General features: G+C 66.9%; 100 protein-coding genes and 1 tRNA gene (1 of these 101 only partly in view). 55 read left to right on the top strand and 46 right to left on the bottom strand.

What is annotated here, in order from left to right; genetic code table 11:
• Positions 1 to 72: 72 nt before the first annotated feature.
• Positions 73 to 909, bottom strand: a complete 837-nt coding sequence (locus AC13FN_RS10925) for a DUF3025 domain-containing protein (RefSeq protein ID WP_054172243.1) — start codon at positions 907 to 909, stop codon at positions 73 to 75.
• Positions 906 to 2,267, bottom strand: a complete 1,362-nt coding sequence (gene rimO, locus AC13FN_RS10930) for a 30S ribosomal protein S12 methylthiotransferase RimO (protein WP_049436796.1) — start codon at positions 2,265 to 2,267, stop codon at positions 906 to 908. The genes AC13FN_RS10925 and rimO overlap by 4 nt, the downstream gene beginning before the upstream one ends.
• A gap of 203 nt (positions 2,268 to 2,470) precedes the next feature.
• Here rimO and AC13FN_RS10935 point away from each other — a divergent pair, with 203 nt between their 5' ends.
• Genes AC13FN_RS10935 through AC13FN_RS10945 form a run of 3 tightly spaced genes read left to right on the top strand, consistent with a single transcriptional unit; the run spans position 2,471 to position 3,744 of the window.
• Positions 2,471 to 3,142, top strand: a complete 672-nt coding sequence (locus AC13FN_RS10935; RefSeq protein WP_049409172.1) for a dienelactone hydrolase family protein — start codon at positions 2,471 to 2,473, stop codon at positions 3,140 to 3,142.
• A complete protein-coding gene (locus AC13FN_RS10940; RefSeq protein ID WP_010483023.1) occupies positions 3,139 to 3,561 on the top strand; it encodes an HIT domain-containing protein in 423 nt (140 codons plus the stop codon). The genes AC13FN_RS10935 and AC13FN_RS10940 overlap by 4 nt, the downstream gene beginning before the upstream one ends.
• Positions 3,562 to 3,576: 15 nt before the next feature.
• Entirely contained in the window at positions 3,577 to 3,744 is a 168-nt protein-coding gene (locus AC13FN_RS10945; RefSeq protein WP_005418011.1) for a LiaI-LiaF-like domain-containing protein, read from the top strand.
• A 74-nt stretch (positions 3,745 to 3,818) separates the two neighbouring features.
• Here the strand turns inward: AC13FN_RS10945 and dcd are convergent, their stop codons facing one another.
• Together dcd and apbC are read right to left on the bottom strand one after the other, a co-directional pair.
• Positions 3,819 to 4,391 carry a dCTP deaminase gene (gene dcd, locus AC13FN_RS10950; protein WP_010483020.1) on the bottom strand — a complete coding sequence of 191 codons (573 nt, stop codon included), beginning with the start codon at positions 4,389 to 4,391 and terminating at the stop codon, positions 3,819 to 3,821.
• Between the two features lie 77 nt (positions 4,392 to 4,468).
• On the bottom strand, positions 4,469 to 5,323 hold the full coding sequence (gene apbC, locus AC13FN_RS10955; protein WP_026347084.1) for an iron-sulfur cluster carrier protein ApbC: 855 nt from the start codon (positions 5,321 to 5,323) through the stop codon (positions 4,469 to 4,471).
• 214 nt (positions 5,324 to 5,537) lie between these two features.
• On the opposite strand from apbC, the gene AC13FN_RS10960 reads away from it, so the two are divergent.
• From AC13FN_RS10960 to AC13FN_RS10995, 8 genes are all read left to right on the top strand, one after another.
• Positions 5,538 to 8,327, top strand: a complete 2,790-nt coding sequence (locus AC13FN_RS10960) for a TonB-dependent receptor plug domain-containing protein (RefSeq protein ID WP_482984866.1) — start codon at positions 5,538 to 5,540, stop codon at positions 8,325 to 8,327.
• 341 nt (positions 8,328 to 8,668) lie between these two features.
• On the top strand, positions 8,669 to 11,476 hold the full coding sequence (locus AC13FN_RS10965) for a TonB-dependent receptor domain-containing protein (protein WP_482984865.1): 2,808 nt from the start codon (positions 8,669 to 8,671) through the stop codon (positions 11,474 to 11,476).
• 140 nt (positions 11,477 to 11,616) lie between these two features.
• Complete coding sequence (locus tag AC13FN_RS10970; RefSeq protein ID WP_049436800.1) at positions 11,617 to 13,644, top strand: alpha/beta hydrolase family protein; 2,028 nt, start codon at positions 11,617 to 11,619, stop codon at positions 13,642 to 13,644.
• Between the two features lie 196 nt (positions 13,645 to 13,840).
• Positions 13,841 to 16,723, top strand: a complete 2,883-nt coding sequence (locus tag AC13FN_RS10975) for a TonB-dependent receptor plug domain-containing protein (RefSeq protein WP_043401138.1) — start codon at positions 13,841 to 13,843, stop codon at positions 16,721 to 16,723.
• A gap of 190 nt (positions 16,724 to 16,913) precedes the next feature.
• On the top strand, positions 16,914 to 19,016 hold the full coding sequence (locus AC13FN_RS10980; protein ID WP_043401163.1) for a M13 family metallopeptidase: 2,103 nt from the start codon (positions 16,914 to 16,916) through the stop codon (positions 19,014 to 19,016).
• A gap of 242 nt (positions 19,017 to 19,258) precedes the next feature.
• Positions 19,259 to 21,265, top strand: coding sequence for a M13 family metallopeptidase (locus AC13FN_RS10985; protein WP_054172248.1), 2,007 nt, complete (start codon positions 19,259 to 19,261; stop codon positions 21,263 to 21,265).
• Between the two features lie 124 nt (positions 21,266 to 21,389).
• Positions 21,390 to 21,884 (top strand): VOC family protein, encoded by a 495-nt coding sequence (locus AC13FN_RS10990; protein WP_054172249.1) that lies wholly within the window; start codon positions 21,390 to 21,392, stop codon positions 21,882 to 21,884.
• A gap of 76 nt (positions 21,885 to 21,960) precedes the next feature.
• Positions 21,961 to 23,544 carry a phytoene desaturase family protein gene (locus AC13FN_RS10995; RefSeq protein ID WP_054172253.1) on the top strand — a complete coding sequence of 528 codons (1,584 nt, stop codon included), beginning with the start codon at positions 21,961 to 21,963 and terminating at the stop codon, positions 23,542 to 23,544.
• A gap of 180 nt (positions 23,545 to 23,724) precedes the next feature.
• Here AC13FN_RS10995 and AC13FN_RS11000 read toward each other — a convergent pair whose 3' ends face one another.
• The 7 genes from AC13FN_RS11000 to AC13FN_RS11030 all read right to left on the bottom strand — a co-directional run bounded on the left by AC13FN_RS11000 (position 23,725) and on the right by AC13FN_RS11030 (position 30,344).
• Positions 23,725 to 24,399 (bottom strand): rhomboid family intramembrane serine protease, encoded by a 675-nt coding sequence (locus AC13FN_RS11000; protein WP_005410509.1) that lies wholly within the window; start codon positions 24,397 to 24,399, stop codon positions 23,725 to 23,727.
• 93 nt (positions 24,400 to 24,492) lie between these two features.
• Complete coding sequence (locus AC13FN_RS11005; protein WP_224329410.1) at positions 24,493 to 24,831, bottom strand: MGMT family protein; 339 nt, start codon at positions 24,829 to 24,831, stop codon at positions 24,493 to 24,495.
• Entirely contained in the window at positions 24,828 to 25,748 is a 921-nt protein-coding gene (locus tag AC13FN_RS11010; protein WP_029550870.1) for a DMT family transporter, read from the bottom strand. The genes AC13FN_RS11005 and AC13FN_RS11010 overlap by 4 nt, the downstream gene beginning before the upstream one ends.
• 160 nt (positions 25,749 to 25,908) lie before the next feature.
• On the bottom strand, positions 25,909 to 27,267 hold the full coding sequence (gene gorA, locus AC13FN_RS11015) for a glutathione-disulfide reductase (protein WP_217013904.1): 1,359 nt from the start codon (positions 27,265 to 27,267) through the stop codon (positions 25,909 to 25,911).
• Complete coding sequence (locus tag AC13FN_RS11020) at positions 27,264 to 28,514, bottom strand: NAD(P)/FAD-dependent oxidoreductase (protein ID WP_478415143.1); 1,251 nt, start codon at positions 28,512 to 28,514, stop codon at positions 27,264 to 27,266. Before AC13FN_RS11020 ends, gorA begins: the two co-directional genes overlap by 4 nt.
• Positions 28,515 to 28,517: 3 nt before the next feature.
• Positions 28,518 to 29,762: a DUF418 domain-containing protein gene (locus AC13FN_RS11025; RefSeq protein ID WP_197602068.1), complete on the bottom strand. Its 1,245-nt coding sequence runs from the start codon at positions 29,760 to 29,762 to the stop codon at positions 28,518 to 28,520.
• A gap of 99 nt (positions 29,763 to 29,861) precedes the next feature.
• Positions 29,862 to 30,344, bottom strand: a complete 483-nt coding sequence (locus tag AC13FN_RS11030) for an FKBP-type peptidyl-prolyl cis-trans isomerase (protein WP_049436806.1) — start codon at positions 30,342 to 30,344, stop codon at positions 29,862 to 29,864.
• Between the two features lie 73 nt (positions 30,345 to 30,417).
• Between AC13FN_RS11030 and AC13FN_RS11035 the strand changes: the two genes are divergently transcribed.
• Complete coding sequence (locus AC13FN_RS11035; protein WP_065428014.1) at positions 30,418 to 30,996, top strand: C40 family peptidase; 579 nt, start codon at positions 30,418 to 30,420, stop codon at positions 30,994 to 30,996.
• A 131-nt stretch (positions 30,997 to 31,127) separates the two neighbouring features.
• Positions 31,128 to 31,904 (top strand): C40 family peptidase, encoded by a 777-nt coding sequence (locus tag AC13FN_RS11040; RefSeq protein ID WP_049436807.1) that lies wholly within the window; start codon positions 31,128 to 31,130, stop codon positions 31,902 to 31,904.
• 259 nt (positions 31,905 to 32,163) lie between these two features.
• Here AC13FN_RS11040 and AC13FN_RS11045 read toward each other — a convergent pair whose 3' ends face one another.
• Positions 32,164 to 33,498 (bottom strand): dicarboxylate/amino acid:cation symporter, encoded by a 1,335-nt coding sequence (locus AC13FN_RS11045; RefSeq protein ID WP_049409184.1) that lies wholly within the window; start codon positions 33,496 to 33,498, stop codon positions 32,164 to 32,166.
• A gap of 154 nt (positions 33,499 to 33,652) precedes the next feature.
• On the opposite strand from AC13FN_RS11045, the gene AC13FN_RS11050 reads away from it, so the two are divergent.
• From AC13FN_RS11050 to AC13FN_RS11070, 5 genes are all read left to right on the top strand, one after another.
• Positions 33,653 to 35,359, top strand: a complete 1,707-nt coding sequence (locus tag AC13FN_RS11050; RefSeq protein WP_482984864.1) for an alkaline phosphatase — start codon at positions 33,653 to 33,655, stop codon at positions 35,357 to 35,359.
• The gene (locus AC13FN_RS11055; RefSeq protein ID WP_180836327.1) at positions 35,356 to 35,901 is read left to right on the top strand and encodes a WG repeat-containing protein; all 546 of its coding nucleotides are present in this window, start codon (positions 35,356 to 35,358) and stop codon (positions 35,899 to 35,901) included. Before AC13FN_RS11050 ends, AC13FN_RS11055 begins: the two co-directional genes overlap by 4 nt.
• A gap of 563 nt (positions 35,902 to 36,464) precedes the next feature.
• Positions 36,465 to 37,751: a tRNA lysidine(34) synthetase TilS gene (tilS, locus tag AC13FN_RS11060; protein WP_049437336.1), complete on the top strand. Its 1,287-nt coding sequence runs from the start codon at positions 36,465 to 36,467 to the stop codon at positions 37,749 to 37,751.
• Positions 37,752 to 37,787: 36 nt separating this feature from the next.
• Entirely contained in the window at positions 37,788 to 38,048 is a 261-nt protein-coding gene (locus AC13FN_RS11065; RefSeq protein WP_010482975.1) for an exodeoxyribonuclease VII small subunit, read from the top strand.
• Positions 38,038 to 38,916 (top strand): polyprenyl synthetase family protein, encoded by an 879-nt coding sequence (locus AC13FN_RS11070; RefSeq protein ID WP_005410523.1) that lies wholly within the window; start codon positions 38,038 to 38,040, stop codon positions 38,914 to 38,916. Before AC13FN_RS11065 ends, AC13FN_RS11070 begins: the two co-directional genes overlap by 11 nt.
• An 85-nt stretch (positions 38,917 to 39,001) precedes the next feature.
• On the opposite strand, the gene AC13FN_RS11075 is transcribed toward AC13FN_RS11070, so the two are convergent.
• On the bottom strand, positions 39,002 to 39,373 hold the full coding sequence (locus tag AC13FN_RS11075) for a DUF4870 domain-containing protein (protein WP_010482972.1): 372 nt from the start codon (positions 39,371 to 39,373) through the stop codon (positions 39,002 to 39,004).
• Positions 39,374 to 39,460: 87 nt separating this feature from the next.
• Complete coding sequence (gene pmbA / locus AC13FN_RS11080; protein ID WP_010482969.1) at positions 39,461 to 40,828, bottom strand: metalloprotease PmbA; 1,368 nt, start codon at positions 40,826 to 40,828, stop codon at positions 39,461 to 39,463.
• Positions 40,829 to 40,896: 68 nt separating this feature from the next.
• Here pmbA and yjgA point away from each other — a divergent pair, with 68 nt between their 5' ends.
• Entirely contained in the window at positions 40,897 to 41,484 is a 588-nt protein-coding gene (gene yjgA / locus AC13FN_RS11085) for a ribosome biogenesis factor YjgA (protein WP_049437338.1), read from the top strand.
• A 41-nt stretch (positions 41,485 to 41,525) separates the two neighbouring features.
• On the opposite strand, the gene tldD is transcribed toward yjgA, so the two are convergent.
• Genes tldD through AC13FN_RS11105 form a run of 4 tightly spaced genes read right to left on the bottom strand, consistent with a single transcriptional unit; the run spans position 41,526 to position 49,005 of the window.
• Entirely contained in the window at positions 41,526 to 42,971 is a 1,446-nt protein-coding gene (gene tldD / locus AC13FN_RS11090) for a metalloprotease TldD (protein ID WP_049437340.1), read from the bottom strand.
• 60 nt (positions 42,972 to 43,031) lie between these two features.
• The gene (locus AC13FN_RS11095; protein WP_482984863.1) at positions 43,032 to 46,886 is read right to left on the bottom strand and encodes a YhdP family protein; all 3,855 of its coding nucleotides are present in this window, start codon (positions 46,884 to 46,886) and stop codon (positions 43,032 to 43,034) included.
• 30 nt (positions 46,887 to 46,916) lie between these two features.
• Complete coding sequence (gene rng / locus AC13FN_RS11100) at positions 46,917 to 48,404, bottom strand: ribonuclease G (protein WP_049437343.1); 1,488 nt, start codon at positions 48,402 to 48,404, stop codon at positions 46,917 to 46,919.
• The gene (locus AC13FN_RS11105; RefSeq protein WP_482984862.1) at positions 48,397 to 49,005 is read right to left on the bottom strand and encodes a Maf family nucleotide pyrophosphatase; all 609 of its coding nucleotides are present in this window, start codon (positions 49,003 to 49,005) and stop codon (positions 48,397 to 48,399) included. The genes rng and AC13FN_RS11105 overlap by 8 nt, the downstream gene beginning before the upstream one ends.
• 131 nt (positions 49,006 to 49,136) lie before the next feature.
• Here AC13FN_RS11105 and AC13FN_RS11110 point away from each other — a divergent pair, with 131 nt between their 5' ends.
• The 4 genes from AC13FN_RS11110 (at position 49,137) to AC13FN_RS11125 (ending at position 55,330) form a co-directional block, all read left to right on the top strand.
• The gene (locus tag AC13FN_RS11110; RefSeq protein WP_006382138.1) at positions 49,137 to 49,874 is read left to right on the top strand and encodes an SIMPL domain-containing protein; all 738 of its coding nucleotides are present in this window, start codon (positions 49,137 to 49,139) and stop codon (positions 49,872 to 49,874) included.
• Between the two features lie 217 nt (positions 49,875 to 50,091).
• On the top strand, positions 50,092 to 50,742 hold the full coding sequence (locus tag AC13FN_RS11115; RefSeq protein ID WP_197654821.1) for an energy transducer TonB: 651 nt from the start codon (positions 50,092 to 50,094) through the stop codon (positions 50,740 to 50,742).
• A 191-nt stretch (positions 50,743 to 50,933) separates the two neighbouring features.
• On the top strand, positions 50,934 to 53,771 hold the full coding sequence (locus AC13FN_RS11120) for a TonB-dependent receptor (RefSeq protein ID WP_019338628.1): 2,838 nt from the start codon (positions 50,934 to 50,936) through the stop codon (positions 53,769 to 53,771).
• Positions 53,772 to 53,908: 137 nt separating this feature from the next.
• Positions 53,909 to 55,330: a basic amino acid/polyamine antiporter gene (locus AC13FN_RS11125; protein WP_317216429.1), complete on the top strand. Its 1,422-nt coding sequence runs from the start codon at positions 53,909 to 53,911 to the stop codon at positions 55,328 to 55,330.
• 128 nt (positions 55,331 to 55,458) lie between these two features.
• Here AC13FN_RS11125 and AC13FN_RS11130 read toward each other — a convergent pair.
• The 8 genes from AC13FN_RS11130 to AC13FN_RS11165 form a co-directional block, all read right to left on the bottom strand.
• Positions 55,459 to 55,535, bottom strand: a tRNA-Asn gene (locus AC13FN_RS11130).
• A gap of 22 nt (positions 55,536 to 55,557) precedes the next feature.
• Positions 55,558 to 56,028: a 23S rRNA (pseudouridine(1915)-N(3))-methyltransferase RlmH gene (rlmH, locus tag AC13FN_RS11135; protein ID WP_049437350.1), complete on the bottom strand. Its 471-nt coding sequence runs from the start codon at positions 56,026 to 56,028 to the stop codon at positions 55,558 to 55,560.
• 64 nt (positions 56,029 to 56,092) lie between these two features.
• Positions 56,093 to 56,503, bottom strand: coding sequence for a ribosome silencing factor (gene rsfS, locus AC13FN_RS11140; protein ID WP_005418109.1), 411 nt, complete (start codon positions 56,501 to 56,503; stop codon positions 56,093 to 56,095).
• Positions 56,504 to 56,561: 58 nt separating this feature from the next.
• The gene (nadD, locus tag AC13FN_RS11145) at positions 56,562 to 57,227 is read right to left on the bottom strand and encodes a nicotinate-nucleotide adenylyltransferase (RefSeq protein ID WP_171955189.1); all 666 of its coding nucleotides are present in this window, start codon (positions 57,225 to 57,227) and stop codon (positions 56,562 to 56,564) included.
• Positions 57,228 to 57,230: 3 nt separating this feature from the next.
• Positions 57,231 to 58,268, bottom strand: coding sequence for a DNA polymerase III subunit delta (gene holA, locus AC13FN_RS11150; RefSeq protein ID WP_482984861.1), 1,038 nt, complete (start codon positions 58,266 to 58,268; stop codon positions 57,231 to 57,233).
• A 9-nt stretch (positions 58,269 to 58,277) separates the two neighbouring features.
• Entirely contained in the window at positions 58,278 to 58,862 is a 585-nt protein-coding gene (locus AC13FN_RS11155; RefSeq protein ID WP_010482940.1) for an LPS-assembly lipoprotein LptE, read from the bottom strand.
• Positions 58,863 to 58,998: 136 nt separating this feature from the next.
• Positions 58,999 to 61,641 (bottom strand): leucine--tRNA ligase, encoded by a 2,643-nt coding sequence (gene leuS, locus AC13FN_RS11160; protein WP_049437364.1) that lies wholly within the window; start codon positions 61,639 to 61,641, stop codon positions 58,999 to 59,001.
• A 105-nt stretch (positions 61,642 to 61,746) separates the two neighbouring features.
• Complete coding sequence (locus tag AC13FN_RS11165) at positions 61,747 to 62,349, bottom strand: DUF998 domain-containing protein (protein WP_043402710.1); 603 nt, start codon at positions 62,347 to 62,349, stop codon at positions 61,747 to 61,749.
• A gap of 125 nt (positions 62,350 to 62,474) precedes the next feature.
• On the opposite strand from AC13FN_RS11165, the gene trxA reads away from it, so the two are divergent.
• From trxA to AC13FN_RS11190, 5 genes are all read left to right on the top strand, one after another.
• Positions 62,475 to 63,332 (top strand): thioredoxin, encoded by an 858-nt coding sequence (gene trxA / locus AC13FN_RS11170; RefSeq protein WP_049437354.1) that lies wholly within the window; start codon positions 62,475 to 62,477, stop codon positions 63,330 to 63,332.
• A gap of 107 nt (positions 63,333 to 63,439) precedes the next feature.
• Positions 63,440 to 65,140: a FecR family protein gene (locus AC13FN_RS11175; RefSeq protein ID WP_329761047.1), complete on the top strand. Its 1,701-nt coding sequence runs from the start codon at positions 63,440 to 63,442 to the stop codon at positions 65,138 to 65,140.
• Positions 65,137 to 66,762: a CHASE2 domain-containing protein gene (locus AC13FN_RS11180; protein WP_197645842.1), complete on the top strand. Its 1,626-nt coding sequence runs from the start codon at positions 65,137 to 65,139 to the stop codon at positions 66,760 to 66,762. Before AC13FN_RS11175 ends, AC13FN_RS11180 begins: the two co-directional genes overlap by 4 nt.
• Positions 66,763 to 66,838: 76 nt before the next feature.
• A complete protein-coding gene (locus AC13FN_RS11185) occupies positions 66,839 to 67,291 on the top strand; it encodes a DUF4442 domain-containing protein (RefSeq protein WP_010482929.1) in 453 nt (150 codons plus the stop codon).
• A gap of 45 nt (positions 67,292 to 67,336) precedes the next feature.
• A complete protein-coding gene (locus tag AC13FN_RS11190; RefSeq protein WP_049437358.1) occupies positions 67,337 to 68,053 on the top strand; it encodes a hypothetical protein in 717 nt (238 codons plus the stop codon).
• 8 nt (positions 68,054 to 68,061) lie between these two features.
• Here the strand turns inward: AC13FN_RS11190 and AC13FN_RS11195 are convergent, their stop codons facing one another.
• Positions 68,062 to 69,378, bottom strand: a complete 1,317-nt coding sequence (locus AC13FN_RS11195) for a hypothetical protein (protein WP_049437360.1) — start codon at positions 69,376 to 69,378, stop codon at positions 68,062 to 68,064.
• 76 nt (positions 69,379 to 69,454) lie between these two features.
• On the opposite strand from AC13FN_RS11195, the gene AC13FN_RS11200 reads away from it, so the two are divergent.
• The 9 genes from AC13FN_RS11200 to rnfB all read left to right on the top strand — a co-directional run bounded on the left by AC13FN_RS11200 (position 69,455) and on the right by rnfB (position 78,544).
• Positions 69,455 to 70,138: a DUF502 domain-containing protein gene (locus AC13FN_RS11200; RefSeq protein ID WP_054172268.1), complete on the top strand. Its 684-nt coding sequence runs from the start codon at positions 69,455 to 69,457 to the stop codon at positions 70,136 to 70,138.
• Positions 70,135 to 70,920 (top strand): queuosine precursor transporter, encoded by a 786-nt coding sequence (locus tag AC13FN_RS11205; protein ID WP_049437362.1) that lies wholly within the window; start codon positions 70,135 to 70,137, stop codon positions 70,918 to 70,920. Before AC13FN_RS11200 ends, AC13FN_RS11205 begins: the two co-directional genes overlap by 4 nt.
• Positions 70,921 to 71,015: 95 nt before the next feature.
• Complete coding sequence (locus AC13FN_RS11210) at positions 71,016 to 72,956, top strand: DUF885 domain-containing protein (RefSeq protein WP_217013921.1); 1,941 nt, start codon at positions 71,016 to 71,018, stop codon at positions 72,954 to 72,956.
• A 16-nt stretch (positions 72,957 to 72,972) separates the two neighbouring features.
• A complete protein-coding gene (locus tag AC13FN_RS11215) occupies positions 72,973 to 74,043 on the top strand; it encodes a serine hydrolase domain-containing protein (RefSeq protein WP_478415155.1) in 1,071 nt (356 codons plus the stop codon).
• Positions 74,040 to 74,444, top strand: a complete 405-nt coding sequence (gene gloA2, locus AC13FN_RS11220; RefSeq protein ID WP_054172273.1) for an SMU1112c/YaeR family gloxylase I-like metalloprotein — start codon at positions 74,040 to 74,042, stop codon at positions 74,442 to 74,444. Before AC13FN_RS11215 ends, gloA2 begins: the two co-directional genes overlap by 4 nt.
• 363 nt (positions 74,445 to 74,807) lie before the next feature.
• A complete protein-coding gene (locus tag AC13FN_RS11225; protein WP_049426799.1) occupies positions 74,808 to 75,251 on the top strand; it encodes a DUF2147 domain-containing protein in 444 nt (147 codons plus the stop codon).
• A 103-nt stretch (positions 75,252 to 75,354) separates the two neighbouring features.
• Entirely contained in the window at positions 75,355 to 77,436 is a 2,082-nt protein-coding gene (gene metG, locus AC13FN_RS11230) for a methionine--tRNA ligase (protein WP_478415156.1), read from the top strand.
• Positions 77,437 to 77,514: 78 nt separating this feature from the next.
• The gene (locus AC13FN_RS11235; protein WP_010482899.1) at positions 77,515 to 78,105 is read left to right on the top strand and encodes an HAD family hydrolase; all 591 of its coding nucleotides are present in this window, start codon (positions 77,515 to 77,517) and stop codon (positions 78,103 to 78,105) included.
• 25 nt (positions 78,106 to 78,130) lie between these two features.
• Positions 78,131 to 78,544, top strand: a complete 414-nt coding sequence (gene rnfB / locus AC13FN_RS11240) for an Rnf electron transport complex subunit RnfB (protein ID WP_053091869.1) — start codon at positions 78,131 to 78,133, stop codon at positions 78,542 to 78,544.
• Positions 78,545 to 78,595: 51 nt separating this feature from the next.
• Here the strand turns inward: rnfB and AC13FN_RS11245 are convergent, their stop codons facing one another.
• Positions 78,596 to 78,943: a RidA family protein gene (locus AC13FN_RS11245; RefSeq protein WP_005410556.1), complete on the bottom strand. Its 348-nt coding sequence runs from the start codon at positions 78,941 to 78,943 to the stop codon at positions 78,596 to 78,598.
• A 192-nt stretch (positions 78,944 to 79,135) separates the two neighbouring features.
• On the opposite strand from AC13FN_RS11245, the gene mprF reads away from it, so the two are divergent.
• Entirely contained in the window at positions 79,136 to 81,700 is a 2,565-nt protein-coding gene (mprF, locus tag AC13FN_RS11250; protein WP_482984860.1) for a bifunctional lysylphosphatidylglycerol flippase/synthetase MprF, read from the top strand.
• A gap of 81 nt (positions 81,701 to 81,781) precedes the next feature.
• On the opposite strand, the gene AC13FN_RS11255 is transcribed toward mprF, so the two are convergent.
• From AC13FN_RS11255 to AC13FN_RS11270, 4 genes are all read right to left on the bottom strand, one after another.
• A complete protein-coding gene (locus tag AC13FN_RS11255; protein ID WP_053092141.1) occupies positions 81,782 to 83,128 on the bottom strand; it encodes an AcvB/VirJ family lysyl-phosphatidylglycerol hydrolase in 1,347 nt (448 codons plus the stop codon).
• 78 nt (positions 83,129 to 83,206) lie between these two features.
• Positions 83,207 to 83,824, bottom strand: a complete 618-nt coding sequence (locus AC13FN_RS11260) for a DUF998 domain-containing protein (RefSeq protein ID WP_478415157.1) — start codon at positions 83,822 to 83,824, stop codon at positions 83,207 to 83,209.
• Complete coding sequence (locus tag AC13FN_RS11265; protein WP_049411906.1) at positions 83,821 to 83,994, bottom strand: oxidoreductase-like domain-containing protein; 174 nt, start codon at positions 83,992 to 83,994, stop codon at positions 83,821 to 83,823. Before AC13FN_RS11265 ends, AC13FN_RS11260 begins: the two co-directional genes overlap by 4 nt.
• Positions 83,995 to 84,044: 50 nt before the next feature.
• Positions 84,045 to 84,647: an HD domain-containing protein gene (locus AC13FN_RS11270; protein ID WP_478415158.1), complete on the bottom strand. Its 603-nt coding sequence runs from the start codon at positions 84,645 to 84,647 to the stop codon at positions 84,045 to 84,047.
• 228 nt (positions 84,648 to 84,875) lie between these two features.
• Between AC13FN_RS11270 and AC13FN_RS11275 the strand changes: the two genes are divergently transcribed.
• Positions 84,876 to 86,030: a tetratricopeptide repeat protein gene (locus AC13FN_RS11275; RefSeq protein ID WP_049434158.1), complete on the top strand. Its 1,155-nt coding sequence runs from the start codon at positions 84,876 to 84,878 to the stop codon at positions 86,028 to 86,030.
• Between the two features lie 6 nt (positions 86,031 to 86,036).
• Here the strand turns inward: AC13FN_RS11275 and AC13FN_RS11280 are convergent, their stop codons facing one another.
• Entirely contained in the window at positions 86,037 to 86,372 is a 336-nt protein-coding gene (locus tag AC13FN_RS11280) for a zinc ribbon domain-containing protein YjdM (RefSeq protein ID WP_019337002.1), read from the bottom strand.
• Between the two features lie 181 nt (positions 86,373 to 86,553).
• Here AC13FN_RS11280 and AC13FN_RS11285 point away from each other — a divergent pair, with 181 nt between their 5' ends.
• The 3 genes from AC13FN_RS11285 (at position 86,554) to AC13FN_RS11295 (ending at position 88,632) form a co-directional block, all read left to right on the top strand.
• Positions 86,554 to 87,915, top strand: coding sequence for an Hsp70 family protein (locus AC13FN_RS11285; RefSeq protein WP_197579154.1), 1,362 nt, complete (start codon positions 86,554 to 86,556; stop codon positions 87,913 to 87,915).
• A 229-nt stretch (positions 87,916 to 88,144) separates the two neighbouring features.
• Positions 88,145 to 88,438 carry a YkgJ family cysteine cluster protein gene (locus AC13FN_RS11290; protein WP_053462562.1) on the top strand — a complete coding sequence of 98 codons (294 nt, stop codon included), beginning with the start codon at positions 88,145 to 88,147 and terminating at the stop codon, positions 88,436 to 88,438.
• Between the two features lie 11 nt (positions 88,439 to 88,449).
• Positions 88,450 to 88,632, top strand: coding sequence for a hypothetical protein (locus AC13FN_RS11295; protein WP_005410566.1), 183 nt, complete (start codon positions 88,450 to 88,452; stop codon positions 88,630 to 88,632).
• A 49-nt stretch (positions 88,633 to 88,681) separates the two neighbouring features.
• Here AC13FN_RS11295 and AC13FN_RS11300 read toward each other — a convergent pair whose 3' ends face one another.
• From AC13FN_RS11300 to AC13FN_RS11310, 3 genes are read right to left on the bottom strand one after another with little or no spacing between them, the layout of a single operon-like run.
• Positions 88,682 to 89,563: a DUF4097 family beta strand repeat-containing protein gene (locus AC13FN_RS11300; RefSeq protein ID WP_054172281.1), complete on the bottom strand. Its 882-nt coding sequence runs from the start codon at positions 89,561 to 89,563 to the stop codon at positions 88,682 to 88,684.
• A gap of 10 nt (positions 89,564 to 89,573) precedes the next feature.
• A complete protein-coding gene (locus tag AC13FN_RS11305; RefSeq protein WP_049434164.1) occupies positions 89,574 to 90,107 on the bottom strand; it encodes a hypothetical protein in 534 nt (177 codons plus the stop codon).
• Positions 90,104 to 90,682, bottom strand: coding sequence for an RNA polymerase sigma factor (locus AC13FN_RS11310; protein WP_010482872.1), 579 nt, complete (start codon positions 90,680 to 90,682; stop codon positions 90,104 to 90,106). Before AC13FN_RS11310 ends, AC13FN_RS11305 begins: the two co-directional genes overlap by 4 nt.
• Before the next feature lie 126 nt (positions 90,683 to 90,808).
• Between AC13FN_RS11310 and AC13FN_RS11315 the strand changes: the two genes are divergently transcribed.
• Both AC13FN_RS11315 and AC13FN_RS11320 read left to right on the top strand, forming a co-directional pair.
• Positions 90,809 to 90,988: a hypothetical protein gene (locus tag AC13FN_RS11315; protein ID WP_010482869.1), complete on the top strand. Its 180-nt coding sequence runs from the start codon at positions 90,809 to 90,811 to the stop codon at positions 90,986 to 90,988.
• Between the two features lie 34 nt (positions 90,989 to 91,022).
• Positions 91,023 to 91,616 (top strand): mechanosensitive ion channel family protein, encoded by a 594-nt coding sequence (locus tag AC13FN_RS11320; RefSeq protein ID WP_010482867.1) that lies wholly within the window; start codon positions 91,023 to 91,025, stop codon positions 91,614 to 91,616.
• 517 nt (positions 91,617 to 92,133) lie between these two features.
• Here the strand turns inward: AC13FN_RS11320 and AC13FN_RS11325 are convergent.
• Positions 92,134 to 92,400, bottom strand: coding sequence for a DksA/TraR family C4-type zinc finger protein (locus tag AC13FN_RS11325; protein WP_010482865.1), 267 nt, complete (start codon positions 92,398 to 92,400; stop codon positions 92,134 to 92,136).
• 159 nt (positions 92,401 to 92,559) lie between these two features.
• Positions 92,560 to 93,117, bottom strand: coding sequence for a DUF2058 domain-containing protein (locus AC13FN_RS11330; RefSeq protein ID WP_019338831.1), 558 nt, complete (start codon positions 93,115 to 93,117; stop codon positions 92,560 to 92,562).
• Between the two features lie 62 nt (positions 93,118 to 93,179).
• On the opposite strand from AC13FN_RS11330, the gene AC13FN_RS11335 reads away from it, so the two are divergent.
• The 3 genes from AC13FN_RS11335 (at position 93,180) to AC13FN_RS11345 (ending at position 96,119) form a co-directional block, all read left to right on the top strand.
• Positions 93,180 to 93,680: a M48 metallopeptidase family protein gene (locus AC13FN_RS11335; protein ID WP_010482861.1), complete on the top strand. Its 501-nt coding sequence runs from the start codon at positions 93,180 to 93,182 to the stop codon at positions 93,678 to 93,680.
• A gap of 47 nt (positions 93,681 to 93,727) precedes the next feature.
• Positions 93,728 to 94,426: an RNA pseudouridine synthase gene (locus tag AC13FN_RS11340; RefSeq protein ID WP_010482859.1), complete on the top strand. Its 699-nt coding sequence runs from the start codon at positions 93,728 to 93,730 to the stop codon at positions 94,424 to 94,426.
• A gap of 103 nt (positions 94,427 to 94,529) precedes the next feature.
• On the top strand, positions 94,530 to 96,119 hold the full coding sequence (locus AC13FN_RS11345) for a phospholipase D family protein (RefSeq protein ID WP_054172284.1): 1,590 nt from the start codon (positions 94,530 to 94,532) through the stop codon (positions 96,117 to 96,119).
• Between the two features lie 3 nt (positions 96,120 to 96,122).
• On the opposite strand, the gene AC13FN_RS11350 is transcribed toward AC13FN_RS11345, so the two are convergent.
• A complete protein-coding gene (locus AC13FN_RS11350) occupies positions 96,123 to 97,199 on the bottom strand; it encodes an HDOD domain-containing protein (protein WP_049436439.1) in 1,077 nt (358 codons plus the stop codon).
• Between the two features lie 278 nt (positions 97,200 to 97,477).
• Here AC13FN_RS11350 and AC13FN_RS11355 point away from each other — a divergent pair, with 278 nt between their 5' ends.
• Complete coding sequence (locus AC13FN_RS11355; RefSeq protein WP_482984934.1) at positions 97,478 to 98,575, top strand: Glu/Leu/Phe/Val dehydrogenase dimerization domain-containing protein; 1,098 nt, start codon at positions 97,478 to 97,480, stop codon at positions 98,573 to 98,575.
• Between the two features lie 44 nt (positions 98,576 to 98,619).
• On the opposite strand, the gene AC13FN_RS11360 is transcribed toward AC13FN_RS11355, so the two are convergent.
• Positions 98,620 to 101,460: an autotransporter serine protease gene (locus AC13FN_RS11360; RefSeq protein WP_180836330.1), complete on the bottom strand. Its 2,841-nt coding sequence runs from the start codon at positions 101,458 to 101,460 to the stop codon at positions 98,620 to 98,622.
• A gap of 183 nt (positions 101,461 to 101,643) precedes the next feature.
• Here AC13FN_RS11360 and AC13FN_RS11365 point away from each other — a divergent pair, with 183 nt between their 5' ends.
• The 3 genes from AC13FN_RS11365 (at position 101,644) to AC13FN_RS11375 (ending at position 103,854) form a co-directional block, all read left to right on the top strand.
• On the top strand, positions 101,644 to 102,819 hold the full coding sequence (locus AC13FN_RS11365; protein WP_482984935.1) for a thiolase family protein: 1,176 nt from the start codon (positions 101,644 to 101,646) through the stop codon (positions 102,817 to 102,819).
• A 124-nt stretch (positions 102,820 to 102,943) separates the two neighbouring features.
• A complete protein-coding gene (locus tag AC13FN_RS11370; protein WP_004153024.1) occupies positions 102,944 to 103,285 on the top strand; it encodes a hypothetical protein in 342 nt (113 codons plus the stop codon).
• A gap of 158 nt (positions 103,286 to 103,443) precedes the next feature.
• Complete coding sequence (locus AC13FN_RS11375; RefSeq protein WP_010482846.1) at positions 103,444 to 103,854, top strand: hypothetical protein; 411 nt, start codon at positions 103,444 to 103,446, stop codon at positions 103,852 to 103,854.
• Positions 103,855 to 104,134: 280 nt separating this feature from the next.
• Here the strand turns inward: AC13FN_RS11375 and AC13FN_RS11380 are convergent, their stop codons facing one another.
• The gene (locus AC13FN_RS11380) at positions 104,135 to 105,772 is read right to left on the bottom strand and encodes an acyl-CoA dehydrogenase family protein (protein WP_054172288.1); all 1,638 of its coding nucleotides are present in this window, start codon (positions 105,770 to 105,772) and stop codon (positions 104,135 to 104,137) included.
• Between the two features lie 113 nt (positions 105,773 to 105,885).
• Between AC13FN_RS11380 and AC13FN_RS11385 the strand changes: the two genes are divergently transcribed.
• Genes AC13FN_RS11385 through pdeM form a run of 4 tightly spaced genes read left to right on the top strand, consistent with a single transcriptional unit; the run spans position 105,886 to position 111,575 of the window.
• On the top strand, positions 105,886 to 106,884 hold the full coding sequence (locus tag AC13FN_RS11385; RefSeq protein WP_043402344.1) for a ligase-associated DNA damage response exonuclease: 999 nt from the start codon (positions 105,886 to 105,888) through the stop codon (positions 106,882 to 106,884).
• Positions 106,881 to 108,488: an ATP-dependent DNA ligase gene (locus AC13FN_RS11390; RefSeq protein ID WP_054172289.1), complete on the top strand. Its 1,608-nt coding sequence runs from the start codon at positions 106,881 to 106,883 to the stop codon at positions 108,486 to 108,488. The genes AC13FN_RS11385 and AC13FN_RS11390 overlap by 4 nt, the downstream gene beginning before the upstream one ends.
• Positions 108,485 to 110,944, top strand: coding sequence for a ligase-associated DNA damage response DEXH box helicase (locus tag AC13FN_RS11395; RefSeq protein ID WP_054172290.1), 2,460 nt, complete (start codon positions 108,485 to 108,487; stop codon positions 110,942 to 110,944). Before AC13FN_RS11390 ends, AC13FN_RS11395 begins: the two co-directional genes overlap by 4 nt.
• On the top strand, positions 110,934 to 111,575 hold the full coding sequence (pdeM, locus tag AC13FN_RS11400) for a ligase-associated DNA damage response endonuclease PdeM (RefSeq protein WP_054172291.1): 642 nt from the start codon (positions 110,934 to 110,936) through the stop codon (positions 111,573 to 111,575). Before AC13FN_RS11395 ends, pdeM begins: the two co-directional genes overlap by 11 nt.
• A 1-nt stretch (position 111,576) precedes the next feature.
• Here pdeM and AC13FN_RS11405 read toward each other — a convergent pair whose 3' ends face one another.
• The 5 genes from AC13FN_RS11405 to AC13FN_RS11425 form a co-directional block, all read right to left on the bottom strand.
• Complete coding sequence (locus AC13FN_RS11405) at positions 111,577 to 111,846, bottom strand: hypothetical protein (RefSeq protein ID WP_054172292.1); 270 nt, start codon at positions 111,844 to 111,846, stop codon at positions 111,577 to 111,579.
• A 180-nt stretch (positions 111,847 to 112,026) separates the two neighbouring features.
• Positions 112,027 to 113,295: an FAD-dependent oxidoreductase gene (locus AC13FN_RS11410; protein WP_054172293.1), complete on the bottom strand. Its 1,269-nt coding sequence runs from the start codon at positions 113,293 to 113,295 to the stop codon at positions 112,027 to 112,029.
• A 130-nt stretch (positions 113,296 to 113,425) separates the two neighbouring features.
• A complete protein-coding gene (locus AC13FN_RS11415; RefSeq protein ID WP_005410590.1) occupies positions 113,426 to 113,632 on the bottom strand; it encodes a cold-shock protein in 207 nt (68 codons plus the stop codon).
• 88 nt (positions 113,633 to 113,720) lie between these two features.
• On the bottom strand, positions 113,721 to 114,467 hold the full coding sequence (locus AC13FN_RS11420; RefSeq protein ID WP_054172294.1) for an S-methyl-5'-thioinosine phosphorylase: 747 nt from the start codon (positions 114,465 to 114,467) through the stop codon (positions 113,721 to 113,723).
• An 82-nt stretch (positions 114,468 to 114,549) separates the two neighbouring features.
• Positions 114,550 to 114,755, bottom strand: partial view of a hypoxanthine-guanine phosphoribosyltransferase gene (locus AC13FN_RS11425; protein ID WP_005410592.1) — the end only. 349 nt of this gene lie beyond the right edge of the window; 206 of the gene's 555 nt are visible here — the last part of the coding sequence; its start codon lies beyond the right edge, outside the window; the stop codon is at positions 114,550 to 114,552.

Below are 114,755 nucleotides of genomic sequence, written 5' to 3' on the forward strand. Positions count from 1 at the left end.
GTTTTCCCCGCTGGGGTGGGCCCGCGCGGTGGCGGGGGTGTGGCCGCCCTCCAGCCGAGCATCGGCTCGGCTCTACAGGGAGGACATCAACGGCGGCGGGTACTGGCGGCCGGCACGCAGCGGGCGGAAGTACGCGGCATCTGCGTAGAAGGCGACATCCTGTCCCTCGTACCAGTCCGGGATTCCGGCCAACGGCAGCGGACGCAGCTGCAGCGGATCGGTCACTGCCCTGCCCTCGGCGATGGCCGCAGTCACTGCGTCAACGCAGGCATCATCGACTTCACCGTGCACCACCACACACTTGCCCACCAGCCGGCGGCCCGGCAGCAGCGCCTGCTCCATCAGCGCGTGCCCGAATACCGCAGCGATGGCGATGTCTCCGCTCAGCCAATATCTCGATTCAAACAGCGCACGCCAGTCGTGGGCATCCCAGGCAGTCAGCGGCGCGTGATCGCGCACACGCACGATCACGCCGGTCTCATCGAACTGGGTCAACGCGGCCTGCGCACGGTTGCGCTGGCCCGGCGGCATGGCCTCGATATGCCGGCACTGCTGCACATTGAGGGCCTGCTTGAGCTGCGGGTAACGGGCCCACACCAGTGCATTGAACAGGTCATGCCAGTTGTCGGCGCGGGTGGCGATAAGCCCCTGCGCGATGCGGGCTTCGTAGTGCAGGCCGTCGGCCAGCAGCGCGGCATCCTGCTCGACCAGGTGCTTGCCGGGCAGCGTGAGGCGTGTCTCGAGCGCTGCAATGGACGGCCACTCCGGGCCTTCCAACAGATCACGAACGTCGCGCAATCCGGCAAACACCGGGTGCGCGAACACCTGCGGATCGACCGCCGCACGCGGCGGCGGCACGAAGCGGCGGACACCGCTGCCGTCACCGGCGGCGGTCGTCGCTGTGGTCACAGCATCTTGAGATCGAATGCCGGGCGGGTAGCGGCCGGCAGCGCGTCACCGTACAGGTCGTGCTCGTCGCTCTCGGTGATTTCCACGTCGACGAACTCACCCACGCGCAGCGGCACCTGGTCGGCATTCTGGATGTGCACCAGGCCATCGATCTCCGGGGCATCGGCCTTGGAGCGGGCCACGGCGATATCGCCTTCGATGGCGTCGACCAGGCACTGCTGCACGGTGCCGATCTTGGCCTCCAGGCGCGCAGCGGAAATCTGCGCCTGCTTTTCCATGAAACGGGCCAGCCGCTCCTGCTTCACTTCCTCCGGCACCGCATCGGGCAGGTCGTTGGCGGTGGCGCCTTCCACCGGCGAATAGGCGAACGCACCGACGCGGTCCAGCTGCGCCTCGTCCAGGAACGAGAGCAGCTCTTCGAACTCGGCCTCGGTCTCGCCCGGGAAGCCAACGATGAAGGTCGAACGCACGGTGATGTCCGGCGCGATACGGCGCCAGTTCTGTACGCGCTCCAGGGTCTTCTCGACCGCACCGGGGCGCTTCATCAGGCGCAGGATACGCGGGCTGGCATGCTGGAACGGAATGTCCAGGTACGGCAGGATGCGGTTCTCGGCCATCAGCGGCACCACCTCGTCCACGTGCGGGTACGGGTAGACGTAGTGCATGCGCACCCACGCATCCAGCTCGGACAGGCCTTCGCACAGCGCCTTCAGGCGAGTCTGGTAGGCCTTGTCGCGCCACATCTTCTCGGCGTACTTCACGTCCACGCCATAGGCCGAGGTGTCCTGCGAAACCACCAGCAGCTCACGCACGCCGCCGCGCACCAGGCGCTCGGCTTCGCGCAGCACCTCATCCACCGGGCGCGAGACCAGCTTGCCGCGCATCGACGGAATGATGCAGAAGCTGCACTTGTGGTTGCAGCCTTCGGAAATCTTCAGGTAAGCGTAATGGCGCGGAGTCAGCTTGATACCGTAGTCGGGCACCAGGTCCACGAACGGATCGTGCTTGGGCGGCAATGCTTCATGCACCGCTTCCATCACGCTCTGGTAGTCCTGCGGGCCGGACACCGCCAGCACGTTGGGGTACGCCTCGCGGATCTGCTCAGGGCGCTTGCCCAGGCAGCCGGTGACGATGACCTTGCCGTTCTGGTTCATCGCCTCGCCGATCGCGTCCAGCGACTCGGTCACCGCCGAATCGATGAAGCCACAGGTGTTGACCACCACCACATCGGCCGAATCGTAGGACGGGACGATGTCGTAGCCTTCCGAGCGGAGCTGGGTAAGGATGCGTTCGGAATCGACAAGGGCCTTCGGGCAGCCAAGGCTGACGAAGCCGACTTTGGGGTTCAGCTGGGACATGGAATCGCGGGACTCTGGGGGCCTGGGCCCCTGCCGTCGTGGCAGGGGTTCCTGGGGGCCGGGGCCTGAAAGGGCGCCAGTATACCGGGGTTGGCGGCCGCGCTCTGAATGGCCAGCCGCCCGATCCCGCACAGCCGCTGACATCGCGCTAACCCACGCTGCACCGACAATGCCGTTCTGTTCCCCACAACGAGATGGAAACGATGGCCGAGTGGATCACCCTGGATACGCATCACGGCCCGGTACGGGCCTGGCAGGCCCTGCCGGAGGGCACCCCGCGTGGCGGGCTGGTGGTGGTGCAGGAAATTTTCGGCGCCAACCCGCACATCCGCGGCGTAGCGGAGCGCTTCGCGGCCGAAGGCTACGCGGTGCTGGCGCCGTCGTTCTTTGACCTGGTCGACGGTGCAGAAGCCGATCCGGATGCCCTGCCCTATGACGCCGAAGGCGTGAAGCAGGGCCTGGAACGGGTGACCGCACTGGGCATGGAGAAGGCGCTGGAGGTCGTGCGTGCGGCCGCCACCCGGCTGGCACCCCATGGCAAGGTCGGCACGGTGGGCTACTGCTGGGGCGGCACGGTGGCGATGCTGTCGGCCCTGCGCCTGGGCCTGCCCTCGGCCAGCTACTACGGTGCGCGCAATGTCCAGTTCCTGGATGAGACGCCCAAGGCCCCGGTGATCTTCCACTTCGGCGCCCAGGACAGGAGCATCCCGCCGGAGGCGGTCCAGGCCCATCGCGAGAAGCTGCCGCAGATGGCCACCTTCGTCTATCCGGCCGACCACGCCTTCAACCGGGAGGTCGGACATGCGTATGATCCAGACAGCGCCGCCCTGGCGCTGCAACGCACCCTGGACTTCTTCTCGGAGCATCTTGGATGAGCGATTTCGAACTCGATTCACGCCTGGCCACCGATAGCGTGCTGGTGGCGGAAGGACCGTTGTCGCAAGTGCGGCTGATGAACGACGAACGATTCCCCTGGCTGGTGCTGGTACCGCGCCTTGCCGGGGTGACCGAGTGGATCGAGCTGGACGGCGAGCAGCAGGACAAGCTGCGCACCGAGCTCAACCGCGCCTGCAAGGCCCTGAAGGGTGCCGACGGGGTGGAGAAGATCAATATCGGTGCGCTGGGCAACATCGTGCGGCAGCTGCATTTCCATGTGATCGGCCGCCATGACGGCGACCCCGCGTGGCCGGGCCCGGTCTGGGGCAGCGGCCCCGCGCACCGCTACGAGCCGGGTGCACTGGACCAACATGTCGCCTACTGGAAGGAACGGCTAGGATATCCAGCCCAGTCCTGAGCGTTTGCCGACCCGATGCGATTCAACCTCGTTGCCGCCGTCCTGCTGATCCTGATCGGCCTGTTCATGCTCGCCAGCAACCTCGGCTGGACGCACCTGAACCTGTCCAAGCTGCTGCTGACCTGGTGGCCGGTGGCACTGGTGGGTGTCGGCATCGCGATGCTGTTCGGTCGCGGAAAATAAAGGAGGCGGCGCATTGCGCCGCCTCCTTCATGTAGAGCCGAGCCATGCTCGGCTTCACAAATCGCCTTCAATCTTCAGGTCCGCGGCAGGGTCACGCCGGTCTGGCCCTGGTACTTGCCACCACGATCGCGGTACGACGTCTCGCAGATGTCATCGGCGGCCGCCTGGAAGAACAGCATCTGCGCCACGCCTTCGTTGGCATAGATGCGCGCCGGCAGCGGCGTGGTGTTGCTGAACTCCAGGGTCACGTGCCCTTCCCATTCCGGTTCCAGCGGGGTCACGTTGACGATGATGCCGCAGCGCGCGTAGGTGCTCTTGCCCAGGCACACCACCAGGGTGTCGCGCGGGATGCGGAAGTACTCCACGGTGCGCGCCAGCGCGAAGCTGTTTGGCGGGATGATGCATTCATCGCCGACGATATCGACGAAGCTGCCCGGATCGAAGTGCTTGGGATCGACGATGGTCGAGTTGATGTTGGTGAACACCTTGAACTCGCGCGAGCAGCGCACGTCGTAGCCGTAGCTGGAGGTGCCATAGCTGACGATGCGCTCGCCGTTGGCCTGCTTGACCTGCCCGGCCTCGAACGGCTCGATCATGCCGTGCTGCTCGGACATGCGGCGGATCCAACGGTCACTCTTGATGCTCATGCTTTGTCCTGGGGTGCGAGGGGGCGCGAGGATTCTAGCAGGGGGCCGGGCGTCGCCGGCGGCCCCTGCCCGGGCACTTACAGCAGCGACGACAGGATCGGGATCGAGGCACGCGGACGCTTGCCAACCTCCTCGATCAGGCGCTGCGCGGCATGGCGGTAGGCCTGGGCCGGAACCGAATCCGGCTGGGCCACGGTGATCGGGGTACCGGAATCGCCCTGCTCGCGGATGCCGATCTGCAGCGGCAGCGAACCGAGCAACGGCACGCCGTACTGCGCGGCCATGCGCTCGCCGCCGCCCTCGCCGAACAGGTGCTCGACATGCCCGCAGCTGCTGCAGGTATGCACCGCCATGTTCTCGACGATGCCCAGCACCGGCACCTCGACCTTCTCGAACATCTTCAGCGCCTTCTTCGCGTCCAGCGTGGCGATGTCCTGCGGCGTGGTGACAATCACCGCACCGGCCAGCGGAATCTTCTGGGTCAGGGTCAGCTGGATGTCACCAGTGCCCGGCGGCAGGTCGATCAGCAGGTAGTCCAGGTCGTCCCACAGGGTGTCGTTGAACAGCTGGGTCATCGCCGAGGTGGCCATCGGCCCACGCCAGATCATCGGCGTGTCCTCTTCGATCAGGTAGCCGATCGACATGGTGTCGACGCCGAACGCACGCAGCGGCTCGATGCTCTTGTTGTCCGGGCTTTCCGGGCGGCCGGACAGGCCCAGCATGGCCGGCACGCTGGGGCCATAGATGTCGGCGTCGAGCACGCCCACGCGCGCACCGAGCTGCTGCAGCGCCACGGCCAGATTGACCGCGGTGGTCGACTTGCCGACGCCGCCCTTGCCCGAACCAACCGCGATCACATTGCGGATGCGGGCATGCGGCGTGAGTCCCTTCTGGACCTGGCTTGCATGGGGACGGCGGGGAGAACTGTTCACAACGAGCACCGGCGGGGTCAGGGGGAATAACCGAGCATCATACAAGCTGGACGTAACCTGACTGAAATTCAGGATTGCTACAGATTCGTGCACAGATTGTTAAGTTCATGTTACGTTCGACCCGCACTGTTTTGGGCTGCGGAGCTGGCATTTCCAGCCCGCGCGATGGCGCATGCGCAGTGCCGTTTTTGTTTTTGCTCTCCAATGGAACTACATGAACTACGTAAGCAACACCGCACGTCGCAACACGCTCGCCGTCGCCCTGATTTCCGCTCTGATGGCCGCCGCCCCGGCAATGGCCCAGGACAAGGCGACCAACCTGGACAAGATCACCGTCACCGGTTCGCTGATCCCGCAGACCCAGGTTGAAACCCAGACCCCGGTGATGTCCATCACCGCCGAAGACATCCAGACCCGCGGCTTCAGCAGTGTTGCTGAAGTGCTGCAGCAGTCGTCGCTGACCACTGGCGGCCTGCAGGGCGGCCAGACCTCGGGTTCGTTCACCCAGGGCGCCGAAGCCGCCGGCATGTTCGGCCTGAATCCGGGCTACACCAAGTACCTGATCAACGGCCGCCCGATGCTCTCGTATCCGGCGCTGTACAACGGCAGCGAAACCTTCAACAACATCAGCGGCATTCCGATCGACATCGTCGAGCGCATCGAAGTGCTGCCGGGCGGCCAGTCCTCGCTGTACGGCTCGGACGCGATCGCCGGTGTGGTCAACATCATCCTGAAGGAGCGCATGGACGGCGGCACCATGACCCTCCGTGGCGGCACCTACACCGAAGGCGGCGGCAGCAACATCCGCTTCAGCGCTGCCAAGGGCATCAACGCCTTCGACGACCGCTTCCACGCGCTGTTCAACGTGCAGATCGAGAACGGCAGCCCGATCTGGGGCTACCAGCGCGACATCACCCGCCAGAACAACCCGGTCGGCTACACCGCCCAGGTTCCGTCGAACGACTTCGCCGTCATCACCAACGCTGACAACAAGCTGCTGATGATGGACCCGAGCCGTTGCGCCAACGTCGCTGGGCTGTATGACGGCACCACCGTGGTCGGCCAGCGCCCGTCGGGCGAGTCCTGTGGTTCGGTGTACAGCGCCGGCTACAAGACCCTGAAGAACGGCAAGAACAGCGGCCAGTTCTACTCGTCGATGACCTTCGACGTGAACGACAACTTCCAGCTGTTCGCCGACGTGATGTACAGCAAGGAAAAGACCGAGTTCACCTCCGGCTCGAGCGCCCTGTGGTGGGGCACCAAGTCGGTCATGGGCGGCTTCTACGACCAGGGCCTGGGCAAGGTCGTGAACCTGCAGCGCGCCTTCGCGCCGGAAGAAATCGGCCCGGGCCACTACAACAACATCATGAACTCCGACGAAAGCCGTGCCTACCAGGTCACCCTGGGCGGCAAGGGCATGGTCGGCGACTGGGACTACAGCGCCAGCTTCACCCGTGGCGAGTACCGCCTGGACCAGAACCGCTTCGTGCGCTGGAAGGACAAGATCGAAGACTTCTTCGGCCAGACCGTGCTGGGCCCGCGCCTGGGCACCTCGGCTGGCGGCTTCGGCATCTACAACCCGGACTATGCGGCCTTCTACTCGCCGATCACCCCGGACCAGTTCGCCAGCTTCACCGGCTACGGTACCCACCGCAGCAAGACCTGGCAGAACCTGGGTCGCGTGCAGGTGACCAACGGCTCGCTGTTCAGCCTGCCGGGCGGTGATGCCGGCCTGGCCGTCGTGCTGGAAGGTGGCAGCGAAGGTTGGGATTACTCGCCGGACCAGGCGTTCGTTGATGGCAATGTGTGGGGCACCACCGCCGTCGCCGGCGCCGGCCACCGCAGCAACTACGCGGTCACCAGCGAACTGCGCATGCCGCTGCACGACACCCTGACCGTCAGCGCCTCGGGCCGCTATGACGCCTTCAAGATCGCCGACAAGACCGTCGACAAGGCCACCTACAGCATCGGCCTGGAATTCCGTCCGATCGAGAGCCTGCTGCTGCGCGGCAAGTACGGTACCGCCTTCCGCGCACCGACCCTGTCCGATGCCTTCCAGGGCATGAGCGGTTCGTACTCGTCCGGCCAGAACGACTACTACCGCTGCAGCCAGATGGGTTATGGCCTGCGTGATGAGGCCTGCTCGTTCTACAAGAACACCTCGGTGTACAGCGAAAAGTCCGGCAACCCGGACCTGAAGCCGATCACCGCCGATGTCTGGAGCGCAGGTGTGGTGTGGGCTCCGGTCAGCAACTTCTCGCTGTCGGCCGACTACTACAACTGGAAGATCAAGAACGAGGTCAAGACCCTGAGTTCCGACCAGCTGCTGCTGGCCGAGTACCAGTGCCACAACGGCCTGCCGAACAACACCTCGGCCAGCTGCGGTGACGTGACCAACTGGATATCCCGCGACGCCGGGGGCAACCTGACCCGCGTATACACGCCGAAGCTCAACGTTGCCAGCCAGAACCTGGAAGCGGTGACCGTGGCGGCCAAGTACCAGCAGGATATCGGCCGCTTCGGCTCGCTGATGTTCTCCGGCAACTACACCAACATGCTGAAGCGTGAAGTGCAGCCGATGCCGGGCGCCGCCAAGCTCGACCTGCTGAGCGACCCGTACAACATGTGGTACTACGACAACTTCGCCAAGGTCCGCGGCGATCTGTCGGTGGCCTGGAACATCGCCAAGTTCACCACCACCGTGTACGCCAACTACGTCGGCAGCACCCCGAACTACCTGGCCTACACCGGCCGCAGCTACGGCTACGTCCACTCCTCCGGTGCCAAGGCCGGCAAGTGGGGTTCGTACACCACGTACAACCTGAGCATGAACTACCAGGCACAGGAAGATCTGGTCCTGTCGCTGATGGTCAACAACGTGTTCAACAAGCTGCCGGAAGGCCAGCGCTACAACTACCCGGGCAACGAATCGACCCCGTTCAATGACGGCTTCTACAGCGTCTACGGCCGCCAGATCTCGGCCCAGGTCAAGTACAACTTCTGATCCCGTCGTTTTCCGGACTCCGTGTCTGGACCAGGCCCCGCTTCGGCGGGGCCTTTTTTTTTGGTTCCAGGAAGCCTTCGGTAAAGCACTGATGCAGAAGCAGCAAATGCACTACGACAGAATGACCTTCATATCGCCATCTTTTGAAACACACCAAAACAATTGGCGTTAACCATTGATTTACCGACATTTTTCAGGCCAAACCCCGATTGACGAAATGACGATCGCGTGTCCTCTGCGTTAAGTGCGTGTTACGGTCCGACTGAATGGAATGCAACTGAACAGATCGTTAAACCGACATGGAAGTCGGTCGCCAAGACATCTCACTACGGGGATTTTCCATGTCTCGCCATCGTTCCACACTCTCGCGCCACCCACTGACCCTCGCCCTCCTCGGCACGCTGCTCGCCTCCGGCACGGCCCTGGCGCAAAGCAACAATGCGCCGACCCAGCTTGACCGCGTGACGGTCACCGGTTCGCTGATTCCGCAGACCGAGATCGAGAACCACACGCCGGTCTTGACCGTGACCGCCGAGGACATCCAGACCCGCGGCTTCACCAGCGTTGCCGATGTCCTGCAGCAGTCCTCTCTGTCCACGGGTGGCCTGCAGGGCGGCCAGACCTCGGCCTCGTTCACCCAGGGCGCCGAAGCCGCCGGCATGTTCGGCCTCAGCCCGGGTTACACCAAGTACCTCATCAACGGTCGCCCGATGCTTTCGTATCCGGCGCTGTACAACGGCGGCGATACGTTCAACAACATCAGCGGCATTCCGATCGACATCGTCGAGCGCATCGAGATCCTGCCGGGTGGCCAGTCCTCACTGTATGGCTCCGATGCGATCGCTGGCGTGGTCAACATCATCCTCAAGGAACGCATGGATGGTGGCGTCCTCAACGTACGTGGTGGCGCCTACAGTGAAGGCGGCGGCAACAGCTTCCGCCTCAGCGGCGCCCGCGGCTTCAATGGCGTGGATGATCGCTTCCATGCGCTGGTCAACGTGCAGTATGAGAAGACCAGCCCGATCTGGGGTTACCAGCGCGATCTGACCAAGGTCAACAATCCCGACGGTTACAGCCCGCAGTACGTCTCCAACGACTTCCTGGTGCTGCTGCCGGCCGCCAACAACGCCTACGCCATGATGGACCCGAACCTGTGCGCCAATGTCGCCGGGCAGTTCGATGGCACCACGGTGCTCGGCACCCGGCCCACCGGCCAGGCATGTGGCTCCACCTATGGCACCGGCTACAAGACCATCAAGAACGGCAAGGAAAGCGCGCAGATCTACAGCTCTGCCACCTTCGACGTGAATGACAACTTCCAGTTGTTCGGCGATGCGCTGTACAGCCTGGAAGAGGTCAAGTACGCGACGGGTTCCGGCTACACCTGGTGGGGCACCTCGTCCGGCTGGGGCCGCTTCTATGACCAGACCAGCGGCCAGTACATGAACCTGCAGCGGGTGTTCGCCCCGGAAGACATCGGTGGCGCCGGCTACCGCGACATCATGAACACCGACCGCAACAAGGCCTACCAGGTCACGCTGGGCGGCCGCGGCACGGCCGGCAACTGGGACTACAGCCTCAGCTTCACCCGCGGCGAGTACAAGCTGACCGAGCGCAACTTCGTGCGCTGGAATGACCCGATCAACGATTACTTCGAACAGCGCGTGCTGGGCCCGGTGCTGGGCACCACCAGCGCCGGTTACGACATCTACAGCCCGAACTGGGAAGCCTTCTACGCGCCGCTGCCGGCCGGAGACTTCCAGACCTTCACCGGTTACAGCTACAGCCAGAGCCGTACCTGGCAGAACCTGGCCCGTGCACAGGTCACCAACGGCTCACTGTTCAAGCTGCCCGGCGGCGACGCCGGCCTGGCCGTGGTCGTTGAAGGTGGCAGTGAAGGCTGGGACTACAGCCCCGATCCGGGCCTGATGGATGGCAGCGTCTGGGGCACCACGGCGGTCTCCGGCGCCGGCCACCGCAGCAACTATGCGGTGACCGGTGAGCTGCGTCTGCCGCTGCATGACACGCTGACAGTCACCGGCTCCGGCCGCTACGACGCCTTCAAGATCGGCAGCAACACCGTCGACAAGTCCACCTACAGCATCGGCATCGAGTTCCGCCCGATCGAGAGCCTGCTGTTCCGCGGCAAGTACGGCACCGCCTTCCGTGCGCCGACCCTGTCCGACGCATTCCAGGGCCGTAGCGGCTACTACGCCAACGGCTCCACCGACTACTACCGTTGCGGTCAGCTGGGCTACGACCCGGCCAACACCACCGGTTGCCCGTATGACAGCGTCTCGGTGTTCGGCACCCGCGCCGGCAACCCCGACCTGGAACCGATCACCGCCGACGTCTGGAACGCAGGTGTTGTGTGGGCACCGATCAACAACCTGTCGCTGTCGGTGGACTACTACAACTGGAAGATCAGGAACGAGGTCGATACGCTCAGCTCCGACCAGCTGCTGCTGGCCGAGTACTACTGCCGTGGCGGCCAGGCCAACAACACCTCGGCCAGCTGCCAGAACGTCAACGACTGGATCACCCGCGATGCGTCCGGCGTGCTGGACGAGATCTACACCCCGAAGATGAACGTCGCCCGCCAGAACCTGGAAGCGCTGACCGCCAGCTTCAAGTACGTGCACGACATGGGCCGCTTCGGTTCGTTGCAGTTCTCGGGCAACTACACCGACATGCTCAAGCGCGAACTGCAGCCGCAGCCAGGCGATGAGTTCCTGGACCTGCTGCGTGACCCGTACGCGATGTGGGTATACGACTCGTACGCCAAGGTGCGCGCCGATGGTTCGGTCGGCTGGGCCAAGGACAAGTGGACCACCACCCTGTATGCCAACTACATCGGCAAGACGCCGAACTACATGGCCTACGTGGGCAATGGCTACGACTACGTCCACAGCTCCGGCTACAAGGCAGGCAAGTGGGGGTCCTACACCACCTACAACCTGAGCGTGAACTATCGCGCGCTGGACAACCTGACCCTGTCGCTGATGGTCAACAACGTGTTCAACAAGATGCCGGACAACCAGCGCTTCAGCTTCGCCGGGACCAGCGGCCAGCCGTACAACAATTACCTGTACAACGCCTACGGGCGTGCCATCTACGTGCAGGCCAAGTACGAGTTCGGCGGCAAGTAAACGAGCCGCGCCAGGGCGCCCCGTGCTGACGGGGCGCCCTGGCACGCGGTCAGCTGCGGGTTTCACATGCAGTTGACGGACGCCCGGCACTCGTTCATCTTCAGGTCATCTTGATGGATAAACGCCAAGGACGTCCGAAGATGAACCGCCCTGCTGTGACCCGTACCGCCCTGGTGGCCGCCCTGGCACTCGCCGCCAGCCAGGCCAGCTCCGCCCCTTTGCCGGTTGAAGACTTCGCCAAAATCCCTGCGATCCAATCCGTCTCGATGAGTCCGGACGGTAAACAACTGGTCGCCATTATCGCCGCACCGGGCAGCAACAATGGCGACACCGCATTGGCCAACTGGAATCTGGACAAGTTGGGCGCAGGACCGGTCGCCATCACGCCTTCCGGTGACCGCATGAAGTTCATTGCAGCCAGCGCCCTGAAGGCGGGCCGCAGCCTGGTGATCGGTCGCCAGGAGCTGACCGCGCAGTTGGCGGGCTGTGGCGAAGGCAACTCTGTAGGCTCGACCAAGACCTTCCTGGCCAAAGCCTACCTGACCGACAGCAGCCAGACCAAGTTTGACGAAGCCTTTGCCGACAACAGTCGCAAGCTGGGCATCAGCGAACAGACCCGCCGCTGTCTGGAGATCGCGGGTACGGCCTCGCTCGTGCATTCTCTACCGCTGGATCCGGACAGAGTGATCATTTCCCAGGTCAACCAGTCCACACTGTCGTCGAACTACTATCTATTCAATCTGCGCACTGGTGAGACCGGGCTGCTGTTCCGTGGCGACGCCCGTTCCTCGCCAGGCCTGTTCCACCCCCGCGATGGCGAACTGCTGACCCGCACCCAGATCGAACCTGCGGGCTCGAACGAGTATGAGCAGCAGATACTGATCAAGAACAAGGGCAGTGGCCAGTTCGAGAAGCATGACCCGCTGACCACGCGCCTGAGCGATCGCTACACGATGGACGTTGTCGGGATCGACGACCAGACGGGCAAGTTGTACGTGCTCACCGACAGGTTCTCGGAGCAGGTCCAAGCACGCCTGTACGATCCCGCCAACCGAACCTTCGACAACGAACCGCTGGCAGCACATCCCCAGTATCCGATTGGCGGCCTGATCCTGGGCACCAAGCCAAGCAACTTCAATCAGGTTCTTGGGTTCTACCTCGAAGGCCCACGCCGCGAGGCTGTGTACGTGGACCCGCAGATGAAGGGCCTGTACGAAGGCCTGAAGCAGGCCTACCCAGGCACCTACGTTGCCATCTCTGGCTACAACGACGACTTGTCGCGGGTCCTGTTCACGACCAATGCCGCCGATCAGCCCACGACCTACCGCATGCTGAGTGATCGCAAACAGGTCACCACCCTGGGCAGCGAAAGACCCTGGGTCGATGGCAAGCAGATCGGCGAGCAACGCTGGGTCACCTACACAGCGCGTGACGGCCGCAAGATCCCGGCGATTGTCGATCTTCCGGTTGGATGGAAACAGGGAGATGCACCGCTTCCGGCGCTGGTGCATCCGCACGGCGGCCCCTGGGCACGCGATTACACCGGATGGGATGTGTCTGGCTGGGTGCCGTTCTTCACGTCACGCGGTTACGCCGTGATCCGGCCGCAGTACCGGGGTTCGACCGGTTTCGGTCGCGAGCATTGGCTTGCCGGTGACAAGCAGTGGGGCCTGACCATGCAGGATGACAATGACGACGCCGCTGCCTGGCTCGTGCAGCAAGGCATCGCGGCAAAGGATCGTCTGGCCATCTTCGGTTATTCCTACGGCGGCTTTGCTGCTGCTGCTGCGACGGTCCGCGCCCCATCGCCATTCCAGTGCGCCATCGCAGGCGCGCCCGTTACGGATCTCGCACGACTGGGTGTTTCCTGGAGCGAGAACAGGCTGCAGCGGATCCTGCAGGGGCAGACCGTCAAAGGCATGGACCCGATGCAGAACACCGCGAAGGCCAATATTCCGCTCCTGACGTTCGTTGGTGATCGCGACGTGCGTACCCCGGCATTCCATGCCAAGAACTTCTACAGCGCAGTGAAAGACAAGGTACCGGCAAAGTTCGAGCTGATTCCGGACATGCCGCACAGCATGCCGTGGTACCCCCGCCACTACCAGGTAACGCTGCCACTGATGGCCGACTTCCTCGCAAAGGACTGTGGACCGGGCGGGCTTTGACCCCCCTACCCCCTACCCCCGACCCGCGGCTACCAGCCCGCCCCGCCACCGCCAGGTTGGCGGGGTTCTTGCCCCCAGAACGCTGAATTGACCATTAGCAACAATAAGTTACGCAACAGCATCATTCACGTTGCATTTACTTTACGCCCAACATACACTCCGTTAACCGAAGCATAACAAATGGGGGTCAAACAGTATGCGCAGTACCAACCGCCTAATTTCGCCAAGCCGCCTTCCGCTCGCCCTGGCAGTGGTCGCATGTCTTCAAGCAGCACCGGTTCTGGCCCAGGAAGCAGCACAAAAGGAAGCCGCGGCGTCAAGCGCCTCCCCTGAAAGCAAGAAGGCGACCGACCTTGACAAGGTAACGGTCACCGGCTCACTGATTCGCCGTGCCGACTATGAGACCACCTCCCCGGTCTTCACCATCGACACAGAACGAAATGCGACCCAGGGACAGGTAAACGTCGCTGAGTTCCTGCAGAAGTCGGCCATTGGTGCCGCAGAAACCCAGATCACCAACCAGTTCGGTGGCTTCAACACCAACGGTGGTACCGGCGTACAGACCTTCTCGCTGCGTGGCCTGGGTGCCAACCGCACGCTGGTTCTGCTGGACGGCCAGCGCCCGGGCCCGGCAGGTACTCGTGGCGCCGTCGGGGCCTTCGACCTGAACGTGCTGCCGACTGCTGTGCTGCAGCGTGCCGAGATCGTGAAGGATGGTTCGTCTTCGATCTATGGTTCCGACGCCGTTGCCGGCGTAGTCAATCTGATCACCAAGAAGCACTTCGATCGCCCGGAACTCACCGTGACTGGCCGCGTGCCGACGGAAGGCGGTGGCGAAGTGTTCTCCGCCTCGCTGGCCAATGGTTGGAACTTCGAGAAGGGCAGCATCGTCGCAGCCGTCGAGTGGTACAAGCAGAATGAACTGACCCGCGGCGACCGCGACTACTTCAAGTGCGCTGAAGATCTGGTCTGGGACGCAGATGGCAACCGTATCGATCGTGTCGACCGCTCGATCATGGCCAACACCAATCTGGGTGGCTGCCAGAACATGCTGCACAACGTCGTGGACGTGACCAACAACCGTGTCACCACCCGCTACGTGCCCAGCCCGGACGGCTCCACGGTGGGCCCGTTCCCGGGCTACCGTCCGCGTGCCAACCAGACCTATGCCAACGGCAATCCGATTGCCACCTATGAAGAGCCCAACAACTTCCTGGGTTACGGCAAGTCCCACATCGTCAACAAACAGGAACGCAAGTCGGTCTACTTCGCGACCGACTTCGGCTTCGATTCGTTCAACTGGAAGACCCAGTTCCTGTACAACAACCGCACTACTGACAACTTCCAGTGGCGCCAGTTCTTCCCGACTGTCCGCCTGCCCGGCAGTGCCACCGCAACGGCACAACCAGTCATGCCGTTCAAGAGCATTTCCAACACGGAAGTTGACTACTTCTACTTCGCCAACAAACTCGATGGCCTGATCAAGGGCACCGACACCTGGGCCTGGGAAGTCAATGCCAACTACACCCGTTCCAACGGCAAGTACAGCACCCTTGGCATCCGCAACTCGATAAGCGGTGACCTCGGCCGCCCGGGTGCAGGTACCACCCCGGCAGCCAATTACTTCGACCCCGGCTACCTGAGCGGCGCCAAGGTCGATGAGCTGATCGGCATCCTCGGCGTTTGGGCCAACGGCAAGACCACTTACGATCAGACCACCGTCAACGCGGTGTTCAGTGGTGAACTGTTCGACCTGCCGGCGGGTGCGTTGGCTACTGCGGTGGGCTTCGAGTACCGCAACTACAAGATCGACGACAGGCCGGCGCCGGAGAACTACGATCTGTGGGGTTCGACCACAGCCGATCGCACGAAGGGCGATGACAAGGTCAAGGAAGCGTTTGTCGAGTTCGACATCCCGTTGCTGAAGGGCCTGCCCGGTGTTGAATCGCTGTCGGCCAATGCTTCTGGCCGCGTCTTCAAGTACGACTCGATCTCCGGCTCGGACAACGTGTGGAAACTCGGCCTGAACTGGCAGATCATTCCCTCGCTGCGTCTGCGCGGCACCATCGGCACGTCCTACCGCGCACCGGGCCTGTACGAAATGTACCTGGGCAATCAGACCGGCTTCCTGGCGCAGACGCAGATCGATCCCTGCATCCGCTGGGGTGAAAGCAACAACACCCGCATCCAGGCCAACTGTGGCGCGGCAGGCATCCCGGCCGACTACACCGCCGCTGGCAACTCCAGCGCTACCGTGTATACCCGCGGCGGCAAGGACGGGAACCTGACTCCGGAAACCTCGCGCGCGCGCAGCGTCGGCCTTGTGTTCACGCCTTCGTTCGCCGACCTGAGCATCGCCATCGACTACTTCGACTACGAAGTGCGCGATCAGATCACCTCACTCGGTGCGTCCTCCATCCTGCAGGGCTGCTACGAATCGACCACCTATCCGAATCGTTACTGCGACCTGCTGCGCCGCAATCCGAGCACCAGCGCGAATGCGAACATGGTGACCGAGGTGTATGCCCAGTACCTGAACATCAACCGCCAGCGCACCCGCGGCTGGGACATGACACTGAACTGGGATCATGAGTTCAGCTTCGGCAAGTTCTCGCTGGACTCGCAGATCACCTACACGGTGGAAGACACCGCAGAGCTGTTCGACAGCGCGGCTGCCAGTGGCCTGTCCTCGTCCGACCGTCTGGGTGACCTGGGCCGTCCGGACCTGGTTGGTAACCTCGGTTTGAGCCTGAAGCGTGGTGACTGGACCTACAACTGGTTGACGCAGTACATCGCCCAGACCAAGGATCCAGATCTGGACGAGAAGTTCACCTACCAGAACCGACCGAACTCCTACCGCGATACCACCCTGGAGAGCCGCTTCTACCACACCGCTTCGGTCAGCTACGACCAGGCCGACTGGCAGATCCTGGTGGGCGTGGCGAACGTGCTGAACACCAAGCCGCCGCTGATCTCCAGCAGCGTCTACTCGTCGCGCTACGGCAACACCTACCCGTTCGCCACCCAGTACGACTACTACGGCCGCACCCCGTTCGTGCGCCTGAAGTACAAGTTCTGATCCACGCCTGATCGCAGCACCCCGACAGACCCGGCTTTTGCCGGGTCTGTCTTTTCCGGGCAACGAAACGGCCCCCTTGCGCCCGGCCATGACCTTCGACACCCTTGCAGGGCAGGCCGGCGGCGTATTGTTCGGCCCACGGCCGTCCCCGCGGCCCTTCCCTGACTCACTCGGCCTGGAGGCCATCAAAGTGACCCGTACTCCCAAGATCGTGCTGCTGACCCTGGCCGTTTCGGCCGCGCTGGTCGGCTGCGGCAAGAACGAAACCCCGGCCAAGGACGCCACCGCCTCCACGCCGGCTGCCGCCGAAGCCACCCAGTACACCCTGGACGAGAGCAAGCTGCCGGCCTACAACGCCTTCCAGCCCAGCGATCTGGATGCCAGCAAGGACGCCTGCGGCGCCTTCGGCGACTACGTGAACAGCAAGTGGCTGGCCGCCAATGAAATTCCGGGCGACCGCACCAGCTGGGGCGCGTTCACCATCCTCGACGAGCGTTCGGTGGCCGTGCAGCACCAGCTGGCTGAACAGGTCGCGCAGGTCAAGAACCCGAACCACATTGAGAAGATCGTCGGCGACCTGTGGGCCACCGGCATGGACGAAGCCAAGATCAACGCCCAGGGCATCGAGCCGCTGAAGGCCGACCTGACGGCAATCGATGGCCTGCAGGACAAGGCCGCCATCGCCGACTACCTGCGCAGCAGCGCGGCCAAGGGTGACAACGTCCTGTTCGGCTTCGGCGCCGAAGCCGACTTCAAGAACTCGGCCGTCAACCTGGCCTACGCCAGCCAGGGCGGCCTGGGCCTGCCGGACAGCACCTACTACACCGATGCCAAGAACGCCGACAAGCTGAAAGCCTACCAGGCGCACGTCGCCAAGGTGCTGGAGCTGTCCGGCGTCGCCGCTGCCGATGCTGCCAAGCAGGCCGAGGACGTGGTCAAGTTCGAGACCCGCCTGGCCAAGGCCTCCAAGTCGCGCGTCGAGCTGTCGCGCAACGTCGAGCTGTACTACAACCCGGTCACCCTGGCCGACGCCGACAAGCTGACCCCGAACTTCAGCTGGACCGAGTTCTTCAAGTCGCAGGGCGTGGCCGCACCGGAGAAGTTCTCGCTGGCCATGCCGGCCTTCCATGAGGAAGTGAGCAAGGCACTGGGCGACACCGATCCGTCGGTGTGGCGTGCCTACCTGCGCTTCCACACCGTGGACAGCGCCTCGCCGTACCTGGCCGACGCCTTCGTGCAGGAGAACTACGAGTTCTACGGCAAGACCCTCAACGGCCAGAAGGAACAGAAGCCGCGCTGGAAGCGCGTGCTGGGCACCATCGAGAACGATGCCGGCGAAGCCTTCGGCCAGCTGTACGTGAAGGTTGCCTTCTCGCCGGAAGCCAAGGCGAAGATGGAAGAGCTGGTGAAGAACCTGGCCGCCTCGCTGAAGGAACGCATCCAGGGCCTGAGCTGGATGAGCGATGAAACCAAGGCCAAGGCCATCGCCAAGTGGGAAACCTTCACCCCGAAGATCGGTTACCCGGACAAGTGGCGTGACTGGGCGGGCCTGCAGACCCAGCGCGACAGCTACCTGGGCAATGTGCGCGCGGCCAGCGAGTTCAACTACAAGTTCAACCTGTCCAAGATCGGCAAGCCGGTGGACAAGACCGAGTGGGGCATGACCCCGCAGACGGTCAACGCCTACTACAACCCGCTGCAGAACGAGATCGTGTTCCCGGCCGCCATCCTGCAGCCGCCGTTCTTCGACCCGAAGGCCGATGACGCGCTGAACTACGGCGGCATCGGTGCGGTGATCGGCCACGAAATGACCCACGGTTACGACGACCAGGGCGCACGCTTCGGGCCGACCGGCAACATGGAAGACTGGTGGACCGCCGCTGACAAGAAGAACTTCGAAGGCCTCACCGGCAAGCTGGTCAAGCAGTTCGACCAGTACAAGGTCGACGGCCAGGCGGTGAACGGCCACCTGACCCTGGGCGAGAACATCGCCGATCTGGGTGGCCTGGCTACCGCCTACGACGCGCTGCAGAAGGCCTCCGCCGGCAAGGAAGATGCAAAGGTCGATGGCTTCACCCGTGACCAGCGCTTCTTCTTCAACTGGGCTACCGTGTGGCGCACCAAGTACACCCCGGAAAACGCCAAGGTCCGCCTCGCGACCGACCCGCACGCGCCGGCGCAGTTCCGCGCCATGGGTGCGCCGTCAAACCTGCCGACCTTCGCCGCGGCATTCCAGTGCAAGGCCGGTTCGCCGATGGCCCGCACTGGCGAGCAGCAGGTGGTGATCTGGTAAGCCACGGCTGACGCTGTTGCAGACCTGCAGAGGCCCGGGAATTCCCGGGCCTTTGTTTTTATAGGGAGTCTTTCATCCACGCATGGTGTGGATCCACTGTGCCTGTGCACGCCCACGCCGTTGGTAGATGCCGACCTTGGTCGGCGCACGGCACGGCGGAGCCTCCGTGATGCGTGCATGCCGCGTCGATGCCCGGCTTGCTATAGTGCGCGCGCCCTCAATCCATCACGGATTCGTTCCACATGCCCAACTTCCGTCCGCTTGCCATCGCCCTGGGCATCAGCCTGGCGACCCTGGTCCCGACCCACGACGCGTTCGCTGCCAAGAAAAAGGCTGCGCGTGCCCCGGCTGTCAGTGCCCAGTGCAGCGACTTCTATGACGCCACCAATGCAGGCTGGCTGAAGGCCAACCCGGTGCCGCAGACCGGCGCCACCACCGCGCTGGGCCAGCTGGTCGACCGCAGCCGCCAGCAGCAGCGTGAACTGCTCGACGCCGCGATGAAAGCGCCGCAGGGCAACGTGCAGAAACTGCTGGGTGACTTCTGGGCCAGCGGCCTGGACGAAGCTGCCGTGGAAGCAGACGGCTCCAACCCGATCGCCCCGCTGCTGACCCGCATCAATGCCATCAAGAAGGCCAAGGATGTGCCGGCGTCGATCGCCGCACTGCACCAGGTCGGCATCCCGGTGGCATTCAACTTCGGCCCGGACGTCGATCTGAAGGCGCTGGACCGTCACATCGGCTACTTCATGCAGGGCGGCATGGGCCTGCCGGACCCGGCGTTCTATACCCGCACCGACGCCGATACCGTGGCGTTGATGGGCCGCTATCGCAACTACGTCAAGCAGATCCTGGCGCTGACCGGCACCCCGGCGGCCAAGCTGGATGCCGAGTCGCAGGCGGTGATCGCGCTGGAAACCGAGCTGGCACGCAATGCGCAGTCGCTGGCAGGCATCAACAACCCGTTCAACAACTACGCGCCGATCTCCACCAAGGAGCTCAACAGCCGCTACCGCAACCTGCAGCTGGATGCCTTCCTGAAGGCACAGGGCGTGGACGACGACCTGGTCTCGCTGGCCGACCCGGGCCTGTTCAAGCAGCTCGACGGCATGGTCACCAAGCTCAAGCCGGACCAGTGGAAGGCCTACCTGCGCTGGCGCGTGGGCGACTCGATGGCACCGTACCTGTCCAAGGCCTACCGCGACGCCGAGTTCGAATTCCGCGGTCGTGTGCTGCGCGGCGAGACCCTGCCGCCGCAGCGCTGGGAAGACGTGCTGGACGCCATCAACGTTGCCGCCGGCCCGATGGTCGGCCGCGAATACGCCTCCCGTTACCTGTCGGCCGAAGATCGTCGCCAGGCGGCGTGGATCGTCGACAAGGTGCGCGAAGTGCAGATCGAGGCGGTGAAGAACAGCAGCTGGATGAGCGCGGAGGCCAAGACCGAAGCGCAGGCCAAGCTGGCCGCGCTGAAGATCGAAATCGGCACCCCGCTGCGTGACCTCGACTACAGCGTGCAGCCGATGGGCCGTGGCTCGTTCGGCGGCAACATGCTGATTGCTTCGACCTGGCGCCATCGCGAGGAAATGAAGCGCATCGGCAAGGGCAACGCCGACCGTCGCTGGGACGTGCTGCCGCAGCAGCCCTCGCTGGCCTACGACCTGGCGCAGAACCGCCTGATCGTCACCGCGGCGATCCTGCAGGGCCCGGTGTTCAACGCCAAGGCCGACGCCGCCGACAAGTTCGGCAGCTTCGGTGGCCTGGTCGGCCATGAGCTGACCCGCGCGATCGATGCCAAGGGCGCGCTGGTCGACGCCAAGGGCGAGCTGCGCAGCTGGTGGACCCCGGCCGACAAGACCGCCTGGACCCTGCTCGGCAGCCGCGTGGCCGCGCAGTACAGCGCCTACGACTTCCCGGGCGTGAAGGGTGCCAAGGTCAACGGCACGCTCACCCAGGAAGAGAACCTGGCCGACATCGCCGGCCTGGAACTGGCCTGGGCCGCGTACACCGCGCAGGAGCCGAAGGCCAAGCAGGCCCAGCAGCAGGGCTTCTTCCGCGCGTGGTCGGCGTTGTGGGCGCAGCAGCTGTCGCCGAACGAGGCCGTGCGTCGCCTGACCGCCGACATCCGTGCACCGGGCCTGTGGCGCAGCAACGGCACGCTGGCCAACCTGCCGGCGTTCGGCGCCACGTTCAGCTGCAAGGCCGGCCAGCCGATGCAGCGCAGCGAAGCCGAGCAGATCAAGGTCTGGCGCTGAACCCGCTGCCATACGGATGATGCAGAGGGCGCCTTCGGGCGCCCTTTTTTTGCGGGTGCAGCACGATCCCGGGTTAACACCCGGCGTGCTATCGCTGCGACTTCGTCCATCGCGGAGCCCCGACATGGCACACAAGAACACGATCTGTGTCTGGTACGACAACGGCGCGCTCGAGGCCGCCACCTTCTATGCCAGTATCCTGCCCGACAGCGCGGTCACCGCCGTGCATCACGCACCCGGCGACTATCCCGACGGCAAGGAAGGCAATGTACTGACCGTCGAATTCACCGTCTGCGGCATCCCCTGCGTCGGCCTCAACGGCGGCACCGCGTTCAAGCACAACGAAGCCTTCTCCTTCCAGATCCAGACCGAGGACCAGGCCGAGACCGACCGCCTGTGGAATGCGATCGTGGGCAATGGCGGCCAGGAGAGCCAATGCGGCTGGTGCAAGGACCGCTGGGGCATTTCCTGGCAGATCAGCCCGCGCATGTTGATCGAAGCGGTGACCAGCAAGGACAAGGCACTGGCCAAGCGCGCCTTCAACGCGATGATGCCGATGAAGAAGATCGACATCGCCACCATCGAAGCGGCGATCAAAAAAGGGGACGGAGGGAATTAAGTCGTTTCTCCCCATTACCGCCGGCCCTATGCGAATTGCGACTTAATCCCCTCCGTCCCCTTTTCCCGAGGTGCTGATGTCCTGGGATGCAATCATCATCGGCGGTGGCCACAACGGGTTGGTCTGTGCAGCCTATCTGGCACGCGCCGGCAAGCAGGTGCTAGTGCTCGAACGGCGTGGTGTGCTCGGCGGCGCCGCGGTCACCGAGGAGTTCCATCCCGGCTTCCGCAACTCGGTGGCGTCGTACACGGTGTCATTGCTGCAGCCGAAGGTGATCGACGACCTGCAGCTGCATGCGCATGGGCTGCGCATCGTCGCGCGCCCCGTCAACAACTTCCTGCCATTGCCGGACGGCCGCCACCTGTTGTCGGCGCCCGGCCGCACCCAATCCGAGGTGGCGAAATTTTCCGAGCGGGATGCACAGCGCCTGCCCGCATATGAAGCGCGACTGGAGATTTTCGCCGACGTGCTGCGTGCGTGGGCCCTGCGTACACCACCGGACCTGGGCGTGGCGGGTGGTTGGCGCGCACTACCCGCACTGTGGCAGATGGGCCGTCTCGGCCGCGAACTGGCAGCGCTGGATGCTTCGCTGCGGCAGGAACTGCTGGACCTGTTCACGCTCTCAGCGGCTGAATACCTGGACCGCTGGTTCGAGAGCGAGCCGATCAAGGCGCTGTTCGGCTTCGATGGCATCGTCGGCAACTATGCCAGTCCATATACACCGGGAAGTGCCTACGTGTTGCTGCATCACGTGTTCGGCCAGTGCAATGGCGTGAAAGGTGCCTGGGGCCATGCGATCGGTGGCATGGGCGCGATCAGCCAGGCCATCGCCGCCGCTGCACGCGAGGCCGGCGCGGAACTGCGCGTGGATGCCGGCGTGCAACGGCTGCTCATCGAGGCCGGCCGGGCAGTCGGCGTAGTGTTGACCAACGGCGAAACCCTGCACGCACGCGCGGTGATCGCCAACGTCAACCCCAAGCTGCTGTACGAGCAGTTGCTGGAACCGGCGCAGGTACCGGCGGCGACGCGTGAGCGGATGGCACACTGGCGCTGCGGTTCCGGCACGTTCCGGATGAATCTCGCGCTGTCGCGGCTGCCGGACTTCCGCGCCCTGCCCGGCCCCGGCGATCACCTCAGCGCCGGCATCATCCTGGCGCCCAGCCTGGACTACATGGATCGCGCGTGGCTGGAGGCGCGGCGCGACGGCTGGTCGCGCGAACCGATCGTGGAGATGCTGATTTCCAGCACACTGGATGACTCGCTGGCGCCAGCGGGGCAGCACGTCGCCAGCCTGTTCTGCCAGCACGTGGCGCCGGTGCTGCCCGACGGACGTCACTGGGATGATCATCGTGAAGCAGTGGCCGATCTGATGATCGCCACCGTTGAACGGTATGCGCCGGGTTTCGCTGACAGCGTGCTGGGCCGCCAGGTCCTGTCACCGCTGGACCTGGAACGCACCTTCGGCCTCGTCGGCGGCGACATCTTCCACGGTGCGCTCAGTGCCAACCAGTTGTTCTCGGCGCGGCCGATGGTTGGCCAGGCCGGCTATCGCGGTGCCCTGCCCGGGTTGTATCTATGCGGGTCGGGTACCCATCCCGGTGGCGGCGTGACAGGGGCGCCTGGGCACAATGCCGCGCAGGTGGTGTTGCAGGATCTGTAGAGCCACGCCATGCGTGGATGCGCACGTACCCGCCGCATGCATGACCTGCCATTGGTGGGTGCCAACCTTGGTTGGCACGAAACGACAGGGATGATTGCCAACCAAGGTTGGCACCTACCCGCGTGGGAGAAGCTGTGCCGACCAACGGTCGGCACCTACAGCGTCAAATGATCCTTCGGATCATTTGACGCTGCGCAGATGGTTCGGGCGCTTCGGCGGGCCGGGCGGGCGACGCTTGTTGAATGGCGGCTGCCCGCGCCAGTAGCGGATCAGCAGCCAACCGAACAGCATGCCGCCCAGATGCGCGAAGTGGGCCACGCCCGGCTGCCAGCCGGTCATGCCCAGCACCAGCTCACCCACACCGAACAGGATCACGAAGGTCCGTGCCTTCATCGGGATCGGCGGGAACAGCAGCATCACCCGCTGGTTCGGGAACAGCATGCCGTAGGCCAGCAGCAGGCCGAACACGCCGCCGGAGGCGCCCAGTACCGTGGCCGGATTCTCCAGCAGGGTACCGACCAGCAGCTGGCAGACACCGGCGCCAGCCACGCACACCAGGTAGTACAGCAGGAAGCGCTTCTCGCCCCAGGTCTGCTCCAGCGGCGCGCCGAACATGAAGACCGCCAGCATGTTGAAGAACAGATGGCCGAAGCTGCCATGCAGGAAGCCATAGGTCAGCAGCTGCCACGGCTGGAAGTTGCCGCCCGGCGAGAACGCATCGAAGCCCTGCTGCAGCGGTTGCAGCATGAACGGCTCGAAGGTCTGCATGCCGAGCAGGAACGGCTGCTGCAGCAGGAACAGGATCGCGTTGGCGATCAGCAGGGCCTTGGTGACGGTAGGCAGTCGCGGGAACATGGGAGCACCGGCATGGAACGGCCTCCATCATAGCCGCAGCACCGTGTGTTGTTGGCGACCGGCAGGCGCAGCCTGTTCAGTCGCCAGCGGTGCTCAGCCCGGGCCCCACACGGCGGCATCCAGCGCCGCGGCCGGATCGGTGGCCGGCATCCGCACCCGGCCGTTCTCCACCACCACACCTTCGGCACGCAGCCGTTGTGACTGCTCGCGCCAACCAGCCGACCCTTCTTCCATGGCAATGCGCCCGTCCGAACGCAGCACGCGATGCCAGGGCAGGTCGGGATCGTCGTTCTGGCCGAGGATGCGCGCGGTCAAGCGCGCACGCCCCGGCAGGCCGGCACGCATCGCCACCTGGCCATAGCCCATCACCTGCCCCGCCGGGATGGCGCGGATCACCGCCAGGATGCGCGCACGCGCCTGCTCCGGCGTCAGCGCCGCAGGCGGGTCACCAGCAGTACGCCGATCAGCACCAGCACGGTGCCGGCGATCTGCGCCGGCCCCATCGGTTCGTCGAGCAGCCATAGGCTCATCACGATGGTGGAAACAGGGCCCAGCATACCGACCTGCGCGGCCAGCGACGAACCCACGCGCTGCACTGCCAGCATGATCGCCAGCACCGGCAGTACCGTGCACACGGTGGCATTGACCAGCGACAACCATTGCACCGGCGCCGGTGCCTGCCACAGCAACGGCAGCGGATGGGTCACCGCGAAATGCAGCAGCACCAGCACGCTGGCCACGCAGCTGGCGTAGGCGGTGAGCCGCACCGCACCGATGCGCGCGACCACCTGGCCACTGCCGAACAGGTACAGCGCATAGCTGAGCGCACTGCCCAGCACCAGCAGGCTGCCGACGATGATCTGCCCGCCCTCGCGCTGCAGATCGTGGCCGAAGGCGAGCAGCACGCCCAGATAGCTCAGCACCAGCGCACCGATCTGCCAGCGGCCCGGCCGCTGCCGTGCCAGCAGCACGTTGATCAGCAGCACCAGGGTCGGGTTCAAGTAAAGAATCAGCCGCTCCAGGGTCACGCTGATGTACTGCAGGCCCTGGAAATCGAGCAGGCTGGACAGGTAGTAGCCGGTGAAGCCCAGCCACAGCACGCGGGCGCGGTCGGCCCAGGACAGCGGCTCTGCCCGGCGCGCAGCCCACAGTGCCATCAGCACGAACAGCGGCAGCGCCATCAGCATGCGCAGGGCGAGCAGCGTGGTGGCATCGACGCCGTGGCGCAGGCCGAGCTTGACGATGATGGCCTTGCCGGAGGCGGCGATGGCGCCGATCGCGGCCAGGCCGATACCCCCCAGCGCGATGCGCGGGGAAGCGGTGGCGATACGGGAAGCGGGGCTGGACATCAGGACGACGGCGGGCCGCATAGGGCGGCCCGGAAACGCATGGGGGCGCCCAGTATCGCATGGGGGCGCCAGGTGCCCTGTAGAGCCGAGCCTGCGCTCGGCTGCACCATGTCTGCACGGAATGCAGCCGAGCATAGGCTCGGCTCTACAACCGCCCAGGTCAGCGCATCAGCACCACTTCCTCGGCCGAGGTCGGGTGGATCGCCACGGTATCGTCAAATTGGGCCTTGGTCGCGCCCATCTTCACCGCCACCGCGAATCCCTGCAGGATCTCGTCGGCCGCTTCACCCAGCAGATGGATGCCTACCACCCGCTCTTCCGGGCCCACGCAGACCATCTTGAACAGGCTGCGCTGGGTACCGTTGGCCAGCGCCTGCAGCATCGGGCGGAAGCGGCTGTGGTACACGCTCACCTGATCGAAACGTGCGCGCGCCTCTTCTTCGCTCATGCCCACCGCGCCCAGCGGCGGATGCGAGAACACCACGCTGGCTACGTTCTCATAGTCCATCTTCGACTGCGGGCGGCCGCCGAACAGGCGATCCATCAGGCGCCGCGACGCGGCCACCGCCACCGGGGTCAGGCCAACCTTGCCGGCGATGTCACCCACCGCATGCACGTTCGGCACGCTGGTGGTCTGCCATTCGTCCACCTGCACCTGCTGGTGCTCACCGATGCCGATGCCGAGCGCTTCCAGACCCAGACCACGGCTGTTGCCGCGACGGCCGGTGGCGAAGAACACTGCATCGAACACGCTGTCGAGCGGACCATCATGGCCGAATGCACGCACACGCTCGCCATCGCGCTGCAGTTCCCGCAGGCGATAGCCGAAATGGATGCGCACGCCCTGCTGCTTCAGGTTCTCGGCCAGCTGATCGGTCAGCTCGTAATCGAAGCGCTCCAGCAGCCGCTTGCCGCGCACCAGCAGGCTCACCTTGCTGCCCAGTGCCTGCAGCAACCCGGCCAGCTCCACCGCGATGTAACCGCCACCGATGATCGCCACCTCGGCCGGCGCCGCGCGCAGATCGAAGAAATCATCGGAGACCAGACCCAGTTCCGCGCCGGGAATGTCGGGCCGCAGCGGGTGCGCGCCGGTGGCGATCAGGATGTGCTCGGCGCTGTAACGCACACCATCGCTGCAGGCCACGGTGTGCGCATCGAGCAGACGACCGCGCGCCGGAATGCGCACCACGCCGGTTTCATCCAGGCGCTTGTGGTAGCTGGTGTGGATGTTGCTGATGTAGGCCTGGCGGTGGATCACCAGTTCCTTCCACGACAGCGCCGGGCGCGCCTCGACATTGAAGCCCATCGCACTGGCCAGACCGATGCGCTCGTGCAGGTCTGCCGCCAGCCACATGGCTTTCTTCGGCACGCAGCCGACATTGACGCAGGTCCCGCCCAGTTCGCCAGGCTCCAGCATCGCCACGCGCTTGCCGTGCTGCGCGGCGCGGATCGCACCGGCCAGGCCAGCGGAGCCGCCGCCAAGGACGATCAGGTCGTAATCATAGGGTGCAGTGCTCATCGGAATCGCTCGGGTCGGTAAGGGGCAGGATCGATCGCCGGCGTGCGGCCGCAGACGAGATCGGCGATCAGCTGGCCGGTGCCGGCACTCATGCTGATGCCGAGCATGCCATGCCCCGCTGCAAGCCAGACGTGAGGATGTGCGGGCGCGCGGCCGATCAACGGCACATCGTCCACGCTCATGGGACGCCAACCGCACCACTTCTCCTGCAGCTGCGCACCACGCGGCGCGCGCAGGTAGTGGTCGGCAGCGTGCTGCAGGGGCTGCAGGCGGGTCGTGCGCAGCTGCGGGTCGGCACCGGCGAATTCCATGGTACCGCCCAGTCGCAGTGCCTCGCGCCAGGCAATCACGAACACGGAATGGTCCTTCAGGACCACCGGGCGCTTCGGCACCTGAGACGGTCGCGACCAGGTCAGTGAATAGCCCTTGCCAGGCTGGATCGGCACGCGCAGGTCCAGTTGCCGCGCCCAGCGCGGCGACCACGGCCCGGTGGCCAGGACCAGTTCACGTGCGTGCAGCGTGCGTTCACCGACGTGCACGCGCACACCCTGCGCGTCGGCGCTGAAATCCTGCACGTCCGAGTGCTCTTCGATCAGCACGCCCTGTGCGCGCAGCACGCGCGCCAGCTCGGCGGTGTAGCGGTCCGGACGCAGCTGCGCATCGCCGGGGAAGTGGATCGCACCGGCAAGGCGATCATGGAACGCTGGATTGTCGCGCGCGTAGTCGGCGCCATCGATGCGCACCGTGGCGATGCCCTGCGCGTTCAGCGCCTCACACTCGGCTGCATGGTGATCGAAATTGCGGGCGTCACCGAACACATAGTCCAGACCGCGCGTCTCGAATTCGCAGTCCAGCGCATGCGTCCGCACCCACTGCGCCAGGCGCAGCCGAGAATCATTCAACAGAGCGCCGCGTGCCCGCGTGGAGTGCAGCCAGTCACGCGCGTTGCAGCGCGCCCCGAACTGCAGTAGCCAGCGCCACAATGCAGGGTCCAGGCGTGTACGGACGTACAGCGGCGCACGCGGATCGAGCATCCAGCGCAGCGCCCGCAACGGCACACCAGGCGCTGCCAGCGGTGGCGCGTGGCTGGGGGTGATGGTGCCGCAGTTGCCATGCGAGGTCGCGCCGCCGATGCGCCCACGGTCGATCACCCGTACCTGCCGCCCCTGTGCGCGCAGCGCAAGCGCGGCGGCCAGCCCAATGGCACCGGCGCCGACCACGATCACATCCTCGCGCGCGCCCTGCATCGATCAGCCCTGCCCGGCCTCGCGCCGCATCGGCGGCCACTGCCGGTAGGTCATGGCGCGCCACAACCATTCCATGGGCCCGAAACGGAAGTGGCGCAACCAGGCGTGCGAAAGGGCCACCTGCACGGCAAACAACAACAGTGCGAACAGCAGCTGCACGCTGCGTGGCATCATTTCGAACGCGCCCAGGCCGTAGTGGTAGAACAACCAGGTGCACAGCAGCGACTGGCCCAGGTAGTGGGTCAACGCCATACGCCCGACCGGTGCCAGCCAGGCCAACCGCGCACGCCAATGCACGATCCACGCCAGGTAGCCCAGGCACATCGGCAGGCCACCGATCGTCACCAGTGCCATTGCGGCGGTCACCGGCAGATTGTAGGCACCCGGTGCCAGGTAGGGTTTCCAGGCAACACCGATCAACGTGACCAGCAGGCCCAACGGCAGCGCAATCCAGCGCAGCGTCGCGTACAAGCGCGGGAAGCGCTCCGGCGCCGCCAGCGCACCACTGCCGGCAAACCAGCTGCCGATCAGGAACATGCCCAACACCTCCGGGCCGGTGATCAGCAGCGCGCCCATCGACGTGCCAAACTCGCTCAGCCGCTGCGCATTGGCCTGCATCCAGCTGCCGTGCCCGTACACCAGGCGCTGCAGATCGATGCTCTGCTGCGCGTCGGCGAGCATCTTCTGCAGGTCTTCCGTCGAAGCCATGGACACCATCGCGCCCACCAGCAGCATCATCGCTATACCGCCGAGGTAGACCGTCACGCCCATCCACGGCAGCCAGCTGCGCGGCGCCTCGCGGCAGGCCAGCAGCGGCAACGAGACCAGCGCGTACATCACCAGGATGTCACCGGACCAGACCAGCAGCGCGTGGCACAGGCCGATCAGCAACAGACCAGCGCTGCGGCGCAGGTAGAACGGGGTGAAGTCGCGCCCGGCCGCCTCGGCGCGCTGCGCCATCACCGCGAAGCCGGCGCCGAACAGCAATGAGAACAGGGTGAAGAACTTGCCCTGCACGAACACGTAAACGAACGCATCAGCCCAGTAGTCGATGCCCTGCCAGTGCGTGTCGATGCCGGTGAAGGCCAGATCCAGCGGTCCGCTGAAGGCCTCGATGTTCATCAGCAGGATGCCCAGCAACGCCGCACCGCGCAGCACGTCCAGTATGGCGATGCGTTCGCCGGAAGCCATCGGCTGCAGGGAAGGAGAAGCGGCGTTCACGGGGCATCCGTCAGGCAGGTCCGCCATTATGCCGCTGGCCCGCATGCCATGGATGGCCGCGTCGTGTTCCAGAAACGCAACGGCCCGCCGAAGCGGGCCGTTGCTGCCATCACGATCGCGCTGCGATCAGTGGTGGTGGCCGCCGTCGCCGTGGACGTGGCCGTGGTCGATCTCTTCCTTGCCGGCTTCGCGCACGTCAACGATTTCGACGTCGAAATGCAGGTCCTTGCCAGCCATCGGGTGGTTCAGGTCGACGTCGACGACGCTCATGCCGACCTTCTGCACGGTCACCGCACGCGGGCCGAAGTTGGTCTGCAGCACGACCTGCTGGCCCGGGGCCAGCTTGGTGTTGCCGAAGTGCTTCTTCGGCACGCGCTGGGACAGGCCCTCGCGGCGCTCGCCGTAGGCATCGGCAGCAGTGACGTCGACGCTGAAGGTCGCGCCGGCTTCCTTGTCCATCATGGCGTTTTCCAGGCCCGGGATGATGTTGCCGTGGCCGATCAGGATCGCCAGCGGCTCGCCGCGGTCCTTGGACGATTCGATCGGCTCCTGGCCGGCTTCGGAAACGGTGTAGTGGAAGCGGACAACGCGGTCTTTTTCGATCTTCATGCGCAACTCTGTCTGGATCTGCCGAAGGCAGGCGGGTTGGGGCGGGTTGTCGCCCGGCGGGGACGCCGCCATCATGACGGCCAATCCTAAGGTGGCGCATTATCCGGAGATCATGCACATCACGCCAGTTTCGTCCGGCCTGCGCCGGCTCCTCGCCCCGGCCCTGCTGCTGGCCCTGCCCGTGCTGATGACCGCCTGCGGCGGCGGCAAGGCCACCCGCCCCGCGCCCCCCCCGCCGACGGCGAACTGGCCCAAGACCGTGCCGGACAACCCCGAGGCGGCCAACTCGGTACTGATGCGGGCCATCAGCCTGGTCGGCACGCCCTACCGCTACGGCGGCAACACCCCGGATTCCGGCTTCGACTGCAGCGGCCTGGTGGCCTATGTCTATCGCGAGATGCTGGACCTGAAACTGCCCCGCACCTCGCGCGACCTGGCGGCGGTACAGGGCCCGAAGATCGACCCGCAGCGCCTGGCCACCGGCGACCTGGTGTTCTTCGGCAGCCGCGGCAGCGTCACCCATGTCGGTATTTATGTGGGTGAAGGGCGCTTCGTGCACGCGCCGAGCACCGGCGGCACGGTACGCCTCGACTCGCTCAGCGGTCCCTACTGGAAAGACCACTACACAGGGGCGAAACGCGTCCTTCGCTAAAATGAACAGGCGATATGTTCAAAACTGTGACGGACATCACCATGCAACTAACGAATTACTAACGGAATTTTTAACTTATCCGCGCTTTTACAGGGCATGATGCCCCATCGTTTTTTTCCTGTGACCGACGCGTGACGACTGACGACCTGAAAAGCGAAGGCCAGACTTCCGTATCTTCACGTAGTGCCCGCCCGCTGTTGCTTGGCCTGGCACTCTGTCTGACCAGCCTTCCGGCCTGGTCGCAGACCGCTCCGAACCGTTCCTCCGATGTGACCCCGGCCCCGGTGGCCGAGAGCACCGCCCGACCGGCCGCCAAGGCCGAGGCTGCCGCTCCGCAGCGCAGCCGCGTCGACGCCGCCGCCAGCGCCACGCTGGCCGCCCTGCTGCCGCACCTGGCCGCCAACGACACCATTCCGCTGATGGACCGCTCGGCCGTGGTGGCCGGTGACCTCAGCCGCCTGCTCGCCAACTACGACACCAGCAGCGCCGCCAATGGCAGCGTTGTCGGCACCGCCGCCGATAACGGCAAGGTGCAGTCGCTGCTGCGCCGTGCGATGACCCTGCTGGGCACCCCGTACCGTTGGGGCGGCAGCAACCCGGACAGCGGCTTCGACTGCAGTGGCCTGGTTGGTTACGTGTTCCGCTCGGCGCTGGGCATCGAGCTGCCGCGCGTCTCGCGCGAAATGGCCCACGACGACAACGCCGAGCTGATCAACGACCGTACCGCGCTGGCGGCGGGTGACCTGGTCTTCTTCGGCCGCAAGGGCCGCGTCGACCACGTCGGCATCTATGTCGGCGATGGCCGCTTCCTGCACGCGCCCAGCTCGGGCAAGGACGTCCGCGTGGACACCCTGCTGAGCGGCTACTGGGGCAACAAGTTCATGCAGGCCCGCCGGGTCGACCTCTGACACACCCGCTGGCGCCTCCGCGCCGCCTGATGCGAGAAGCCGCTGCCCTGCAGCGGCTTTTTTGTTTGCGCCCCCGGTAGGGGCCGACCTTGGTCGGCACAGCGCCGCCTGCCCTGGTGGGTGCCGACCGTTGGTCGGCACTGCCTCCATCCACGCATGGCATGGATCTACCAGGGGCCCACCTTGGCCGGCACCGCGTCGGCCATCTCCCAAACAAAAGGCCCGCCGGTCTGGGCGGGCCTTTCATCTCCACGCAACCTCAGGCACGTGGCGGTGTCGGGTCCGGATCGTCCACCCCGACATTGCTGGACGGATTGTCATACACAGCCTGGTCGAGCAGCCCGGTCTCCTTGGCCACGATCACCGGCACCAGCATCTGGCCCGTCACATTCGTCATCGTGCGCATCATGTCCAGGATGCGGTCGATGGCATACAGGTAGCCGATGGTCTCCAGCGGCAGGTTGGCCGCGCTCAGCACCACCGTGGCCATGATCACCGCAGTACCCGGCACGCCGGCGGTACCGAAGCTGCCCAGCACCGAGGCGATCAGCACCACCACGTACTGTTCCGGGGTCAGCGGCACACCGCTGTACTGCGAAATGAACACCGCGCACAGCGCCGGGTAGATCGCGCCGCAGCCATCCATCTTGATGCTGGCGCCCAGCGGCACCGCGAACGAACCGTAGTCCTTGTTCACACCCAGGTTGTGGGTGATCGAACGCAGCGCCACCGGCATCGCGGCGAAGCTGGACGAGCTGACAAACGCCACCTGCATGCCCGGCGCGGCGCCACGGAAGAACTTCAGTGGGTTCAGGCCGTGCGCCAGCAGCAGCGCGCTGTAGACCACCACGATGTGCAGGGCGCAGGCCACGTACAGCGCCAGCACGAAATGACCCAGCGGCAGCAGCTTCTCGAAGCCGTAGCTGCCGACCAGGCCAGCGATCAGGCCGAAGGTGCCGATCGGGGTGACTTCCAGCACGAAGCGGGTCACCTGGATCATGATGTCGCTCATCTGGCCGACCAGCTTGCGCGCCTCGGTCACCTTCTCGCCCAGCTTGACGATGGCGAAACCGACCAGACCAGCAAAGAAGATCACCGGCAGGATCGAGCCACGGCCCGCGGCCAGCACGGTTTCACCGGCGGCATTGACCTTGGTGCCGATGCCGGACAGCGCATAGAAGACATTGGCCGGCACCACGTCCAGCAGCACCTGCACCACGCTGGGCACTTCGCGCGGCACGTAGTTGCTGGCCATCGACAACTGCAGGCCACCGGCGCCGGGCTGCAGCACCGTGCCTACGGCCAGGCCCACGCACACCGCCAGCGCGGCGGTGATCACGAACCACAGGAAGGTGCGGCCACTGAGCGCGGCGACCGACTTCTGCCCGTGCAGCGACGAGATCGCGTTGATGACCGCGAAGAACACCAGCGGCACGGCGATCATCTTGATCAGGGTGACGTACAGCTCGCCGAGCGGGCCGAACCACGTCTCCGCGGCCGGGCCGAGCGCCCAGCCGGCCAGCGCGCCGAGCACGAAGCCACCGACCACGCGCTGCCAGAATGGAATCCGCAGCCAGGCAGAGACCAGCTTCATAGGCAATCCAGAGGGGAAGGAAGGGATGCTGGCACGATAGCCCAACACGGCCCGCAGAACGACCGCCCGACCGGCAAATCAGTGTGTCATCGGCGTGCCTTGCGGGGCCGGGCATAATGAACGTCCCGTTACAGTTTGTGAGATCCCAGCGTCCATGCGCCGTTCCGTCTCCCTGTTGGCCGCCTGCGCCACCACCCTGCTGCTGGGCGCCTGCGCCAGCACCACCCCCGCCACTGCCCCGGCCGGCCTGAAGGTCGCCGTCGACCCCGTCGCCCATCCGGCCGGTGAGACCCCGCAGTGGTGGTACCGCAGTGGCGCCGCCCAGGCCGCCGCCAACGGCGCGATGTCTGGCAAGGCCAAGAACGTCATCCTGTTCCTCGGTGACGGCATGAGCCTGACCACGGTGGCCGCCTCGCGCATCTACGAGGGCCAGCAGAAGGGCGGCTCCGGTGAAGAGAACCTGCTGTCCTGGGAACGCTTCCCGGCCACGGCGTTCAGCAAGACCTACAACACCGATTCGCAGACCCCGGATTCGGCCGGCACCATGACCGCCATCACCACCGGCGTGAAGACCCACATGGGCGCGATCGGCGTCAGTGCCGGCAGCCGCACCGATTGTGCCGACAGCCTGTCCAAGGGCCTGCTGACCTGGCTGCAGCTGGCCGACAGCGCCGGCCTGGCTACCGGCGTGGTATCCACCGCGCGCCTGACCCATGCCACCCCGGCCGCCACCTACGCGCACTCGCCCGAGCGCAACTGGGAGAACGACACCGGCCTGACCGACGCGGCCAAGGCCGCCGGCTGCAAGGACATCGCCCAGCAGCTGCTGTCGACCTCGCGCTATGGTCGCGGCCCGCTGGTCGCCCTCGGCGGTGGCCGCGGAGAATTCACCACCGTGGAAGAGCGCGATCCGGAGTACGACGACAAGGTCGGCCAGCGCCTGGATGGCCGCAGCCTGGTGCAGGAATGGCAGCGGGCCCATCCGCAGGGCGCCTACGTCTGGAACAGCAAGCAGCTGGCCGCCGCCGCCAATGCGCCGGCCATCCTTGGCCTGTTCGAGCCGGACCACATGCGCTACGAGTACGAGCGACCGCAGGATCCGGGCGGTGAGCCGAGCCTGGCCGAACTGACGGCTGCGGCGATCAGGAATCTGTCGAAGCACCAGGAAGGCTACGTGCTGATGATCGAAGGCGCGCGCATCGACCACGCCAACCACAGCGGCAACGCCTACCGTGCACTGACCGAGACCGTGGCCCTGTCCGATGCAGTGCGCGTGGCCAACGAACTGACCTCGGCCGACGACACCCTGATCATCGTCACCGCCGACCACTCGCACACGCTGAACTTCGTCGGCTACCCGGCACGCGGCAACCCGATCCTGGGCAAGGTGAAGGACAAGGGTGGCGAAGATGGCGCCGGCAAGCTGGATTACGCGCTGGACGGCACCGGCCAGCCGTACACCACGTTGAGCTACGCCAATGGCCCGGGCCATACCGGCAGCAGCAACCAGCAGCCGGCCGGCCCGAAGCGCTACCCGCACAACCCGAGCAGCTTCGAACCGGCCAACGGCCGCCCGAACCTGCGCGAGGTCGACACCGAGCATCCGGACTACATGCAGGAAGCACTGGTGCCGATGAAGTCCGAGTCGCACGGCGGTGAAGACGTCGGCATCTGGGCACGCGGCCCGGGCAGCAAGGCGATCCGCGGCACGCTGGAACAGAACGCGATCTACCACATGATCGTGCAGGCCACCCCGGCCCTGCGCGAGCGCCTGTGCCAGGCCGGCACCTGCGACGACAAGGGCGTGCCGGTGCAGCTGCCGGCGCCGACGGCCTTCGAACGCAAGGCCGAGGCCAAGTGATCGCACGGCAGGCCCGCCCTGCGCCTGCCAGCGGCCGCTTCGCGCGGTCGCTGGCCCTGCTCGGCGTGCTGGCCAGTGCCAACGCGCTGGCGCAGGCACCGGCGTGCAAGCTGCTGACCGACGAACACGGGTTGTGGCCGCTGCCCAACTGCGAAGTGGTCGACCACCGGCCGAAGATCCAGCCGGACACCCTGAAAGACCTGAACTTTGATGACCACGGCCTGGCCGTGGTGTATGCCGACCAGGGTTTCCACTACGTCGACCGCAAGGGCCGCAGCCTGCCGGTGCTGACCTGGGACAACGGCCCGGAGATACCGGAAGAAGGCCTGCTGCGCGGCCGCGTCGGTAATCGCGTGGGCTACTTCGATCTGACATTCCGGCAGGTGGTGCCGGGCACCTTCGATTTCGCCTGGCCGTTCCGCGACGGCGTGGCCGAGGTCTGCAACGGCTGCCGTCGCGGCACGCCGGATGCCGATGGCCACACGCCGATGGAAGGCGGAGAGTGGTTCCGGATCGACCGCTCGGGTCGTCGGGTGAAATAGGGTTTTCGGCAGGGCTGCTCCCTGCACCTGCAGACGCAACGGCAACAGCAACGACCGAAGCAACAGCAACAGCGTGCATTCCGTGGGATGGCGAGGCACTGTGGGTTTGCGGGGACGGCGCAAGTACGTCCATGTAGCCTTGGTCGCCGCATCCATGCGGCTCACACCCCGCAAACCCACAGTGCCCCGCCTTCGACAGTTTTCCGGCGCCCAGTAGATCCACGCCACGCGTGGATGAAATCTGGCAGATATCGAGTTGAATCCGGGGTCAGATCCGTTTTCCTTCGGAAAACGGATCTGACCCCAAGAGCAATTACCCCGTGCTCCGACAGAACGCGGCCAACTGTCGAAGGCGGGGTGGGTCCGGTTGCGGGGGCGTGAGCCGCATGGATGCGGCGACCGAGCTTACATGGACGTACTTGCAGCGGCCCCCGCAACCGGACCCACCCCGCCATCCCTCAGGAAACCAGCTTCTGCTGTTGCTTCGGCTCTTGCCGTGGCCGTGGCCTCTGCAGGTGCAGGGCGCAGCCCTGCCACGTAAACCCCACCCTATACTTGCCGACGTGACTGCCTTCCCTGCCCTCGTTCCGCTGGATGCGCCGCTACTGGTGGGCTACAGCGGCGGTGTCGACTCAACCGTGCTGCTGCACTGGCTGTGGCGCTGCGCCCAGGCCGCCGGCACCGCGCTGCGTGCGGTGCACGTACACCATGGTCTGCAGCCAGCAGCCGACGACTGGGTACGGCATTGCCAGCAGCAGTGCGCAGCACTGGGCGTCGAGCTGGCCGTGCGCCACGTACAGATCGACGACACCACAGGCCTGGGCCTCGAAGGCGCAGCGCGCGAAGCACGACGTGCAGCGTTCACTGCTGAACTGCGCGAAGGCGAAACACTGGCACTGGCACAGCACCAGGACGATCAGGCCGAGACCTTCCTGCTGCGCGCGCTGCGCGGCTCCGGTGTCGATGGCCTTGCCGCGATGGCCGATGACAGTCAGCTCGGTACGCACCGCCTGTGGCGTCCCTTGCTGCACGCACCGCGCACCGCACTGCTCGACTATGCCCGGCAACACGCGCTGCGTTGGATCGAGGATCCCAGCAACGCCGAAGACCACGCCGATCGCAACTTCCTGCGCCTGCAGGTACTGCCACTGTTGCGCCAGCGCTGGCCGCACGCCGCCGCCGCGTTGGCCGGCAGCGCCCTGCATTGCCGGCAGACCCGCGAACTGCTGGATGAGGAAGATGCCGAACTGATCGCGCACCTGGAAGTGGCACCGCGCGTGCTGTCGCTGCAGTTGCTGCGTCAGGTGTCACCGGGACGCGCCGCGCGCGTGCTGCGCGCCTGGGTGATCGGCCATGGTGCCGCCCCACTGCCGGCCACGGTGCTGCAGCAGGGCCTGGACGAACTGCTGCCGGCCGGCAACGATCGCCAGGCGCGGGTACGCTGGCACGATCACGCGATCCAGCAATGGCGCGACCACGCCTACCTGCTACCCGCGCAGCTGCCATCGCTGCCCCGCGCGTGGCAGGCCGAATGGGATGGGCATGCCCCCCTGCCGCTGCCCGATGGCGGCCAGCTGCGGCTGCAGGGCGCCGCCGCCTTCGAGCGCCCACTGCAGGTCCGTGCACGCGTGGGCGGTGAGCGCATCCTGCTGCCCGGTCGCCAGCATTCGCACGCATTGAAGGACTGCCTGCAACGCGAACATCTCGCCCCCTGGCGACGCGCGCAGCTGCCGCTGATCTTTGATGGCCCGCAGTTGCTGGCAGCCGCCGACGTGGTCATCTCCGCGCCACTGCAGGCCTGGTTGCAGGCCCACCAGGCACAGCTGCAGTGGCGTCCCGGCGGCTGGTGAATTGACCCCCGCGCGCGGCCCGTCCACACTTGCCACATGGCCAAGAAGTCCCCCGAAAACGCCTCCCCGGTCGCCCAGTTCGAGCAGTCGCTCGAATCGCTGGAACAGCTGGTGGAGCAGATGGAAACCGGCGAGCTGAGCCTGGAAGCCTCGCTCAGTGCTTACGAACGTGGCGTCGGTCTGTATCGCCAGTGCCAGCAGGCGCTGGAGCAGGCCGAACTGCGCGTGCGCCTGCTCAGCGATCCGGCGCAGCCGGAAGCAGCCGAACCCTTCGATCCGCCCAGCCATGACGGCTGAGGTTCTGTTCGCGCGCTGGCGCGACCGTATCGAAAGCCAGCTCGACGCCGCTCTGCCCTCGCCTGCCGAAGCACCGCAGCGCCTGCACCAGGCCATGCGCTATTCGGTGCTGGGCGGTGGCAAGCGCATGCGCCCTCTGCTGGTCTACGCCAGTGGCCACCTGTTCGGTGCGCAGCCGGAAAGCCTGGATGCGGCGGCCATGTCCGTCGAACTCATCCACGCCTACTCGCTGGTGCATGACGACCTGCCGGCGATGGATGACGACGCGTTGCGCCGCGGCAAGCCGACCACCCACATCGCCTTCGATGAAGCCACCGCGATCCTGGCAGGCGACGCGCTGCAGACCCGTGCCTTTGGCCTGCTCGCCGATGCGCCGCTGCCAGCCACCTTGCGCGTGGCCTGCCTGCAGACCCTGGCCCACGCCTCCGGCGCGTCCGGCATGTGCGGCGGCCAGGCGCTGGATATCGATGCCACCGGCCAGCAGCAGACGCTGGCGGCATTGACCCGCATGCACGCGCTGAAGACCGGCGCGTTGATCCGTGCGGCAGTGCGCATGGGCGCGCTGTGCGGCCAGGCCCACGAACCGCAGCTGGCCCAGCTGGACAGCTTCGCCGATGCACTCGGCCTGGCCTTCCAGGTACGCGACGACATCCTCGATGTCGAGGCCAGTTCCGAGCAGTTGGGCAAGACCGCCGGCAAGGACCAGGCGCAGGACAAGAGCACCTTCCCCGCCCTTCTCGGTATGGACGGCGCAAAGGCCCAGCTGCACGAACTCGCTGCACGCATGCAATCGATCCTGGCCGGGTATGGCGAGGAAGCCGATGCGCTGCGTGCGCTGGCGACGCTGGCGGTCGAACGCGATCATTGATTGCTCGCCGGGCACCGCCCGTCGCTCCCCGCACATGAAAACGCCCGGCAATGCCGGGCGTTTTCAGTTCCGCATGTAGCCGGTATTACTTGATCAGGCGCAGCGCGAACGGGTAGCGATAGGCTTCACCGTTGTTGGCCTTGACCGCTGCGATGATGCTGAACACCAGGCTGATGATGCCGACGATCGGGGCCAGGAAGACGCCGATGATCACGATGGTCAGGATCATGCTGATCACCATGGCGATGGTCACGGTGATCTGGAAGTTCAGGGCTTCCTTGGCCTGGTCGGTCACGAAGGCCTTGCCAGCATCGTCCTTGTTGATCAGCCAGATGATCAGCGCGCCGATGAAGCCGGTGAAGATGCCCAGCAGGTGGGCAGCCAGGGCCATGGTGCGCTGGTCGGCCGGCACGTCGGTGGTGGCCGGCGGCGGCGGGACGTTATCGAATTCGCTCACGACAAAACTCCTTTTCATTGGGTGGTCTTGACCCACCAGCACCAAGCTGGTTGCGTCAGGCGGGCATAGCTTACGCCATCGACGCCATCAATCATTACCGGCGATGGTCATCCGCCCCAGCAGGATCGAACCGGTCCGGATGTGCGAGCGCGGGTCGACGTCGCTGCCAACCGCTTCGATGCTGCTGAACATCTCGCGCAGGTTGCCGGCGATGGTGATGCCATCCACCGGGTACTGGATCTCGCCATTCTCGACGCGGAAGCCGCCGGCACCGCGCGAGTAGTCGCCGGTCACCCCGTTCACGCCCTGCCCCATCAGCTCGGTCACCAGCAGGCCATCGCCCATCTGGCGGGCGATCTCCTGCAGGGAGCCCGCGTTGGCGGCCAGTTGCAGGTTGTGCACGCCACCGGCATTGGCGGTGGTCTGCAGGCCCAGCTTGCGCGCCGAGTAGCTGCCCAGCACATAGCGCTGCAGCACGCCGTCACGGACCAGGGCCGAAGCACGGGTGGCCACGCCGTCACCGTCGAAGGCGGCCGAGCGCAGGCCACGGCGCAGGTGGGGCAGTTCCTCGATCTGCATCCAGTCCGGGAACAGCTGCTGGCCAACGCTGTCCAGCAGGAAGCTGGCCTGGCGGTACAGGGCACCGCCGGACACCGCCGACAGCAGGTGACCGACCAGGCTGCGCGCGACTTCCGGGGCGAACAGCACCGGCATGCTGCCGGTGGCCATCGAGCGAGGCTGCAGGCGGGCAACGGTACGCTCGGCGGCACGACGACCGACCAGGCCCACCTCCTCAAGGTCCTCGCGGGCCAGCGCGCTGGTGTACCAGCCATCGCGCTGCATGCCATCGCCCTGGCCGGCGATCAGCGCACAGCCCACCGAATGATGGGTGCCACGCTCACGGCCGAAAAAGCCATGCGAATTGGCGTACACCGACAGGCTCTGCATGCTCGACACCGAGGCGCCGTCGGAGTTGCGGATCTGCGCATCGGCCTCACGACCTGCGTTCTCGCAGGCCAGGGCCAGGTCCACCGCCTCGTCGGCCTGCAGCGCCCAGGGATGCCAGCTGTCCAGGTCGGGGAAGTCGGTCGCCATCAGCGCCGCCTCGGCCAGGCCGGCGGCCGGGTCGTCCTCGGTATGGCGGGCGATCGCGCAGGCCTGCTCGACCGTGGCGGCAAGGCTGGCCTCGTTCAGGTCGCCGGTGCTGGCGCTGCCCTTGCGTTGGCCGAAATAGACGGTGACGGCGATACCGCGGTCACGGGTGGACTGCACGGTCTCAACCTCGCCAAGGCGGACATTGACCTCCAGACCACGGTCCTCGCTGCAGCTGACCTCGGCCTGGCTGGCGCCCAGCGCCCGGGCACGGTCGAGCAGCTGCTGGGAAAGGTCGGCCAGCCGTTCCAGCCGGGCCGGGCTGTCGTCGCCGACAGCGACTTCAGGGGCGATCACGTTCAATGCTTTATCCTGTACGGGTTGGGCCCGGCATCACGCCGGGCGACTTTTTTTGAGATCAGGTAGGAACGATGCGCGGACGCGACGAAGAAACCGGTGAATTCCACGACAAGAGCCGCAGCCAGAACCGGCGCGATGCGCTCGACGTCCTGGCCCTGGGCGAGAAGCTGGTGTCGTTGACCCCGGCCCAGCTGGCGCGCCTGCCGATTCCGGAAGACCTGCTGCCGCACATCGCCGAGTGCAAGCGCATCACCGCCCACATCGCCCACAAACGCCAGCTGGCGTTCCTGGCCAAGCACATGCGCCGCGAAGAAGACGCCACGCTGGATGCGATCCGCGATGCGCTGGACGCCAACAGCGAAACCGGCCGCCGCGAAGTGGCGATGATGCACCGCGTGGAAGACTGGCGCGAGCGCCTGCTGGCCGAAGGTGACAAGGCGCTGGCCGCCCTGCTGGACGATTACCCGCAGGCCGACCGCCAGCAGCTGCGCACGCTGGTGCGCAACGCGCAGGCCGAGAAGGCGAAGAACAAGCCGCCGCGCGCCTACCGCGAGATCTACCAGGTGCTGCGCGCGCTGATGCTGCCGGCGGCGCTGGGCCTGAAGGCCAGCGGCGAAGACGCTGGCCACGTCGAGACCGACGAGGCCGACGAGGGCTGAGTCCGCGCCGGTCGGGGCGGTGGCGCTGGCCATCGCCCGGCTCAGGCCTGGGTACCGCCGACGGTGATGCCCTCGATCAACAGCGAAGGCTGGCCGACACCCACGGGCACGCTCTGCCCATCCTTGCCGCAGATGCCCACGCCCTCGTCCAGAGCCAGGTCGTTGCCGACCATGCGCACCTTCTGCATGGTTTCCGGACCGTTGCCGATCAGGGTCGCGCCCTTCACCGGCGTGGTGATGCGGCCATCCTCGATCAGGTACGCCTCGGTGGCCGAGAACACGTACTTGCCGCTGGTGATGTCGACCTGGCCGCCGCCGAAGTTGACCGCGTACAGGCCCTTCTTCACCGAACGGATCATCTCCTGCGGGTCGTGCTGGCCGGCACGCATGTAGGTATTGGTCATGCGCGGCATGGTCAGGTGCGCGAACGATTCGCGGCGGCCGTTGCCAGTCGGCGCTACGCCCATCAGGCGCGCGTTGAGGCTGTCCTGCATGTAGCCGACCAGGATGCCGTCCTCGATCAGCGTCGTGCACTGGCTGGGATGACCCTCGTCGTCGATGTTCAACGAGCCACGGCGTCCGTCCAGCGTGCCGTCATCGACGATCGTCACGCCCGGGGCGGCAACGCGCTCGCCGATCCGGCCCGCGTAGACGCTGGTGCCCTTGCGGTTGAAGTCGCCTTCCAGGCCATGGCCGACCGCTTCATGCAGCAGCACGCCGGGCCAGCCCGGGCCCAGTACCACCGGCATCACGCCGGCCGGTGCCGGTACCGCTTCAAGATTCACCAGCGCCTGGCGCAGCGCCTCACGGGCGAAGGCTTCCGGGCGGCCGTCCGCGAACAGTTCCTCATACCCGTAACGGCCACCGCCACCGGCATAGCCGGACTCGCGACGGCCGTTGTGCTCGACGATCACCTGCACGTTCAGGCGCACCAGCGGGCGCACGTCAGCGCCCAGCACACCGTCGCTGCGGGCGATCAGCACCGTATCGACGCCGCCGGACAGGCTGACCATCACCTGCTTCACGCGCGGGTCGGCGGCACGCAGGTAGCCGTCCAGGCGCTTGAGCACCTCGACCTTGGCCTCGTTGCCGATGCCGTCGATCGGGTCCAGCGCCGGGTAAAGCGCGCGCGCGTTGCCACGCAGCAGCGAGCGCCCGGTCTGGGCACCACCTTCGCGCGAGATCGCGCGCGCCGACTGCGCCGCCACCCGCAGCGCATCGGCATGGATGTCGTCGGAGTAGGCGAAACCGGTCTTCTCGCCGGAAATCGCCCGCACGCCCACGCCCTGCTCGATGGAATGGGCACCGTCCTTGACGATGCCATCCTCCACGCTCCAGCTCTCGCGGCGGGCGTGCTGGAAGTAAAGGTCACCAAAGTCCACACCGGGGCCGAGCAACTGCCCGAAGGTGCGCTCCAGGCCAGCGGTATCCAGGCCACCAGGGCGCAGCAGGCGGTCTTGGGCAAGCGTCAGGGCGATATCAGTCATGGTTCTCGATCTGGGGATGCGGGGGCGCTCAGGCAAGCCCCGTGAACAGGAAAGCCGCGCTCAACGCGCGCGCGGCAGGCCGGTGACGGTCGGCGGAATGGCCGGTGCCGGTGCCGGCGCGGGTGGCGGAGCCTTGTCGCGGCTGCGCTCGATCACTTCCACCTTCGGTTCCTTCCATGGACCGGTCACCTTGTAGGTACGGGCGCCAATCTCGCCCAATGGTTTGGACAATACCGCATTGGTGGCCGCGCCCAGCGCCGCCCCCACCGGGCCACCGGCCACCGCCCCCACCACGGTCAGCAGATTGCCTGCGCGCGGGTTGACGTCGATGGTCTGGTCGAACTGCTGGTTGCGCAGGTCGGCCTGGCCGCGGATGGTGATGTTGGCTGCCGGGCCTTCGATCAGCACCTTGTCTGTGCGCGCCATGCCCTGGCCGAACTGCATGCTGCCGTCGATCTGGTTGAACGCGAAGCCCTTGGAGAAGAAGTCGCGGAAGTCGAACATCAGGCGCCGCGGCAGCTGGGTCACGCTGAGCAGGCCCAGCACGCGGCCGGCGCCGGGTTCCAGCTCCAGCAGCTGGCCGTTGCGTGCGTGCAGGTCCAGGCGGCCCTGCAGGTTGCCCAGCTGGAACTCCGACGGCCCCCCACTCCACGTGGCCTGCAGCTGCGCCTGGCCGGAACCGCCACGCAGCTGGCCGCCGTAGTCGAGGTTCTGCATCAGTCCGCCCAGATCCTCGCTGCGCACCTGAGCGGTCAGCTCGGTGCGGGCACCACCGGTGCGGCCCAGCCAGCGACCGCTGATGTCGATCTCCTGGTCAGGCGCACGGAAGCGCAGCTCATCCACGTTCAGGCCATTGGCCAGCGGCCGCGTACGCAGCACCGCCTGGCCCAGCACCACCTTGCCGAACTTCAAGTCGGCGATGTCCAGCGCGAACGGCGGCAGCTTGGCCGGGTCCATGTCGTTGGCGCCGGCCTGTACCCGTGCCGGCGCGGCCGGTGCACCTGGAGCCGCCGGCAATGACTGCCAGTGCACGCGGTCGAGCTGGCCACTGATGGTGCCGCCGTCTGCATTGGGGACGGTCAGGCGCCCGGCCAGCGACGGGCCGTCCAGGCGCACATCCAGTGCCTGCGCTCCCGGGCGCAGCTGCAACCGGGTCTGCTCGAACACGCCACCGATCAGCATCAGCTTGCCGACCTGCACATCCACCGCACGCAGCGGCATGCCGTCATCGTCGTTGCCACCACGGGCCAGGCCGATCCACTCCAGCGCATCCAGGGTCGGGCTGCGGCCATTCACGGACAGTCCGCTCGGCGGCGGCTCGCGATCGGCATGGTCGCTTCCCAGCGTCACCTGCACACCCGTCTGGTTGTTGTGGCTGCGCGCAGCCAGCGCCAGGCGCTGGCCGAACGCCACGTCGATGCGGCCGGCCCCCATCGGCAGCTGTGCAGCCACGGTGGTCGCCAACGGCTCGGCAGCCGGTTTGTCCAGCGGCGCCGGCAGATCCAGCCGGGTCCCGACCAGATCGGAGCTCAACCGCAGCTCGCTGGGCGGCGCAGGCGCCCCCGGAGCGACCTTGGGCAGATTGACCGCGATGGTCCACGGCGAGGTGCCGGCGATGTAGGGCTTCAGCCACGCCATTTCCGGTGCGCGGTCGATCAGCACGCCAGCATCGAGGTTGGCCGACAACTGCGATTCAAAGGCCAGCTTGCTGTCGTGCACGTAGCCACCGGCACGCAGGCTCAGGCGGCCGTCCTGGCCGAGGTGGCGCACCGCCAGTTCCTCGGCATCGAAACCGCCGTTGCTGTAACGCGCCTGCCCGTGCATGTTGTCAAAGGTGAGCTGGAAGCGCTTGTCGACCAGCTTCACGCCGGCCAGATCGACCGTTCCCTGCAGGTGGCCGCCCCCTTCATCGTGGTGCAGCGGCTGCAGCAGATCGAAGGTCACATGCGCCGGGCCCGTAGCGGTGAGGTTGTCCAGGGTGTCGCCATAATCCTTGTGCAATGGGCTCTGCCGCAGCATGGCCAGCAGCCTGTCGGCCTCGCTCTGCGCATCGGCACGCACGTACAGCGGCTGCTGCCCGAAGTCCTGGATGCCCGCTTCGAATTTCTGCACCGCCACGCCGGCCAGATCGCCTCGACCGTGCATGTCGAAGCCGGGGCCGATGAAGGCGATATCGGCGTCGACCTGGCGCATCAACGGCCAGTCGTGCTGGAAGCGGATGTCACCATTGGTGATATGGCCGGTCGCCTCGAAGCGGCCATCGTTGTTGTCGAACGGCCAGTCGTCCAGGTCGCCACTGACCAGGCCGATGCCATTGCGCACCTGGCCGCCGGCCAGCGCCATGTCCAGCCAGTCGGTGGCGCCCTTGCTCATCTTGGAGTGGATCCAGAAGCGCTTGGCCGATGTCATCGGCACGTCGTCCAGCTTGGCCGCCAGCTGCAGCCACGGCCGCGTACCGTCGCCCTGGAACCAGACACCACCGCGCACGTCCGCCGCGTAATCGGTGCCTTCCACGCGCATCGCCGCCGTACCGATGCGCCAGCCACCGCCTTCATCGCGCCAGCCCACCACCTGGCCCGCCAGGTGCAGATCGTGGCGCACGCCGAAGCCGGTCGGCCAATCGAACTGCAGCTGGCGTTGCGGCTGCAGCTGCAGGCTGAAGCCATCCGCGTCGCCTTCGAAGCGCCCGCCCAGGCCGCGCAGGCCGGGCGAATTGCCCACGCTGGCGAAGCCCAGCGACTGCAGTTCGCCCTGCGCCCACAGCGGGCCATCGCGTTCGCCCGCCAGCTGCAGCTCGCGCACGTCCAGCTGCGGCCTGGACAGGAACAGCCAGCGACGCAGGCCCGGTTCAAGACGATCGCTCAGGGCCAGCGCACGCAGCGCGATGCCGGCCTGCACTTCGCCAGAACTGACCCGCAGCTGCTTGCCGAGCTGCAGCTGCAGGCCATCGAGCTGCTGCTCGCCTTCTTCGGTTTTCAGGCGCAGGCGCGGCACCTGCAACGCCCAGCCGTCGACCTGGCGCTGCCAGCGCAGGCGTGCCTGCAACCGCTGCAGCTGCAGCTGCGGAGCCGCCATCGCGGGCATCGGTGCGCCATCGATGCGGACATCACGCAGGTCCGAATCGGTGGTCACCGCCACCGGCGCGAAATCGCGCAGGGTCAGCCACAGGTTGAGTTCGCCCTTGCCTTCGCGCAGGCGCACACCGCCGGCCGCCAGCAATGGCGACCAGGCATGGAAATCGACCGGATCGGCGCCCAGCCAGGCCTGGCCGTTGCCGCGCACGCGGTCCACGTCCAGCACCGCAGTCAACGGCAGCGCTTCGGTCTGGGCCCAGGCGCGCACGCCTACACGCAGGCGGTCGCCGTTGACCCGCAGGCGCACGTCGATGCGTGGCAGCGTGGTATCGATCCCCAGCCCCGGCGCATGCACGCCCAGGCGGCCACCGATCACCTGCAGTTCGCCCAGCCGGCGCAGCGCATCCAGCGGGTCCCCGCCATTGGCGGCCTGCGGCAGGCCACGCACCGACCAGCGGCCGTCCTCGCCCTGCTGCAGGTCCAGTGCCAGGCCACGCAGGCGCAGTTCGGTCAACGAGCGGCCGGGCAGCAGCCCGCTGTACATCGACACCAGCACCTCGGCCTCGCCGATCGCCAGGCCCTGGCCGGCGCCAATGCGCAGGCCCTTCAGCTGCAGCAGCGGACCACGCCGGGTCCAGGCCGTCTGCAGCTGGTCGAAACGCACCGGCTGGCCGGCGCGTTCACTCAACCAGGCGGCAATCCTGTCGGGATGGCGCTCGGCCAGCGGCAACAGCTGGCTGAGCGTGCCCACCAGCAGTGCCAGCCCGACCAGGCCCACCGCGCAGGCGGCAATGAAATGACGGCGGATCCTTCGCAGTCGCAGGCGCGGCGGCGCGCTCATCGGCCACCGCCGGCCTGCGGCCGGCGAGGATCAGAGCAGAACAACATCGAATTGCTCCTGCAGGTACTGCTCGTCCGCCTGGAAGCGGATGCTCTTGCCGAGGAATTCCTCCAGTTCGGCCACTGCCGCGGATTCCTCGTCGGTGATGCGCGCGACCACCTTGGTCGAAGCGATCACCAGCAGGCGCGCGGCATCGAACTGGCGCACGGCACGGGTGATCTCGCGGAAGATCTCGTAGGTCACCGTCTCGGTGGTCTTGATGCTGCCACGGCCGCTGCACTGCGGGCAGGTTTCCGACAGCTGGCGCTCCAGGCTTTCCACCGTGCGCTTGCGGGTCATCTCCACCAGGCCCAGCGGCGAGAAGTCGTACACCGTGGTCTTGGCATGGTCACGGGCCAGCGCCTTTTCCAGCGTACGCAATACCTGGCGGCGGTGCTCGGCATCATCCATGTCGATGAAGTCGATGATGATGATGCCGCCCAGGTTGCGCAGCCGCAGCTGCCGTGCCACCGCCTGTGCCGCTTCCAGGTTGGTGCGGAACACCGTCTCTTCCAGGTTGCGCTGGCCGAGGAACGAACCGGTGTTGACGTCGATGGTGGTCATCGCCTCGGTCTGGTCGATCACCAGGTAACCACCGGATTTCAGCGGCACCTGCTTGTCCAGCGCGCGGCCGATCTCGTCCTCCACCCCGAACATGTCGAAGATCGGACGATCGCCGGAATACAGCTCGATCTTCTCGGCCAGCACCGGCATGTACTTGGCGACGAAGGCCTGCAGCTGGGCGAAGGTCTCCTTCGAATCCACCTTCACCTTGTCCACGTCCTTGCGGATCAGGTCGCGCACCGAACGCAGCGGCAGGCTCAGGTCTTCATAGATGTTGCTGCACGAGGGGGCTTCGCGGCCGCGGCGCTCGACCACGTTCCATACGCGCGACAGGTAGGCGATGTCCTCGGCGATGGCCTCGGCCGGCTGGCCCTCGGCATTGGTACGCACGATGTAGCCGTAGCCCCCGTGCTGCGCCGACAGTTCGGTCACCAGCGCCTTCAGGCGCGCGCGCTCGGTTTCATCCTCGATGCGTGCCGATACGCCCACCACTTTCGACTGCGGCAGCAGCACCATGTAGCGCGAGGGAATGCTGATCTGCGTGGTCAGGCGGGCGCCCTTGGTCCCGATCGGGTCCTTCACCACCTGCACCACGATGTCCTGGCCGTCGCGCAGCAGCTCGACGATCGGCACGCTGGACGGCGGCGGCAGCGTGGTGTTCTCGGTGTCGGCACTGGCTACCGGCGCCGGCCGCACCACGTCGTTGGCGTGCAGGAACGCGGCGCGCTCCAGCCCGACTTCGACGAAGGCCGCCTGCATGCCGGGCATCACCCGCTGTACCTTGCCCTTGTAGATGTTGCCGACCACACCCCTGCGCCAGCCGCGCTCGATGTGCAGTTCCTGCAGCATGCCATTTTCGATCACCGCGACCCGGGTCTCGCGCGGGGTCACATTGACCAGGATTTCCTCAGACATCGGCAGCCTCCCTGGCGGCATCGGCAGTGGGGGCCGGCACGCCACAGCGCGCCAGCAAACGATCGGTGTGCAGCAACGGCAGCCCCATCACCCCGGAGTAACTCCCGGACAGGTGCTCGATCCAGCGCTCGGCCCCGCCCTGGATGGCGTAGGCACCCGCCTTGTCCAGCGGTTCGCCGGTGGCCACGTAGGCGGCGATGTCGGCGTCGTCGATCGGGGCGAAGGTCACTTCGGAAATGACCAGCTCGCTGTCCAGCCCGTCCGCGCCGACCACCACCACCGCGGTCATCACCTGATGGGTACGCCCGGCAAGGCGCGCCAGCATCGCCCGCGCATCGGCGGCGTCGGTGGGCTTTCCGAACACGTCGCCGTCCAGCACCACCTCGGTGTCCGAACCGAGCACCCGCGCCTGCGGGTCATCGGCCAGCACCCGGGCCAGGCCAGCGCGCGCCTTGTCGGCGGCGACCCGGCAGACATACCGTTCGGCGCTTTCAGCGGGCGCGCGCTGCTCGACGACCTCCAGGTCCAAGGCCTGGAAGGGGCGTCCGAGTCGGGCCAGCAGCTGGTTGCGTCGGGGGGAGCGGGAAGCAAGGTAGAGCATCGGCACAGCATAACCTGAGGCTGCCACCTGAATCGTCGGCAACCCGTTCCGGAACGCGTTCAACCCCGAACGGGCTCACAGCGCGTTCATCGCTACGACACCACCCTCAACGGCACAACAAGGAGTTCTCCATGCGCCTGACCGCCACCCCGCTGCTGCTCGCCCTGTCCCTCGCCCTTGGAACCTCGATGACCGCCCATGCTGCCCCGTCGTCGCCGTCGATCGCCGCTCCGGCCGAAGGCACCCTGCTGAACATCTCGGCCAACGCCGAGGCGACCCGCGTGCCGGACGTGGCCACCCTGTCGGCCGGTGTGGTCACCCAGGCCGCCGATGGCAACAGCGCCATGCGCCAGAACGCCCAGCAGATGGACAAGGTACTGGCTGCGATCAAGGCCGCCGGCATCGCCGAGCGCGACGTGCAGACCAGTGGCGTCAGCCTCAACCCGCAGTACCGCTATGCCGACAACGAAGCACCGAAGATCACCGGCTACCAGGCCAGCAACACGGTCAGCCTGAAGGTGCGCGACATCGCCAAGCTGGGCAAGGTGCTGGACGCACTGGCTGCGCAGGGCGCCAACCAGATCAATGGCCCCAGCTTCGAGATCGACCAGCCGGAACCGGTCTATGACGAAGCCCGCCTGGCTGCACTGAAGAAGGCCCAGGCCCGCGCCCAGACCTATGCGAAGTCGCTGGGCCTGCAGGTGCGCCGCATCGTCAGCATTTCCGAGAACGCCGGCGGCGGCTACCGCCCGATGCCGATGATGCGGGCCATGTCGGCCGGCGCGGCGATGGACAAGGCCACCCCGGTCGCACCAGGTGAATCGACGGTCTCGGTCAACCTGGACGTGGTGTTCGAACTCGGTCGCTGATCCCGTTCGTCATTGCCGGCAAAGGCGGATCCCGCAGGGGATCCGCCTTTTTTCATGCCCGCAGCCGGCACTGGCTGAAGGCCAGCCCAACGATCGCCCCCCTGCCTCTAGGCAGTAGCCGCCATGTCGCGCTACTGATGGACTGCCAGCCGCGTGCGGCAACCCCGCCACGGGCCCTGGTGCGTTGAGGACTTCGTCACTGGCATGGAGGTGGACCATGGTTCGTACGTATCCCGTTGCATCCCCGCACTTCGACCCCGCCCGCGTTGCCGCCTGGAGCGCGGCCATCGCCCTGCATCTGCTGGCCTTCCTGTTGCTGCTGATCCCGGCGACCTACCAGGCTGTGCAGGTCCCGCGTGACAAGACTGCGGTCAGGCTGATCGAGAAGATCCCGCCACCGCCCACGCCGCCGGTTCCGATCCCGCCGAAAGAAATCGTCCAGGTGGTGCCCAAACCCCGGACGCAACCGGTAGCACCGCCGCTGCCCGCCCCCACCGCGACCGTAGAGGAAACCCAGGGCATCGCACTGCCGGCCGCCGAACCGGCCCCGCCCCAGCTCGTACCGAGCATCGATACCGCCACACCACTGGCCGGCGCCCAGCTGCAATACCGCAGCGCCCCGCCGCCGGCCTACCCGCTGGCGGCACTGCGCAACCGCGAGCAGGGTACGGTGCTGTTGCGGGTAGAGGTGGACACCCACGGGCAGCCAGCGGTGGTCAGCATCGAGCGCAGCAGTGGCTCGCGCAGCCTGGACCAGGCTGCACGCCAGCAGGTGCTCAAGCACTGGCGCTTCGAGCCGGCCCAGCGTGATGGCGTGGCCGTGCCGGCCATCGGCATGGTGCCGGTGCAGTTCTCGCTGCCGGACTGAGGTGATCGCCGGCCCGGCCATCTGCCGGGCCGGCCCTTCCGTCCGGGCGGGTACGGACGGAACAGGATCAACTGTTATCAATTAAGCAAAAATTCACGACTTCGTCACCTGCCGGAAACCTAGATTGGTCCGTCCCGGAATCTACCGGAGACAGCCCTCAACGCTACGGTTTTCCAGTTAGGAGAGAAGCTGTGAAACACCTGATCCAACGGCCCGCCAGCCGCCGCCGCACCACCCTGGCATCGTCCATCACCCATATCCTTACCGGCGGCACCCTGCTGCTGGTTGGCGCCGTGGCTTCCACCTCCGCTTTCGCGCAGGAGAAGGCCACCAACCTGGACCGCATCACGGTCACCGGTTCGAACATCCCGCGCACCAACACTGAAACACCGTCCCCGGTGCAGGTGGTGACCCGCCAGGAAATCGACCGCACCGGCAAGACCACGGTTGCCGAGTACCTGCAGACCATCACCGCCAATGGCGCCGGCTCGATTCCCAAATCGTTCGGCAACGGCTTCGCCGGCGGTGGCGCCGGCATTTCGCTGCGTGGCCTGGGCGCGGGTTCAACCCTTGTCCTGTTGAATGGTCGCCGCATGGCCACCTACGGCCTGGCCGACGACGGCCAGAAGGTCTTCACCGACCTGAGCACCATTCCGCTCGACGCCGTTGAACGCGTGGAAGTGCTGAAGGACGGCGCCTCGGCGATCTATGGCTCCGACGCCATCGCTGGCGTGGTCAACATCATCCTGCGCAGCGACTTCCAGGGCGCGATCCTTCGCGGCTCCTACGGCCTGTCCGGCGACAGCGATGGCGATACCAAGAAAGCGACCCTGACCGCCGGTACCGGCGACATGGCCACCGACGGATGGAACGCCTTCTTCAGCCTGGATGTCGGCAAGAGCGACGCGATCAAGATCAGCGACCGCAAGAACCGCAAGTGGATCGGTACCGGCGACACCCGCCAGTGGGGCTATGGCAACAACGCCCAGTTCCTGGGTGGCGCCTTCCTCAGCGGCAAGACCCGCGGCGGCGTTGGTCCCAATGGCTCGGTGTACGACGACCGCAATGTCACCGACACGAATCCGGCCACCCTCGTGCCACTGCCTGGCTGCCAGGGTCTGACCACCATCGGTGGCCAGACCGACGCTTCGGTCGCCGCGCAGGGCTGCCTGTGGGATCCGGCACAGCTGTATCGCGACATCTCGCCGGAAGAGAAGTACGTCAATGTGTTCGGCCGCGCCAGCTTCGCGTTCGGTGAAGGTGGCGAAATCTACACCGAGATCGGCTACTCGAAGAAGGAAACCACCTTCAGCAACACGCCATCCGCCGCGTCCGGCGGCTGGGGTTATCCCGGCGGGCCGGTCAACGGCAACAGCGGTCCGGGCGCCGTGGTGCTTGGCCCCAATCATCCTGACCGGCCTGCCGGCCTCGGTACCGGCCCGTTGCGCCTGCGCTACAGCGCTTGGGACGTCGGCCCCCGCGTGACCGACAACACCAACGAGTTCAATCGTTTCCTGGTCGGCGTCAAGGGCAATTGGGGTGACTGGAGCTACGACACCGCCTACCTGCACTCGGGCACCGACCTGGTCAACGAGCGCACCGGCTTCCTGCGCTACAGCGCCGTGAAGTGTGCACTGGGTGACGCGAACTGTGCCGGTGGCGTATGGCGCATTGGCGACAACGCCAACCTGAACTCCCAGGCGCTGTACGACTACATCTCGCCGAAGATCAGCGCACGTGCCAAGTCCAGCCTGGACATGTTCGACTTCACCGTGTCGCGCAGCCTGATGGACCTGAAGGGTGGCCCGCTGGGCCTGGCGATCGGTACCGAGTGGCGCAAGACCAGCAACAGCCTGACCCCGCAGACCTACACCGACACGGGTGACATCATCGGCCTGGGCTACTCGGCCTATGACGGCACGCAGAACGTGTACGCCGGCTACGTCGAACTGTCGGCACCGGTGCTGGAGCAGTTGGAACTGTCCGCTGCACTGCGCTACGACAAGTATGAGAGCGGTGAAGGCAAGGCCACGCCGAAGCTGGGTGTGAAGTGGACGCCGGCCGACTGGATCGCCCTGCGCGCCAGCTACGCCGAAGGCTTCCGCGCGCCGAACCCGGCCGAGAACGGCGATGGTGGCTTGGCCGCCTTCTCCACTGCCTCGGATCCGATCCGTTGCCCGGACGGTGAAAACCCGGCCCCGGGTGCTTCGCCTGACGACTGCGGCTCGCAGTCGGTTGCGATCATCACCCGCCCGAACAAGGACCTGAAACCGGAAGAGTCGAAGAGCTACTCGGTGGGTATCGTGCTGCAGCCCACCCGCTCCACCTCGTTGACCGTCGATGCCTGGGAAATCAAGCGCACCAACGAGATCGCCCAGGGCGATACCGATGACGCGATCCGGGCTGGCAACGTCCTGCGCGACAACAACCTGCTCAACGGCGTCGCCGGTACCGGCAGCATCCTGGCCGTCAACACCGCCTACATCAACGCCAGTTCCTCGCGCGTTCGCGGTATCGACACCGACATCCGCCAGACCTTCGACATCGGCCCGGGCCAGCTGGAGATGGATCTGCAGTGGAGCCACCTGCTGAAGTTCGAGCGCACCAGCGGTACCAGCACCGATGATTTCCTGGGCACGCACGGCAACTGCGACGTGACCAACTGCATCGGCACGCCGAAGGACCGCATCAACTTCGGTACCACCTGGAAGCAGGGCCCGTGGAGTGTCAGCGGCGTGGCCAACTACATCTCCAGCATGGAAAACACTGACAAGCGCGGCGGCAAGTACCAGTTCTTCTATGCCGATGGATCGCCGGTGAAGAAGATCTCTTCGTTCACCACCTTCGACCTTTCCGGCCGTTGGGCAATCACCGAAGCGTTCGAGCTGAATGCTTCGGTCGAGAACGTCTTCGACCGCATTGCTCCGCTGGATCCGCTGACCTATGGCGGCGTGAACTACAACCCGATGCACTTCAGTGGTGCCATCGGTCGCTACTTCACCGTCGGTGCCAAGTACACCTTCAAGTAATACAGGCACACGCTTCAACGCAGCAACTTCGAAGGCCCGGGCAGCTGCCCGGGCCTTCGTCGTTCTGCCCCTTGCAGGCATGTTCACGGGCACAGGGCTACCGTGTGCACGCGGCATCACCGCCGCAGGGGATCTCCATGGCCGCGACATCGCAGCGCTTGGGCCTGCCCGCGTTGACCGCACTGGTGGTCGGCTCGATGGTCGGCGCCGGTATCTTTTCATTGCCGCAGAACGTAGCGCGCAGCGCCGGTCCGGCCGCCGCGCTGATCGGCTGGGCGGTGAGCGGCGCGGGCATGCTGATGCTGGCCTTCGTGTTCCAGGCGCTGGCCAACCGCCGGCCTGATCTCGATACCGGCATCTACGCATACGCGCGCGAAGGCTTCGGCAATTACATCGGCTTCTCCGCTGCGTGGGGTTACTGGGTTGCCTCGGTGCTTGGCAACGCCAGCTTCTTCGTGCTGATCTTCAGTGGCCTCGGCCACTTCATGCCCGTGTTCGGCGAAGGCAATACCCCGGCCGCCGTGACCGCATCATCATTGCTGTTGTGGACCGTGCACCTGTTGGTGCTGCGTGGCCTGCGCACCGCAGCCATCGTCAACGGCCTGGTGACCGTGGCCAAGCTGCTGCCGATCGCGCTGTTCCTGATCCTGGCCGCCGGCGCGTTCCGCATGGACGTGTTCCGCGCCGATTTCCTCGGCACGCCTGCACTCGGCGACCTTGGCCAGCAGCTGCGCGGCATGATGCTGGTGACCGTGTGGGTGTTCATCGGCATCGAAGGGGCCAGCATCTATTCGCGACGCGCGGCACGCCGCACCGACGTGGGTCGCGCCACGGTGATCGGCTTCCTTGGCGTGTGGCTGCTGCTGGTGCTGGTCAGCCTGTTGTCGATGGGCGTGCTGTCGCAGGCGGAACTGGCCGGACTGCCAAATCCGTCGATGGCCTATGTGCTGCGCGCCATTGTCGGCGAATGGGGCGCGACGGTGATCATCATCGGTTCCATCATCTCCGTTCTCGGTGCATTGTTGGCCTGGGTGCTGCTGTGCGCTGAAGTGCTCTATGCCGCCGCAGGTGACGGCACCATGCCCGCCTTCCTTGGCCGTGAGAACGCGCGCGGCGTGCCGGCCAATGCACTGTGGTTGAGCAACGGCCTGATCCAGTTGTTCCTGCTGCTGGTGCTGGTCAGTTCCGGCAGCTACACCGGGCTGGTGCTGCTGGCCGCGTCGATGAGCCTGGTGCCCTACTTCCTGTCCACGGCATTCGGCGTGCAGCTGGCCTGGCGCGGGCAGGCCTATGCCGGTGAGCCGGGTGTGCGCTGGCGTGATTTCGGAGTAGCACTGCTGGCCAGTGCGTATGCGCTGTGGCTGGTGTATGCCGGTGGCCTGGACAACCTGCTGCTGTCGGTATTGCTGTACGTGCCCGGTGTGGTGTTGTTCGCACTGACCCGGCGCCAACGCGGCGAACAGGTATTCACGCGATGGGAATGGGCGCTGTTCGGTGCGATCCTGATCGTGGCGATCGCCACGCTGGTGGCGTTCTGGCGAGGAGCGCTGGCGCTGTAGAGCCGAGCCCACGCTCGGCTTCGCACAGGCAGCCGAGCACTGCTCGGCTCCACAACAGCAGTCGAGCAAGCTCGACTCCACAAAGACGCAAAAAAAAACCTGCATCTCGCGATGCAGGTTTCTCAAGGTGGCGCCCGAAGTTGGACTCGAACCAACGACCCCCTGATTAACAGTCAAGTGCTCTAACCGGCTGAGCTATTCGGGCAGACGACTAGTATAACCACTCTTCACGCGCGATGGTAGGGGTGATTGGCAATCATTGCGGCAGCTCGATACAGCTGCTCGGCCACCACCAGGCGTACCAGCATGTGCGGCAGCGTCAGCGGTCCGATCGACCACTTCTCGTCGGCCAGCGCGGATACTTCCCGCGAATGCCCTTCCGGACCACCGATCAGGAACGCCAGGTCCCTGCCCTGCCCGCGCCAGTGTTCCAGGCGCTGTGCCAGCTGTTCGGAACTGAGCTGGCGACCCGGCACATCCAGCGCCACCACATAGGCATTCTTCGGCAGCGCAGCGATCACCCGCTTGCCTTCATCTTCAGTGGCGCGGCGCGGATCACGGCCTTTGCCGCGCAGGCCGGGCTCGATTTCCACCAGCTCGAACGGCAGCCAGTGCGATAGCCGCTTCTGGTACTCGGCGAAGCCCTGCGCCACCCAGCTGGGGGCGCGTTCACCGGTGGCGATCAGACGGGCTTTCATCAACGGTCCTCCAAAACGTCGACGGCGCCATCGGCGCCGTCGAGGGGATGCGTCAACGTGCGGCTCAGGCCACTTCGTCGTCGCTGGACGGCGGCTGGTCGCCGACGGTCCACAGGCGCTCGAGAGCGTAGAACTCACGCACGCGCGGCAGCATCACGTGGACGATCACGTCGCCCAGATCGACCAGCACCCACTCGGCTTCACGCTCGCCTTCCACGCCCAGCGGCATCACGTCGATGTTCTTGGCGAAGCGCACCACTTCATCGGCAATCGACTTGACGTGGCGGGTCGAGGTGCCCGAAACGACAATCATGTAGTCGGCAACGCTGGACCGGCCGCGCACGTCGATCTCGACCAGGTCCTTGGCCTTCAGGTCTTCGGTGGCTTGGCGGACGCTGGCCAGCAGTTCCGGCACGGACGGCGGCGGGCTGGGCAGATCGACCTTGATGGTCTGGGGCTGGGTCTGGTTGCTCAAAGTGGATCGACTCGATAAACGTGGGGGCGATTATACGGGGATGGCGCCGCTACGCCATTCACGCTGTGGCCGGGCGGTACAGCCCGTGTGCAGCCACATAGTCCGCCACGCCGGGTGGCAGCAGGGCGCGCCAGGGGCCGCCGCCGGCGATCTGCGAACGCACGGCGCTGGCCGATTCCTCGCGCAGCGGGTGGTGCAGGCGCAGGATGCGCCCGGCCGGGCTGGCGAACAGGGCCTGCTCGGTGTCGGCCCAGCGCCCTTCCAGCGCCCGGCCCAGCTCGCCATCCACCGCAGCCTGCAACGGGCTGCCCGGGCGCTCCGCCACCACGAAATGAGCCAGCCCGAACAGCGCCTCCCACTCGTGCCAGCGGGACAGGCCAAGCAGGCTGTCGGCGCCGACCAGCCAAGCCAGCGGCCGGCTCGGACCCAGCTCGCCACGCAGCTCGCGCAGGGTGTCCACGGTGTAGGACGGCCGACCGGGGAAACGCGCTGCACGGTCCAGCTCGCGGCGGTCCAGCAGCAGACCCGGTTCGTCGCCGATGGCCAGCGACAGCATGCTGCAACGCTGCTCGGCCGTGGCACCGGGCACGGCCCGGTGTGGCGGATCGGCGGCCGGCAGCATGCGCACGGCAACCTGCAGTTCGTCGCGGGCAGCCCGCGCGATCGCCAGGTGCCCGAGGTGCACCGGATCAAAGGTGCCCCCGTAATAGATCCGCAGGCTCATTGCTCAGGCCCGCGCCAGCAGGCGCACGGCACGCGGTTCGGCCACGGCCACCAGCAGGCGCTCCAGCGCCAGCCAGGCATCACCGTCGGCGCGCCCCTTGGCGATGCGGTCGACCAGCCCGGCTTCGGCCACGAAGCGCTCCCAGCGCTTGCTTTCCGGATGCCGCTGCAGCGCGCGCTTGTACGGCGCCTGCCGCGATTCCCAGATGCCGCGCGATTTCATTTCGGCGGCCAGGTTGCCGCCACGGGCCTGCACCCGGGCCAAGCCTGCACCAGCCAGCAGTTCGCGGATCACCATCGGCATCAGTGCAGCCACCGCCTCACCCTCGCCGCGCAGGCCGGCCAGCATGCGCAGCACCGCCGGCGGTTGCCCGGAGAACGTCGCCTCCACCAGCCGGAACACGTCATAACGCGCGGCGTCGGCCACCAGCGATTCCATCCGTTCCACGTCCAGCGGCTGGCCGTCGGCCAACAGCGCCAGCTTGTCGATTTCCTGGGCGGCAGCCAGCAGATTGCCTTCCACCCGCTCGGCCAGGCGCTGCACGGCGGCCGGGTCCGCGCGCAGGCCCTTGCCACGCAGGCGGCGCTCGATCCAGTCCGGCAATTCGTGCGGCTTGATCGCCCAGGCCACCGACAGCACGCCGATGCGGTTGACCGCCTCGGCCCACTTGCCCTGGTGGGCCCTGCTCCATTCGTTGGCGGTAATCATCAGCACCACGTCCGGCGCCGGATTGGCGCAGAACTGGCTGATCACCTCGGCCCCGTCCTTGCCCGGCTTGCCGCTGGGCAGGCGCACCTCGACCAGGCGGCGGGCGCTGAACAGGCTGGGCGCGTTGAAGCTGGCGTCGAGCTGGTTCCAGTCGAAATCACGGCCATCGGCGTCGAACACTTCCCGCTCGCCGATGCCGGCGGCGCGCGCGCGCGCGCGGATGGCGTCGGCCGCCTCAAGCACGCGCAGGGTTTCCGGGCCGGCAATCAGGTAGACCGGCGCCAGCGCGGTATCAGCGCCCTGGCTGGCCAGCTGCTCCGGACGCAGTTCCATCGTCGCGGCTCAGTGCTTGGCTGCGGGGACCGGTTCGGCCGGCTCCGCACCTTCAACCGGCTTGTCCTTCGGCGCCGACAGGCTACCGCCCTTCTCGATCTCGGCACGCACCACGCTGTCGATGCGGCGGATGATCGAGGCGGACATTTCCCGGCGCAGTTCATTGGCCAGGATTTCACGTTCGGTGGTGGTACCGGTGGCGTCGGTCGGCGGCGACACGTAGTCGCGCGACAGCTCGATCACCTGCTGCGGCACCAGCTCGCTGCCGTCTTCGCGACGGAAAATGAAGATCACCGCGTAGCGCAGGCTGTATTCCTGCGCACGGCCCTGCGAGTCGATGGCGATCGGCAGGTCGCCCCAGCGTTCGGACAGCACCTGCAGCTGGGTACTGGGTTCCTTGCTGTCCTCATCGGCCAGCCTGGCGCCGGAGGCCAGCAGGCTGCGGTTGAGCAGCTTGACCAGTTCGCTGTACGGCGCAGTGGAAACCACCTTCACCGGTGCCGTGTCGGTCGGCAGCATCAGCTTGTTGCGCAGATGGAAACCGCAGCCGGCAAGGCCGAGGACAAGAACGAGGGCAAGCAGGATTCGGGTCATGGAGACAGTCTGGCGGAGCCGGGCGATCACGGCAACACACAGCGTGCCCGAAGCCGCGTGAATGCAGGGCCATCAAACGCCTGGCCCTGCACCGGAATGGCACCGGCCACCACACGGGTGGCCGGTGCGGGGTACATCAGGCGGCGACGATGTTCACGATCTTGCCGGGCACGATGATGATCTTGCGCACCGTCAGGCCTTCCATGAACTTGGCCGCGTTGGGCTCGGCCAGGGCCAGTGCCTCGACCTGCTCGCGCGCGGCGTCGGCCGCCACGTCGATGGTGCCACGCAGCTTGCCGTTGACCTGCACGGCCAGGGTCAGCGCGTCGCGTACCAGTGCACCGGCATCGGCCTGCGGGAACGGCTGGTCTTCCAGAAGGGTCTCGCCATGGCCCAGCACCTGCCACAGGGCATGGCTGGCATGCGGGGTGATCGGGTTGAGCAGCAGCACGATGGCCTGCAGCGCTTCCTGGCGCACCGCACGGCCCTGCTCGCTGCCATCCTCGAACTTGGCCAGCGCGTTCATCAGTTCCATCACCGCGGCAATGGCGGTGTTGAAGCTGTGGCGGCGGCCGTAGTCGTCACCGACCTTGCCGATGGTCTCGTGGGTCTTGCGGCGCAATGCCTTCTGATTGGCGTCCAGCGCGGCCACGTCCAGCGCCGGGGCGGCACCGTCGGCAGCGTGCTTCTGCACCTGGGCCCACAGGCGGCGCAGGAAACGAGCCATGCCGTCCACGCCGGCTTCGTTCCACTCCAGCGACTGTTCCGGCGGCGCGGCGAACATCGAGAACAGGCGGACGGTGTCGGCGCCGTACTTGCCGACCATCGCCTGCGGGTCCACGCCGTTGTTCTTCGACTTGGACATCTTCTCGGTGCCGCCAACCACCACCGGCTGGCCGTCGGCGATCAGGGTGGCGCCGGTGATGCGGCCGCGCTCGTCGCGCTGCACTTCCACATCGGCCGGATTGATCCAGTCCTTCGAGCCATCCGGGTTCGGGCGGTAATAGGTTTCAGCAATCACCATGCCCTGGCACAGCAGATTGCGCGCCGGTTCGTTGCTGTCCACCATCCGCGCGTCGCGCAGCAGCTTGTGATAGAAGCGGAAATACATCAGGTGCAGGATCGCGTGCTCGATACCACCGATGTACTGGTCCACCGGCAGCCAGTAGTTGCCGCGCTTGTCGACGGCGTCACGGGCACCCGGCGAGGTGTAGCGGGCGTAGTACCAGCTCGACTCCATGAAGGTGTCGAAGGTATCGGTCTCGCGCTCGGCCGCCCCCCCGCAGTCCGGGCAGGTGGTCTTGCGCCATTCCGGATCGGTCTTGATCGGCGAACCGGTACCCGAGAACGCAACGTCCTCCGGCAGCACCACCGGCAGCTGCTCTTCCGGCACCGGCACCGCACCGCACTTGGCGCAGTAGATCACCGGAATCGGGCAACCCCAGTAGCGCTGGCGGCTCACGCCCCAGTCGCGCAGGCGGTAGTTGACGCGGCGCTGGCCCTGGGCCTTGCGCTCGAATCGTTCGGCCAAGGCTTCGAAGGCGCCCTGGAAATCCAGGCCATCGAACTCGGCCGAGTTGACCAGCTCGAAGGCACGGCTCTTGTCGCTGTACCAGTCCTGCCAGCGGCTGCCATCCCAGGTGCGCTCTTCTTCGGTGCGCGCATCCTTCAGCGCGATCACCTGTTTGATCGGCAGGCCGTACTTGTTGGCCACTTCGTTGTCGCGCTGGTCATGGCCCGGCACGGCCATCACCGCGCCGGTGCCGTAGCCCATCAGCACGAAGTTGGCGACCCAGACCGGCACCGGCTCGCCGGTGACCGGATGCAGCGCGCGCAGGCCGGTATCCATGCCGCGCTTTTCCTGGGTTTCCAGCTCGGCCTCGGACACGCCGCCCTGCTTCAGGTCGGCCAGCATCGCCGCCAGCTCCGGGTTGTTCTTCGCCGCATGCAGCGCCAGCGGATGTTCGGCGGCGATCGACACGAAGGTCACACCCATCACCGTGTCCGGGCGGGTGGTGAACACGCGCAGCGGGTCCAGCGCGCTGCCGTCGACATCGCGCACGTCGAACTGGATTTCCAGACCCTCGGAACGGCCGATCCAGTTGCGCTGCATGGTCTTGACCGATTCCGGCCAGCCGTCCAGCTCATCCAGGCCGTCCAGCAGCTCCTGGGCGTAGTCGGTGATGCGCAGGAACCACTGCGGGATCTCGCGCTTCTCGACCAGCGCGCCGGAGCGCCAGCCGCGGCCGTCGATGACCTGCTCGTTGGCCAGCACGGTCTGGTCGACCGGATCCCAGTTCACCACCGCGTTGCGGCGGTAAGCCAGACCCTTGCGCATCAGGCGGGTGAACATGCGCTGCTCATGGACGTAATAGTCCGGGCGGCAGGTGGCGAACTCGCGCGACCAGTCAATGGCATAGCCCAGCGACTGCAGCTGGCTGCGCATGTGGTCGATGTTCTTGTAGGTCCACGCCGCCGGCGCGGTCTTGTTCTTGATCGCCGCGTTTTCCGCCGGCAGGCCGAACGCGTCCCAGCCCATCGGCTGCAGCACGTTGTGGCCGGTCATGCGCTTGTAGCGGCTGATCACGTCGCCAATGGTGTAGTTGCGCACGTGGCCCATGTGCAGCGCACCGGACGGATACGGAAGCATCGACAGGCAGTAGTACTTCGGCTTGTCCGAGGCTTCATCGACCTCGAAGGCACGGGTAGCGTCCCAGTACTTCTGGGCGGCGGATTCAACCTGCTGCGGATCGTAAACGTTGGGTTCGACGCTGGTCATGTAACACGCGGTTGCGGCGGCAAAGCGGTACAGCGTACCGCAGTGCGGCAAATGGCTCCAATCCTGCCCGTCGACCGCCGGCGCCGATTGCGCGCGGAGCCAGTCTCAGCGCGGCCGCGACAACGGCAGGGCCAGGGCCAGCCAGCCCGCCCAGCAGGCGAACGCAAGCCGTTGTGCCAGTGGCGCCGGCAGCACGCCCTGAAGGGCAAACGCCGCCAGCGCGGCCAGCACGCCACAGGCGAGCGCCACTGCGCCCAGCGCGCGGCCATGCCCCTGGCGCACCTGCGACGTGCCCAGCAACAGGGTCCCGGCGACAAAACCCAGCACCCAGATCATCCAGGCGCTGGCATGCAGCTGGCTGGCTGGCCCGTGCAGGTCGTCCACATCCAGCGGCAGCAGCCCCATCGCTGCGAACGCCAACCCGGCCAGCAGCAGCATCTGGCTACCCACCCGCGGCGCCCAGCCGGCGGTTGCCGGCAGCCCGCGGCGCAGGCACTCGGCCACAACCACCGCCAGCAGCCCTGGCAGCACGAAGCCCAGCAGATTGAAGGCCAGCGCATGCGGCACCCCCTGTGCCCCCAGCAGTGCTACCGGGTGGCGGGCCTGCGCGTAGCCGTCCAGGCCAGCGCCGAAACCGAGCACCGCCAGCACGAACAGCAGCGCGGCGACCAGGCCGGACAGGCGCAGCAACGGGGACAGGGACGACATGCAGGCTCCGGAAAGAACAGCGACAGGAAGGCTGCATTGTCAGGCATTTACTACAACCCGGGTTGAGACCGGCATCGATCGTCACCATAGAATCGGTCTCCAGACGCCAAACGATGCTTCCCCCCATGACCGAGACGACCTACGTATTCGACGCCACCACTGCGACCTTCGAGGCCGAAGTCCTGCAGAAGTCGCTGCAGACGCCGGTACTGGTCGACTTCTGGGCCACCTGGTGCGGGCCGTGCAAGACCCTGGGGCCGATGCTGGAAAAGCTGGCCGCCGAATACAACGGCGCCTTCGAGCTGGCCAAGGTCGATGTCGACAAGGAACAGCAGATCGCGGCCGCCTTCCAGATCCGCTCGGTGCCGACCGTGTTCCTGGTCAAGGGCGGCCAGCTGGTGGACGGCTTCCCGGGTGCCATTCCGGAAGGCCAGCTGCGTGAATTCCTGGCCCAGCACGGCATCGTGCCGGCCGACATCGGCGACGCCGTCGCCGAAGACGAAGCCCCGCTGGACCCGCAGGCGCAGGTGGACGTGCTGCGCGCGCAGATCGCCGCCGAGCCGGACAAGGACGAGCTGAAGCTCGACCTGGCGTTGGCCCTGCTGCAGATCGGTGGCGTCGATGAAGCCAGCCTGCTGATTGACGGCCTGCCCGCCAACCTGTCCACCGACGACCGGGCCGTGCGTGCACGCGCCCGGCTGGCCTTCGCCTCGGCCCTGAAGGACGCCCCGGCGGCTGAAGTGCTGGACGCCCGCATCGCTGCCGATGGCAAGGACCTCAAGGCGCGCCACCTGCGCGGCGTACAGCTGCTGCTCGGTGGCCACGACGAAGCCGCGCTGGCCCAGTTCCTGGAAATGCTGCGGATCGACCGCACATTCGAGGACGGACTGCCGCGCAAGGCCCTGATCGACGCCTTCAATGTGATCTCCGACGAGGACCTGGTCGGCCAGTACCGTCGCCGGATGGCTTCCCTGCTGTTCTGAACGGGAGCCGGGTTCGTTCAGAATCCCTGCACTGAACGCGGGCAATAATGCGCGGGATGGCGGCCGTACGGCCGCCACGATCCGTTCGGGGGGATGAGGTCGGGGCCATGGGGTCTTGCAGCTGCGCCCCCGCATTGCCGGGATTGCAAACTGTGACCTTCGTCCGCTCGCTGTCGTTCGCCATGCGCTTCCAGGGCGCGCTGCTCTGCGCTCTTCTCTTCCTGCCGGCCATCGCCGCCGCCCAGGACTGGAACTACCGGGTCCGTCCCGGCGATACCCTGTGGGATCTGGGAGGCCTGTACCTCAAGCCCTCGGTGCGCTGGCAGCAGCTGCAACAGCACAACCGCATCGACAACCCCTACCAGCTGCCGCCGGGCCAGCTGCTGCGCTTCCCGATCAGCTGGCTGCGCATCGAACCGGCACCTGCCCGCGTGCTGTCGGTGCGCGGCAAGGTCGAATTGTCCGGCGCCGATGGCAGCGCCACGCGCGCGATACTCGCCGGGGAACAACTTCGCATCGGTGACACCGTGCAGACCGAAGGCGACTCCAGCGTCACGCTTGAATTCGCCGACGCCTCGCGCCTGCAGCTGCGCGAGTATTCCCGGCTGCGCCTGGACCAGCTGAGCCGCTACGGCCACACCGGCATGGTCGATACCCGTCTGCGCCTGCAGCAGGGCCGCGCCAGCAACCGGGTGACACCTGCCCGTGGCCCGGCCTCCCGCTACATCATCGACGCACCTACGGCGACCAGCAGCGTGCGCGGTACCGTATTCCGGGTCAGCGCCGGTGACACCGGCCACGTAGCTGCCACCGAGGTACTGCAGGGCAAGGTGCAGGTCGGCAACACCCACGGCAAACGCCTGGTCCAGCCTGGGCAGGCCAGCCGCAGCATCAGCGCCGATGCCGCACCGGACGCTGTCTCCGCCCTTCTTCCAGCGCCGCAGCTGCGCAGCGACGATGTGCGCCTGGCGCCCCTGCCGACCCTGCTCGCGTGGGACCCTGTCGACGGCGCCGCGCGCTACCGCGTTGAAGTGGTGCAGGCAGCGACGCCGGAAATCCTGCTGTTTGCCGCCACCACTGCCGACACCCGGCTGGCGATCGGTGACCTGCCCCCCGGCCAGTTGCGCATCCTGTTGCGCGCCGTGGATGCGCAGGGCGTGGAAGGCCTCGACGCCAGCGCCGATTTCGAACTCAGCGACCAGCCCCCGCCGCCGCTCACCGTGACCCCCCTGCATGGGCAGACCGTCAACAGCGACCGCCCGCGCTTCCGTTGGAGCCAGGCGCCGGGCGCGCGCAGCAGCGTGCTGCAGATCGCCGCCGAGCCGAGCTTCGTGCAGCCGCTGCAGGAACAGAGCACCCAAGGCACCGACCTGCGCCTGGCGCAGCCGCTGCCGCCCGGCGAGTACTTCTGGCGGGTGGCGTCGCGCGATGGCAACGGCCACCAGGGCCGTTACGGCCAGGCCCTGCCCCTGCAACTGAGCAATGAACCGGTCGACCCTGCCCTGCAGCCGCCTGAAGCCGCGCATGGCGAGCTGACCCTGCGCTGGCAGGCCGGCAGCGAAGGCCAGCGCTACAGGGTGCAGGTGGACCGTCGTGGCGATTTCAGGACGCCCCTGGTCGACCAGACCGTGAGCGAGCCGCAGGTCAGCTTCAAGCGGCCGTGGAGCGGCACCCTGCATGTGCGTGTGCAGTACATCGACGACGACGGTCATGCGGGCGAGTACTCACCGGCCCAGCAGATCAAGCTGCCCTGCCGCCTGTGCTACGGCGCCGGTGGTGGCGCCCTGCTGCTGTTGCTGTTGTTATGAGGCGCTCGCCGCTGCCGTGGTCGAAGCGGATCCTGCTGGCACTGCTGGCCGGCGTGCTGACGGTGATCGCCAGCCAGGGCCAATGGCTGTGGCGGCAGGACGAAGCCGCCTATGACGCCATGGTCGGCAACTGGGACTACCGCCCCGACCCCAGCGTGCTGATCGTGGCCATCGACGAGGGCAGCCTGCAGCGCATCGGCCAATGGCCCTGGCCCCGCTCGATCCATGCCCGCCTGCTGGACCGGCTGACCGACGCCGGTGCCGAGCGCGTCGCACTGGACCTGATGCTGTCCGAACCTGATCGACGCGACAGCCGCCAGGACGATGAACTGGCCGCAGCGATCCGACGCAATGGCCGGGTGGTGCTGCCGGTGCTCGCGGCGCCCGCCGCCGGCGACCGCATGGCCGAGGAAATGCTGCCGATTCCGCAGATCGCGGCCAGTGCCGCGGCGATCGGCCATACCGACGTGGAAGTGGATGGCGATGGCGTCGCACGCGGTGTGTATCTGCATGCGGGCATCGGCCAGGCTCACTGGCCGGCACTGGGCCTGGCGCTGGCCGCCCTACCGCCGGGCGCGGTGCACGGCCTGCCCGACCCTGATCCGGAGATCGGTTCGCCCTACCAATGGCGGCGCAACGACTACGTGCGCGTGCGCTATGCCGGGCCGCCCGAGCGCCTGCCACAGGTGTCCTATGCCGACGTGCTGGATGGTCACGTGGACATGGCGATGCTGCATGGCCGCCGCATCGTGGTAGGCATGACCGCCAGCGGCATCGCACCGCGGCTGCTGACCCCGACCACCCGCGAGTTCTGGATGAGCGGCAGTGAGTACCAGGCCAACATCGCGTCGATGCTGCTGCAGCACAAGCAGATCGATCTGCTGCCCCGCCTCTGGCAGCACGCCATCAGCGGCGTGCTGGTGGCGCTGTGCGTGATCCTGCTCGGCCTGCGCCTGCCATGGCTTGCTGCGCTGTGCTCGCTGCCGCTTCCACCGCTGCTGAGCTGGTTGCTGTTGCGCGCCGGCGACCTGTGGTGGGCACCGGCCAGCGCAATGCTGGGCATCCTGCTGGTGCTGCTGGCCTGGGCGACCTGGCGGGTCTCGGCCTGGCACCGCCTGGCCAATCGCGATGCGCTGACCGGTCTCGGCAATCGCCTGCGCTTCGAGCAGTCGCTGCAACAGGAATGCGATGCCGCGCGACGCAGTGGCAAATCCCTGAGCCTCGCGCTGATCGACGTTGACCATTTCAAGCGCCACAACGACCGCCACGGGCATCAGGTCGGTGACCGCGTGCTGCGCGATGTCGCCCGCCTGATCGGTGCACATGCGCGACGTCCACGCGACATGGCCGCGCGCTACGGTGGCGATGAGTTCGCACTGGTGCTGCCGGATACCCCGGCCGAAGGCGCACGCCAGGTCATCGAGGACCTGATCGCCTGCGTGCGTGCACTACCGGCGCCCGGTGACGGCAGCGAAGCAGGCGTCACCCTCACCATCGGCGTGTTCACCCGCGTACCCGACGGCACGCTGCAACCGCACCATTTCGTCGAGGGCGCCGACACCGCGTTGTACCAGGCCAAGGCCAACGGCCGCGACGGGTATGTGATCGACGGCGAGGCATGACCCTCGCCGCCCGGGGGTGCAACATACGCATGCGAATGGTTAGACTGGACACCTCGCCCTGCGCCCCCGGACCCGCATGAACGCCCGCCTGTTCCGCTTCGGCATCAATCTCTGGCCGCCGTTCCTGTTCACCGGCATCCACGTCACCCGCATCACGCCGGACTACCGGCAGATCGATGTCGAACTGCGCCTGCGACCATGGAACCGCAACTACGTCGGTACCCACTTCGGTGGCAGCCTGTTCGCGATGACCGATCCGTTCTGGATGCTCGGCCTGCTGCACATCCTCGGCCGCGACTACTACGTGTGGGACCGCGCCGGCGCCATCGACTTCCTCAAGCCGGGCCGTGGCATCGTGCGGACGTCGTTCCGCATCGACGACGCGCTGCTGGACGAACTGCGCGCGGAAGCGGCCAGTGGCGAGAAGGTGCTGCGCTGGTTCAGCAACGACGTGATCGATGAGAGCGGCGAGGTGGTCGCCCAGGTCCGCAAGCAGGTCTATCTGCGCCTGAAGCCACACGCACGCTGATCATCGCTGGGACGCTATCCTCTGGCCTCTGCCATGGAGGCCCCGATGCGCCCGTACACCCTTGCTGCACTGCTGAGCACCCTGCCGTGCGCGGCCCATGCGCTGGACCTGCCGCCGGTGCAGTACCCGACGCTGCCGGCACAGGCTGCCACTGCCGCCGGCTTCGTGCCCAACGGCTGGACGCTTGAATCCAGCATCGAAGGCGATCTCGACCAGGATGGCCGCGCTGATCTGGTCCTGGTACTGCGCCAGCAGGACCCGCGCAACGTCATCGAACACGATGGCTTCGGCCCCTCGCCGCATGACAGCAACCCGCGCATTCTCGCCGTGGCATGGTCACGGCCAACCGGCTATGTGCTGGCGGTGCAGGACCATCAGCTGATTCCGCGCCCGGAGAACCCGGTGATGAGCGATCCGCTTGAAGAAGGGGGTGTCAGCATCCAGCGTGGCACGTTGAAGGTCGCGCTGTTTTCATTCGCCAGCGCCGGAAGCTGGTCGATGGGTACCACCGCCTTCACTTTCCGCTGGCAGGACGGCGCGTTCGCGCTGATCGGCTACGACCAGGATTCGGTGATGCGCAATTCCGGAAAGACCGAATCGCTGAGCGTGAACTTCTCCACGCGCAAGGTAAGGCGCGCCGAAGGCAGCATCGAGAACGACAAGGACAGCGTGCGCTGGCAGCCACTGCACGGCACCCGTCGCTGGACGCTGCAGACGGTCGGCGATGGCTGGGCATTCGATCCGCAGGCCGGCACCGACTGAGCCACAGCTCAGTCGCGGGCAGCGGCGGTTGCGCCGGCGCCAGCCACCAGCGGTACGGACAACCACGGGCTCTCAGCGTTGCCACGCGGCGGCGAACGACGCGGCACCTGCAGATGGCGGCCATCGGCGGACAGCTGCGGCGACCGCACCGGCGAGCGGAACTGCGCCGGCAACCGCTGCAGCGCCTCAGCCGGATCTTCCGCCTGCTGCCGCAACCAGCGCTGTGCGCCCAGCAGGCGCAGCATTGCCGCCGCATCCTGGGACCGTGACGAATACGCGGGATAGACCGGCGCGGCGATCTCGGTCAGCACGCACCCCATCACATTGGACAGGCAACCGAAATCCCGCTGCGGCGGCGCCTGTACCGGCAGCGGCCGATCAGCCTCCAGCGCCGCCATCGCGGCTGCACCACAGGCCCAGCCAAGATTGCCGGCCGCGCGCGCCAACGTGCTGCTCCGATCCAGTACCAGGACGCCGCCAAATTCCTGGGCCGAAGACTCGATCGCCGCCCGGCTCATCGCATACTCGCCTTGCATGGCACGGCACAGGCTCTGTTCCTCGGCCCGCAGCGGCTGCATGGCCTGTTCGCATACCGCGGGCAACGGATGGCCGGCAGGCAGTTCGACCAGCATGTCGGCCAGCAGCTGGGCATTGGCCTGCACCAGGCTGGCACCGATGATGCTCTCGACCAGATAACTGCTGCCGGGCACCAGCCGCCGGCCCAGCTGCAGGCCACGGCAGGCGCCACGCAGAGCACCGTCGATATCGCCCTGCACGTACGCCAGCGCGCGTGCACTGGTGGCGTCCATCACCACGCCATAGGCCGGCAACGGGACCAGAATGCCCTCGCCCTTCGGCGGAAACGGCGACATGAAGTAGTCCGCTTCGGCCAGCTGATCCAGCCGCGCATGCAACTGCTGGTGGCCGGCGTGGGCCTCCACGAAGCGTTGCGGGTCCGCGCGGACCTGGGCGAGGCAGCCGCTGGCGGCCGGCCCGCAACTGGCACCGGGCCGCGAGTGCAGCTCGGCATGGTTGGCCACCAGGTGTGTCCGGCCGCCGCCTCCACCGTGTGGGTCGGCCTCCCAGCGCCGTACATCCTCGGCCAGCGCCTGCTCGCGCTGCTGGGCATCCAGGTCGTCGAATGGCAGCGTCCACAACAAGGCATAACCGTTGTGCCCGGTCGCCGGCAGGCGTGCTTCCAGTCGCTGCTGCGCCTGCAGCCGCGATTCGGGTACCGGCCACATGCGCGAGGCGCACCACACCACGATGGCCAGCACCAGCAGGCCTGCCAGGGTCCAGCCCAGTCCGCGCAGAATCTTCAACACAGCTTCCCTTCCATGTGCCGTTGCCGCAGTCGATTTCCCAGCGTAATCGACCTGCAGTGACCGCTACAATGCGCGCATGTCGCTCGAAGCCCCCGCCCTGGTCCCCCGCCCCTCCCTGCAGCGCCTGTTCCTGACCGGCCTGCTCACCCTGCTGCCGATCTGGCTGACCTGGGTCGTGGTCAAGTTCGTGTTCGTGCTGCTGTCGGGCATTTCCAGCCCGCTGGTGGTGCCGCTGTCCGAACAGATCGCAACCAGCTTCCCGCACTATCTGGGCTGGGTCCGCGCCGAGTGGATCCAGGACACCATCGCCCTGCTGGCCACCCTGCTGGTGATCCTGGCGGTGGGCGTGGCCAGTCGCCGCGTGCTTGGCCAGCGCCTGCTGCGCTGGGTCGGCGCGGTCATCAAGCGCATCCCCCTGGCCAGCATCATCTACGACAGTGCCAAGAAGCTGCTGGACATGCTGCAGACCGAGCCGGGCAGCACCCAGCGCGTGGTGCTGATCGACTTCCCGCATCGCGACATGAAATCGGTCGGGCTGGTCACCCGCGTGATCAAGGAACACGGCACCGACCGTGAGCTGGCCGCGGTGTACGTGCCGACCACGCCGAACCCGACCTCGGGCTACCTGGAAATCGTGCCGGTGGAACTGCTGACCCCGACCGACTGGACCGTCGACCAGGCCATGAGCTTCATCATTTCCGGCGGTGCCGTGGCGCCGTCCAGCGTGCCATTCACCCGCGCCGGCGAACGCACCGAATGACCCCGGCGCCGATCGAGCGCCCGCTGCAGGACCGCGCGGTCCTGCTGTTCATCGTGCTGGCCGCGTTCTTCTGCGGCAATGCGGTGCTGGCCGAGCTGATCGGGGTGAAGATCTTCGCGCTGGAAGACACCCTCGGCATCGCTCCACTGAACTGGAACCTGTTCGGCCAGACCGGCTCGCTCAGCTTCACCGCCGGCACCCTGCTGTGGCCGGTGGTGTTCATCATGACCGACACCATCAACGAGTTCTTCGGCAAGCGCGGCGTGCGCTTCATCTCGTGGCTGGCGGTGGTGCTGATCGGCTACGGCTTCCTGTTCGCCTTCGCCGCCATTTCACTGGCGCCGGCCAGCTGGTGGGTCACGTCGATGGATGGCCACGGCGTGCCCGATTACCAGGCCGCGTTCGCAGCCGTGTTCGGCCAGGGCATGTGGACCATCGCCGGTTCGCTGGTGGCCTTCCTGCTCGGCCAGCTGATCGACGTGGCCGTGTTCCATCGCATCCGCCAGGCGACCGGTGAGCGCCACGTGTGGCTGCGTGCGACCGGATCGACCGCGATCTCGCAGGTGGTGGACAGCTTCGTGGTGATCTGGATCGCCTTCGTGCTGGGCCCGCAACACTGGCCGACCTCGCTGTTCCTGGCGGTCAGCAGCGTCAACTACATCTACAAGATGGGTTTTGCGATCGCACTGATTCCGTTGCTGTACCTGATGCGGCGTGCCATCACCCGCTACCTGGGTGCCGAGCGGGCCGCATCGTTGCGGGCTGCAGCTGCGGCTGACTGAAGCCCCAGCAGCGGAACGCTGACTGGGCCTTCACGCTGGCCGTACGCGCGCGGATCGTGCAAGCTCCACGGTCTGTGTTCCACGGAAGCTTCTTGATGCCGTATTCCCCCCGCGTCCTGGCCGCCGCCATTGCCGCGTTGTTCCTGTTCAGCGCCGTACCGTCGGCCGAAGCAGCGAAAAAGAAGGCCAGCCGCCCTGCCGCCGCGCAGACCCGCCAGGCCGCCAAGCCCAAGGCCCGGCCCGCCCGCGCCACCGCGCCGGCCCGTGGCAGTTCGGCGCGCCGCGCCGCGCCGCGTCCGGCCGCAGCGGCCCGGGCCGTGCCCAAGCAGGTGCAGCTGGAGCGCCTGTACGACGAATACTGGGATGCCTCGATGCGGTTGAATCCGCTGCAGGCAACCTTCCAGGGCGAGGCCCGCTACAACGACCAGCTGCCCAACATCCTGTCCGCCGCGTGGCGCCAGCAATCGCACGACTTCACCACCGAGTGGCTGGGCAAGGTCGAGAAACTCGGCAGCGACGGCCTGCAGGGCCAGGACCTGCTCAGCTACGAGATCTTCGTGCGCGATGCGCGCGCCTCGCTGGCCGCCGAACGCTATCCGAGCTGGATGATGCCGATCAGCCAGTACTACAACGTCGGCAGCATCATGGCGATCCTCGGCGCGGGCGCCGGCGCACAGCCGTTCAACACCGTGCAGGACTACGACACCTGGTCGCGTCGCTCGCTGGGCATTCCCGAGCTGTTCGACCAGGCCATCGACAACATGCGCCAGGGCATGAAGGCCGGCGTGGTGCAGCCGCGCGACCTGATGGAGAAGGTGCTGCCGCAGCTGGATGCGGTCATCAAGCCGACTGCTGAAGAGAGCATCTTCTGGTCGCCGATCCGCACCATGCCCAACACCATCGCGGCCGAGGACAAGGCGCGCATCAGCGCCGAGTACAAGCGCATGATCGAGCTGCGCATCATGCCAGCCTATCGCGCCCTGCGCGGTTTCATCGCCACCGAATACCTGCCGGCCACGCGCACCAGCAGCGGCCTGGGCGCACTGCCCGATGGCCAGGCCTGGTACGCCAACCTGATCGTGCAGACCACGGCCAGCGACCAGACCGCCGCGCAGCTGCACGCACTGGGCGAACAGCGCGTGCAAGAACTGCAGGCGCAGATCGCCACCGTGATGAAGGATGCCAAGCTGCGTGGCACGCCGTCCAAGCTGTTGCGCAGCATGCGCAACGATCGCCAGTTCCAGTACGGTGACGCCAACGCATTGATCAACCGCTACCGCCAGGTGCAGCAGCAGGTCAACGCACGCCTGCCGCAGGTGCTCGATACCCTGCCCAAGTCCACGCTGGACGTGCGCGCAGTGGAACCGGAGCGTGCGCTGACCGCTGCAGCAGCGGCCTACCAGCCGTCTGCGGCCGGGCAACCGGGCGTGCTGTACGTAAACACCCGCGACCTGCCCAGCCGCAAGCGCTGGAACGTGCCGGTGCAGTACCTGCATGAAGCAATCCCCGGCCACCATGTGCAGCTGGGCCTGCAGCAGGAGCTGGCCAAGCTGCCGCGCTTCCGCCGCCTCGGTGGCGACCTCGCCTTCGTCGAAGGCTGGGGGCTGTATGCCGAAACGCTGGGTGAGAACCTCGGCATCTACACCGATCCCTACGACCGCATCGGCTACCTGTATTCGCGCCTGCTGCGCGCTGCCCGCGTGGTGGCCGACACCGGCGTGAACGCCCAGGGCTGGAGCAAGCAGCAGGCCGTGGCCTACCTGCAGAAGACCGTGGACATGAGCAATGACGACGCCAACGCCGAAGTCGAGCGGATCATGGCCCAGCCCGGCCAGGCGCTGTCCAACGTGGCCGGCCTGACCACCATTGTCGCCCTGCGCGACAAGGCCAAGGCACGCCAGGGCGCCGCCTTCGACCTGCGCCGCTTCCACGCCGAACTGCTGAAGGACGGCTCGATGCCGCTGGACGTGCTGGACCGCAAGATGGAACGCTGGATGGCGCAGCCCGCCAGCACCACACCTGCCCCTTCACCCTGACCCTTCCGGAGCCGCCATGCGCCCTGCCGTCGCCCTGCTCGCCGTCGTGCTGGGCCTGATGCCAGTGGCGGGCTCCGCCGCACCGGTGCTGACCCCACCAGATGCGGGCGTCGACGGCCTGATGCAGGCCTACGACGGTCAGGTACCCGGCGCTGCGGTACTGGTACTGCACGACGGGCAACCGGTATTCCGCCGCGGCTACGGCCTGGCGGTAGTGGAAGACGGTACTGCGGTCACCGCGGCCAGCAACTTCCGGCTGGCCTCGGTCAGCAAGCAGTTCACCGCTGCGGCAGTGCTGCTGCTGGTGGAAGACGGCCGGCTCGGGCTGGAGCAGCCCGCCCGCCAGTGGCTGCCCGAGCTGCCGCCGGCAGCGGCGGCCATCACCCTGCGCCAGCTCCTGTCGCATACCAGCGGCCTGCTCGACTACGAAGACCTGATGAATCCGGCTGACACTCGGCAGGTGCACGACGCCGACGTGCTGACCCTCCTGTCGCACGAGGACCGCCTGAATTTCGCACCCGGCACGCAGTACCGCTACAGCAACAGCGGCTACGCGCTGTTGGCACTGATCGTCGGCCGTGCTTCCGGCCAGGATTTCGCCACGTTCCTGCAGCAGCGCATCTTCCGCCCACTGGGCATGGCGCATACCGTGGCCCACCAGGACGGCGTGGACACGGTCGTCGCACGCGCCTATGGCTACAGCCGGATCGATGGCCGCTGGCAGCGCACCGACCAGAGCACCACCAGCGCCGTACTGGGAGACGGCGGGATCTATTCCTCGCTGGACGACCTCGCCCGCTGGGATGCGTCGCTGTACGACGACCGCCTGCTGTCGAAGGCCTCGCGCCGGGCGATGTTCAGCCCGGCCACGACCACATCGGAACCGGACGTGCCGCATTACGGTTTCGGCTGGCGCCTGAACGGCCAGGTGCAATGGCACAGCGGCGAGAGCATCGGCTTCCGCAACGTGATCGTGCGCCACCCGGAAAAGCATCTGACCGTGATCGTGTTGACCAACCGCAACGATCCCGAACCCTATCCGCTGGCGCAGAAGATCGTCCAGCGCTGGCTGGACACCCTGCAATGACCCCCGGTTCCGACGCCCTGCTGGGCATCCACCACGCTGCGCTGATCTGCAGCGACTACGCACGCTCGAAGGACTTCTACGTGCGCATCCTCGGCCTGCGCGTGCTGGCCGAGAACCATCGCGCCGCGCGCGACTCCTGGAAGCTGGACCTGGCCCTGCCCGACGGCGGCCAGCTGGAACTGTTCTCCTTCCCCTCACCACCACCGCGCCCCAGCCGCCCCGAAGCCCAGGGCCTGCGCCACCTCGCGTTCCGGGTGGCTGCACTGGAACCCTTCATCCAGCGCCTGGCCGCGTATGGCGTCGCCTGCGAACCGATCCGCGTGGACGAGTACACCGGCCGCCGTTTCACCTTCTTCGCCGATCCGGATGGCCTGCCGCTGGAGCTGTACGAAGTCGGTTGAGCGTTTTTCAATCGAGATTCATCCATGCATGGCATGGATCTACGTGTCGACCAAGGTCGACACCCACCAAGAGCAGGCCGTTCCATTCCGGCAGATCGCAGGACTCTGTCGAAGGCGGGGCGGGTCCGTTTGCGGGGGCGTGAGCCGCATGGATGCGGCGACCGAGCTTACAGGGACGTACTTGCAGCCCCCCCGCAAACGGGCCCGCCCCGCCATCCCACGGAATCCCGCCGTTGCTGTTGCCGTTGCCTCTGCAGGTGCAGGGCGCAGCCCTGCAACGCCCCCCCTTCCCCATACCCCGCCGAATGGGTATACAGTCGACCCGTACCGGCACCGTGCCGGAATGAACCCTGGGAGGGGACCATGCGCAAGACCTTCAAGACCCTGCTGCTGGCACTGCCGCTGTGCCTGGCCGCGCTCTCGGCGCAGGCCGCCGATGGCGCCGCCGGCCGCTGGAAGACCATCGACGACAAGACCGGCAAGGTGAAGTCGATCGTCGAGATCACCCAGGCCGCCAACGGCACGCTGACCGGCAAGGTGGTCGACATCCTGCACTCGGACAAGGGCCCGAACCCGGTCTGCGACGGCTGTGAAGGCGCCAACAAGAACAAGCCCGTGAAGGGCATGACCATCCTCTGGAACCTCAAGGCCGACGGCGCCAACAAGTGGTCCGGCGGCACCATCCTCGATCCGGCCAATGGCAAGACCTACAAGTCGAAGATGGAACTGCAGCCCGGCGGCACCAGGCTTGACGTGTCCGGCTGCATCGCCTTCATCTGCCGCGCGCAGACCTGGCAGCGCGAGTAAGCGCCCCGCCCCCCCGCTTCACCCCCGTGACCCGGCCCCGGCCGGGTCACCTCGTTGCGGGCATGCGATACTCTGCGGTTCCCCTCGGCTTCACCCCGCGACCATGACCCGTACCGCGCTCGTCACCACCGCCCTGCCCTACGCCAACGGCCCGCTGCACCTGGGCCACCTGGTCGGCTACATCCAGGCCGACATCTGGGTGCGTGCACGGCGAATGAGCGGCGGCAAGGCCTGGTTCGTCTGCGCCGACGACACCCACGGCACGCCGATCATGCTGGCCGCGGAGAAGGCCGGGGTCACCCCGGAAACCTTCATCGCCAACATCCAGGCCAGCCACGAACGTGACTTCGCCGCCTTCGGCGTGGCCTTCGACCACTACGACTCGACCAATTCGGCGGCCAACAAGGCGCTGACCGAGCAGTTCTACCTGAAGCTGGAAGCGGCCGGCCACATCAGCCGCCGTTCGGTGGCGCAGTTCTACGACCCGGCCAAGGGCATGTTCCTGCCCGACCGCTACGTCAAGGGCATCTGCCCGAACTGCGGCAGCCCCGACCAGTACGGCGACAACTGCGAAGTCTGCGGCGCCACCTATGCGCCGACCGACCTGAAGGAACCGCGTTCGGTGATCTCCGGTGCCACGCCGGAAATGCGCGATTCGGAGCACTTCTTCTTCGAGGTGGGCCACTTCGACGCGTTCCTGCGCGAATGGCTGGCCGGCGACGTCGCCCTGCCGGGCGTGAAGGCCAAGCTCGGTGAGTGGCTCAATGCCGAAGGTGGCCTGCGCGCGTGGGACATCTCGCGCGATGCACCGTACTTCGGTTTCCAGATTCCCGGCCAGCCGGGCAAGTACTTCTACGTCTGGCTGGACGCGCCGATCGGCTACCTGTCCAGCTTCCAGACCCTGTGCGGCAAGCTCGGCGAAGACTTCGAAGCGCACCTGCGCGCCGGTACCGGCACCGAGCTGCACCACTTCATCGGCAAGGACATCGTCAACTTCCACGGCCTGTTCTGGCCGGCGGTGCTGCACGGTACCGGCCACCGCGCGCCGACCCGCCTGCACGTCAACGGCTACCTGACCGTGGACGGCGCCAAGATGAGCAAGTCGCGCGGCACCTTCGTGATGGCCCGCACCTTCCTCGACGCTGGGCTGGAACCGGAAGCGCTGCGCTACTACTACGCCGCCAAGTCCGGCGGTGGCGTCGACGATCTCGACCTGAACCTGGGTGACTTCATCGCCCGCGTCAACGCCGACCTGGTCGGCAAGTTCGTCAACCTGGCCAGCCGCTGCGCCGGCTTCATCAGCAAGCGCTTCGACGGCCAGCTGGCCGCGCAGCTGCCTGATGCCGCGCAGTACCAGCGCTTCGTCGACGGCCTGGCGCCGATCCGTGAGGCCTACGAGCGCAACGACCCAGCCGCGGCGATCCGCCTGACCATGACCCTGGCCGACGAAGCCAACCGCTACATCGACGACGTCAAGCCGTGGGTCATCGCCAAGCAGGAAGGCGCCGACGCGCAGCTGCAGGCCGTGTGCAGCCAGGGCCTGAACCTGTTCCGCGTGCTGGTCACCGCATTGAAGCCGGTGCTGCCGGCCACCGCCGCGCAGGCCGAGGCCTTCCTGGCCGCGCCGGTCAACGACTGGACCGAACTGGCGCAGCCGCTGCTGGGCCACCGCATCACCGACTACACCCCGCTGTTCACCCGTATCGACCCGAAGAAGATTGACGCCATGATCGATGCCTCCAAGGACACCCTGCAGCCGGCCGCTGCCGCCGCCCCCGCCGCCAAGACCGAAGCGGTCAAGCCGGCCGCCTCGGCCCCGGCCAAGGACGACGCAAAGAGCGCCGACGCCCCGGCCTACATCGGCATCGACGATTTCGCCAAGCTCGACCTGCGCATCGGCAAGGTGCTGGTCTGCGAGTTCGTGGAAGGTTCGGACAAGCTGCTGCGCTTCGAACTGGACGCCGGCGAGCTGGGCAAGCGCCAGATCTTCTCCGGCATCCGCGGCAGCTACGGCGAGCCGGAAACGCTGGTTGGCCGCAGCGTGGTGTTCATCGCCAACCTGGCCCCGCGCAAGATGCGCTTCGGCCTGAGCGAAGGCATGATCCTGTCGGCCGGTTTCGACGGCGGCGCACTGGCGCTGCTGGACGCTGACAGCGGCGCACAGCCGGGCATGCCGGTCCGCTGATGCCCGCAGCGGGCGTGGTTGCGGCCACGCCCGCCGGCAGCACCGGCCACCGGAGGCAACGCGATGGGAGGCAACGGAATGGAACTGGCGCTGTTCGACTTCGACCACACCGTGACCACCTGCGATACCTACGGCCGTTTCCTGCGCCGCGTGGCCACCGCCGAACAGCTGGCACAGGCGTGGTGGAAGATTGGTCCCTGGCTGGCCGCGTACAAGCTGAAACTGATCTCGGCCGAGCGCATCCGCGCGCGCGTCACCCGTTTGACCTTCAGCGACCGCCACAGCGATGACATCGCCACGCTGGCCGCCGGCTTCTCGCGTGAGTTCCTGCCCGACGTGGTGCGCCCGGAAATGCTGGAGCAGATCCGCTGGCACAAGGAACAGCAGCACACCGTGGTGATCGTGTCCGGCTCGCTGGACCTGTACCTGCGGCCATGGTGCGAACAGCTGGGCCTGCAGTTGATCTGCAACCGGCTGGAAAGCCAGGACGGCCGCCTCACAGGCCGTTATGCCGGTGGCGACTGTGGCCCGCGCAAGGTCGAGCACATCCGTCGCCAGTTCGACCTGTCGCGCTACGTGCGCATCCATGCCTACGGTGACAGTTCCGAAGACAAGCCGATGCTGGCGCTGGCCCACGAGCGCTGGTTCCGTGGCAAACCCCTGAAATGACCCCAACGCGCAGCCTTCGCCACGCATGAGCCTGATCCCGCCCCTGACCGAACGCCTCGACCGCCTGCTGCCGCAGACCCAATGCGGGCAATGCGGCTACGACGGCTGCCGCCCGTACGCGCAGGCCATGGCTCGCGGCGAAGCAGGCGTGGACCACTGCCCGCCGGGCGGAGATACCGGTGCGCGCGCACTGGCGCAGGTGCTCGGAGTACCTGCCATTCCCTTCGATCGATCGCGCGGCGAGCACAAGGCGCCGCAGGTGGCGTTGATCGTGGAAGCCGACTGCATCGGCTGTACCAAGTGCATCCAGGCCTGCCCGGTGGACGCCATCGTCGGCGGCGCCAAGTACATGCACACGGTAATCGCCGATCTGTGCACCGGCTGCGAGCTGTGCATCCCGCCATGCCCGGTGGACTGCATCGAGCTGGTGCCGCTGTAACGGGGTCAGATCCCCTTTCCTGAGCGAAAAGGATCTGACCCCATTCAATCGTTACGGTACTGCTGCCGTCACCACGATCTCGACCTTCCAGTCAGCGTGGGCCAGCTTGGCCTCGACTGTGGCACGTGCCGGGGTCGCGCCTTCAACCACCCACTCGTCCCACGCCTTGTTCATGCCGTCGAAGTCGGCCATGTCGGCCAGGAACACTTCGGCGCGCAGCACGTGCTGGCGGTCACTGGCGACCAGCGCCAGCAGCTTGTCGATCTCCGCCAGCACCTGCCGGGTCTGGCCGGTGATGTCCTGGCTGGTGTCTTCCGGAATCTGGCCGGAGAGGTAGGCGACCTTGTTGTATACGGTCATTTCGGACATGCGCGGTCCGACGTCGTAACGCTCCATCATGGGCGTGGCTCCTGCGGTTGATCAGGCCTGCATTGTCCTCCAAACCGGTCGACGGTGGGTGCACGGGTACCCTCCGCGACACGTCACTACCGGGCTCCGACGGCCCCACTGGTCAAATGACGATGACAGGCGCACGATGCGCCACGCCCGCGTTGACACCGCCCTCGCCCCTCCTGCCGCACCCTTGCGCCGATGACCGCCCCCGTCGATTCCACCACTGCCCCTTCCACGCCAACCTGGAAGCGGGTTGCCACCATCGTCATCCCGCTGCTGATCCTCGCCCTGGCCCTGCACGGCCTGGCCAATGAGTTCGACGAGCACGGCTATCGTGCGATCCGCCAGGCGTTCCGGCAGCTCAGCGGCACGCAGATCGCGCTCACCGTGGTACTCGGCCTGGCCAGTTACGCCTGCCTGATCGGCTTCGATGCCATCGGCCTGCGTCGCAGCGGCATCCGCGTGCACCCCGCGCGCGTCGGCATCACCGCTTTCCTTGCGCACACGCTGGGCCAGACCGTGGGCTTTGCCGCGTTGACCGGTGGCGCGGTGCGCCTGCGCGGCTACCGCAGCGCCGGCCTGGACCTGGCGCAGATTGGCCAGGTGGTGCTGATGAGCACGCTCGGTTTCGTATTCGGTGCATGGCTGTTGATCAGCGTGGCCCTGTGCATGGAACCGGCGGCGGCAGCGTTGGCATTGCCCTTGAATCCCGATGCCGTGCGCATCGTCGGCATCGTCGCCCTGCTCGCCTATCTCGGCACCGTGCTGCTGGTCGGCCGCGATGGACGGCAGTTCAGCGTGTTCGGTCACGCCTTGTGGCTGCCCGACCGCCGCACCATGATCGGTGTCACCGTACTCAGCGTCATCGAGCTGGTGCTGGCCAGTGCCGCGTTCTACGTGCTGCTGCCGGACTCCACGCCGACCGGCCTTCCGGGCTTCGTCGGCCTCTACCTGGTGGCAGTGCTGGCCGGCCTGGTCTCCACCGTGCCCGCAGGCCTGGGTGTGTTCGAGTGGAGCCTGCTGAAGCTGTTGCCGCAGGTGGCACCGGCAGCGGTGCTGGCGGCAGCGCTGATCTACCGCGTCACCTACTACGTGCTGCCGCTGGTGCTGGCCACCCTGCTCGCCCTTGCGCCCGCCCTGCGTCAGCCGCTGCAGGCCAGCGCCGGGGCAACCCGTGCCGGCTGGAACGCGCTGCGCCCGTGGCTGCCGCAGATCATCGCACTGGCGGTGTTCAGCATCGGCGCCGCGCTGGTCATCGACGGCACGCTGCCGACGCCGCGCCGTCATCTGGTCAACGCCTCGCTGCCGATCCTCGAAACCTCGCACCTGATCGGCAGTCTCAGCGGCGTCGCCCTGCTGCTGATCGGCCAGGGCCTCGCCCGGCGCAGCCACGCCGCGTGGATGCTGGCGATGGCGGTGTGCGTGATCACCCCGCTGCCGCTGTGGCTGCGTGGTGGCCAACTGTTGATCGCCCTCTCGGCGGTGCTGGTGGCGATGGCACTGTGGGCCGCACGTCGCGAGTTCTACCGCCAGGGCGCGCTGCTGGACGAAGCCTGGTCGTGGCCGTGGCTGCGCAACCTCGGCCTGGTGCTGGTGGCGGTCACCTGGCTGCTGTTCTTCACCTACAGTCATGTCGAATACCAGAACGAGTTGTGGTGGCAGTTCGCGGTGTCGGGCAACGCACCACGCGCGCTGCGCGCGTTGCTGGTGGTGGCCATCGCGCTGGTGATGTTCGGCCTGGCGCGGCTGCTGCATAGCACGCGCAGCCCACTGCCGGCCGCCGACGAAGCCACGCTGCAATCGCTGGCACCGGTGCTGGCGGGTGCTACGGACACCCAGGCCTGTCTGGTACTGACCGCCGACAAGGCAGTGCTGCGTGACGACGCCAGGCTGGGCTTCGTGATGATGCAGCGCTATGGTGGCTCGCTGATCGCAATGGGCGATCCAGTCGGCCCGCCGGGCGTCGCCCGTGCACTGATCTGGCGCTTCCGCGAAGAAGCCGACCGGCTTGGCCTGCGTCCGGTCTTCTACCAGGTCGGCGAGACGTACTGGCAGACCTATCTCGACCTGGGCCTGGGCCTGGTCAAACTGGGCGAAGAAGCGATGGTGCCTCTGCACGACTTCGGCCTGGAAGGTCGCGAACGTGCAGACCTGCGCCAGGCCTGGAACCGGGGCAAGCGCGGCGGCCTGTCCTTCCGCGTGGCACCGGTGGAGGAGATTCCCAGCCTGCTGCCGCGCCTGCACGCAATTTCCAATGCATGGCTGGAAGACAAGGCCGGCGATGAGAAGGGCTTCTCGCTGGGCAGCTACGACCCGGATTACCTGGTGCGCTTCCCGGTAGCGCTGGTCGAGGCCGAAGGCCAGATCGTGGCGTTCGCCAACCTGTGGCAGGCACCGGCCGGCGCCGAGCTGTCGGTCGACCTGATGCGCCACGTCAACGAAGCACCGAAGGGCACGATGGACTTCCTCTTCATCGAACTGTTCCTGTGGGGCCGCGCGCAGGGTTATGCGCGTTTCTCGCTGGGCATGGCGCCGCTGTCCGGGCTGGCCCAGCATCGCCTGGCCGGTCGCTGGAACCGCCTGGCCGGCCTGCTGGCGCGGCATGGCGAACGCTTCTATGGCTTCAGTGGCCTGCGCCGCTTCAAGTCGAAGTTCGATCCGCAGTGGCGGCCGCGCTATCTGGCGGCGCCCGGCGGCATGCATCTGCCGGCCGCGCTGCTGGATGCCACGCGCCTGATCTCGCTGGATCCGCGGCGGAATTGAAGCCGCGATGCGTCGGGCATGGCTCGACGCTACCCGGCTCGTTCTGGTGGGTGCGAACCGTTGGTTCGCACGCGCTCCGGTTTACATGCCGCCCTTGAGGATCACTTCAGCCAGGCGATCGTAGTCACCCCCGAAATGGTGATCGCCCGGCAGCTTCACCTTTCTCACGCCATCATTGGCCGGCAGGTCCGGGCACAGTGCGTCCTCATCCTTGTCGCCGTACACGCACAGCGTTTTCTCCGCCGGCAGCCTGGCCACTTCCGGCGCGATCGGCAGGCCGTCGCCGCCACCGCCCAGCCAGTTGCTGACATGGAATTCGAAGTCGGCCTTCCTGCCCACCGACAGCAGCACGATGCGCTCCAGCGCCTCGCGGGTACCGGCGTCGAGCTGGTTGATCGTGGCCGGCAGCACGTCGGCGCCCTGCGAGAAACCAATCAGCATCACCTTGTCTCGGTGCCACTGCTGGCGGTAGTGGTCGATGATCTTCTGCAGGTCGCCCGCAAAGCCCTTCGGTGTGCGCTCGCTCCAGAAGTAGCGCAGCGAATCGATGCCGACTACCGCCACGCCATGCTCATTGAGTGACGACGCCACGTTCTTGTCCAGGCCAGCCCAGCCACCGTCGCCGGAGACGAACACCGCCAGCGTATCGCCGTTGCCGGTCGCCGGCATTTCCACCACCGGCAGGCCCTTCAGTGCAGCAGGCGGGGGTGCCAGGCTGACGCCGGCCTGCGCGCCGATCACCCGTGCCGCAGCCACCAGGCCCGGTGACGCATCACCGCGCGCAGTACGCTTGAACTCGCGCGCCATGGCGACCTGCTGCACGAACTGGTTGGCCTGGCCCACCTTGCAGCCGTGATCACCTGCCGCGCTCAACCACGGAAAATTCAGTTCGGCCGGCTGCAGCCTGTTGTGCTTCACACCATCGCCGCAGACCATGCGCTGGTGGTTGTGGTCCGGGCAGAAGCCGGTGGTGAGTACACCGGCGAACACCTGGGTATCGGCCTGCGCCGCGAGCGAATAGGCCATCTCGGCACCTTCGCCATCACCGCCGACCAGCGGCAGGTGGTAGCCGGGCAGATGCAGCGAGGCCTGCAACCAGCGTGAGAAATTCTCGACGTCACCGGAACCGAACGAACAGGTCGGGTCCCCCTCGCGCTTGAGCACACCGCGCAGGTGCGCAATGTCCACTGCCGCGACCAGCGCGCCATCGGCACGCAGGGCCTCGATCGGCAGGCGGCTGGTGTCACCGCCAGCCGTGGGTTCATGGAACCAGATCACCACCCGTTGCGGCGTGCCGGCCGGCATGTGCACCGGAATCTGCTCGAACCGCCCATGGCTGAACTGCTGCGGGGTCACTGCCGCCGTCGCCGGCAGCGCGGCCAGCGCCAGTACCACACCCATTGCCCTGCCCAGCCCTGCACGCTTCATATCGCATCCCCGATGGAATGCGCACACGATACGCCGCCGCCGCGTGCACGGCACGTACCGGCGCAGGCCGTTGGGGATTCAGTGGGCCGCGGCCTGGCGGCTGCGACGGTACAGGGCCATCGCCAGATACAGCAGCCAGCCAACGATCACCGCGATCACCACTTTCTGTCCCAGCCCACGCGGTGGTCCACCACGCCACAGCACATGCAGCCACAACAGCACGAAGGCCAGCCATGCCCAGCCCCAGAGCAGGCCCGCGGCGGACTGCCAACCCGGTTCGCGGCGCAGGTACCAGGCCTGCAGCAGCATGCCGACGCTGGCACACAGGAACGCCGTGTTGGCTGCCAGTCCATGGATGAACGGTGCCAGCAGCGGCGTCGCTTCAGGCAGCCAGCTGTCGCCGATCGCCACCGTCGCCAGGCCCAGCGCGGAAACCGTGAACAGCAAGGGGGCGGCCGCACTGCGCCGCGGGCCGATGCTGCCGCGATACAGCGCAATGCCAAGTGCGGCAATGGCCAGCGCCAGCAGGCAGTAGGCAGCACGCAATGCAAGCCCCCACGGCCCGTGCAGGTACAGGCTCAAGGTCGCCCGCACCCAGTCCAGATCACTGCGCGCGACCTGGGTCCACAGCGCGGTGGCCACGAACAGCAGCAGCGCCACCAGTGCCAGCGCCGCCGCCGGGCGCGCACGGCTCATGGTGCGGCCTCGGGATGCCGCGCCTTCCACTCGGCCAGTGCCTTGCGGTAGCGCTGCAGCTCATCGGAATACAGGTCCAGCACGCACAGCGGGCAGCCACTGCCGCAGCACTCGTTGGGACCAGGCTCTTCTGGTGGCAGCGGGCGGGGATCGGGATCAGGAACGGACACGGTCGGAAACAACAATCATTGGAAACAGGCCACCAGTGTAACGGGCCAGCTCAACCAGCCAGTTGGCGACGCAGGTTGTCACGCGCGGCCGCGTCCAGGCGCTGATGGAAGAACTCACTGAGGAAAATCCGCGGTGCGCGCAGCAGGCCCTGCAGGAATCGGCGGCGGCCGGCACGGTACAGGAAGCCGGGCACCACGCCCTTGTATTCTTCGGCCACGCCACGGTCATAGGCGGCGAACACCGGCTCCGGTGCAGCCAGGATCGCCATGTCGCAGTCCAGGAACAGCGCCGCCTCGGCATCCACATCCTCCGGACCCAGCGCGCCATGGCGGGCGGTCAGCAGGATCAACTGCTCCACGCGAGCAGCGTCGACACCGGCAAGCTCCGGCGCCTGTGCGATCGCCTGCAGGGCCAGCTGCGCCGAACGCGCCTCGTTGTCCTTGCGCCCCGCCTGGTAGATCGCGTCGTGATAGAGCACGGCCAGATAGATCTCGGCCGGCTGCTTCCAGCCGGGGCCATCGGCCACTTCCTGGCAGTGCTGCAGCACCGCGCGCACATGGCCGAAGTGGTGGTAGGCGCGTGGCGGCGTGGCATAGCTGTCCTGCAGCGCCTGCCACTGCGCCGGGGCAAGCGTCAGCGGTGAGAAGTCCATGCCCGGATCATCCCGCCTGTGCCGGCGCCGGGCAAGCTGGCGGTTTTTTCACCACGCACTCACAACGCTTGCCAGGCGAGGCCCGGAGCCAGTTGTCCACAGCTTTGTCGCGCGCTGGTCCACATCGGTTGTGGATGAACGCGGCGCCGACCAACGGTCGCTGCAGCTGGACATCCATGGGAATACACTCGCCACAGGCGGGAGCGCCCGCCGCTGCCGGGAACCGTCATGTACCGTTCTGCCGCCCATTGCCTCACCCTTTCGCTGCTGGCCTTCTGTGCTCCTGCCTTCGGCGCAGGCCAGGCACCGCCCGCCGATGTGGTGACGACCCCGACCATCACCGTGTCGGCCGCACGCGTGCCGACCCCGGAAGAAGTGTTCGCCATTCCCGCGGACCTGCGTGCGATGCTCCAGAAGCAGGTGATCCAGCGCAGCTACTCCCGCGACCAGCGCCTGCAGGCGCTCGTGGAGATGATCTTCGACCAGCACGGGCTGGACCTGCAGTACGACGCCAATGCGACCTACACCGTCAGCGATATCTGGCAGCACCGCCGCGCCAACTGCCTGGCCTTCACCCTGCTGTTCGTAACGCTTGCGCGGGAGGCGGGCATCCAGGCCCGCGTGCAGGAAGTGGGGCAGGTGGTGTCCTGGTACCAGGACCAGGACGCGGGCGTGGTCTACAGCGTTGGTCACGTCAACGCCGGCGTCGATGTCGGCGGCCGCTTCGGTACCGTCGACCTGGATCGCAATGTGCTCTATGACCGCCGCGGGCCGGTTCCCGTCAGCCGTGCGCGGGCATTGGCGCATTTCTACAACAACCGGGGTGCGGAGCGCCTCGCCGACGGGGACTTCGGCGGCGCCCGTGCATTCTTCGACGCGTCCCTGGCTCAGGACAGCGGATTCGCTCCGGTGTGGAACAACCTCGGCGTGCTCGACCACCGCGAAGGCAACAACGAGGCGGCGCGGCAGGCGCTGGATCGATCGCTGCAGCTGGACGGCCGCCAGGATGCCGCACTGACCAATGCCTCCGCGCTGTTCCGCAGCCTGGGCTTGACCGCGCAGGCGCAGTCACTTGAGCGCCGGTTGAAGTCGGTGCAGCGCGAAGACCCGTTCGCGCAGTACATGTTAGGCGCCAAGGCCGAACGGGCCGGCCAGCTGGACCAGGCGATCCGCTATTACCGGCAGGCCGTGCGCCTGTATGACACCGCGCATCAGTTCCACTTCGGGCTGGCGCGGGTCTATTTCCTGGCTGGCCAGCTCAAGCGCGCCGATCGCGAACTGCTGCGTGCACAGGAACTGGGGGGCGCGCCGGAGCAGGCGCGCTACCAGGCCAAGCTGGACAGCCTGGCCCGCTGGCGCGCGCAGCAGCAGGCCAGGCGCTGAAGGCGGTCAGGCCTTCTTGAGGAAGCAGGTCTTCAGGACCAGGCCCTTGATCTTGTCCGAGTTGCCTTCGATGTGCTCGGCATCATCCTCGACCAGGCGGATGTTGCGGATCACGGTGCCCTGCTTGAGCGGGATCGAGGAGCCCTTGACCTTCAGGTCCTTGATCACGGTGACGGTGTCGCCGGCCTGCAGGGTATTGCCGTTGCTGTCACGCACGACCAGGGCGGACCCGGCGCTTTCCTCGGCGGTCCATTCGAAACCGCAGTCGGCGCAGATCCACAGCGCACCATCGGCGTAGGTGTTTTCCAGGGTGCACTGCGGGCAGGCGGGGGCAGAAGACATCAGCAAGTACCTCAAAGTGAATCAACAGCCGCCATTGTAACCGGCTGGCTTCCCCGGCCCTTTTCCGGGCAGGCTCCGGCTGCCCACTGGACCCGGACCAGAACAGCACGCCCGCTGGAACTTGCAGTCGGCGGCGAACTGCAGCAGAGTGCGCGGCCCCTGATCGCCCCCGGAACTCCCCATGCGCCTCGGCATCGACTTCGGTACCAGCAACTCCGCCGCCGCCATCGTGCATGAGGGAAAACTGCTGCCGATCCGCTTCGGCGATGCCGAGCAGTTCCGCACCAGCGTGTATTTCCCCGGCGTGGTGCCCGACCCGGACGACTTCCAGCTCGATGACGGCCAGGAACACCAGCTGCAGCAGATGATCGACAGCGCCGCGCGCGCAGCCCGTGCCGCCGGCCAGGAACGCACGCCACAGGCACTGCGCCGCGAAGCCCTGCGCGCACTGCGCCGGGAATGGATGGAAGCCCGCGCCGGCAAGGAACGCAGCGCCAGCGACCTGCTGCAGAACGCGGTCTACGGCGATGACGCGCTGGAAGCCTATTTCGAGGAACACGAAGGCAACCTGGTGCAGAGCCCGAAGTCGATGCTGGGCTACAACCTGCACCCGCGCGCGAAGCAGACCATCACCGGCATCGCCGCGCACATCCTCGAACACATCCGCCTGACCGCCAGCGCCCAGCTCGGCCAGCCGCTGCGTGCCGCCCTGCTCGGCCGCCCGGTGCAGTTCCGCAGCTCGATCGGCGCGGCCGGCAACGACCAGGCGCTGGACATCCTGCGCGAGGCCGCCACCCAGGCCGGCTTCGACCAGATCGATTTCCTCGAGGAACCGGCCGCGGCGGCCATGCATTACCACGCCGAAAGCCGCGAGCGGCACCAGGCGGTGATCGTCGACATCGGTGGCGGTACCACCGACATCGCGCATGCCGAAGTCGGCGGCGACGATGCCCCGCGCATCCACCGCGCCTGGGGTATCGCCCGCGGCGGTACCGACATCGACCTGGCGCTGAGCCTGTCCAGCTACATGCCGCTGTTCGGCCGCGGCATCACCCGCGTGCCCGCCCACCACTACGTGGAAGCGGCCACCGTGCAGGACATGACCCGCCAGCGCGAGTTCCGCCTGCACAAGTACGACCATGTGGACGCACCGTGGGGCGACCGCCTGCAGGCGCTGCAGGACACCGGCAACACCGCGCGGCTGTACCGCGATGTCGAGCGCGCCAAGATCGCCCTCAGCGCCGCCAGCGAGCACCGCAGCACGCTGGACTACATCGCCCGCGACCTGCATGCCGACAGCAGCGCCGATGGCCTGGCCGCCGCCGCCCATAGCTACCTGGAGCAGATCCGGGAACTGCTGGCGCAGGTCCGCAGCGACATCGGGGGCGACCCGGATGCGGTGTTCCTGACCGGCGGCATGTCCCGCGCCGGCTACCTGCGCCAGGCCGTGGCCGAGGCCTTCCCAGGCGCCCGCATGGTCCACGGCGAGCCCTCACTGGGCGTGGTCCAGGGCCTGGCCTTGGCGGCAGCCAGCCAGGATTAACAAAACGTTACGCGGTCTAAGTTACTCTTGGTCGGCTAGAACTCCGCTGCACCTTCCACCGGCCACGCCGGTGTGTGTCCACGGTGCAGCCTGGCCCGCCCTGCGGGCCTAGCGGCCATGCCTTCCTGGCTCGTTCATGGTCCGCGCTGCACCTGAGCCGCCATCGAGACCCGCTTTGGGCACCCGCCAGGCCCCTGTGGCCTTACAACCTGACGCAGCACCTGCACCCATCGACTGCCGCCGTTGTGACGCGGTCTGTTGCCGGCTGCCCGTGCTGCTGCAGCCCGGCGACCACGTACCTGGCCAGTTCCTGTCACGCGACACCCACGGCCGTGCCGTGATGGCGCGCAACGAGGAAGGCTGGTGCGCGGCGATCGATCCCTATCACCTGCGCTGCACGATCTATTCGCAGCGCCCGGCGATCTGCCGCCAGTTTTCGATGGGCGGCGATGACTGCCGCCGCGAGCGGCAGGACTACCTGCGCCAGGCCGATGCCTGGGCGCTTTCCTCCCCTTCCACCTGACAGGAGCAACCATGCCCCGCAAGGCAAAGACCCCCGCGAAGGCCAGCAACAGCATCCGCAGCGAACGCAAGGGCGCGGCCGCCAGCACCGTGGTCAGCAGCGATTCGATCGCTTCGGACCTGGCAGCGTTCCGCAAGGCCGGTGGCAAGATCGAAGTCCTCGGCACCACCTGGGCGCTGAAGAAAGCCAGCTGACCCAGCACTGACCGCGGCGGCGCTGCCGCCGCGGCCTGCCGGATCGCGCTCAGCGGTCCAAGCGTACCCGCACACTGCCCGAATGCGACTGGATGCGGATGTCACCGTCGCCGCCGCCCAGCCGCGCATCGAGGTGGCTGCCCGGCCCATAGCGCGGCCGCTCCACCTGCCCGGCATCGCTGTTGATCGACCCGCTGAAGCTGTTCACCGACAGCTGTGCCGACACCGTGCGCGGCAGGCTCAGCGTGACCGAGGCACTGACCGATTCCACATTGATGCGGCCACCGGGCGCCAATCCGGCTGCTGCCAGATCGATGCTGCCCGAGACGGTCTCCACCGCCAGCCGCTGCACGCGCCCGGCGTCCACCTCGACCCGGCCGGACACCGTCTGCGCACCGATATCACCGGATACCCCGCCGCCGGCCTCGATCCGGCCACTGACCGTGTTCACGTCCAGCTTGGGCGTCTGCAGGCGTGCACTGACGCTGCCACTGACCGTGTTGAGCTTGCTGTCGCCACTGCGGCCAGCTGCGCTCAGGCTGCCGCTGACCGTGTCGGCCTGCAGCCGTCGCACATCGATGCCACTGATGTCCTGGCTGGCGCTGACCGTGCTCAGCAGCAGCTCCACCGAGCGCGGCACATTCAGCACCAGAGTTGCACCGCCGTTGTTGCTGCGGCGCGGATATTCGATCTCCCAGCGCACACGGTTGGCACTTTTCTCCTGCCGCAGCTGCAGCCCGTCGCTGAGCGTGCCGGTGAGCTGCACGTCATTGCGGTCCCAGCCACGCACGGTCACCTTGCCGGCCACGTTGCTCAGCTCGATGCGACCGCCCGCGGCCAGGGTGTGGCGCTCGTCGATGCGGGTGTCGGCCAGCGCTACGGCAGGGGCCAGCAGCAGCGCGACACAGCAGGAAATCAGGGTTCGGGTCATGGGGGTCTCCTCAGGTCGTCAAGCCGGACTCGGCGGCATAGGCCGCCTGCCGGGTCAGTTCCAGCCGCAGCGCATAGGTGCGCTTGAGCTGGCCAAGCAGGTGCGGCGCACGCGGGTCCTGCGCCAGGGCGGCACGGATCTGCGCCGCGCTTTCATCCAGTTCGTGCAGGGCCGGCTGCCATTCCGGCGCCCGTCCATCGGGCAGCGAAGCAACGGCCTGCTGGTACTGCTCGGTCATCGCCGCCGCCTGCAGCTGCAGTGCTGAAGGTACCGGTACCTCCGGCTGCGCATGGCGCCACGGCGCCACGGCGTAGACCGCCAGGCTGGCCGCCAACGCCGCACCCACCGGCAACCACCAACGCCGACGCGAACGGATCGGCAGGGCCACCACGTTGTCGCCCGGTGCAGGTGCCGCCTGCGGCCCACGCGGCGGCAGCTGGGCCGAAAGGCGTGCCCAGCCATCGGTAGGTACGTCGCGCTCGCTTGGCAGCGCGCGTAGCCGTGCCAGTAGATCGTGGTCGGAATCGTGGTCGTGTGTATTCATGTCATGTCTCCCAGCCGTGCGCGCAACAGGCCGCGCGCACGATGCAACTGTGCCTTGGAACTGCCGACGGCCATCTGCAGCTGTTCGGCGATTTCCTGGTGTTTCCAGCCTTCGATGTCGTGCAGTACCAGTACCGCACGTGCCCGTGGCGGCAGCGTCGACAGCGCCCGTTCGAGGTCGCGTTCGGTGCCGGCACAGCGGTCGTGTACCGCCAGTTCCTGCAACCCTCCGTCCACTTCGTCGAGGCTGTCATGGTCCTGCCCGCCGGCACGCCCGCGCAGTTCCATCAGCGCGGCGTTGACGCCCAGCCGGTGCAGCCAGGTCGACAGGCTGCTCTCGAAACGGAAGCCCGGCAGCGCCTTCCATGCCTGCAGGAACGCTTCCTGCAGCGCGTCCTCGGCGCGTGCCTGCTGGCCGCCACACAGCCGCCACAGCACAGCGAATACCCGGGGCGCGTGGCGCCGGTACAGCAGTTCATAGGCCGCGGTGTCTCCGGCGGCAGCCGCCCGCACCAGGGCGGGTTCGTCGACGGCGTCGTTGGCGGCAGGCAGCGCGGGCATGGTGGTGTCGAGCATATCGCTTGGATGCGGCGACCCGGAAAAAGGTTTAGAGCCCATCCATGATCGATGCCATGCAACCTTTTTGATGGCTGCTGCATCCATGGAAGGTCCTTCGCGAAATTGCCGTCCAGGAGTCCTGCCATGTCCAGCCCATCCTGCGCCGCCCTGCTGGTGATCACCGCCTGCTTACTGTTGCAGGCGATGGGCCTGTCACTGCAGCTGCGTCCCGACAATGGCCGCGCCTGCCTGCAGCAGCACCGCCAGGAGCTGGTCTGCCTGGCCTGGACCCCGGCGGTCGAATCCCCCGCACGCGCCGGGTAACATCGGGGGCCGTTTCCCCCTCCGTAGTCGCCCCATGATGTTGTCGCTGAAGGATCACCTGCCCGCCTGGACTCACCCGTGGCTGAACTACGCCGGCGTCGCCGTGCAGATCGTACTGGTGCTGCTGGTTGCGTGGCTCCTGCGCGTGCTCGCCCGTCGCCTGATCCGCCGCTTCGCCGAGCACTACACGCTGCCGCCCGAAATGGTGATGGGTGCACGCCGGATCACCAGCTTCGTGGTCTATTTCAGTGCCCTGCTGTACATCCTCAGCCTGCTCGGCGCGAAGCCGTCGGTGCTGTGGACCGCCTTCACCGGCTTCGCAGCCGTGGGCGCGGTGGCCTTCTTCGCGGCGTGGAGCGTGCTGTCCAACATCTTCTGCACGCTGCTGATCTTCACCACCCGCCCGTTCCGCCTGCACGACTACATCGAGGTGCTGGAGAACGGCGAGAAGCCAGGCCTGAAGGGCCGGGTGATCGACGTGAACCTGATCTACACCACACTGCAGGAGACCGGCGACGGCCACGAGGGCACGGTGCTGCAGCTGCCGAACAATCTGTTCTTCCAGCGCACGGTGCGCCGCTGGCGTGATCCGGCGCAGGCACCCGGCGGCATCCAGGGCGATGGCTGAGGGTAGGTTTTTCTTTGCAGGGCTGCGCCCTGCACCTGCCGAAGCAACGTCAACGTCAAAGGCGGGCATTCCGTGGGTTGGCGGGCTGGGTCCGGTTGAGGGGGACGCTGCAAGTACGTCCATGTAAGCTCGGTCGCCGCATCCATGCGGCTCACGCCCCCTCAACCGGACCCACCCCGCCTTCGACAGTTTTCCGCGAGCTGTCGGAACGGCGTTCTGCTTTGGTGGGTGCCGACCGTTGGTCGGCACGAATGAATTCATTCGATATCTGACAGATGTGCCGACTAACGGTCGGCACCCGCCAACCGCACGGAATCTGTCAGAGGCGGGGCGGTGTGGGTGGGCAGGACCGTTGGCGCCATGGATGGCGCCATCGAGCCCCCATGGATGGGTTTACGGCGTGTCCTGACCACCCACACCGCCCCGCCATCCCACGGAATGCCCGCTTTTGACGTTGCTCTGGCTCTAGCTCTGGCTTCGGCAGGTGCAGGGCGCAGCCCTGCAATAAAAACCCCCTTTACCTCAGCTGGCTGTCCTTGCTGCCACGCCGGTTGTAGCCGGCATGCGCCTGTTCTTCGTCGTCATGCGCCTGCTGGCACGCCACGCACAGACGTACACCAGGCACGGCCTGGCGCCGCGCCAACGGGATCGGCGCGTCGCATTCCTCACAGTGTTCCAGACCCGGGCCCTCGCGCAGCTGGCGCCGCGCGCGGGCAATCGCATCGTCGACGGTGGCGTCGATCTGGTCCTGGACCGCGCCGTCTCCCGCCCAACCGGTGGCCATGGCCATCCTCCGCAGGTGTGTCGCCTGATATGGGGACGATACACCGCGCAGTAAACGGTAGCGCCGGGCCATGACCGGCGGGCCTTCAGCAAGTTGAGCAGAAGGCAGACGGGCCGCATCAAGCCGATTGCGACTTAATCCCCTCCGTCCCCTTTTTGCTTACCAGACCAGGTCGTCGGGTACCTGGAACTGCGCGTAGTAGGCATCGTCTTCGGCGTTGCCCGTGGAGATCTCGGCGGTCGAGCCCGGCTGGCCATGGTCGACAATGATCGCCTCCGGGGCGCGCTCACGCACCTTCTCGGCAGCAGCACGTGGCAGCAGGGCGTAGCCCTCGCCATTGGCGACAATGACCAGCACGCCGACCGACAGCGCCTTGCGCAGCTTGGGGTCGATCAGCAGGGTGCGGATCGCCGCGCCATCGCTGAAACGGTACTCGTCGTCGCCCTTGTGGGGCACGGCATGGGCCGTGATGATCTGCTTCGCCTGCGCCTTCTGTTCAGCCTGACGGGCCTGGGCATTGCGCTCGGCGGCCAGTGCGCGGTCGCGCTCGACCTTCTCGGCGCGGGCCCGTTCAGCCTCGCGCTGGACGTCGGCCGAGGTCGATTCGGCCTTGCCCTGCCGGGCCTTGGCCTGCGCGCTCGCGGCAGCGCTGGCCTGCGACTTCTTGGCCAGGCCGGCCTTGAGCAATTGTTCCTGCAGCGCGTTGGGCTTTGCCATGGTCGATGCGTACCGCGTGTAATCTTGGATGCTCCATTCTACCGACGCCCCGCCGCCCCTGCATGGCAGTCCTGAAGTACCTCACCGGCTATCCCGAACCCCTGGTCGCCCAGGTCAGCGACCTGCTGGCACAGGGCAAACTCGGCCCCTGGCTGCAGCAGCGCTACCCCGACCCGCACGAAGTGCGCAGCGACCGCCAGCTGTACGACTACACCCAGGACCTGAAGGACCGCTACCTGCGCAAGTCGGTGCCGCTCAACAAGGTCTGCTACGACAACACGCTGGAAGTGATCAAGCACGCGCTGGGCACCCATACCGCCATCTCCCGCGTCCACGGCGGCCGCCTCAAGGCCAGCCGCGAGATCCGCATCGCTACCGTGTTCCGCCAGGCACCGGCCGCGTTCCTGCGCATGATCGTGGTGCACGAACTGGCCCACCTGAAGGAGGCCGACCACAACAAGGCCTTCTACCAGCTGTGCCAGCACATGGAGCCGGATTACCTGCAGCTGGAGTTCGATACCCGGCTGTACCTGACCGAGCTGGCCAACCGCGGCCAGCGCTGACCGGCCGCAGCAGCTACACTGCGCGCCCCCTGCCTGACCTTTCCGCCATGGAACCGATCCGTCTCGACAAACGCCTGTCCGCTCTGCTCGGCATCCCGCGCGGCGAAGCGCGACGCTACATCGAAGGCGGCTGGGTCACGGTCAACGGCGACGTGGTGGAACAGCCGCAGCGTCCGGTCGATGACAGCGCGGTGATCGTCGTGGCAGAGCAGGCCAGCGATGAAAAGGCCGAGCGGGTCAGCATGCTGCTGCACAAGCCGGCCGGCGTTGCTGCTGAGACCCTGTGTGCGCTGGTCAGCAGTGACAGCCGCAGCGAGCTTGATGCCAGCGACATCCGTCCGCTGCAGCGACACTTCCACGGCCTGCAGCTGGCCGCCTCGCTTCCGGCCAGCGACAGCGGCCTGGTGGTGGTCAGCCAGGATCCGGCTACGCTGGCCCATCTGCAGCGCAATCTGGGCCGCACCGAACAGGAATACCTGATCGAAGTGGCCGAAGGCGGGCCCGAGCGCGGCCCGTGGCTGATGGCGCGGCTGCAGCAGGAATCGGGCGGCGCCAAGGTCAGCTGGCAGAGCGAGCAGCGCCTGCGCTTCGCGGGCAAAGGCCTGACGGCCAAGGGCCTGCGCGTGGCGGTCACCGCTGCCGGCCTGCAGGTGACGGCCGTGCGTCGGCTGCGTATTGGCCGCGTGGCACTGGGACCGCTGCCTGCGGGGCAGTGGCGTTACCTGGGCAGCGACGAACGGTTCTGACCGCGAAGTTCCTGTCATCCGCGCATGGCGTGACGTTGCCTGAAGAAGGCATCCACGCATGGCGTGGATCTACTGCCATGAATCTGTTGGCTTTCATCCACGCATGGCGTGGCTCTACCATCGGGCCATGAGCCTGCCCAAGCCCCTGTGGCGACGCCTGCTGCGCGTCGCTGCAATCATCCTCGCCGCGCTGTTGCTGCTGGTCCTGTCCGGGCTGCTGCTGGCCGACCATCTCACGCCACGGGCGCAGGGCGCACCCTCGCATGTGCTGCCACTGCAGCCGGCGCAGACCCGCATCGACCAGGAAATCGTGCCGCTGCAGGACGCACACCCCGGGCAGTCCGGCGTGGCGTTCCTCAGTGATGGCATGGATGCCTTCGCCGCACGCGCGATGATCACCACGCACGCAGGCCGCAGCCTGGACCTGCAGTACTACATCTGGCACGACGACCTGATCGGCCACCTGATGGCCAAGGCGCTGTACGACGCCGCCGAGCGCGGTGTGCGCGTGCGCATCCTGCTTGACGACATGAACGCCAAGGACAAGGACGCGCTGATGATGGCGCTCGATGCGCATCCGAACATCGAGATCCGCCTGTACAACCCGTTCCGCAACCGCAGCGGCATCGCGCGCACGCTGGAACTGGTGCAGCGCGCTTTCAGCGTGAACCACCGCATGCACAACAAGAGCTGGATCGCAGACGGCCGCATCGCGATCGTCGGTGGCCGCAACATCGGCGAGGAATACTTCAGCGCGCGCGACGATGTGAACTTCCAGGATCTGGATCTGGTGGTGGCCGGCCCCGCCGTGCAGCAGGCCAACCAGATCTTTGACGACTACTGGAACAGCAGCACGGCGATCCCGATTTCCGCACTGGCCTCGTACACCGATGCGCAGTTGCAGCAGCTGGTGCGGCAGTCGGACCTGGATACCATGCATGCCAAGGCACAGCCCTACCTGCAGCGCGTGGCCGAATCACGCGCACGGCAGCGGCCCAGCCCGGAACCGCTGCACTGGAGCGCCAACGTGCGCATCGCTTCCGATCCGCCGATGAAGCACCGCGATGACGATCGCCGCGGCTGGTTGGTCAGCCGTCTCAGCGACGAGTTGCGCAGCACGCGGCACAGTGCGCTGCTGATCTCTCCCTACTTCGTGCCCGGCAACGATGGGGTCGAGGCGCTGTCGGCGCTGGCCGCGCGCGGCGCGCAGGTCGGCGTGGTCACCAATTCACTCGCCGCCAACGACGTGGCGGCGGTACACGGCGGCTACATGGGCTACCGCGTGCCGCTGCTGAAGGCCGGCGTGCAGCTGTACGAACTGAAGGCACACGGCCAGCTGGATGCCAGCCTGTTCGGCAGCAGCGGGGCCAGCCTGCACACCAAGGCATTCGTGGTCGATGACCGTCGTGGTTTCGTCGGTTCGTTCAACCTCGACCCGCGTTCGGCCTACCTCAATACCGAAATGGGCGTGCTGTTCGACGACCCGGTGCTGGGTGCGCAATTGCGCGACGAGTACCTGCGCCTTGCCGGCCCGGAGCACAGCTGGTGGCTGGCGCTGGGTCGCGATGATGACCTGCGCTGGCTGGAGCGGCAGCCCCCGCCGCACTGGGTGGAGGCCGAACCCGGGGCCAGCCTGGGCAAGCGCTGGACCGCGCGGGTGATCAGCTGGCTGCCGGTGGAATCGCAGCTGTAGCACTCAGGGCGCAGGATCCGCTTCTTCCTGTCCAGCGTCATCGCGTGTTTCCACACTGCGCCCGTGCAGGCGCCGCCAGATCCAGCGCAGGGCATGCGGCGGCGCCGAAGGCAACTGTTCGAGCAGGGCCAGCATGCGGCTCTGGCTGGCATGTCCATGCCGGCACAGCAGGCTGGCCGCTGCGGCCGCACTGGCCAGGCGCAGGCTGTCAGCCAGCGGGCCATCCGCCTCGGGCGCCAGTGCCTGGTGCACCGGCTCGGGCAGCTCCCAGGCCGCAGCCACGCGTTGCGCCAACGGCAGCGACCACTGCTGGAGCAGCTGCAGCGCCAGCGCCGGCTCCACCGTCTCATCGCGTGCCTGCGCTTCCTGCAGCAGCTGGCGCATCACCAGTGCGGCCCCCAGCCCCTGTACCAGGCCCAGCCACTGGGCGGCGAAGGCATCGCCGAAGGTGACCGTGCGCGCGTGGTCAGCGGCTGCGCGCGAAGCCAGCAGCGCGTGCTCCCAGATGATCGTGCTGAACTGCGGAAACACCTCGCACTGCACCTGCATCACCGGCTGCACCAGCACCGCGCTGATGATCTGTCGCACGCCTTCGGTACCGACCAGCGTCACCGCCCGCTGCAGGCTTTCCACTGGGCGCTCGTGCACCTTGTAGGCCGGGCTGTTGGCGATGCGCAGCAGGTTGCCGGTCAGCACCGGGTCCTGGCCGATGATCGCCGCCATCACCCGCGCCGATGCCGCATCGTCGTTGACCGTCTGGATCAGCTGCGGCAGCAGCTGCGGGCGGCGCGGCAACTGACGGGCCGCCCAGTCCCGGTCCTGCAGTGCGCGCGCCACCGCCTCGCCCAGCCCCGCGGCCTGCACCGGCGTGGATTCACCGGCCAGGCGCGGGTACAGGGCCAGCGCATGCAGGCCGCGCTGCAGATGTGCAGCGATCTCGGCCGAAGGCAGCGCCTCACCCTGCAGGCTGGCCGCAGCCGCCGCCACCGCCTGCCGCGACACCGCCGCCAACCGGGACGGCGCGGCCCCGGTCGAGCGCGCCAGCCAGCCGCGCAGCGATCGCCACCAGGCCGGCGTCATCGCCGCCCGCCCTGTCGTTGTGGTGCCCTTGCCGTCACTGACCGCCCTGCCTCTTCACGCGAATCCGGCCACCCGCCGTCGTCGCAGCATCGGCCGCACTTTCATCTTCTTTAACCGGAAGGCCGCCGATGTCGACGGCACCGGCCGGGGGAATGGACTAGAATGGCGCCGCGCGACCCGTCCCCCTGCACCGACGACGTCGCTTTTTTTGTTTTGGGACCCTACCGTTCACTGGCCGTTCGCTGCAGTTCGCCGCTGATCGCGCCATCGGAGACGCCATGCTATTCGAAACCCTCGCCACCACCGGCCACGAACAGGTGGTGTTCTGCCACAACCACGACGCTGGCCTGAAGGCGATCATCGCCATCCACAACACCACCCTTGGCCCGGCCCTGGGCGGCGTGCGCATGCGCCCCTACGCCAGCACCGACGAGGCGCTGACCGATGCGCTGCGGCTGAGCCGGACGATGACCTACAAGAATGCACTGGCCGGCCTCAACGTAGGTGGCGGCAAGGCGGTGATCATCGGCGACCCCAAAGTGGACAAGACCGAGGTGCTGTTCCGTGCCTTCGGCCGCTATGTCGATTCCCTGGGCGGGCGCTACATCACTGCCGAGGACGTCGGCACCGACGTCAACGACATGGAGAACATCTACCTGGAAAGCCAGTTCGTGACCGGCGTGCACCAGGTCCATGGTGGCTCCGGCGATCCCGCCCCGTTCACCGCCTACGGTGCGCTGCAGGCACTGATGGCATCGATGCGCTTCAAGTTCGGCCATGAGGAAGTGGGCAAGACCAGCATCGCAGTGCAGGGCCTGGGCCACATCGGCATGGAACTGGTGAAGCTGCTGCGCGACCGCGGCGCCAAGCTCTACGTCACCGACCTGGACAGCGCGCTGGTTGATCGCGCGGTCAGCGATTTCGGCGCCGAAGCAGTCAAGCCGGACGAGATCCATGAAGTGAACGCCGACGTGTTCGCACCGTGCGCGCTGGAAGGCGCGATCAACGCCGACACCCTGCCGCGGATCAAGGCGAAGATCATCTGCGGCACCGCCAACAACCAGCTGTCGAGCCTGGAGATCGGCGACGAGCTGCATGCGCGCGGCATCCTGTATGCACCGGACTATGCGGTCAATGCCGGTGGCGTGATGAACGTGTCGCTGGAGATCGACGGATACAACCGCGAACGCGCGATGCGCCTGATCCGCAGCATCTACCACAACCTCACCCGCATCTTCGAACTGTCGCAGCGCGAGAACATCGCGCCGCAGCGTGCCGCCGACCGCATCGCCGAGAGCCGCATCCTGTCGATCGGCAAGCTGAAGATGCCGCTGGGCCGCAGCACCCCGCGCCTGGGCAACCTGCGCGGCGGCTGAGCCAGCCGACGTCGCGCCGGGCAGGACCCGGCGCGACCTGTCCTTCAGAAGCCGGTGCTGTAGCGCAGGGCTGCCTGCCGCGCACCTTCGCCACCGACGCGCTGGTCGAAGCCCAGGCTCAGGCGGCCAGTGCGGCCCCACCACGATTCCAGCGCCACGCCGATCAGCGCACTGCCGCGCGGCGCGTTCCAGCCCGCCAGCGGTGCCCAGGCATCGACGCCGACGAAACTGGCCTGCCAGTCCGCATCCGCACCATCAAGCCGTTGCTGCCATTCGGCATGCCCACGCAGCGTCCAACGCCCCCAGCCACGCTCGCCGCGGATACCGGCCAGCATCTGGCTGCGCTGCACGCGATTGGCATCACCCCGCAGGCCGAAACCGAAGCCGCCGAGCTCATTGAAGGCGTCGGTATCCACGCGCGTGGTGCTGGCGCCGACGTAGGGCGTCAATGATGCGCCTGCACGCCCCAGCCGGTACCCGCCCTCCACGCTGGCACTGCTGAAACGGCCGCCATACCGCGCAGAGACGCCATAGGCGCCCGCACCGAGCAGCAGCTGACGATCCAGCGCGCGGGTGAACTGGCCGCTGCCGACCTGGGCCAGCGCGTAGCCACGCCCCAGATTCCAGCCCGCGTACAGCTGCGCCTGCGCCTGGCGATCACGCCCACGATCGCCGCCGAAACTGCTGCCACCATTACTTCGGGTCTCGCCAAACGCCACGCCCATCAGACCGTTGCTGCCCAGTGGCAGATCCTGGCCGGCCATCCAGCCCCGGCTGTCGGCAGCGTTGCCGGCGAAGCTGCCCTGCCCCGCCTCACCCAGCGCGCTCTGCCAGCTCCCGCGCAGGCGCGGTGCGGCCTGTACACGATCGAAGCGCTCGGCGATCGCACGCCGCGACATGTCGATGCTGTCGAAGGTCGCCGCTTCGGCACGGGCGTGCGCTTGACCGGACAGGCTCTGCAGGCTGGCGGCCAGGCCCTGCGGGCCACCGCCGGTCCACTGCAGGGCGCCGGCCGCTGCACCAAAGGCCGATCCCTGCAGCCCTGCGTTTCTGTCGAGTGCTGCGAATGCACCTTCCAGGCGCTGTGCTGCCGCCTGGGCGGACGCCCCCAGGCCACTGGCCGCTGCGGTGACGCTGACCTGGGTCAGGTTCAACCAGGCGTTGTTGCTGTCATAGCCGTAACTGCTCTGCAGCAACGACAGCCCCTGCAGGCCACTGGAGGTAGCCGGCGTACTGAAGGTGCCACTGAGTCCGCCTGCCGCATGGATCAGGTCCTGCCGGCTGCCGTTCTGCGGCACGTAGCCGGAAACGAAGCCATGCACGCGCACGCCACCGTCGATCGTGGCATTGCCGGTGACCTGCAGCGCATTGGCGCCCAGTGCGATCATCAGCTGCGCGCCGGCCTGCTGGGTGTAGTTGCCCTCGATGGTGCCGGTGGTGTTGCCGGTGGTGAGGAACACGCTGCTGCCGTTGACCACATTGCCGATCACGCGGGGCGTGCCGCCATTGAACTGCAGGCCGGTCGAATCCGGATCGGACTGGCCGAGAATGGTCACATTGGAACGGACCATGCCACCGTTCTGCAGCGACAGGATGCCGCGTTCGATGCGGGTGGCGCCGGTGTAACTGTTGTTGCCGGCCAGCACCAGGGTGCCCCCGCCCTGCTTGACCAGGCCGCCGCTGCCGACGATGTCGTTGCGCCACGCCGAGCCGGTCGAAGCAAGATCCACGTTGGCGACCACATCCCCCCAGTCGAAACGGCCCGGACCGTTGATCGCACGACCGATGTCGAGCAGGCCGTAGCCGAACACCGGATCCACGCCCGGCGCGCCGATGTCCTTGGCGGTGCCCAGCAGGGTCTGCCGCACCAGATCGTTGCTGAAGTACGGGAAGCGCTCCCAGACCAGCGCCGCCGCACCGGAAATCAAGGGCGCCGCAAATGACGTGCCGTAGTTCCAGTAGTAGCTGCCACCATTGGCATCGGGATAGACCGCGCTGCCTGGCGCCGCCAGGCAGTAGCGGGCTGCCTGGCCACAGGCATTGGCATAGCTGGCCAGCGTACCGGGCGCATACGGATCCACGGCGGTGGCCACCAGCCAGCCGCGCTCCAGATCGGCGGCCGGCAGCGTGCCGGCCACGCCCTGCTGGCTGGGGAGCGCGGCCAGGCTGCTCGGTTCGCTGCGGCCATCATTGCCCGCGGCAAACACCACCAGCCCGCCGTGGTTGATCACGAAGGGACGATACTCGGCGGCCACCTGCGCGGTGGTCGGCAGGTCGGTCCAGTACAGGCCGCCCCACGAGTTGTTCATCACCTTCACGTTGTAGCTGATCAGGTCCTGGTGGACCTGGGCCACACCCAGCGGTCCGCTGAATGCATTGCCGCGTCCGCTGCCGTCGTCGGTCGGCGGTTTGTCGGCAATGATCCGTGCCGACACGATCTGCGCCTTTGGCGCGATGCCGCCCGGCCAGGAGCCCGTTGCCGCGCCGGCGGCGAGGCTGGCCACGGCGGTGCCGTGGCCGACCACATCATCGACACCCAGATTGTTTCTGGCCGGATCGATGTAGTTGAGGTTGGCCAGCACCCGGCCATTCAATGCCACCGCATTGCGCTGCACGCCGGAATCGACGATGCCGATGCGCACGTTCTGACCGGTCAGGCCGGCAGCCTGTGCGGCGCGCGCATTGGTGACTGACAGATGCGCGTCGAAAGCCGGCTCCTGTGGTTTGACCGGGGGCGGCGGCGTCGGTGGCGGGGTAGTCGGTGGCGGCGGTGGTGGCGGTGTATCGATGCGCACGTTGCCGCCCCCGCCACCTCCACCACAGGCCGTCAGCGCCAGTGCCAGCGCGGTTGCCAGGGCAGATCTCACCGTCGTCGTGCGTTTCATCGATTCCTTCCCATGAACGTTGGCCCGCCCTTGTGCCGGCAGGCATGCGGCGCCGTCCAACGGCGGCCCTCCCCGACCCTCTATACTTGGGCCGACCCCCACGCAGTCTGCCGGGAAACCGGGGCGCTTCCAACGGCCCACGGTCTCCTTTCCGAACATTGCTTACGCATCAACGAGATTGCCATGTCCAACATCGTCATCGCCGCCGCCAAGCGCACCGCCATCGGCTCCTTCCTCGGCCAGTTCAACGGCGTGCCGACCCCGACCCTTGGCGCGGCCGCCATCGCCGCCGCCCTGGAACAGTCGGGCATCCCGGCCAGCGACGTTTCCGAAGTCCTCATGGGCTGCGTGCTGCCGGCCAATCTGGGCCAGGCGCCGGCCCGCCAGGCGGCGATCGCTGCCGGCATCCCGCTGTCAACCGGTGCCACCACGCTGAACAAGGTGTGCGGCTCGGGCATGAAGACCATCATGCTCGGCCATGACCTGATCAAGGCCGGTTCGGCCAGCATCGTGGTCGCCGGCGGCATGGAGTCGATGTCCAACGCGCCGCACATGCTGCCCAACTCGCGCACCGGCAACCGCTTCGGCAACTTCCAGGCGGTCGATCACATGGCCCACGATGGCCTGGTCAACGCATACGACGGCAAGGCGATGGGTGAATTCGCCGAATGCGCCGTGGACAAGTACCAGTTCAGCCGCGAAGAGCAGGACGCCTACGCCATCGAATCGGTCAAGCGCGCGCAGGCGGCCCAGGCCAACGGTGCGTTCGCCGATGAAATCGTCGCGGTGAAGGTCACCACCCGCAAGGGCGAGGTCGAGGTCACCACCGACGAGCAGCCCGGCCGCTCGGACATCGCCAAGATCCCGACCCTGCGCCCGGCCTTCAAGAAGGACGGCAGCGTGACCGCCGCCAGTTCCTCCAGCATCTCTGACGGCGCCGCCGCAGTGGTCCTGCTGGCCGAAGAGGACGCTGCCGCGCGAGGCATCACCCCGCTGGCCCGCATCGTCGGCCACGCCACCCATTCGCAGGAACCGGAGTGGTTCACCACCGCCCCGATCGGCGCGCTGCACAAGCTGCTGGACAAGACCGACTGGTCGCTGGACCAGGTCGATCTGTTTGAAATCAACGAAGCCTTTGCTGTGGTGGCGATGGCGCCGATGCGCGAACTGGGCATCCCGCATGAGAAGCTCAACGTGAATGGCGGTGCCTGCGCACTGGGCCATCCGATCGGTGCCTCCGGTGCACGCCTGGTGGTGACCTTGGTCAACGCCCTGCGCACGCGCGGTGGCAAGCGCGGCATTGCCACCCTGTGCATCGGCGGTGGCGAAGCAACGGCTATCGCCATCGAATTGATTTAAATGGATTTAACGATGATTTCGCAAAAATGAATGCGGGATCGCTTGACACCCAATCTTGGCTTGTCATCATGTTGTCGGCGCGCAGCATGCGCGTTGCCTAATTCTAACGACGAGGATTCACACAATGAGCATCAACAAGCTGCTGGTCGCGATGTCCCTGGCTCTGGCCCTGGCCGCCTGCTCGAAGCAGGAAGCTGCCCAGGACGCCGCTGCTTCGGCCAACGAAGCCGCCACCGAAGCCCAGGCTGCTGCCGACCAGGCCGCCGCTGCTGGCGCCCAGACCGCCGACGCTGCCCAGCAGGCCGCTGACACCGCCGCCACCGCTGCTGACGCTTCGGTTGACGCTGCTGCCCAGGCTGGCGCTGCTGCCACCGACGCCGCTGCCGGCGCCGCTGCTGACGCTGCCAAGGCTGCTGAAGGCACCGCTGAGAAGGCCAAGGACGCTGCTGAAGAAGCCAAGAAGTAATAACTTCTTTCTTCACGCTGTTCTGGAAAAGCCGCTGGTTCGCCAGCGGCTTTTTCTTTTGTCGAAATGCGCGCGACTGAGCCGCTGCATCGCGACCCCGTCTTCACAACGGCATGAATAGGCTGGCGTCCCCATCCATTGCAGTACCGGAGACCGCCATGAAGATTCGTCCGATCACCACCACCCTGCTGGCCGCCTCCCTGCTGCTGGCCCTGGCCGCCTGCAAGGGCCCGGAAGCCGAACAGGCCAAGCAGGACGCACAGCAGGCTGCCGACAGCGCAGGCGCTGCCGCCCGTGACGCCGTGGACAAGGCCGCCGAAGCCACCCGCAACGCCGCCGACAAGACCGCTGCCGCGTCCGAGCAGGCCGCCGCCGATACCCAGCAGGCGCTGGACAAGGCTGCAGACGCCACCGCGAACGCGGCCGACAAGGCCAAGGACGCCGCAACCGACGCCGCCGCACACGCCAGCGACGCGACCGCCAACGCCGCGCAGAAGGTTGCCGACAAGGCACGTGATGTCGCCAATGACGCCAAGGCCAACGCCGCCAAGGAAGAAGCCAAGCACTGAGGTGTATCGGCAGCCGAGCATCGGCTCGGCGCTACAGGAAAAGCCGCGGCACTGCCGCGGCTTTTCTGCTTTTCGCTCTCCGCTCTTTCTGTTGATTCCGTGGTGGACGGCACGGAAACCGTCCAAGGCCGCGCGGGTAGGTTGCGCAGGGGCGTAACGCCATGGATGGCGCGCCCGAGCCTACAAGGACGTATTCACGGCGCCCCCAGCGCAACCTACCCGCGCGGCCCATCCATCAGTATCAGCGCCCACCACGAGGGGCACCGCCGTTGGCTATTCCCTACGGCAGCGCGCGCGCCAGCATCGCCGTCAGCTCCAGCCCCGCCGGGAGCGTCCCAAACGCCAGCCCATGCTCCCCTTCCAGCCGGCTGCGCACGAACGCCTCCGCCATCGGACTGCGCGCACGCAGCAGCAGCGCCGCCTGCAGCAGCAGCGCAGTGCGCTCGCAGAACAGCCGCGCCTGCGCTTCCTCCGGTGGCGGCGCCGCTGCCCAACGCTGCAATGACGCTGCATAGCGCGCATCACGATCAGCCACCGACGCCAGCTCACCGCGCAACGCCGCCATCGCCTCCGGCTCACGCGCCAGCGCGCGCAGCACATCCAGGCACTGGATGTTGCCGCTGCCCTCCCATATCGAATTCAACGGTGCCTGCCGGTACAGGCGCGGCAGCATCGACTCCTCCACGTAGCCCGCACCGCCCAGGCATTCCTGCGCTTCATTGACAAAGGCCGGTGCGCGCTTGCACAGCCAGTACTTGCCCAACGCCGTCCCCAACCGAGCCATCGCCGCTTCATTGGCATCCACACCGGCACGATCCACCGCGCGTGCGATGCGCATCGCCAACACCGTGGCCGCTTCCGACTCCAGCGCCAGATCAGCCAGCACGTTGGTCATCAGCGGGTGCTCGACCAGCAGTTTGCCGAAGGTGCGTCGATGGCGTGCGTGGTGCAGGGCCTGCGCCAGCGCCATGCGCATCTCTGCCGCCGCACCCAGCATGCAGTCCAGGCGGGTCATCATCACCATGCCGATGATGGTGGCCACGCCGCGCCCCTCTTCGCCCACGCGCCATGCCTGTGCGCCGCAGAACTCGACCTCGCTGGAGGCGTTGGCCCAATCGCCAAGCTTGTCCTTCAGCCGCATCAACCGGAACGCATTGCGGTCACCATCGGCCAGCCGGCGCGGCATCAGCAGGCAGGTCAGTCCTCCCGGCGCCTGCGCCAGCACCAGGAAGCCATCGCACATCGGCGCGGAAAAGAACCACTTGTGGCCGACCAGGCGGTAACGCTCGCCATCGATCGGTTCGGCGCGCGTGCTGTTGGCGCGGACATCCGAGCCGCCCTGCTTCTCCGTCATGCCCATGCCCAAGGTGATGCCGGCCTTGTCCGCCACCGGCACGTCGCGCGGGTCATAGACCGGTGCAGCGGCCTTGCGCGCCCACTCGGCCAGATGCGACTGCGAATGCAGCACCGCCACCGCCGCATGGGTCATGGTCAGCGGGCAGCTGGTGCCCGCCTCGGCCTGGTGATGCAGGTAGCTCAACACCGCACGTGCCACATGTGCGCCAGGCTGCGGCTCATGCCAGGACAATCCTGCGACGCCGTGCGATTTGGCCGTGTCCATCAACCGGTGATAGGCCGGATGGAACTCCACCGTGTCGATGCGATGGCCCTGTGCATCGTGCGTGCGCAGCCGCGGACGATCACGGTTGGCATCGAAGCCGAGCCGGTACAGTTCATCACCGGCGAGTGCACCATAGACACCCAGCCGCGGCGCGAAGCTGGCGGCGCCTTCGCGCTGCACGGCTTCCATCAGCGCCACGTCGTCGGTCCACAACTGCCGCCCTGCGAACGGCGGCGGCTGGTTCAGCACCACATGGGTTTCATACGGCGCGTTGCTGCTGAAGCTGGGTCCACTCATCCGGTCCATCCTGGCGGCAAGAGGTCTGCGCCCCGATTGTGCCGCATCGCCTGCCAAGCCCGTGTTCAGGCCGATTCTCACCCTCTGCACGAGACGCAGGCCACAGTGACCACATGGCAGGCAACGACGATCTGGTGGTGCTGCGCCCGGAGGGGCTGTACTGCGCCGCCGGCGATTTTCATATCGACCCGTGGCGACCGGTAGCGCGTGCGGTCATCACCCATGGCCACGGCGACCATGCCCGTCCGGGCATGGGCGAGTACCACTGCAGCGAAGGCAGCCTGCCGATCCTGCGCTGGCGCCTGGGTGACGTGCCGGTGCAGGCGCACGTCGAGGGCGTGCCGTTCCGCCTGGGGAAGGTGCAGGTATCGCTGCACCCTGCCGGCCATGTCCTCGGCTCTTCCCAGGTGCGCATCGACGACGGCCGGCAGGTCTGGGTGGCCTCGGGCGACTACAAGCGCCAGCCCGACCCGACCTGCGCGCCGTTCGAAGTGGTGCCCTGCGATACCTTCATCACCGAAGCCACGTTCGCCCTGCCCATCTACCGCTGGCCGGACACGCCGGCGGTGGCTGCGGAAATCGTGGCGTGGCGCCGCGAATGCGAACAACGCGGCGAAGCGGCGATCCTGCTGTGCTATGCATTGGGCAAGGCGCAACGGGTGCTGGCCGAACTGCGGCCACTGGACGATCGCCCGGCCTGGCTGCATGGCGCCATCGCCAATGGTGTGGCGGTCTACCGGCAGGCCGGCGTACCGATGCTGGAGACGCTCACCGTGGCCGAACAGGGCCGCCAGCCGGATGCCGCCGGGCAGCTGATCCTCGCGCCGCCGTCAGCTGCGGGCACGCCCTGGATGCGTCGCTTCGGCCGCCACCAGCTGGGCTTCGCATCCGGCTGGATGCAGCTGCGCGGCAATCGGCGGCGTCGCAACGTCGATCGCGGTTTCGTCATTTCCGATCACGCCGATTGGCCCGCGCTGCTGCAGACCATCGAACAGACGGGCGCCCAGCGGGTGATCGCTACCCATGGCAATACCGATGCGTTGATTCCGTTCCTGCGCGAGCGCGGCGTGGCTGCCGAAGCCTTCCGTACCGATTTCGGGAGCGAAGAATGAAGGCATTCGCTGCGCTCTACCAGCGCCTGGACCGCAGCACCGCCACGCTGGACAAGCGTGCGGCGCTGGTCGATTACTTCCGCCAGGCGCGTGCGCATGACGCGGCATGGGCGCTGTACCTGCTCAGCGGCGGCAAGGTGGGCGGCGCACGCCGCAGGATCGCCGCCAGCGGCGAACTGCGCGCGTGGGTGAGCGAGGAATCGGGCCTGCCGCCCTGGTTGGTGGAGGACAGCTATGCGCAGGTGGGGGACCTGGCCGAAACGCTGACCCTGCTGCTGGATGATCCATCCCGGCCAGCTGCCGACCGCCCCTTGGCCGAATGGATCGAACAACATCTGCTGGCGGTGGCCAATCAACCCGAAGCAGTGCGCCGTGCGGCGGTCGTCGCAGGCTGGCAGCAGCTGTGCAGCAGCGAACGCCTGGTGTTCAACAAGCTGCTGACCGGTGCCCTGCGTGTAGGTGTTTCGCAGCGGCTGGTACAGCAGGCACTGGCCGAATGGTCCGGCCTGGACATCGCACGCATCGCCCAGCGCATGCTTGGCGAGTGGGTGCCCTCGCCCGGGCTGCTGGCTCAGCTGCTGTCGCCGGATGAGCTTCCGCTTGACCGTCAGCAGCCCTACCCGTTCTTCCTCGCATCGCCACTGGAAGGTGAACCTGCCGAACGGCTCGGCCCGATCGATGACTGGCTGCTGGAATGGAAATGGGATGGCATCCGCCTGCAGCTGCTGCGCCGGCGTGGCGAGGTCGCATTGTGGTCGCGTGGCGAGGAACGACTGGATGGCCGATTCCCCGAAATCGAGCAGGCGGCGATGGCGCTTCCCGATGGCTGCGTGCTGGACGGCGAGCTGCTGGCCTGGGACGACAACGCCATCCTGCCGCGCGCCTTCACCGCACTGCAGACCCGCATCCAACGTCGCAAGCCAGGAGCAGCGACCCTGCGCAATACGCCGGTGCGCGTGCTCGCCTATGACCTGCTGGAACACGATGGCGCGGACCTGCGTGAGCTGCCGTTGCAGGAACGGCGAACGCGGCTCACTGAGGTCATCGGTGCGCTGGACGATGTGCGGATCCAGCTGTCGCCCGACGTTGACGCCGACGATTGGCAACGGGCAGCAGCGATGCGCGACGTGGCACGCGAACGCGGTGTGGAGGGGTTGATGCTGAAGCGGCGCACGTCCCCTTACCAGGCAGGGCGACGACGCGGCGACTGGTGGAAATGGAAAGTCGATCCACTCACGATCGACGCGGTGCTGCTGTACGCACAGGCCGGCCACGGGCGGCGCAGCACGCTGTACACTGACTACACCTTCGGCGTCTGGGACGGAGACACGCTGGTGCCGGTGGCCAAGGCGTATTCGGGCCTGGACGACAAGGAGATCCTCGCGCTCGACCGCTGGATCCGCGCCAACACCCGCGAGCGCTTCGGGCCGGTGCGCAGCGTGCGCGCCGAACAGGTGTTCGAGCTGGGTTTCGAAGCGGTCAACCGCAGCAGCCGGCACAAGTCCGGAATCGCCGTGCGCTTTCCGCGCATCCTGCGCTGGCGCCACGACAAGCCTGCCAGCGAGGCCGATCAGCTGGCCAGCCTGCAGGCGCTGGCGCGATGAACCGCAGCCAGGCGCTGCGCCGGCTGGAAGACTGGTTCACGGCACGCGGCTGGCGCTCACTGCCATTCCAGCGCGCAATGTGGCGCCACTACCTGGCCGGCGAATCCGGGTTGCTGCATACGCCCACGGGCAGCGGCAAGACGCTTGCGATGTTCGGTGGGCCGTTGCTGCAGGCGCTTATCGATCCACCGCCCTCGCCCCGCCGGGCCAGCGCGGTGCGCCCACTGCAGGTGCTGTGGGTGACGCCTTTGCGCGCGTTGGCCAGTGATACCACCCGCGCCCTTCAGGCCGTCGTCGACGGCCTGGGACTGGGATGGCGTGTCGGCCTGCGCAGCGGTGACGCCAGCAACCGCGAGCGGCGCCAGGCCCGCGAAGGCCGCATCGACGTGCTGGTGACCACACCCGAATCGCTGGCGCTGCTGCTGAGCTATCCGGATACGCTGCCGCGCATGCGCCAGCTGCGCTGCGTGGTGGTGGACGAATGGCATGAACTGCTGGGCAACAAGCGCGGTGTGCTGCTGCAGTTGAACCTGGCGGTGTTGCGCGACGCCGCACCTGCAGTGCAGCTGTGGGGGCTGTCGGCCACGCTGGGCAATCTGCAGGAGGCACGCGACGTGCTGCTGCCCGGGCAGCCCGACGTGCCCATCGTGCAGGGCGTGCGCCCGCGTGCAATCAGCGTCCGCAGCCTGCTGCCCGACCCCGGCGAACGTTTCCCCTGGGCGGGGCATCTGGGCCTGGCGCAACTGCCTCGCGTGCTGGGCGCGTTGATGCAGGCACGCAGCAGCCTGTTGTTCACCAATACGCGTGCGCAGGCGGAACTATGGCATCAGGCACTGGCCGCGGTCTGGCCCGAGGACCAGGACACGCTTGCGCTGCACCACGGCTCACTGGATCCGGCGCTGCGCCAGCAGGTGGAGGATGGCCTGCGCGCGGGCGTGCTGCGCTGCGTGGTTGCCACCTCCAGCCTCGACCTCGGCGTGGACTTCCCTGAGGTTGAGCAGGTACTGCAGCTGGGCAGCCCGAAGGGTGTGGCCCGCCTGCGCCAACGCGCCGGACGTGCGCGCCACCGCCCCGGTGCCAGCGGTTCCATCCTGTGCGTGCCCAGCCATGCGCTGGAACTGGCCGAGTACGCGGCGGTGCGCCGTGCATTGGCCAAAGGCGTGGTCGAAGCACGCAGGCCGCCGACACTGTCGCTGGATGTGCTGGCCCAGCATGCGGTCAGCCGCGCGCTGGCCGGTGGCTTCGACAGCGACGCGCTACTGGCGCAGGTGCGGCGCACCCACGCCTTCGCATCGCTCGGCGACGGCCAATGGCAGGCGGTACTGACCTTCATCGTGCAGGGCGGCCAGGCGCTGGCCCAGTACCCTGATTTCCACAAGGTCGTGCGCGATGACGACGGCTGCTACCGCATGCACGATCGCCGCCAGGCACTGCGTCATCGGCTGTCGATCGGCACCATCAGCAGCGATGGCAGCGTGCGCGTGCAGTTCCTGCGTGGGGGTGGCCTGGGCGCCGTGGAGGAACAGTTCGCCAGCCGCCTGCGCCGTGGTGATCGCTTCCAGTTCGCCGGGCGCCTGCTGGAACTGGTGCAGCTGCGCGACATGACCGCCTTCGTGCGGTTGGCGCGAGGGCGCGGTGATGGTGTGGTGCCGCGCTGGCAGGGAGGCCAGTTGCCGCTGTCGATACCGCTCGGCCGTGAGCTGGAGTGGGTACTGTCCGGTGCCGACGACAGTGCCGAATCACGCTGGTTGTCACCGTTGCTGGCACTGCAGCAGCAGTTGTCGGCGCTTCCCGGCCCGGAACATCTGCTGGTGGAAGAGGTGCGGCGCCGCGAAGGCCAGTTCCTGTTCGTCTACCCCTTTGCCGGCCGCCACGTGCACGAGGCGCTGGCCGCCCTGCTGGCACTGCGCTGTACCCGCTGGCAGCGCAACAGCATCGGCTATGCGGTGAACGATCATGGCCTGGTGCTGGCACCGGCGCAGGCGATCGATCTGGATGCGGCGCAATGGCGCGCATTGTTCACCCCCGATCAGCTGCTGGACGATCTGCGCGCGGCAGTGAACCTGGGCGAGCTGGCGCGGCGCCAGTTCCGTGGCATCGCACGCGTATCCGGCCTGCTGGTGCCCAGCCTGCCCGGCGGCATGCCGCGGTCGCTGCGCCAGCTGCAGGCCTCGGCGGGCCTGCTCTACGACGTACTGCGCGAGCATGATCCCGGCCACCTGCTGTTGGCATTGGCCGAACGCGAAGTGCTGCACGACAGCCTGGACCTCCCAGGGCTGCAGCAGGTACTGGCAAGGATCGGCATGCAGGTCCTCTCGGTGCAGCACCCGGCGTCACTCACACCGCTGGGCTTTCCACTGTGGGCCGAACGCCTGCGCGGGCAGTTCAGCAACGAAGACTGGCGCACCCGTGTGCAACGCGCGGCCCAGCAGCTGGAGCGCCGCCATGGCCGATGAACTGCCGCTGCTGCGCGCCGGCGAATCGCTGATTCTGCTTGGCGCGCGTGCACTGTACTGGCCTGCGCGGCAGGCGCTGTTGATCGCCGACCTGCACCTGGGCAAGGCCGATGCATTCCGTCGTGCCGGCATCGCGTTGCCCAGCGGCGGCACCGGCGAAGACCTGCAACGCCTGCAGGGGCTGCTGGACAGGCATGCCTGCCGCGAGCTGTGGATCCTGGGCGACATCCTGCATGGGCCAGCGCATCGCGCTGCCTGGTACCAGCAATGGCTGGGATGGCGTGAACGCAATGCTGCACTGGACGTGCATGTTCTGCGCGGCAATCACGACCGCCAGCTGCCGCATGCGCAGTTGCAGGTCCAGATCCACGATGAAGTACGGCTGGGGCCGTTCCTGCTTCGGCATGAGCCGATGCCCGATGCAGAGCTGCATGTGATCGCCGGGCATCTGCATCCGCAGGTTGCCTTGCCGCCCCTGCGGCGGCGCTTCGCCGCGTTCTGGCTGCGCGACCGGATGACAATCCTGCCCGCCTTCTCCGCGTTTACCGCCGGAATCGTCCCTGCCCCCGTCCCTGGCGAGCAGATGATCGTCTGCGTGCAGGGCGGCCTGGTGGAACTGCCGGAGGCTTGAATCAGGCCGGACGAATACCCAGCTGCGGCATCAACCGGAAATCAGGCGTGTCATCTTCACGTCGCCGCGGCAACGCCTGGATCGCCGTCAGCATCTCCTGCGCGCAGGTGCGGATGCGTGCGTGGTGCTCCGCTGATGCATGACTGATCAGGCTGCCGACATGGAACTCGAACACGTCCTCCAGTACGTCGGGCTGGTCCTCGTGCAGCATCTGCAGCAGTCCGCGCAGCTTGCAGATTTCCGATTCCAGCTCCTCGACCGCGAACAACATGGCGTCCTCCTCTTCAACAACAGGCGGCACGTCCGGGCCGCAACAGGCCGCAACGGCAGCGCCGCCCGGGCCACGCGCGATGTTGATCACGGAAAGGAAAACGGGCGACGCGCAATCGCGTGCAAGCTACTTCTCGCATATCTACGGTGAGGCAACCGTTAATTCACGTGACGACGCGCTTCACGCATTGGCCGTGATCGCGTTGATGCGAGGCATCTCCGCTGCGATGGCCAGTGCGTCGACGAAAGCCGGATCCAGTGCCAGCGAGCCAAACCAACCATGCTGCGTGCCACTGAGCACCCGCAGCATGTGGCCACGGCCACCAGGCAGGCGCCCCATCGGGCCCAGCAGCACATCACGCGCCTTGGCCCAGGCGTCGCGGTCGGACTGGAACAGCGGCGTCAGCCAACGACTCCAGCGCTGGTATACCGCAACGTGTGCCCTGCGCTGCGCCTGGTACGCCTGCAACGCTCCGGCACCGCCACCCTGCGCGCGCACGGCATCGCGCAATGCCAACGCATCGAGCAGCGCCATGTTCACGCCCTGCCCCAGCTGCGGGCTCATCGCATGCGCGGCATCACCGGCCAGCACCATGCGGCCCTGGTGCCAGCGCGTCATCACTGCATCGCGATAGACCGCACGCGCCAGCTGGCCGGCATCGCGCAGATGGGCGAAGCGCGCACTGGCCTGCGGCCACAGTGCATGCAGTTCATCCAGCCAGGGGGTCATGCCGTCGGCCTGCCAGCGCTCGAAGTCGGCGCGTGGCAGGCTCCAGAAGAAGCTCAGGCGCGGCGTGTCATCACCGGGGCGCGTACCGACCGGCAGCAGCCCGATCATCTTGCGCGCGGCCACGTAGCGCTGGCGCAGCTCCCGCACGTGCGGCCAGTCTTCGGCCGGCAGCAGGCACCACAGCGCCCCCCACGGATACACGCGGTCCAGCCCGGCACCGCCGGCGATCGTACCGCGCAGCGTCGAGGCGGCGCCATCGGCGGCCACCACCAGATCGAACGGGCCGTGCATGCGACCGTCGCTGTCGCGCAGGCGGCCCTGCTCGGCATCCACCGCCGCGATGCTGACGCCCGCATGCAACTGGCCTGCACCCGCGCGCGCTTCGTCCAGCAGCGAGAACAAGGCCCCGCGCTGCATGCCCAGGCCGTGCAGGCGCGCATCCAGTCCGTCGTAACGCATGTCCATCACCGCGCGCTCGCACGGCGTGTCGCCATACAGGCGGTGCACCGGCGCGGCATGTGCGCGCACGGAATCAAGCAGGCCCATCTGCCACAGTACCTGCAGGCCGCTGGGCTGCAGCAGGAAGCCGGCGCCAACCGGTCCCGGCGTGGGCACGCGTTCGAAGATCTCCACCTCGTGGCCGTCACGGGTGAGCAGGATGGACACTGCCTGTCCAGCGGTGCCGTAGCCGATCACGGCGATGCGCAGTCGTTCCTTCATGGGCGCATTGTGCCCGAGGTGGGTTGCGAATGGAGAAGGGAAGCCGCGCACGGCATCCACGCATGGCGTGGATCCACTGCGCAAAAAAAAACCCCGCCGAAGCGGGGTTTTCAACGCACTGTCGAGTGGATCACTCGGCCGGCGTGATGTTCGAAGCCTGGGCACCCTTCGGGCCCTGGGTCACGTCATAGGTGACACGCTGGCCTTCCTGCAGGCTGCGGAAGCCCTTGGAGTTGATGGCGGAGAAGTGCGCGAACACGTCGGCGCTGCCATCCTCCGGCGAGATGAAGCCAAATCCCTTGGCGTCGTTGAACCACTTGACGGTACCGTTCGGCATGGTGATGCGAGACCTTATGCAATGAATGGGTGGTGTACGCTGAACCCGCGCACAAGCTGAGTATGCAAAGCTTGCTCGGGGAAGACAATCACCCCCGTGCCAATTCGCCCACCAGTTCCGGAAGTCCGTTGCCGGCCGCCTGCACGTTGGCCAGTACTTCGGCCATCGTAATCTCCTCGCCATCACCGCAGCCGGCGGCCCAGTTGGCGATGATCGCCAGGCAGGCGTAATCCAGGCCCAGCTCGCGTGCAAGCGCGGCTTCCGGCATGCCGGTCATGCCCACCAGATCGCAGCCGTCGCGGCGCATACGGGCGATTTCAGCGATGGTTTCCAGGCGCGGGCCCTGCGTTGCGCCGTAGCAGCCACCGTCATGGACCGTGACACCGGTCACTCTGGCCGCGGCCAGGATCTTGCTGCGCAGCATCGGCGTGTACGGATGGCCGAAATCGACGTGGATCACGTCGGTGCCTTCTTCTTCACAGATCGTGCTGATGCGGCCCCAGGTGTAGTCGATGATCTGGTCCGGGCAAGCCAGCACGCGCGGACCAAAGTGTTCGGTGATGCCCCCCACCGTGTTCAACGCCAGCACGCGCTGCGCGCCCAGCTGCTGCAGCGCGGCCAGGTTGGCGCGGTAGTTGATCTTGTGCGGCGGCAGCGAATGGCCTTCGCCATGCCGCGCCAGGAACGCCACGCGATGGCCGAGCAGCGTACCGACGCGCACCGGGCCCGACGGGCGGCCGAAGCGGGTGTCGACCTCGTGGGTCTGCACATCGTCAAGCTTGGCCAGGTTGTAGACACCGGTACCGCCGATCACGGCCAGGGCGATCTGTTGCATTCGAAGCACTCCATGAAAAGACGAACGCCGGCACCCGAGGATGCCGGCGGCAGAAGAAGACGCGCCGCGGGCGGCTGCGCCGTTATTCCTTCATCGCGTAGATGGCCGGCACGCAGCGCAGGGTTTCATTGACGTCCATGCCGAAGCCGAACACGTAGCGGTCCGGCAGTTCGATGCCGGCGTAGTCGGCGGTCACGTCCGGTAGCGCGCGGTCGTGTTTCTTCACCGTCATCGCGGCGATGCGCACGTCGGTCGCGCCCTGTTCCAGGCACCAGGTGCGCACGCCCT

The organism is Stenotrophomonas sp. 115C5 (assembly GCF_056861055.1).

Bases quoted from the DNA above. Each gene is read 5' to 3' on its own strand.
- rimO (WP_049436796.1), bottom strand. From the start codon at position 2,267: ATGTCCCAGCTGAACCCCAAAGTCGGCTTCGTCAGCCTTGGCTGCCCG.
- AC13FN_RS10935 (WP_049409172.1), top strand. From the start codon at position 2,471: ATGGCCGAGTGGATCACCCTGGATACGCATCACGGCCCGGTACGGGCC.
- AC13FN_RS10940 (WP_010483023.1), top strand. From the start codon at position 3,139: ATGAGCGATTTCGAACTCGATTCACGCCTGGCCACCGATAGCGTGCTG.
- AC13FN_RS10945 (WP_005418011.1), top strand. From the start codon at position 3,577: ATGCGATTCAACCTCGTTGCCGCCGTCCTGCTGATCCTGATCGGCCTG.
- dcd (WP_010483020.1), bottom strand. From the start codon at position 4,391: ATGAGCATCAAGAGTGACCGTTGGATCCGCCGCATGTCCGAGCAGCAC.
- AC13FN_RS10960 (WP_482984866.1), top strand. From the start codon at position 5,538: ATGAACTACGTAAGCAACACCGCACGTCGCAACACGCTCGCCGTCGCC.
- AC13FN_RS10965 (WP_482984865.1), top strand. From the start codon at position 8,669: ATGTCTCGCCATCGTTCCACACTCTCGCGCCACCCACTGACCCTCGCC.
- AC13FN_RS10970 (WP_049436800.1), top strand. From the start codon at position 11,617: ATGAACCGCCCTGCTGTGACCCGTACCGCCCTGGTGGCCGCCCTGGCA.
- AC13FN_RS10975 (WP_043401138.1), top strand. From the start codon at position 13,841: ATGCGCAGTACCAACCGCCTAATTTCGCCAAGCCGCCTTCCGCTCGCC.
- AC13FN_RS10985 (WP_054172248.1), top strand. From the start codon at position 19,259: ATGCCCAACTTCCGTCCGCTTGCCATCGCCCTGGGCATCAGCCTGGCG.
- AC13FN_RS10990 (WP_054172249.1), top strand. From the start codon at position 21,390: ATGGCACACAAGAACACGATCTGTGTCTGGTACGACAACGGCGCGCTC.
- AC13FN_RS10995 (WP_054172253.1), top strand. From the start codon at position 21,961: ATGTCCTGGGATGCAATCATCATCGGCGGTGGCCACAACGGGTTGGTC.
- AC13FN_RS11000 (WP_005410509.1), bottom strand. From the start codon at position 24,399: ATGTTCCCGCGACTGCCTACCGTCACCAAGGCCCTGCTGATCGCCAAC.
- AC13FN_RS11010 (WP_029550870.1), bottom strand. From the start codon at position 25,748: ATGTCCAGCCCCGCTTCCCGTATCGCCACCGCTTCCCCGCGCATCGCG.
- gorA (WP_217013904.1), bottom strand. From the start codon at position 27,267: ATGAGCACTGCACCCTATGATTACGACCTGATCGTCCTTGGCGGCGGC.
- AC13FN_RS11020 (WP_478415143.1), bottom strand. From the start codon at position 28,514: ATGCAGGGCGCGCGCGAGGATGTGATCGTGGTCGGCGCCGGTGCCATT.
- AC13FN_RS11025 (WP_197602068.1), bottom strand. From the start codon at position 29,762: ATGGCGGACCTGCCTGACGGATGCCCCGTGAACGCCGCTTCTCCTTCC.
- AC13FN_RS11030 (WP_049436806.1), bottom strand. From the start codon at position 30,344: ATGAAGATCGAAAAAGACCGCGTTGTCCGCTTCCACTACACCGTTTCC.
- AC13FN_RS11035 (WP_065428014.1), top strand. From the start codon at position 30,418: ATGACGGCCAATCCTAAGGTGGCGCATTATCCGGAGATCATGCACATC.
- AC13FN_RS11045 (WP_049409184.1), bottom strand. From the start codon at position 33,498: ATGAAGCTGGTCTCTGCCTGGCTGCGGATTCCATTCTGGCAGCGCGTG.
- AC13FN_RS11050 (WP_482984864.1), top strand. From the start codon at position 33,653: ATGCGCCGTTCCGTCTCCCTGTTGGCCGCCTGCGCCACCACCCTGCTG.
- AC13FN_RS11065 (WP_010482975.1), top strand. From the start codon at position 37,788: ATGGCCAAGAAGTCCCCCGAAAACGCCTCCCCGGTCGCCCAGTTCGAG.
- AC13FN_RS11070 (WP_005410523.1), top strand. From the start codon at position 38,038: ATGACGGCTGAGGTTCTGTTCGCGCGCTGGCGCGACCGTATCGAAAGC.
- yjgA (WP_049437338.1), top strand. From the start codon at position 40,897: ATGCGCGGACGCGACGAAGAAACCGGTGAATTCCACGACAAGAGCCGC.
- tldD (WP_049437340.1), bottom strand. From the start codon at position 42,971: ATGACTGATATCGCCCTGACGCTTGCCCAAGACCGCCTGCTGCGCCCT.
- AC13FN_RS11095 (WP_482984863.1), bottom strand. From the start codon at position 46,886: ATGAGCGCGCCGCCGCGCCTGCGACTGCGAAGGATCCGCCGTCATTTC.
- rng (WP_049437343.1), bottom strand. From the start codon at position 48,404: ATGTCTGAGGAAATCCTGGTCAATGTGACCCCGCGCGAGACCCGGGTC.
- AC13FN_RS11105 (WP_482984862.1), bottom strand. From the start codon at position 49,005: ATGCTCTACCTTGCTTCCCGCTCCCCCCGACGCAACCAGCTGCTGGCC.
- AC13FN_RS11110 (WP_006382138.1), top strand. From the start codon at position 49,137: ATGCGCCTGACCGCCACCCCGCTGCTGCTCGCCCTGTCCCTCGCCCTT.
- AC13FN_RS11115 (WP_197654821.1), top strand. From the start codon at position 50,092: ATGGTTCGTACGTATCCCGTTGCATCCCCGCACTTCGACCCCGCCCGC.
- AC13FN_RS11125 (WP_317216429.1), top strand. From the start codon at position 53,909: ATGGCCGCGACATCGCAGCGCTTGGGCCTGCCCGCGTTGACCGCACTG.
- rlmH (WP_049437350.1), bottom strand. From the start codon at position 56,028: ATGAAAGCCCGTCTGATCGCCACCGGTGAACGCGCCCCCAGCTGGGTG.
- nadD (WP_171955189.1), bottom strand. From the start codon at position 57,227: ATGAGCCTGCGGATCTATTACGGGGGCACCTTTGATCCGGTGCACCTC.
- holA (WP_482984861.1), bottom strand. From the start codon at position 58,268: ATGGAACTGCGTCCGGAGCAGCTGGCCAGCCAGGGCGCTGATACCGCG.
- AC13FN_RS11155 (WP_010482940.1), bottom strand. From the start codon at position 58,862: ATGACCCGAATCCTGCTTGCCCTCGTTCTTGTCCTCGGCCTTGCCGGC.
- leuS (WP_049437364.1), bottom strand. From the start codon at position 61,641: ATGACCAGCGTCGAACCCAACGTTTACGATCCGCAGCAGGTTGAATCC.
- AC13FN_RS11165 (WP_043402710.1), bottom strand. From the start codon at position 62,349: ATGTCGTCCCTGTCCCCGTTGCTGCGCCTGTCCGGCCTGGTCGCCGCG.
- trxA (WP_049437354.1), top strand. From the start codon at position 62,475: ATGACCGAGACGACCTACGTATTCGACGCCACCACTGCGACCTTCGAG.
- AC13FN_RS11175 (WP_329761047.1), top strand. From the start codon at position 63,440: ATGGGGTCTTGCAGCTGCGCCCCCGCATTGCCGGGATTGCAAACTGTG.
- AC13FN_RS11180 (WP_197645842.1), top strand. From the start codon at position 65,137: ATGAGGCGCTCGCCGCTGCCGTGGTCGAAGCGGATCCTGCTGGCACTG.
- AC13FN_RS11185 (WP_010482929.1), top strand. From the start codon at position 66,839: ATGAACGCCCGCCTGTTCCGCTTCGGCATCAATCTCTGGCCGCCGTTC.
- AC13FN_RS11190 (WP_049437358.1), top strand. From the start codon at position 67,337: ATGCGCCCGTACACCCTTGCTGCACTGCTGAGCACCCTGCCGTGCGCG.
- AC13FN_RS11200 (WP_054172268.1), top strand. From the start codon at position 69,455: ATGTCGCTCGAAGCCCCCGCCCTGGTCCCCCGCCCCTCCCTGCAGCGC.
- AC13FN_RS11205 (WP_049437362.1), top strand. From the start codon at position 70,135: ATGACCCCGGCGCCGATCGAGCGCCCGCTGCAGGACCGCGCGGTCCTG.
- AC13FN_RS11210 (WP_217013921.1), top strand. From the start codon at position 71,016: ATGCCGTATTCCCCCCGCGTCCTGGCCGCCGCCATTGCCGCGTTGTTC.
- AC13FN_RS11215 (WP_478415155.1), top strand. From the start codon at position 72,973: ATGCGCCCTGCCGTCGCCCTGCTCGCCGTCGTGCTGGGCCTGATGCCA.
- gloA2 (WP_054172273.1), top strand. From the start codon at position 74,040: ATGACCCCCGGTTCCGACGCCCTGCTGGGCATCCACCACGCTGCGCTG.
- AC13FN_RS11225 (WP_049426799.1), top strand. From the start codon at position 74,808: ATGCGCAAGACCTTCAAGACCCTGCTGCTGGCACTGCCGCTGTGCCTG.
- metG (WP_478415156.1), top strand. From the start codon at position 75,355: ATGACCCGTACCGCGCTCGTCACCACCGCCCTGCCCTACGCCAACGGC.
- AC13FN_RS11235 (WP_010482899.1), top strand. From the start codon at position 77,515: ATGGAACTGGCGCTGTTCGACTTCGACCACACCGTGACCACCTGCGAT.
- rnfB (WP_053091869.1), top strand. From the start codon at position 78,131: ATGAGCCTGATCCCGCCCCTGACCGAACGCCTCGACCGCCTGCTGCCG.
- AC13FN_RS11245 (WP_005410556.1), bottom strand. From the start codon at position 78,943: ATGATGGAGCGTTACGACGTCGGACCGCGCATGTCCGAAATGACCGTA.
- mprF (WP_482984860.1), top strand. From the start codon at position 79,136: ATGACCGCCCCCGTCGATTCCACCACTGCCCCTTCCACGCCAACCTGG.
- AC13FN_RS11255 (WP_053092141.1), bottom strand. From the start codon at position 83,128: ATGAAGCGTGCAGGGCTGGGCAGGGCAATGGGTGTGGTACTGGCGCTG.
- AC13FN_RS11260 (WP_478415157.1), bottom strand. From the start codon at position 83,824: ATGAGCCGTGCGCGCCCGGCGGCGGCGCTGGCACTGGTGGCGCTGCTG.
- AC13FN_RS11270 (WP_478415158.1), bottom strand. From the start codon at position 84,647: ATGGACTTCTCACCGCTGACGCTTGCCCCGGCGCAGTGGCAGGCGCTG.
- AC13FN_RS11275 (WP_049434158.1), top strand. From the start codon at position 84,876: ATGTACCGTTCTGCCGCCCATTGCCTCACCCTTTCGCTGCTGGCCTTC.
- AC13FN_RS11280 (WP_019337002.1), bottom strand. From the start codon at position 86,372: ATGTCTTCTGCCCCCGCCTGCCCGCAGTGCACCCTGGAAAACACCTAC.
- AC13FN_RS11285 (WP_197579154.1), top strand. From the start codon at position 86,554: ATGCGCCTCGGCATCGACTTCGGTACCAGCAACTCCGCCGCCGCCATC.
- AC13FN_RS11295 (WP_005410566.1), top strand. From the start codon at position 88,450: ATGCCCCGCAAGGCAAAGACCCCCGCGAAGGCCAGCAACAGCATCCGC.
- AC13FN_RS11300 (WP_054172281.1), bottom strand. From the start codon at position 89,563: ATGACCCGAACCCTGATTTCCTGCTGTGTCGCGCTGCTGCTGGCCCCT.
- AC13FN_RS11305 (WP_049434164.1), bottom strand. From the start codon at position 90,107: ATGAATACACACGACCACGATTCCGACCACGATCTACTGGCACGGCTA.
- AC13FN_RS11310 (WP_010482872.1), bottom strand. From the start codon at position 90,682: ATGCTCGACACCACCATGCCCGCGCTGCCTGCCGCCAACGACGCCGTC.
- AC13FN_RS11315 (WP_010482869.1), top strand. From the start codon at position 90,809: ATGTCCAGCCCATCCTGCGCCGCCCTGCTGGTGATCACCGCCTGCTTA.
- AC13FN_RS11320 (WP_010482867.1), top strand. From the start codon at position 91,023: ATGATGTTGTCGCTGAAGGATCACCTGCCCGCCTGGACTCACCCGTGG.
- AC13FN_RS11325 (WP_010482865.1), bottom strand. From the start codon at position 92,400: ATGGCCACCGGTTGGGCGGGAGACGGCGCGGTCCAGGACCAGATCGAC.
- AC13FN_RS11330 (WP_019338831.1), bottom strand. From the start codon at position 93,117: ATGGCAAAGCCCAACGCGCTGCAGGAACAATTGCTCAAGGCCGGCCTG.
- AC13FN_RS11335 (WP_010482861.1), top strand. From the start codon at position 93,180: ATGGCAGTCCTGAAGTACCTCACCGGCTATCCCGAACCCCTGGTCGCC.
- AC13FN_RS11340 (WP_010482859.1), top strand. From the start codon at position 93,728: ATGGAACCGATCCGTCTCGACAAACGCCTGTCCGCTCTGCTCGGCATC.
- AC13FN_RS11345 (WP_054172284.1), top strand. From the start codon at position 94,530: ATGGCGTGGCTCTACCATCGGGCCATGAGCCTGCCCAAGCCCCTGTGG.
- AC13FN_RS11350 (WP_049436439.1), bottom strand. From the start codon at position 97,199: ATGACGCCGGCCTGGTGGCGATCGCTGCGCGGCTGGCTGGCGCGCTCG.
- AC13FN_RS11355 (WP_482984934.1), top strand. From the start codon at position 97,478: ATGCTATTCGAAACCCTCGCCACCACCGGCCACGAACAGGTGGTGTTC.
- AC13FN_RS11360 (WP_180836330.1), bottom strand. From the start codon at position 101,460: ATGAAACGCACGACGACGGTGAGATCTGCCCTGGCAACCGCGCTGGCA.
- AC13FN_RS11365 (WP_482984935.1), top strand. From the start codon at position 101,644: ATGTCCAACATCGTCATCGCCGCCGCCAAGCGCACCGCCATCGGCTCC.
- AC13FN_RS11370 (WP_004153024.1), top strand. From the start codon at position 102,944: ATGAGCATCAACAAGCTGCTGGTCGCGATGTCCCTGGCTCTGGCCCTG.
- AC13FN_RS11375 (WP_010482846.1), top strand. From the start codon at position 103,444: ATGAAGATTCGTCCGATCACCACCACCCTGCTGGCCGCCTCCCTGCTG.
- AC13FN_RS11380 (WP_054172288.1), bottom strand. From the start codon at position 105,772: ATGAGTGGACCCAGCTTCAGCAGCAACGCGCCGTATGAAACCCATGTG.
- AC13FN_RS11385 (WP_043402344.1), top strand. From the start codon at position 105,886: ATGGCAGGCAACGACGATCTGGTGGTGCTGCGCCCGGAGGGGCTGTAC.
- AC13FN_RS11390 (WP_054172289.1), top strand. From the start codon at position 106,881: ATGAAGGCATTCGCTGCGCTCTACCAGCGCCTGGACCGCAGCACCGCC.
- AC13FN_RS11395 (WP_054172290.1), top strand. From the start codon at position 108,485: ATGAACCGCAGCCAGGCGCTGCGCCGGCTGGAAGACTGGTTCACGGCA.
- pdeM (WP_054172291.1), top strand. From the start codon at position 110,934: ATGGCCGATGAACTGCCGCTGCTGCGCGCCGGCGAATCGCTGATTCTG.
- AC13FN_RS11405 (WP_054172292.1), bottom strand. From the start codon at position 111,846: ATGTTGTTCGCGGTCGAGGAGCTGGAATCGGAAATCTGCAAGCTGCGC.
- AC13FN_RS11410 (WP_054172293.1), bottom strand. From the start codon at position 113,295: ATGAAGGAACGACTGCGCATCGCCGTGATCGGCTACGGCACCGCTGGA.
- AC13FN_RS11415 (WP_005410590.1), bottom strand. From the start codon at position 113,632: ATGCCGAACGGTACCGTCAAGTGGTTCAACGACGCCAAGGGATTTGGC.
- AC13FN_RS11420 (WP_054172294.1), bottom strand. From the start codon at position 114,467: ATGCAACAGATCGCCCTGGCCGTGATCGGCGGTACCGGTGTCTACAAC.